Annotated in this window: 110 protein-coding genes and 1 pseudogene (1 of these 111 cut by a window edge); 70 read left to right on the top strand and 41 right to left on the bottom strand. The window is 70.9% G+C overall.

All coding sequences use genetic code 11. From position 1 onward, the window contains the following. From ACQPZX_RS43045 to ACQPZX_RS43025, 5 genes and pseudogenes are all read left to right on the top strand, one after another. Window positions 1-20, top strand: the final stretch of a protein-coding gene (locus tag ACQPZX_RS43045) for an ammonium transporter (protein WP_433385800.1). Its footprint begins 1,279 nt before the window's first position; only the last 20 of its 1,299 coding nucleotides appear in the window; its start codon lies off the left edge, out of view; its stop codon occupies window positions 18-20. A gap of 35 nt (window positions 21-55) precedes the next feature. Then, entirely contained in the window at window positions 56-394 is a 339-nt protein-coding gene (locus tag ACQPZX_RS43040) for a P-II family nitrogen regulator (protein ID WP_020517993.1), read from the top strand. A 14-nt stretch (window positions 395-408) separates the two neighbouring features. Then, a pseudogene (locus tag ACQPZX_RS43035) lies at window positions 409-2,598 on the top strand ([protein-PII] uridylyltransferase); the annotation flags it as partial. Between the two features lie 30 nt (window positions 2,599-2,628). Continuing rightward, a complete protein-coding gene (locus ACQPZX_RS43030) occupies window positions 2,629-5,079 on the top strand; it encodes a glycosyltransferase family 2 protein (protein ID WP_433369200.1) in 2,451 nt (816 codons plus the stop codon). Window positions 5,080-5,081: 2 nt separating this feature from the next. Continuing rightward, complete coding sequence (locus ACQPZX_RS43025; protein WP_433369197.1) at window positions 5,082-6,077, top strand: class I SAM-dependent methyltransferase; 996 nt, start codon at window positions 5,082-5,084, stop codon at window positions 6,075-6,077. A gap of 133 nt (window positions 6,078-6,210) precedes the next feature. Here ACQPZX_RS43025 and ACQPZX_RS43020 read toward each other — a convergent pair whose 3' ends face one another. After that, window positions 6,211-8,478: a glycosyltransferase family 2 protein gene (locus tag ACQPZX_RS43020; RefSeq protein ID WP_433369194.1), complete on the bottom strand. Its 2,268-nt coding sequence runs from the start codon at window positions 8,476-8,478 to the stop codon at window positions 6,211-6,213. A 92-nt stretch (window positions 8,479-8,570) separates the two neighbouring features. Between ACQPZX_RS43020 and ACQPZX_RS43015 the strand changes: the two genes are divergently transcribed. From ACQPZX_RS43015 to ACQPZX_RS43000, 4 genes are read left to right on the top strand one after another with little or no spacing between them, the layout of a single operon-like run. Beyond that, a complete protein-coding gene (locus ACQPZX_RS43015) occupies window positions 8,571-10,589 on the top strand; it encodes a glycosyltransferase (protein WP_433369191.1) in 2,019 nt (672 codons plus the stop codon). Continuing rightward, window positions 10,573-11,151, top strand: coding sequence for a hypothetical protein (locus tag ACQPZX_RS43010; protein ID WP_433369189.1), 579 nt, complete (start codon window positions 10,573-10,575; stop codon window positions 11,149-11,151). The genes ACQPZX_RS43015 and ACQPZX_RS43010 overlap by 17 nt, the downstream gene beginning before the upstream one ends. A gap of 26 nt (window positions 11,152-11,177) precedes the next feature. Further along, window positions 11,178-12,695, top strand: coding sequence for a hypothetical protein (locus ACQPZX_RS43005; RefSeq protein WP_433369186.1), 1,518 nt, complete (start codon window positions 11,178-11,180; stop codon window positions 12,693-12,695). A gap of 32 nt (window positions 12,696-12,727) precedes the next feature. Further along, window positions 12,728-13,738 (top strand): O-methyltransferase, encoded by a 1,011-nt coding sequence (locus ACQPZX_RS43000; protein ID WP_433369183.1) that lies wholly within the window; start codon window positions 12,728-12,730, stop codon window positions 13,736-13,738. Here ACQPZX_RS43000 and ACQPZX_RS42995 read toward each other — a convergent pair. Continuing rightward, window positions 13,732-14,217 carry a CAP domain-containing protein gene (locus tag ACQPZX_RS42995; RefSeq protein ID WP_433369182.1) on the bottom strand — a complete coding sequence of 162 codons (486 nt, stop codon included), beginning with the start codon at window positions 14,215-14,217 and terminating at the stop codon, window positions 13,732-13,734. The genes ACQPZX_RS43000 and ACQPZX_RS42995 overlap by 7 nt on opposite strands. 281 nt (window positions 14,218-14,498) lie before the next feature. Here ACQPZX_RS42995 and ACQPZX_RS42990 point away from each other — a divergent pair, with 281 nt between their 5' ends. Beyond that, window positions 14,499-16,658: a glycosyl transferase gene (locus tag ACQPZX_RS42990; RefSeq protein WP_433369179.1), complete on the top strand. Its 2,160-nt coding sequence runs from the start codon at window positions 14,499-14,501 to the stop codon at window positions 16,656-16,658. Between the two features lie 2 nt (window positions 16,659-16,660). Further along, on the top strand, window positions 16,661-17,335 hold the full coding sequence (locus ACQPZX_RS42985; RefSeq protein ID WP_433369176.1) for a hypothetical protein: 675 nt from the start codon (window positions 16,661-16,663) through the stop codon (window positions 17,333-17,335). Window positions 17,336-18,011: 676 nt separating this feature from the next. On the opposite strand, the gene ACQPZX_RS42980 is transcribed toward ACQPZX_RS42985, so the two are convergent. Then, window positions 18,012-20,021: an acyltransferase family protein gene (locus ACQPZX_RS42980; protein ID WP_433369174.1), complete on the bottom strand. Its 2,010-nt coding sequence runs from the start codon at window positions 20,019-20,021 to the stop codon at window positions 18,012-18,014. A gap of 55 nt (window positions 20,022-20,076) precedes the next feature. Between ACQPZX_RS42980 and ACQPZX_RS42975 the strand changes: the two genes are divergently transcribed. Genes ACQPZX_RS42975 through ACQPZX_RS42945 form a run of 7 tightly spaced genes read left to right on the top strand, consistent with a single transcriptional unit; the run spans window position 20,077 to window position 27,548 of the window. Further along, window positions 20,077-21,639 carry a hypothetical protein gene (locus tag ACQPZX_RS42975; protein ID WP_433369171.1) on the top strand — a complete coding sequence of 521 codons (1,563 nt, stop codon included), beginning with the start codon at window positions 20,077-20,079 and terminating at the stop codon, window positions 21,637-21,639. Further along, window positions 21,636-22,601 (top strand): glycosyltransferase family 2 protein, encoded by a 966-nt coding sequence (locus ACQPZX_RS42970; RefSeq protein ID WP_433369168.1) that lies wholly within the window; start codon window positions 21,636-21,638, stop codon window positions 22,599-22,601. Before ACQPZX_RS42975 ends, ACQPZX_RS42970 begins: the two co-directional genes overlap by 4 nt. Beyond that, window positions 22,598-24,205 carry a hypothetical protein gene (locus ACQPZX_RS42965; protein ID WP_433369165.1) on the top strand — a complete coding sequence of 536 codons (1,608 nt, stop codon included), beginning with the start codon at window positions 22,598-22,600 and terminating at the stop codon, window positions 24,203-24,205. Before ACQPZX_RS42970 ends, ACQPZX_RS42965 begins: the two co-directional genes overlap by 4 nt. Next, window positions 24,202-24,576, top strand: a complete 375-nt coding sequence (locus tag ACQPZX_RS42960) for a GtrA family protein (protein WP_433369162.1) — start codon at window positions 24,202-24,204, stop codon at window positions 24,574-24,576. Before ACQPZX_RS42965 ends, ACQPZX_RS42960 begins: the two co-directional genes overlap by 4 nt. Before the next feature lie 32 nt (window positions 24,577-24,608). Beyond that, complete coding sequence (locus ACQPZX_RS42955) at window positions 24,609-25,484, top strand: helix-turn-helix domain-containing protein (protein WP_433369160.1); 876 nt, start codon at window positions 24,609-24,611, stop codon at window positions 25,482-25,484. 41 nt (window positions 25,485-25,525) lie between these two features. Next, on the top strand, window positions 25,526-25,777 hold the full coding sequence (locus tag ACQPZX_RS42950; protein ID WP_433369157.1) for a winged helix-turn-helix transcriptional regulator: 252 nt from the start codon (window positions 25,526-25,528) through the stop codon (window positions 25,775-25,777). Window positions 25,778-25,829: 52 nt separating this feature from the next. After that, entirely contained in the window at window positions 25,830-27,548 is a 1,719-nt protein-coding gene (locus ACQPZX_RS42945) for an FAD-dependent oxidoreductase (protein ID WP_433369154.1), read from the top strand. Between the two features lie 33 nt (window positions 27,549-27,581). Here ACQPZX_RS42945 and ACQPZX_RS42940 read toward each other — a convergent pair whose 3' ends face one another. Together ACQPZX_RS42940 and ACQPZX_RS42935 are read right to left on the bottom strand one after the other, a co-directional pair. Then, complete coding sequence (locus ACQPZX_RS42940) at window positions 27,582-28,844, bottom strand: nucleotide sugar dehydrogenase (protein ID WP_433369151.1); 1,263 nt, start codon at window positions 28,842-28,844, stop codon at window positions 27,582-27,584. A 20-nt stretch (window positions 28,845-28,864) separates the two neighbouring features. Beyond that, a complete protein-coding gene (locus ACQPZX_RS42935) occupies window positions 28,865-30,622 on the bottom strand; it encodes a stealth family protein (protein WP_433369149.1) in 1,758 nt (585 codons plus the stop codon). 234 nt (window positions 30,623-30,856) lie between these two features. Between ACQPZX_RS42935 and ACQPZX_RS42930 the strand changes: the two genes are divergently transcribed. The 4 genes from ACQPZX_RS42930 to ACQPZX_RS42915 all read left to right on the top strand — a co-directional run bounded on the left by ACQPZX_RS42930 (window position 30,857) and on the right by ACQPZX_RS42915 (window position 34,590). Continuing rightward, window positions 30,857-31,087, top strand: a complete 231-nt coding sequence (locus tag ACQPZX_RS42930; RefSeq protein ID WP_396027915.1) for a hypothetical protein — start codon at window positions 30,857-30,859, stop codon at window positions 31,085-31,087. 65 nt (window positions 31,088-31,152) lie between these two features. Beyond that, entirely contained in the window at window positions 31,153-32,706 is a 1,554-nt protein-coding gene (gene ffh / locus ACQPZX_RS42925; RefSeq protein WP_433369146.1) for a signal recognition particle protein, read from the top strand. A 167-nt stretch (window positions 32,707-32,873) separates the two neighbouring features. Then, window positions 32,874-33,488, top strand: coding sequence for a Uma2 family endonuclease (locus ACQPZX_RS42920; protein ID WP_433369144.1), 615 nt, complete (start codon window positions 32,874-32,876; stop codon window positions 33,486-33,488). 25 nt (window positions 33,489-33,513) lie between these two features. Beyond that, entirely contained in the window at window positions 33,514-34,590 is a 1,077-nt protein-coding gene (locus ACQPZX_RS42915) for an amidohydrolase family protein (RefSeq protein WP_433369140.1), read from the top strand. Between the two features lie 4 nt (window positions 34,591-34,594). Here ACQPZX_RS42915 and ACQPZX_RS42910 read toward each other — a convergent pair whose 3' ends face one another. The 3 genes from ACQPZX_RS42910 to ACQPZX_RS42900 are packed head-to-tail and all read right to left on the bottom strand — an operon-like array spanning window position 34,595 to window position 37,003. Then, window positions 34,595-35,104, bottom strand: a complete 510-nt coding sequence (locus tag ACQPZX_RS42910; RefSeq protein WP_433369138.1) for a hypothetical protein — start codon at window positions 35,102-35,104, stop codon at window positions 34,595-34,597. A gap of 11 nt (window positions 35,105-35,115) precedes the next feature. Further along, the gene (locus ACQPZX_RS42905; RefSeq protein WP_433369135.1) at window positions 35,116-36,519 is read right to left on the bottom strand and encodes a hypothetical protein; all 1,404 of its coding nucleotides are present in this window, start codon (window positions 36,517-36,519) and stop codon (window positions 35,116-35,118) included. Next, entirely contained in the window at window positions 36,509-37,003 is a 495-nt protein-coding gene (locus ACQPZX_RS42900; protein ID WP_433369132.1) for a SigE family RNA polymerase sigma factor, read from the bottom strand. The genes ACQPZX_RS42905 and ACQPZX_RS42900 overlap by 11 nt, the downstream gene beginning before the upstream one ends. A gap of 79 nt (window positions 37,004-37,082) precedes the next feature. On the opposite strand from ACQPZX_RS42900, the gene proS reads away from it, so the two are divergent. From proS to ACQPZX_RS42835, 13 genes are all read left to right on the top strand, one after another. After that, window positions 37,083-38,489: a proline--tRNA ligase gene (gene proS / locus ACQPZX_RS42895; protein WP_433369130.1), complete on the top strand. Its 1,407-nt coding sequence runs from the start codon at window positions 37,083-37,085 to the stop codon at window positions 38,487-38,489. A gap of 1 nt (window position 38,490) precedes the next feature. Next, window positions 38,491-39,156: a DUF402 domain-containing protein gene (locus tag ACQPZX_RS42890; protein WP_433369127.1), complete on the top strand. Its 666-nt coding sequence runs from the start codon at window positions 38,491-38,493 to the stop codon at window positions 39,154-39,156. A 166-nt stretch (window positions 39,157-39,322) separates the two neighbouring features. Continuing rightward, a complete protein-coding gene (rpsP, locus tag ACQPZX_RS42885; protein WP_433369124.1) occupies window positions 39,323-39,850 on the top strand; it encodes a 30S ribosomal protein S16 in 528 nt (175 codons plus the stop codon). After that, on the top strand, window positions 39,828-40,085 hold the full coding sequence (locus tag ACQPZX_RS42880; protein ID WP_014447131.1) for an RNA-binding protein: 258 nt from the start codon (window positions 39,828-39,830) through the stop codon (window positions 40,083-40,085). Before rpsP ends, ACQPZX_RS42880 begins: the two co-directional genes overlap by 23 nt. Before the next feature lie 3 nt (window positions 40,086-40,088). Next, complete coding sequence (rimM, locus tag ACQPZX_RS42875) at window positions 40,089-40,652, top strand: ribosome maturation factor RimM (protein ID WP_433369121.1); 564 nt, start codon at window positions 40,089-40,091, stop codon at window positions 40,650-40,652. 5 nt (window positions 40,653-40,657) lie between these two features. Further along, window positions 40,658-41,416, top strand: a complete 759-nt coding sequence (trmD, locus tag ACQPZX_RS42870; protein WP_433369118.1) for a tRNA (guanosine(37)-N1)-methyltransferase TrmD — start codon at window positions 40,658-40,660, stop codon at window positions 41,414-41,416. Between the two features lie 120 nt (window positions 41,417-41,536). Next, entirely contained in the window at window positions 41,537-41,893 is a 357-nt protein-coding gene (rplS, locus tag ACQPZX_RS42865; protein WP_433369116.1) for a 50S ribosomal protein L19, read from the top strand. A 162-nt stretch (window positions 41,894-42,055) separates the two neighbouring features. Next, window positions 42,056-42,952 carry a signal peptidase I gene (gene lepB / locus ACQPZX_RS42860; protein ID WP_433369114.1) on the top strand — a complete coding sequence of 299 codons (897 nt, stop codon included), beginning with the start codon at window positions 42,056-42,058 and terminating at the stop codon, window positions 42,950-42,952. Then, the gene (lepB, locus tag ACQPZX_RS42855; RefSeq protein WP_433369111.1) at window positions 42,949-43,599 is read left to right on the top strand and encodes a signal peptidase I; all 651 of its coding nucleotides are present in this window, start codon (window positions 42,949-42,951) and stop codon (window positions 43,597-43,599) included. The genes lepB (ACQPZX_RS42860) and lepB (ACQPZX_RS42855) overlap by 4 nt, the downstream gene beginning before the upstream one ends. Before the next feature lie 43 nt (window positions 43,600-43,642). Continuing rightward, window positions 43,643-44,101, top strand: coding sequence for an NUDIX hydrolase (locus ACQPZX_RS42850; protein WP_433369108.1), 459 nt, complete (start codon window positions 43,643-43,645; stop codon window positions 44,099-44,101). Next, window positions 44,101-44,949: a ribonuclease HII gene (locus tag ACQPZX_RS42845; protein WP_433369105.1), complete on the top strand. Its 849-nt coding sequence runs from the start codon at window positions 44,101-44,103 to the stop codon at window positions 44,947-44,949. The genes ACQPZX_RS42850 and ACQPZX_RS42845 overlap by 1 nt, the downstream gene beginning before the upstream one ends. Further along, the gene (locus ACQPZX_RS42840; RefSeq protein WP_020517955.1) at window positions 44,946-45,269 is read left to right on the top strand and encodes a DUF2469 domain-containing protein; all 324 of its coding nucleotides are present in this window, start codon (window positions 44,946-44,948) and stop codon (window positions 45,267-45,269) included. The genes ACQPZX_RS42845 and ACQPZX_RS42840 overlap by 4 nt, the downstream gene beginning before the upstream one ends. A 75-nt stretch (window positions 45,270-45,344) precedes the next feature. Beyond that, a complete protein-coding gene (locus tag ACQPZX_RS42835) occupies window positions 45,345-45,869 on the top strand; it encodes a peptidoglycan DD-metalloendopeptidase family protein (protein ID WP_433369102.1) in 525 nt (174 codons plus the stop codon). On the opposite strand, the gene ACQPZX_RS42830 is transcribed toward ACQPZX_RS42835, so the two are convergent. Further along, window positions 45,853-47,046: an aminotransferase class V-fold PLP-dependent enzyme gene (locus ACQPZX_RS42830; protein WP_433369099.1), complete on the bottom strand. Its 1,194-nt coding sequence runs from the start codon at window positions 47,044-47,046 to the stop codon at window positions 45,853-45,855. The genes ACQPZX_RS42835 and ACQPZX_RS42830 overlap by 17 nt on opposite strands. Before the next feature lie 17 nt (window positions 47,047-47,063). Continuing rightward, complete coding sequence (locus ACQPZX_RS42825; RefSeq protein ID WP_433385797.1) at window positions 47,064-48,008, bottom strand: tyrosine recombinase XerC; 945 nt, start codon at window positions 48,006-48,008, stop codon at window positions 47,064-47,066. 49 nt (window positions 48,009-48,057) lie between these two features. Between ACQPZX_RS42825 and ACQPZX_RS42820 the strand changes: the two genes are divergently transcribed. After that, on the top strand, window positions 48,058-48,561 hold the full coding sequence (locus ACQPZX_RS42820) for a DUF6636 domain-containing protein (protein ID WP_433369097.1): 504 nt from the start codon (window positions 48,058-48,060) through the stop codon (window positions 48,559-48,561). Between the two features lie 15 nt (window positions 48,562-48,576). Here ACQPZX_RS42820 and ACQPZX_RS42815 read toward each other — a convergent pair whose 3' ends face one another. Next, window positions 48,577-48,981, bottom strand: a complete 405-nt coding sequence (locus ACQPZX_RS42815) for a winged helix-turn-helix domain-containing protein (protein WP_433369094.1) — start codon at window positions 48,979-48,981, stop codon at window positions 48,577-48,579. Window positions 48,982-49,300: 319 nt separating this feature from the next. After that, complete coding sequence (locus tag ACQPZX_RS42810; protein WP_433369091.1) at window positions 49,301-49,552, bottom strand: hypothetical protein; 252 nt, start codon at window positions 49,550-49,552, stop codon at window positions 49,301-49,303. A 697-nt stretch (window positions 49,553-50,249) separates the two neighbouring features. On the opposite strand from ACQPZX_RS42810, the gene ACQPZX_RS42805 reads away from it, so the two are divergent. Beyond that, entirely contained in the window at window positions 50,250-50,435 is a 186-nt protein-coding gene (locus ACQPZX_RS42805; protein WP_433385794.1) for a DNA-binding protein, read from the top strand. A gap of 30 nt (window positions 50,436-50,465) precedes the next feature. On the opposite strand, the gene dprA is transcribed toward ACQPZX_RS42805, so the two are convergent. Together dprA and ACQPZX_RS42795 are read right to left on the bottom strand one after the other, a co-directional pair. After that, window positions 50,466-51,662, bottom strand: a complete 1,197-nt coding sequence (gene dprA / locus ACQPZX_RS42800; protein WP_433369088.1) for a DNA-processing protein DprA — start codon at window positions 51,660-51,662, stop codon at window positions 50,466-50,468. After that, window positions 51,646-51,756: a hypothetical protein gene (locus tag ACQPZX_RS42795; RefSeq protein ID WP_433369085.1), complete on the bottom strand. Its 111-nt coding sequence runs from the start codon at window positions 51,754-51,756 to the stop codon at window positions 51,646-51,648. Before ACQPZX_RS42795 ends, dprA begins: the two co-directional genes overlap by 17 nt. A 21-nt stretch (window positions 51,757-51,777) precedes the next feature. Between ACQPZX_RS42795 and ACQPZX_RS42790 the strand changes: the two genes are divergently transcribed. Further along, the gene (locus ACQPZX_RS42790; protein WP_433369083.1) at window positions 51,778-53,379 is read left to right on the top strand and encodes a recombinase family protein; all 1,602 of its coding nucleotides are present in this window, start codon (window positions 51,778-51,780) and stop codon (window positions 53,377-53,379) included. Window positions 53,380-53,743: 364 nt separating this feature from the next. Here the strand turns inward: ACQPZX_RS42790 and ACQPZX_RS42785 are convergent, their stop codons facing one another. The 9 genes from ACQPZX_RS42785 to ACQPZX_RS42745 all read right to left on the bottom strand — a co-directional run bounded on the left by ACQPZX_RS42785 (window position 53,744) and on the right by ACQPZX_RS42745 (window position 63,216). Further along, a complete protein-coding gene (locus tag ACQPZX_RS42785; RefSeq protein ID WP_433369080.1) occupies window positions 53,744-54,046 on the bottom strand; it encodes a hypothetical protein in 303 nt (100 codons plus the stop codon). A gap of 264 nt (window positions 54,047-54,310) precedes the next feature. Then, entirely contained in the window at window positions 54,311-54,556 is a 246-nt protein-coding gene (locus tag ACQPZX_RS42780) for a hypothetical protein (RefSeq protein ID WP_433369077.1), read from the bottom strand. Between the two features lie 451 nt (window positions 54,557-55,007). Continuing rightward, window positions 55,008-56,705 carry a hypothetical protein gene (locus ACQPZX_RS42775; protein ID WP_433369075.1) on the bottom strand — a complete coding sequence of 566 codons (1,698 nt, stop codon included), beginning with the start codon at window positions 56,703-56,705 and terminating at the stop codon, window positions 55,008-55,010. 251 nt (window positions 56,706-56,956) lie between these two features. After that, on the bottom strand, window positions 56,957-58,093 hold the full coding sequence (locus tag ACQPZX_RS42770; RefSeq protein WP_433369072.1) for a hypothetical protein: 1,137 nt from the start codon (window positions 58,091-58,093) through the stop codon (window positions 56,957-56,959). 665 nt (window positions 58,094-58,758) lie between these two features. Beyond that, window positions 58,759-59,049 (bottom strand): hypothetical protein, encoded by a 291-nt coding sequence (locus tag ACQPZX_RS42765; RefSeq protein WP_433369069.1) that lies wholly within the window; start codon window positions 59,047-59,049, stop codon window positions 58,759-58,761. After that, on the bottom strand, window positions 59,049-59,519 hold the full coding sequence (locus tag ACQPZX_RS42760) for a hypothetical protein (protein ID WP_433369066.1): 471 nt from the start codon (window positions 59,517-59,519) through the stop codon (window positions 59,049-59,051). Before ACQPZX_RS42760 ends, ACQPZX_RS42765 begins: the two co-directional genes overlap by 1 nt. Next, window positions 59,516-62,575 (bottom strand): bifunctional DNA primase/polymerase, encoded by a 3,060-nt coding sequence (locus ACQPZX_RS42755; protein WP_433369063.1) that lies wholly within the window; start codon window positions 62,573-62,575, stop codon window positions 59,516-59,518. Before ACQPZX_RS42755 ends, ACQPZX_RS42760 begins: the two co-directional genes overlap by 4 nt. Before the next feature lie 243 nt (window positions 62,576-62,818). Then, the gene (locus ACQPZX_RS42750) at window positions 62,819-63,022 is read right to left on the bottom strand and encodes a hypothetical protein (RefSeq protein ID WP_433369060.1); all 204 of its coding nucleotides are present in this window, start codon (window positions 63,020-63,022) and stop codon (window positions 62,819-62,821) included. Continuing rightward, window positions 63,019-63,216 carry an excisionase family DNA-binding protein gene (locus tag ACQPZX_RS42745; protein WP_433369057.1) on the bottom strand — a complete coding sequence of 66 codons (198 nt, stop codon included), beginning with the start codon at window positions 63,214-63,216 and terminating at the stop codon, window positions 63,019-63,021. The genes ACQPZX_RS42750 and ACQPZX_RS42745 overlap by 4 nt, the downstream gene beginning before the upstream one ends. 141 nt (window positions 63,217-63,357) lie before the next feature. Here ACQPZX_RS42745 and ACQPZX_RS42740 point away from each other — a divergent pair, with 141 nt between their 5' ends. Continuing rightward, on the top strand, window positions 63,358-63,867 hold the full coding sequence (locus ACQPZX_RS42740) for a hypothetical protein (protein WP_433369055.1): 510 nt from the start codon (window positions 63,358-63,360) through the stop codon (window positions 63,865-63,867). A 416-nt stretch (window positions 63,868-64,283) separates the two neighbouring features. Here the strand turns inward: ACQPZX_RS42740 and ACQPZX_RS42735 are convergent, their stop codons facing one another. The 5 genes from ACQPZX_RS42735 to ACQPZX_RS42715 form a co-directional block, all read right to left on the bottom strand. Further along, window positions 64,284-64,886: a DUF6907 domain-containing protein gene (locus ACQPZX_RS42735; protein WP_433369052.1), complete on the bottom strand. Its 603-nt coding sequence runs from the start codon at window positions 64,884-64,886 to the stop codon at window positions 64,284-64,286. Then, the gene (locus ACQPZX_RS42730) at window positions 64,883-65,275 is read right to left on the bottom strand and encodes a DUF6907 domain-containing protein (RefSeq protein ID WP_433369049.1); all 393 of its coding nucleotides are present in this window, start codon (window positions 65,273-65,275) and stop codon (window positions 64,883-64,885) included. Before ACQPZX_RS42730 ends, ACQPZX_RS42735 begins: the two co-directional genes overlap by 4 nt. 238 nt (window positions 65,276-65,513) lie before the next feature. Beyond that, window positions 65,514-66,152 carry a helix-turn-helix domain-containing protein gene (locus ACQPZX_RS42725; RefSeq protein WP_433369046.1) on the bottom strand — a complete coding sequence of 213 codons (639 nt, stop codon included), beginning with the start codon at window positions 66,150-66,152 and terminating at the stop codon, window positions 65,514-65,516. Then, window positions 66,149-66,343, bottom strand: a complete 195-nt coding sequence (locus ACQPZX_RS42720) for a hypothetical protein (RefSeq protein WP_433369043.1) — start codon at window positions 66,341-66,343, stop codon at window positions 66,149-66,151. Before ACQPZX_RS42720 ends, ACQPZX_RS42725 begins: the two co-directional genes overlap by 4 nt. Before the next feature lie 14 nt (window positions 66,344-66,357). Continuing rightward, the gene (locus tag ACQPZX_RS42715) at window positions 66,358-66,678 is read right to left on the bottom strand and encodes a hypothetical protein (RefSeq protein WP_433369040.1); all 321 of its coding nucleotides are present in this window, start codon (window positions 66,676-66,678) and stop codon (window positions 66,358-66,360) included. Window positions 66,679-66,861: 183 nt separating this feature from the next. On the opposite strand from ACQPZX_RS42715, the gene ACQPZX_RS42710 reads away from it, so the two are divergent. From ACQPZX_RS42710 to ACQPZX_RS42700, 3 genes are all read left to right on the top strand, one after another. Then, window positions 66,862-67,053: a hypothetical protein gene (locus tag ACQPZX_RS42710; protein WP_433369037.1), complete on the top strand. Its 192-nt coding sequence runs from the start codon at window positions 66,862-66,864 to the stop codon at window positions 67,051-67,053. 99 nt (window positions 67,054-67,152) lie between these two features. After that, window positions 67,153-68,583: a helix-turn-helix domain-containing protein gene (locus ACQPZX_RS42705; protein ID WP_433369034.1), complete on the top strand. Its 1,431-nt coding sequence runs from the start codon at window positions 67,153-67,155 to the stop codon at window positions 68,581-68,583. 554 nt (window positions 68,584-69,137) lie between these two features. Beyond that, complete coding sequence (locus ACQPZX_RS42700) at window positions 69,138-69,497, top strand: hypothetical protein (protein WP_433369031.1); 360 nt, start codon at window positions 69,138-69,140, stop codon at window positions 69,495-69,497. Between the two features lie 33 nt (window positions 69,498-69,530). On the opposite strand, the gene ACQPZX_RS42695 is transcribed toward ACQPZX_RS42700, so the two are convergent. After that, window positions 69,531-71,033, bottom strand: coding sequence for a YifB family Mg chelatase-like AAA ATPase (locus tag ACQPZX_RS42695; protein WP_433369028.1), 1,503 nt, complete (start codon window positions 71,031-71,033; stop codon window positions 69,531-69,533). Next, entirely contained in the window at window positions 71,033-71,392 is a 360-nt protein-coding gene (locus ACQPZX_RS42690; protein ID WP_433369025.1) for a YraN family protein, read from the bottom strand. Before ACQPZX_RS42690 ends, ACQPZX_RS42695 begins: the two co-directional genes overlap by 1 nt. A gap of 156 nt (window positions 71,393-71,548) precedes the next feature. On the opposite strand from ACQPZX_RS42690, the gene ACQPZX_RS42685 reads away from it, so the two are divergent. From ACQPZX_RS42685 to ACQPZX_RS42650, 8 genes are all read left to right on the top strand, one after another. Further along, entirely contained in the window at window positions 71,549-72,199 is a 651-nt protein-coding gene (locus ACQPZX_RS42685; RefSeq protein WP_433369022.1) for a hypothetical protein, read from the top strand. Between the two features lie 259 nt (window positions 72,200-72,458). Further along, window positions 72,459-73,382 (top strand): 30S ribosomal protein S2, encoded by a 924-nt coding sequence (gene rpsB, locus ACQPZX_RS42680; protein ID WP_433369019.1) that lies wholly within the window; start codon window positions 72,459-72,461, stop codon window positions 73,380-73,382. A 28-nt stretch (window positions 73,383-73,410) separates the two neighbouring features. Beyond that, the gene (gene tsf / locus ACQPZX_RS42675) at window positions 73,411-74,244 is read left to right on the top strand and encodes a translation elongation factor Ts (protein WP_433369016.1); all 834 of its coding nucleotides are present in this window, start codon (window positions 73,411-73,413) and stop codon (window positions 74,242-74,244) included. 99 nt (window positions 74,245-74,343) lie between these two features. Next, complete coding sequence (gene pyrH / locus ACQPZX_RS42670) at window positions 74,344-75,105, top strand: UMP kinase (RefSeq protein ID WP_433369013.1); 762 nt, start codon at window positions 74,344-74,346, stop codon at window positions 75,103-75,105. 51 nt (window positions 75,106-75,156) lie between these two features. Beyond that, window positions 75,157-75,714: a ribosome recycling factor gene (gene frr / locus ACQPZX_RS42665; RefSeq protein WP_433369010.1), complete on the top strand. Its 558-nt coding sequence runs from the start codon at window positions 75,157-75,159 to the stop codon at window positions 75,712-75,714. After that, a complete protein-coding gene (locus tag ACQPZX_RS42660; RefSeq protein ID WP_433369007.1) occupies window positions 75,714-76,676 on the top strand; it encodes a phosphatidate cytidylyltransferase in 963 nt (320 codons plus the stop codon). Before frr ends, ACQPZX_RS42660 begins: the two co-directional genes overlap by 1 nt. Window positions 76,677-76,713: 37 nt before the next feature. Beyond that, window positions 76,714-77,889 (top strand): 23S rRNA (adenine(2503)-C(2))-methyltransferase RlmN, encoded by a 1,176-nt coding sequence (gene rlmN, locus ACQPZX_RS42655; RefSeq protein ID WP_433369004.1) that lies wholly within the window; start codon window positions 76,714-76,716, stop codon window positions 77,887-77,889. Window positions 77,890-77,926: 37 nt separating this feature from the next. After that, window positions 77,927-79,087, top strand: coding sequence for a DivIVA domain-containing protein (locus ACQPZX_RS42650; protein ID WP_433369001.1), 1,161 nt, complete (start codon window positions 77,927-77,929; stop codon window positions 79,085-79,087). 44 nt (window positions 79,088-79,131) lie between these two features. On the opposite strand, the gene ACQPZX_RS42645 is transcribed toward ACQPZX_RS42650, so the two are convergent. Then, on the bottom strand, window positions 79,132-79,365 hold the full coding sequence (locus ACQPZX_RS42645) for a DUF2631 domain-containing protein (RefSeq protein WP_433368999.1): 234 nt from the start codon (window positions 79,363-79,365) through the stop codon (window positions 79,132-79,134). Between the two features lie 125 nt (window positions 79,366-79,490). On the opposite strand from ACQPZX_RS42645, the gene ACQPZX_RS42640 reads away from it, so the two are divergent. Beyond that, on the top strand, window positions 79,491-81,047 hold the full coding sequence (locus ACQPZX_RS42640) for a Rieske 2Fe-2S domain-containing protein (RefSeq protein WP_433368996.1): 1,557 nt from the start codon (window positions 79,491-79,493) through the stop codon (window positions 81,045-81,047). A 104-nt stretch (window positions 81,048-81,151) separates the two neighbouring features. On the opposite strand, the gene ACQPZX_RS42635 is transcribed toward ACQPZX_RS42640, so the two are convergent. Further along, on the bottom strand, window positions 81,152-82,747 hold the full coding sequence (locus ACQPZX_RS42635) for a phytoene desaturase family protein (RefSeq protein WP_433368993.1): 1,596 nt from the start codon (window positions 82,745-82,747) through the stop codon (window positions 81,152-81,154). Window positions 82,748-82,820: 73 nt separating this feature from the next. Further along, window positions 82,821-83,576: a YhjD/YihY/BrkB family envelope integrity protein gene (locus ACQPZX_RS42630; protein ID WP_433368990.1), complete on the bottom strand. Its 756-nt coding sequence runs from the start codon at window positions 83,574-83,576 to the stop codon at window positions 82,821-82,823. A gap of 59 nt (window positions 83,577-83,635) precedes the next feature. Between ACQPZX_RS42630 and dxr the strand changes: the two genes are divergently transcribed. The 5 genes from dxr (at window position 83,636) to ACQPZX_RS42605 (ending at window position 89,213) form a co-directional block, all read left to right on the top strand. Then, window positions 83,636-84,844 carry a 1-deoxy-D-xylulose-5-phosphate reductoisomerase gene (gene dxr, locus ACQPZX_RS42625; protein WP_433368987.1) on the top strand — a complete coding sequence of 403 codons (1,209 nt, stop codon included), beginning with the start codon at window positions 83,636-83,638 and terminating at the stop codon, window positions 84,842-84,844. Then, window positions 84,844-86,112, top strand: a complete 1,269-nt coding sequence (locus ACQPZX_RS42620) for a M50 family metallopeptidase (RefSeq protein ID WP_433368984.1) — start codon at window positions 84,844-84,846, stop codon at window positions 86,110-86,112. The genes dxr and ACQPZX_RS42620 overlap by 1 nt, the downstream gene beginning before the upstream one ends. A gap of 7 nt (window positions 86,113-86,119) precedes the next feature. Next, window positions 86,120-87,292 (top strand): flavodoxin-dependent (E)-4-hydroxy-3-methylbut-2-enyl-diphosphate synthase, encoded by a 1,173-nt coding sequence (gene ispG, locus ACQPZX_RS42615; protein ID WP_433368981.1) that lies wholly within the window; start codon window positions 86,120-86,122, stop codon window positions 87,290-87,292. 110 nt (window positions 87,293-87,402) lie between these two features. Next, window positions 87,403-88,629: a glycosyltransferase family 2 protein gene (locus ACQPZX_RS42610; protein WP_433368978.1), complete on the top strand. Its 1,227-nt coding sequence runs from the start codon at window positions 87,403-87,405 to the stop codon at window positions 88,627-88,629. A gap of 5 nt (window positions 88,630-88,634) precedes the next feature. Beyond that, the gene (locus ACQPZX_RS42605) at window positions 88,635-89,213 is read left to right on the top strand and encodes a DUF3885 domain-containing protein (protein ID WP_433368975.1); all 579 of its coding nucleotides are present in this window, start codon (window positions 88,635-88,637) and stop codon (window positions 89,211-89,213) included. A gap of 11 nt (window positions 89,214-89,224) precedes the next feature. On the opposite strand, the gene ACQPZX_RS42600 is transcribed toward ACQPZX_RS42605, so the two are convergent. Further along, on the bottom strand, window positions 89,225-89,542 hold the full coding sequence (locus ACQPZX_RS42600; RefSeq protein WP_433368972.1) for a hypothetical protein: 318 nt from the start codon (window positions 89,540-89,542) through the stop codon (window positions 89,225-89,227). 123 nt (window positions 89,543-89,665) lie between these two features. Here ACQPZX_RS42600 and ACQPZX_RS42595 point away from each other — a divergent pair, with 123 nt between their 5' ends. Further along, window positions 89,666-90,043 (top strand): VOC family protein, encoded by a 378-nt coding sequence (locus ACQPZX_RS42595; RefSeq protein WP_433368970.1) that lies wholly within the window; start codon window positions 89,666-89,668, stop codon window positions 90,041-90,043. Here the strand turns inward: ACQPZX_RS42595 and ACQPZX_RS42590 are convergent. Further along, window positions 90,040-90,879, bottom strand: a complete 840-nt coding sequence (locus tag ACQPZX_RS42590) for a GNAT family N-acetyltransferase (RefSeq protein WP_433368967.1) — start codon at window positions 90,877-90,879, stop codon at window positions 90,040-90,042. The genes ACQPZX_RS42595 and ACQPZX_RS42590 overlap by 4 nt on opposite strands. Before the next feature lie 124 nt (window positions 90,880-91,003). Between ACQPZX_RS42590 and ACQPZX_RS42585 the strand changes: the two genes are divergently transcribed. Continuing rightward, window positions 91,004-91,603 carry a PadR family transcriptional regulator gene (locus tag ACQPZX_RS42585; protein WP_433368964.1) on the top strand — a complete coding sequence of 200 codons (600 nt, stop codon included), beginning with the start codon at window positions 91,004-91,006 and terminating at the stop codon, window positions 91,601-91,603. 1,079 nt (window positions 91,604-92,682) lie between these two features. Here the strand turns inward: ACQPZX_RS42585 and ACQPZX_RS42580 are convergent. Then, window positions 92,683-93,663, bottom strand: a complete 981-nt coding sequence (locus ACQPZX_RS42580; RefSeq protein ID WP_433368962.1) for an LLM class F420-dependent oxidoreductase — start codon at window positions 93,661-93,663, stop codon at window positions 92,683-92,685. Window positions 93,664-93,770: 107 nt separating this feature from the next. Here ACQPZX_RS42580 and ACQPZX_RS42575 point away from each other — a divergent pair, with 107 nt between their 5' ends. The 3 genes from ACQPZX_RS42575 to ACQPZX_RS42565 are packed head-to-tail and all read left to right on the top strand — an operon-like array spanning window position 93,771 to window position 97,214. Continuing rightward, window positions 93,771-94,463, top strand: a complete 693-nt coding sequence (locus ACQPZX_RS42575) for an ATP-binding cassette domain-containing protein (protein WP_433368959.1) — start codon at window positions 93,771-93,773, stop codon at window positions 94,461-94,463. Beyond that, window positions 94,460-96,586 carry a YhgE/Pip family protein gene (locus ACQPZX_RS42570; RefSeq protein ID WP_433368957.1) on the top strand — a complete coding sequence of 709 codons (2,127 nt, stop codon included), beginning with the start codon at window positions 94,460-94,462 and terminating at the stop codon, window positions 96,584-96,586. Before ACQPZX_RS42575 ends, ACQPZX_RS42570 begins: the two co-directional genes overlap by 4 nt. A 40-nt stretch (window positions 96,587-96,626) precedes the next feature. Further along, window positions 96,627-97,214: a TetR/AcrR family transcriptional regulator gene (locus ACQPZX_RS42565; protein WP_433385791.1), complete on the top strand. Its 588-nt coding sequence runs from the start codon at window positions 96,627-96,629 to the stop codon at window positions 97,212-97,214. Here the strand turns inward: ACQPZX_RS42565 and ACQPZX_RS42560 are convergent. Further along, the gene (locus ACQPZX_RS42560) at window positions 97,211-97,555 is read right to left on the bottom strand and encodes a MerR family transcriptional regulator (protein ID WP_433368954.1); all 345 of its coding nucleotides are present in this window, start codon (window positions 97,553-97,555) and stop codon (window positions 97,211-97,213) included. The two genes, ACQPZX_RS42565 and ACQPZX_RS42560, sit on opposite strands and share 4 nt — an antisense overlap. 648 nt (window positions 97,556-98,203) lie before the next feature. On the opposite strand from ACQPZX_RS42560, the gene ACQPZX_RS42555 reads away from it, so the two are divergent. From ACQPZX_RS42555 to ACQPZX_RS42525, 7 genes are all read left to right on the top strand, one after another. Continuing rightward, window positions 98,204-99,727 (top strand): amino acid permease, encoded by a 1,524-nt coding sequence (locus ACQPZX_RS42555; protein ID WP_433368951.1) that lies wholly within the window; start codon window positions 98,204-98,206, stop codon window positions 99,725-99,727. 67 nt (window positions 99,728-99,794) lie between these two features. Beyond that, window positions 99,795-101,141, top strand: coding sequence for a glutamine synthetase family protein (locus ACQPZX_RS42550; protein WP_433368949.1), 1,347 nt, complete (start codon window positions 99,795-99,797; stop codon window positions 101,139-101,141). A gap of 49 nt (window positions 101,142-101,190) precedes the next feature. Next, entirely contained in the window at window positions 101,191-102,546 is a 1,356-nt protein-coding gene (locus ACQPZX_RS42545) for an aldehyde dehydrogenase family protein (RefSeq protein ID WP_433368947.1), read from the top strand. Next, window positions 102,547-103,311: a 3-oxoacyl-ACP reductase gene (locus ACQPZX_RS42540; protein ID WP_433368945.1), complete on the top strand. Its 765-nt coding sequence runs from the start codon at window positions 102,547-102,549 to the stop codon at window positions 103,309-103,311. A gap of 254 nt (window positions 103,312-103,565) precedes the next feature. After that, window positions 103,566-104,249: a gamma-glutamyl-gamma-aminobutyrate hydrolase family protein gene (locus tag ACQPZX_RS42535; RefSeq protein ID WP_433368942.1), complete on the top strand. Its 684-nt coding sequence runs from the start codon at window positions 103,566-103,568 to the stop codon at window positions 104,247-104,249. An 87-nt stretch (window positions 104,250-104,336) separates the two neighbouring features. After that, entirely contained in the window at window positions 104,337-105,086 is a 750-nt protein-coding gene (locus tag ACQPZX_RS42530) for a gamma-glutamyl-gamma-aminobutyrate hydrolase family protein (protein ID WP_433368939.1), read from the top strand. A 148-nt stretch (window positions 105,087-105,234) separates the two neighbouring features. Then, window positions 105,235-108,759, top strand: coding sequence for a SpoIIE family protein phosphatase (locus ACQPZX_RS42525; RefSeq protein WP_433368936.1), 3,525 nt, complete (start codon window positions 105,235-105,237; stop codon window positions 108,757-108,759). On the opposite strand, the gene ACQPZX_RS42520 is transcribed toward ACQPZX_RS42525, so the two are convergent. Then, window positions 108,746-109,063, bottom strand: coding sequence for an STAS domain-containing protein (locus ACQPZX_RS42520; RefSeq protein WP_433368933.1), 318 nt, complete (start codon window positions 109,061-109,063; stop codon window positions 108,746-108,748). The two genes, ACQPZX_RS42525 and ACQPZX_RS42520, sit on opposite strands and share 14 nt — an antisense overlap. A 120-nt stretch (window positions 109,064-109,183) precedes the next feature. Here ACQPZX_RS42520 and map point away from each other — a divergent pair, with 120 nt between their 5' ends. After that, window positions 109,184-110,041, top strand: a complete 858-nt coding sequence (gene map, locus ACQPZX_RS42515; RefSeq protein WP_433368930.1) for a type I methionyl aminopeptidase — start codon at window positions 109,184-109,186, stop codon at window positions 110,039-110,041. After that, window positions 110,038-110,724: a VIT1/CCC1 transporter family protein gene (locus ACQPZX_RS42510; protein WP_433368928.1), complete on the top strand. Its 687-nt coding sequence runs from the start codon at window positions 110,038-110,040 to the stop codon at window positions 110,722-110,724. Before map ends, ACQPZX_RS42510 begins: the two co-directional genes overlap by 4 nt. Here the strand turns inward: ACQPZX_RS42510 and ACQPZX_RS42505 are convergent. From ACQPZX_RS42505 to ACQPZX_RS42495, 3 genes are read right to left on the bottom strand one after another with little or no spacing between them, the layout of a single operon-like run. Beyond that, window positions 110,713-111,411, bottom strand: a complete 699-nt coding sequence (locus ACQPZX_RS42505) for a nucleotidyltransferase domain-containing protein (RefSeq protein ID WP_433368925.1) — start codon at window positions 111,409-111,411, stop codon at window positions 110,713-110,715. The two genes, ACQPZX_RS42510 and ACQPZX_RS42505, sit on opposite strands and share 12 nt — an antisense overlap. Window positions 111,412-111,462: 51 nt before the next feature. Then, complete coding sequence (locus ACQPZX_RS42500) at window positions 111,463-111,867, bottom strand: ferritin-like domain-containing protein (RefSeq protein ID WP_433368922.1); 405 nt, start codon at window positions 111,865-111,867, stop codon at window positions 111,463-111,465. Then, entirely contained in the window at window positions 111,864-112,238 is a 375-nt protein-coding gene (locus ACQPZX_RS42495; protein ID WP_433385788.1) for a hypothetical protein, read from the bottom strand. Before ACQPZX_RS42495 ends, ACQPZX_RS42500 begins: the two co-directional genes overlap by 4 nt. Window positions 112,239-112,316 lie beyond the last annotated feature (78 nt).

The following is a 112,316-nucleotide window of genomic DNA, read 5'->3' as shown; positions in this document are numbered from 1 at the left end:
ACGAAAAGGTCGCCGGTTAAATACCCCCATGACTGCTCCGAGAGAGGGACTGAGCATGAAGCTGGTGACCGCGGTCATCAAGCCGTACCAGCTCGACGCGGTGAAGGAAGCGCTGCACGCGCTCGGCGTGACCGGCCTGACCGTGAGCGAGGTACAGGGGTACGGACGGCAGAAGGGTCACACCGAGGTGTACCGGGGCGCCGAGTACACGGTGGAGTTCCTGCCGAAGATCAAGGTCGAGGTGGTCACCGACGAGATCGACGTGGACAAGATCGTCGACGCCGTCGTCACCTCGGCGCGGACCGGCAAGATCGGTGACGGGAAGGTCTGGGTGACCGCCGTGGAGGAGGTCGTCCGGGTCCGTACCGGCGAGCGCGGACTCGACGCGCTCTGACGATGGACAAGCAGATCGGCGCTGCCGCCCGGGACGACCGGGCGGCAGCGCTCGATTCCTGGCTGACCGAGATCTTCCCGGGCCACCTGCCCGGCGTCAGCCTGCTGGCCGTGGGCGGGCTCGGCCGGCGCGACTGCGCCCCCTACAGCGACCTCGACCTGGTGCTGCTGCACAACGGCACGGCCGGGATCGACCGGATCGCCTCCGGCCTCTGGTATCCGATCTGGGACGCCCGGCTCGGCCTCGACCACTCCGTGCGCACGCTGCCGGAGGCGCTGTCGGTCGCGCACGACGACGTCAAGGTCGCCCTCGGCCTGCTCGACGCCCGGCACATCGCCGGCGACGCCGCGCTCTCCGGCGAGCTGATCGCGGCCGCCGGCGACCAGTGGCGGCGCACCGCCGTACGCCTGATGCCGCAGCTCAAGGAGCTCACCACCACGCGCTGGGCGAGCCACGGCGAGCTCGCCTTCCTGCTCGAGGGCGACCTCAAGGAGGCGGCCGGCGGGCTGCGCGACGTCACCATCCTGCGCGGCATCGGCCGGGCCGGCGTCGCCGACACCATGCGCCCCGCGGTGCGCGCCGCCAACCTACGGCTGCTGGACACCCGGGACGCCCTGCACCTCGCCGTCGGTCGCCGGGTCGATCGGCTGGTCGCCCAGGAGCGCGCCGCGGTCGCCGAGCTGCTCGAGCTCGACGACGGGGACGCGCTGCTGCGCCGGGTGGCCGGCGACGCGCGGACCGTCGCGCACGCGGTCGACGACGCCTGGCGGGCCGTCGACCGGCTCACCGCCGGCCGCCGTCGCGGGGCCGCGGGCTCGTCGCCGATCCGCCGCCCGGTCGCCCGCGACGTGGTCGAGCAGGACGGCGAGCTGGTGCTCGCGCGTACCGCCATCGGCCCGGTGCCCGACCCCAGCCTGTCACTGCGCGTGGCGGCCGCGGCCGCCACGGTCCGGCTGCCGATCGCCCGCGCCACCAGCGAGTGGCTCGCCGCCTTCAGCCCGCCGCTGCCCAACCCGTGGCCGCCGGGCGCCCGCGCGGCGCTGGTCTCGCTGCTCGGCTCCGGGCCCGGCCTGCTGCCCACCTGGGAGACCTGCGACCGGTACGGGCTGATCGACGCCTGGCTGCCCGAGTGGGCCCGGATGCGCAGCCTGCCGCAGCACCATCCGGTGCACCGCTTCACCCTCGACCGGCACCTGGTGCAGGCCGCGTACGAGGCGACCAAGTACACCCGCGAGGTGGACCGCCCCGACCTGCTGCTGATCGGCGCCTTCCTGCACGACGTCGGCAAGGGCCTGCCGGGCGACCACAGCATCGTGGGCGCCCCGATCGCCGCCGAGATCGCCACCCGGATCGGCCTGCCCCCGGCCGACGTCGCCACGATCGAGAAGCTGGTGCGCCTGCACCTGCTGCTGCCCGACGTGGCCACCCGGCGCGACCTGAGCGACCCGGTGACCATCTCGACGGTGGCGGAGAAGGTCGGCGACACCGCCACGCTCGACCTGCTGCACGCGCTGTCCCGCGCCGACTCGCACGCCACCGGCCCGGCCGCCTGGTCGGACTGGAAGGGCCGGCTGATGGCCGAGCTGGTCGAGCGGGTGCACGCCGCGCTCGACACCGGCGAGCTGCCCGAGCCGCCCGCCCCCGACCCCGAGCTGCTCGAGGGCGACCTGCCGGCCGTGCACCTGGACGGCGACCGGGTCGCGGTGGCCGCCGCCGACCGGCGCGGGCTGCTCGGCCAGGTCGCCGCGTGCCTGGCCCTGCACCGGCTCGACGTGGTCGGCGCGAACACGTCCACGGTCGACGGCAGGGCCATCGTCGAGTTCCTCACCCAGCCGCGCTACGGCTCGCCGTACGACCCGGTGGCGCTCGCCGCCGACCTGCGCCGGGTCGCGAGCGGGGACGTGTCGGTCACCCAGCGGGTGCGGGCCCGGGCGATGAGCGCCCGCGGCGGCACCGCCTCGCCCCGGGTGGTCTGGCAGCGCGACGCGGCGACCGACGCGGCCGTGCTGGAGCTGCGGGCGGCCGACTCGCCGGGCCTGCTCTACCGGGTGGCGACGGCGCTCGACGAGGCCGGCGCCGAGGTGCGCGCGGCCCGGATCTCCACCCTTGGCGGTGACGTGGTCGATGCCTTCTACCTGGTCGGTTCGTGGGCCGAGCAGGCGGAACGGGATCGGGTCGAGGCCGCGGTGCTGACCGCGGTGTAACCAAACTTCCCGATCCGCGTTGGTCGGGGAGTGGAATCCGACGTATCCGGCCTGCTCGATGATCACATCCGGACGATCGGCCCGCGGCTGCGGCTGGCGCTGACCGCCACCGTCACCCGCAATCGCTCGCCGGCCGCCCGGCAGCTGCAGGCGCGCGCGGCGCTCGGCGACGCCGGGACGCTCGACGAGCTGCTCGCGGCGGCGCGGGCCGGCGACCGGCGGTGGCTCCGGAGGATCCGCCGCCGGGTGAATCCGCCGCTGCTGGCCGCGGTGGCGCAGACGCTCGCCCAGCAGGAGATGCTGCCCACCGACCGGGCCGACGCGCTCGCCGTCTACGAGCTGATCCGGCGGGCGGCGGGCGGCCGGGCGCTGAACCCGGCCAACCAGGCCCTGCACGTCCAGCTCGCGCTGGCTGACGAGGGGCCGGGCCGGGCCCGGGAGCTGCTGCGGGGGTACCGGAAGATCAAGGATCCGGCGCTGGCGTGCCTGCGGGCCGACTTGATCAATCCGTTTGCCGGTCAGCTCGAGCAAGAGCCTTGGTTGCGGGCCTTCCAGGCGATGCTGCCCTCGCCGGGGCCGGTGGTGGGTGACGGCGAGGGTGTGCCGTTCGATCGGCTGGCCGCGCCGGCCGTCGAGCGCGTCGAAGCCGCGCACCGGGTGTCGGTGGTGGTGACGTCCTACCGCCCGGACCGGGGGCTGCTCACGGCGGTGCGGTCGATCCTGGCGCAGAGCTGGGCGAACGTGGAGATCGTGATCGTCGACGACGCGTCGCCGCCGGAGTACGACGAGGTGCTGCGGGCCGCGACCGCGCTCGGCGACCGGATCCGGCTGGTCAAGCTCGCGGTCAACGCCGGCACGTACGCGGCCCGCAACGCCGGGCTGGACGCGGCCGGCGGCGAGTTCGCGGCGTTCCAGGACTCCGACGACTGGTCCCACCCGCGCCGGCTCGAGCTGCAGGTGCGGCCGATGCTCGAGGACCGGCGGCTGGTCGCCACCACCTCGGACGGGCTGGCCGTCACCGACCAGCTCATGCTCAGCCGGCCGGGCGTGCGCAGCGGCCGGTTCAACCCGTCGTCGCTGGTGTTCCGCCGCAACGCGGTGCTCGGCAAGGTCGGCTGGTTCGACCGGGTGCGCAAGGCCGCCGACAGCGAGTACATCGGCCGGATCCAGGCCGCCTTCGGGGCGCGGCGGGTGCGGCACCTCGACTCGCTGCCGCTGGCGCTGATCCGGCTGAGCGCGAACTCGCTGTCCCGGTCGGAGATCAAGCCGAACTGGATGCATCCGGCGCGGGTGATGTACAGCTCGGCGTACCTGCGATGGCACGAGCGGATCGCGGACGGGTCGGCCTCGCCGGTGCGGCCGGCGGACGGGTCGGGCCGGCCGTTCCCGGCACCCGGTCACCTCTTGGGCGATGTCTCGGAGCGAAGCTATGACGTGGTCATGGTGGGTGACTGGCGGTTCCTGGAGAGCGCGCAACGCACCGCGATCGACGAGCTGAAGGCGCTTGTCACGGCCGGATCAAAGGTGGCAGTGCTGCAACTCGAGTCGTATCGGGCGGTCTATCTCAAGCGGCAGCCGCTGTGCGCGCCGGTGCAAGACATGATCAATGACGGGATGGTGGACCGGGTCGGGATCCAGGAGCCGGTCGAGGCCGGCCTGATCCTGGTGCGGCAGGCGGCGGTGCTGCAGTTCGCGGGCGGCCTCGGGAGCGGGGTTCGCGGCCGGAGAACCCTGATCGTCGCCGACCGGGCGCCGGTCCGCAGCGACGGGACCGACCGGCGCTACGTGCCGGAGACGTGCACCGAGGCGGCGCGCGAGCTCTTCGGCGCGGACCCGCTCTGGGTGCCCCAGGATCCGGGAGTGCGGGCTTTCGTCCGTACGGGAGAAGACCGTGACTGGCCCACCGCCCTGGCACCCGGCGGATGGGTCGCGGAGCGGGCCGGCGCTGCCGCCGGACCCCCGCTCGCCGGCACCGACCTCTGCGACGCCGCCAACTGGCCGCCCGACCTGGGGGAGTCCCTCTCGGTCTGCCGCCGCCTGCCCGACGCCGACGTGCGGGTGCGCCTCCCCGACCGGCCCCGCGGATCGATCGAGGCGCCGCTGCGCCGCACCTGGCTGGGGTACGAGGCGGGCGACCTCGGACCTCGCGCCTTCCTCCACCAGCTCGACTTCTACCTGCACTTCCCGCCGCCGGAGAGCGCCGAGTGGTACTCGCGGCCGGCGTTGGAGGCGGCCGCGATGGGCTGCGTCGTGGTGATGCCGGAGCGGTACGCCGCGCTGTATGGGGACGCCGCCGTCTACTGCGGCCGGTCCGAGGTCGCGCCGCTGATCGCGCGTTACCGGGCCGACCCCGCGCTCTTCGCCGAGCAGAGCCGCCGGGCGCGCGCCGTGGTCGCCCGGGCGCATGATCCGGCACTCCTCGTGGAGCGGATCATGGAGATGCTTCCCGTAACGGCCGTTGCGACGGCCGCGTTGACCTGATCGTGAAAACCAAGCTCAAAAAGCTGGTCAGGGCCGTTCTCGGGCTCTCGCGGCGGCAGGTCGCGGGCTTGCTGCTGGCCGGTGCGGTCGGGATGGGTGTCGCGGTGGCCTCGGCCGCCGGGCGGGCCGCGCTCGCCACCGGTCTGCTCGCGCTGCTGCTGGTGGCCGTGCCGGCCGGGGTGATCCACCTGACCCGGCGGATCGCCGGCGTCGGCCGCGCCAACCGTGATGCCGTCCGGGAGCTGCGGCTGCTCGTCGAGCAGCTGCAGCGCCGGGTGATCGCCGCGGTGGAGAAGGAGCGGCTGGCCGCCGGCGACCGCCATCAGGAGCTCACCGAGTCGCTGTCGCGCGCCGAGCGGCTCACCGGGCGCGGTGCCGAGCTGCTGCTGCGCGAGCAGAGTCGGGAGATCGAGGCGCTGTTCCAGCTCTTCCAGCGGGTCACGCCGCGGGCGCCGATGCCGGCCGGCGGCGCGCTCAATCCGAGCGACCTGCTCGGCCTGCACACCGTCGCGTCGAGCCGCCGTCCGGCGCTGACCGTGGCCCTGGGCAGCGGGCCGGCGACCGTGTGGCTGGGTTATGCGCTGGCCGCGGCGGGCGGGCGGCTGGTCGTGGTGGATCACGACCGGGAGCGTGCCGATCTGGCGAAGGCCGCGCTCGCCGAGCACGGCCTCACGGCCGTCGAGGTCCGGCATGTGCCGTTGGCCGAGCTGACCGTCGAGGGCAAGAACGTCGACTGGTACGACGTGGACGCCCTCGACGGTCTGCAGGACATCGACCTGCTCGTGGTGGACGGCACGACCGCGCCCGGGCCGGACGCGGTCGCCCCGGCGCTGCACGTGCTGGGCCGCCGCCTCGCCGAGGAGGGCACGGTGGTGGTCGACGAGGCACCGACCACCAGGGTGGCGCCGCGGCAGGGCGGTTTCGGCCTGGCCGAGGAGCGCAAGCTCGCCGGCCGCTGGACCACGCTCGCGGGCCGCAAGACCACGGTCGCCAAATAAGCGCGACCCCGCCGCGGGGGACGGCGGGGTCGCGGCGCCGCGGGAGTCAGGGGGGATCTCCCGCGACATCGGCCGGCGGGGGACCGGCCGATCTGTCGTACGCCCGCTCAGATCGGTCGTGCGCCCGCCCGCTTTACCCGCGGATCGGGTGCCCTTGGGTTGCCAATCGGGCGGCGCGCTCGGCGTACAGCTCGTGGCCGTGGTTGCGGCGGACGAACTCGGGGCCGCGGGCCGCCTGCGCCCGCAGCGAGATCCGGTCGTCGTGCAGCAGCCGCACGGTCTCCGGCACCTCGTTCGCCTCGCAGTACACGGCGGCGTCGCCGAAGGTGGCCGCGTAGCGGTAGGGGAGCAGCACCACACAGCCGGAGGCCAGCGCCGCCAGCAGGTCGGGGTCCGGGTCGGCGGGCGCGTCCGGCCGGGGCAGGTGCAGGTAGAAGTCGACCTGGTAGAGGAACGAGCGCAGGCTCACCTCGGCGGGGCCGTAGACGAGCCAGGAGCGTGGCGCGCCGGCCCGGCCGAACGAGCGGGACGCGGTGCCGTCGGCGTCGAGCAGGCGCACGTCCACCCGGGCGCCGTCCGGGATCTCGCCGCGCAGCCGCTGCCACTCGGCCCGCCCGCCCCGGCAGCGGCGGCCCACCACCGGCCGGTCCGCACGCGGTCCGCGCCGGTCGAGGCGCCACTGCGCGGGGTCGACCGTGCCCGGCAGGTCGAGCGCCGTGAGCTGGTCGGCCGGCGCGCCGTCGGCCAGCGGGTCCTCGGCGAGCGCGGCGGTGAGCAGGCGGCGGCCGTCCGGACCGGCCGGCGCCCACAGCGGCCGGCGGCCGAACAGGCGGCGGCTCGACGCGGCGGCCGAGCGCGAGACGGTGGCCGACTCGATCACCACGCGCTGGGCGCGGATCCCGCTGGGCAGGTCGGGCGCGTGCTGCAGCACCCGGGCCGAGCGGGCCACCACCAGGCGGGCGCGGACGTCGTCGGTGAGCTCGACCTGGGCCAGGTCGCCCGAGTTGATCAGATCCTGCACCGCCGGATCCAGGTTGCGCGGGCCCTCGCGCAAGTGGGCCAGCACGTCGAGGTGCAGCAAAGCGGCGCGTAGCTTCTTGTCCCGCAGCGCCCGCAACTGCCCGATGCCGGCCGCCCCCGCGCCGCCGGCCGTGGTCCAGTCCCCGGCCAGCACCACGTCGTAGGCGCGGGGGCCGCTCTCGCCGCGGATCCGGCGCGGGGCGGCGAACGCACGCGGCTTCATCGGCGACTCCTGGCCGGCCTTGACGCGGGTGTGCCAGGCCTGGAACGCGGAGAGGTAGGAGCGGCGGGCCGGGTGCATCCAGCCGGGCCGGTAGTCGGCGCTGGAGAGCGAGGCGTCGCCGAGCCGGATCAGGGCCAGCGGGAGACCGCCGAGGTGCATGGTGGCGGGACGGCCGAAGACGGCTCGGGCCCGCTCGACGTACTCGGCGTCGGCGCCCTTGCGGACCGGGTCGAGATAGCCGACCCGGTTCAGCGCCGCGGCCCGCCGGATCATCAGCGACGACAGGTTGTACGACCGGGTCTGCTCGACGCCGACCCGGGTGAGCACCAGGTCGGGGGTGACCCGCATGCCGGTCGAGGTGGTCGAGAAGATCGCGTCGTCGGCGAGCAGGGGCGCGACCTGGCGCTCCAGCCGCAGCGGGTGCGACCAGTCGTCGGAGTCCTGGAACGTGACGAAGTCCCCGGTCGCGGCGTCCAGGCCGGCGTTGCGGGCCACGTAGGTGCCGCCGTTGGCGACCATCCGGATCAGCCGCACCCGCGGGTCGAGCGCGGCGGCGGCCCGCAGCACCGGGTCGAACTCGGCCGGCGACCCGTCGTCGATCAGCAGGATCTCGTGGTTGGTCCAGGTCTGCGCGACCAGCGAGCGCACCGCGGTGAGCAGCGCCTGGTCCGGCCGCCAGGTGGTGACGATCGTGGTGATCCGGGTGGCGTGGCCGATGCGCTGGGCGGCGCCGGTGACCAGCCGGTCGAACGCCGGCCCGGGACCCTCGGCGACCCGGACGGCCGGGTGGGGAAGCAGCGCCGCGAATCCCGTGGCCCAGTCCTTGGGGGTCAGGTCCAGCCCGACCGCCGTGCGGATCGGCTCCGGGACCGCGTCGTATTCGTCCAGCAGCGTGGCCGCCAGGGTGCGGTCGCCGGCCGCGTACGCCAGCTGGCAGTGCAGCCCCTGATGCGCCGGCGCGATGGTTCCGGCCCGCCGCAGCCGCGCCAGGATGGCCAGCGCCTCGGCCTGGTCGTCCGGGCGCAGGTCCTGCAGCGCGATCACCCGGGCGAGCTCACCCTCCACCCACGCGTCCTCAGCGGCGCGGGCCAGGGGCGCGCGGGCGGCGACCGATCGGGCCTGAAGGGCGGCCACGGCGAGCGGGTGCGGTTCCGGCATCGAGTCCTCCTAGCGTCTCGGTGTTCTTAACGACCGAGAGACTCGGGTGAATTGTCCGTATCGCCCCCTTGGTTCCCGTCGTTTGTCCCCGCGTGCCCCAGTACGACGTCGCCATCCTGTCCGATCTGCGGTATCCGGGCGGCAATTCGGCGAGCATCGTGGCCGAGGTGCGCGCCCAGGCCGCGGCCGGGTTGTCCACCGTGCTCTGCCACCTGCCGTCCCCGCACCTCAAGCACGCCCGGCCGTTCCAGGAACGGATCGTCGCCTGCCTGCGCGAGGGTCTCGCCGACCTCGCGCACGACGACGGCGCCGAGATCTCGGCCCGGGTGCTGCTGATCCGCCAGCCCCGGATCTTCACCGAGGAGCCGGCCGCGGTGCCCCGGATCCGCGCCGGGCACACCATCGTGGTGCTCAACCAGCCGCCCGGCGACGAGCGGCACGCCCAGTGCTACTACGTCTTCGACGAGGTGCGCGAGCGGGTCGAGCGGCTCTTCGGCGGCGACGCCGTGTGGGCCCCGATCAGCACTCAGGTGCGTGACAACGTGCTGCAGGTCGCGCCCTCGGCGGCGCTGCCGGACACCGACTGGCACGAGATCATCGACGTCGCCGACTGGCACGTCGAGCACCGTCGCGAACCGGGCGACGTGCCGGTGATCGGGCGGCACGGCCGGCCCGACCCGGTGAAGTGGCCGCGCGACCCGGGTGAGCTGCTGCAGGCTTATCCGGACTCGCCGGACTTCAAGGTGCGCATCCTCGGCGGCGGCGAGATCGGGGTGCACCGGCTCGGCCGGACGCCGCGCTCGTGGGAGGTCGTCGAGTTCGGCGCCGAGTCGCCGCGGGACTTCCTGGCCGGGCTCGACTTCTTCGTCTACTTCCACGACCCGGTCTGGAAGGAGGCGTTCGGGCGGACCATCCTCGAGGCGATGGCGAGCGGGGTGCCGGTCATCGTGGGACCGCACTTCCGGGCCATCTTCGGCGAGGCGGCGATCTACTGCGAGCCGGCCGGGGTCCGGGAGGCGGTACGGCGGCTGCATCACGACCGGGACGCGTACGACGCCCAGGTCTCGCGGGCCCGGCGGTTCGTCACCGACAACTTCGGCAGCGCCTCGCACATCGCGCGGCTGGCCTCGCTGGGTGTGATGCCGCGGGGTTCTTACGTCCCGCTGCGGAAAAATGCCCGAATTATGCGGACAAAGCGGCGGGTGGTGATGGTCGGCGACGACGTGGCCCGCTTCAAGGCCATCGCCCGCCGCCTGCCAACGGATCTCGAGGCGGTCGTGGTCGGCACCGCGAGCATCGCTTCGGCGCACGAGGCCGGCCTGCTCACCGAGTACCTCCCCGGCGCCGCGGACCTCGGGGTGCCGCCCGCCCGCTGGCCCGCCTTCGTCCGCGACCGGCTGCGCCACCTCGTCGAGCTTTACGGCCCGCGCGCCGTGCTGGTCGGCGGCCTGCCGCACGACGGGATCCTCGGCGCGATCGAGCAGACCCCGGCGACGCGCTGGCTGTGGCTGCGCCCGGCCATGTGGAAACGCGGCACCGGCGGCGAGTGGGCCGCGCGCGGCCTGTGCTTCGCCGGCATCCTCGAGCCCGGCGAGTTCGCGACGGCCGGCGACGAGGGCTGGACCACCACCTCGCGGCACGGCGTCTCCACCGTGGACCCGATCACCGACCTGCCGGCCCGGATCGCCCGGCGCGCCGGCGACAACACGCTGCTGTGCCGCGGCGTCGAGGCCGATCTGCCCGGCTTCAAGACGGTCGACGGCGCCGATCTCGGCGAAGTCACCGTCGCCGTCTCGCGGGCCGACTACACGAGCTTCCACGAGCTGCTCGGCGCGCGGGTGCCGACCGTCTTCGTGCCCGACCCGGCCGCCTGCGACGACGAGCTGGCCCGCGCCCGGTTCGCGGCCGCGGCCGGGGTGGCCCTCTACGCCACCGACGACGAGGCGGCCGGCGTCGAGCTGGAACGGCTGGCCGACCCGGCCGTGCGGGAGGCGCTGAGCCGGCGCTGCGCCGAGCTGTCCTTCGGCAACGGGGCCGGGGACGCCGCCGCGTGGCTGGCCGGGTTCTGCCGCGGGCGCCACGAGGAGGTGGACCATGCCGGAAGCCGATGACCTCGCGCTGGCCCGCTGGGAGGTGGCCACCCTCACCGGGCGGCTGCGCTCGGTCGAGGCCGAGCGCGACGCCGCGCTCGAGGAACGGGATCGGCACCGGCGGCTGATGCTGGCGTTGCGCGGCAGCCGCTCGTACCGGATCGGCCGCGCCCTCACCGACCCGATGGCCGTGCTGCGCCGGATCCGCCGGGGGCGGCCCGCCGCGCAGCGACGCCGGCTTCCCGCCGGGCCGGCGCCGGCCCGGGTCTACGTCGCGGTCGGGCTGGACCGGGACGCGTCGCACGCGCTCGTCCGCGCGCTGCGGCAGCGGATCGTCGTCGACGGCGACCACCTGCCGGTCGTGGTGACCGACCAGCCGTCGCTGCGCGGCCTGCAGGTGCCCGGCGTGGTGCTCGAGTACCTGCCGGACCCGGAGACCTGGCGCCGGCACGATCCCGGCGCGGACTGGGAAGCGCTGCTCGCGGGCCGGGTCGCCCAGCTCTGCCGGGACCACCGGGCGTCCGGCGCGGCCGTGATCGATCCGCGCGACCCGCCGACGCTGGCACGCCTGCTGAGTAACTGACCCGGGGCGGCGTCGTTGGCCGCCGTATGACCGCGGTCATTCCGAAACCCCGCATCGCGATGCGCTTCGTCGTCGAGGGGCCGCCGATCGGCGCGTTGTGGCGTCGCGCCCTGCTGCGCGCCGCGCTCGTGCCGCTCGTCGTGCTCGCCCCGATGGTCGCGCTCGCGCCGACCGCCGACCACAAATACAACGTGTACTGGCACGGCGGGCTGTTCCGGGACGACCCCGCGCGAATCGTGCCGCACACGCTCGACTCGCTGCCGGGCTACCTGCGCAACGGCAACTTCCGCCCGCTCGGCCGGATGCTGGAGAAGCTGGTCGACCTGGCCGCCTACACGCTGGGCGACGTGCTCGGCCTGCCCGCGAACGTGGGCCTGCGGCTGGTGTCGATCGCGGCCGCGATGCTGCTCGGGGTCGCCCTGCTGGTGCTGGCCGAGAGCGTGGTGACACGCGGCCGGCTGTTCCGCTCACCACCGTCCACAATGGCGGCGATCGTGCCGTTCGCCTTCGGAGCGGTGCTGGTGGCGGCCGGGCGGTCCAGCCCGGTGGTCCTCTTCGGCGGGCTCTACTTCACGACGGCCGCGCTGGTGCTGCTGATCGCGGCGGCCGTGCCGCGCCTGGCTCGGCTGCGGGCCTGGCAGGTCGGGCCGCTGCTGCTGGGCGGGGCGGCGCTGGCCGCCTTCAACGAGCTCACCTATCTGGCGCTGCCGCTGGCCACGGTCGCGGTGGCGGCGCGCAAGCGGAACCGGCCTGCTGGGCGGGCGCTGGGCCTGCTGTGGATCGGTTTCCTGCCGGTCTTCGTCGCGGTCCGGGTGGTCATTCAGCGCTACTGCGGCGAAGGCCCGTGCTACCACGGCTCCGACGTCGCCTTCGGCTCCGCGGTGGCAGAGACCTTTCCCGTACGTCTCATCGCCTGGCTCCCGCCCTTGGAGTGGCAGAGCGCCGTACGCGGCGGCGGCGCCCTCTCGGCGCTGGTCCTGGCCCTCGCGCTGGCCGCCCTGGGCATGCTCGCCGGGGTCGCGATCCGCGACCTGCGCCGCCTCGAGACCGTCCGCCACCGGTCCGCCGTCGCCCTGGTCGTGGTGGCCCTGACCCTGGTCGCGCTCGGCGCAGGCCTGGCCTCGCTGAGCGCCGACGTGCAGCAGCTGGTCGCCGCGCACCGCTGGGGACAGGGCTGGCGGGACACCGCCGTCGTCGCGCCCGGCGGCGCCCTGCTGGTGGTCGCCGCCGCCCACCTGGCCCGGCCGCGCCGGCTGCTGCTCGGCGCCCTGATCGCCCTGCTGGTGGCGGGCGCCGCGGTCTCCGCCACGACCAACAAGCGCTTCCGCGACACCGTGATGGAGTCGCCGGTCGCGCGCCTCGACGACCGCCTCGCCCAGGAGGTCGCCGACTTCGACAAGACCCCGGCCGGCGCTCTCCGCCGCTGCGGCCTGCGCGCCGAGTTCCTCACGCTCAACCCCGGCGGCGCCGCTGTGGCCCGCCGGTTCGACAAGGCGTTCGACGCGGCTGCCGAGCAGCGCGCCGGACAGCCGTTCTGTGCGTAACCCGCCGCGGGCGCGGGCGTTGACGAGGTGTGATGCTGAGCCGTTTGCGGAAACTCAACCGCCGCCAGGCGGCCCTGCTGGGCGCCGCGGCCGTCCTCTGCGCCGCCGACGCCGCGAGCGCCCTCACCGGCCACCTCGGCCTCGCGCTCACCGTCCTCGGCGTCTTCCTGTGCGGGGTGGTCGGCGGCCTGCTGCTGCTCGCCCGCCGGCTGACCGGGCTGCTCGCCGTCGAGCGGGCCGCGCAGCGCGAGGTGCGGCAGGTTCTCGACCACACTCAGCGCCGCCTGCTCGGCGCGGTCGAGGAGATGCTGCTCACCGCCGGCGACCGGCACCGGGAACTGGTCGACACGCTGGCCGCGCAGCAGAAGGCCGCCGCCAACGGCACCGACCGCCTGCTGCGCGCGCAGACCGGCGAGGTCGAGGCGCTGATGCAGCTGTTCCAGGGCTTCGGCCCGCGGGCAGCCATGCCGCCGTCCGGCGGGTTCGCGCTCAACCCGACCGACCTGCTCGACCTGCTGCAGTTGATCCGCACCCGCAAACCCAAGCTGGTGCTGGAGCTCGGCAGCGGCACGTCGACGGTCTGGATCGCGTACGCGCTGGAGAAAGCCGGCGGCAAGCTGATCTCGCTGGACCACGACGCGGGTTATGCCGAGAAGACCCGGGCGGCGCTGGTCGCGCACGGGCTCACCGCGGTGGCCGAAGTGCGCGACGCCCCGCTGCGCCCGGTGCTGCTCGACGGGCGCAGCTTCCCCTGGTACGACACCGACGCGCTGGCCGACCTGCGCGAGGTGGACCTGCTGCTGATCGACGGGCCGCCGGAGAAGACCGGGCCGGACGCCCGCTACCCGGCCATGCGGGTGCTCGAGGACAAGCTGGCCGACGCGGCGACCGTGGTCTTCGACGACGCGCACCGCACCGACGAGCAGAACGCGCTGCGCAAGTGGGTGGAAAGCATCGAGGGCCTCACCCAAGAAGGTGAGGCCCCCGGAAGGCATGCCGTGTTGTCCTACCGGCGCATGGTGCGCCAGCTGACACCTCAGTAACCGAACTCCTGGGTGTAGTACAGGCCGCCGGACTTCGAGTAGACGGCGCCGACGCCGAGCGTCTTGGCCTTGCAGTTCAGGATGTTGGCGCGGTGCCCCGGCGACGCCATCCACGCCTTCACGACGTCGACGCCGGTGCGGAAGCCGTACGCGATGTTCTCGCCGGCCGGCTGCGGGTAGTGCGCGGCCTTGACCCGGGTGACGAAGGTCGAGCCGCCGGCGCCGGTGTGGCTGAACGCGCCGGTGCGGGCCATGTAGGTGCTCTGCACCCGGGCCGCGGTGGTCAGCCGGGCGTCGACGTGAACCGACTTGCAGCCGTTGAGCAGGCGCTGCTTGTTGGTCAGGTAGGCGATGTCGCCCTGGAGCTTGGCCTCGCTCACCACCGCGGCGTTCGCCGGTGCGGCCACCATGACCATGCCGAGCAGGGTGGCGGGGATCATCGCGATCAGGGCCAGACGCTTGGAGATCTTGGTACGCATCGAGTGAGGCTGCCTTTCGGTGGTGGGCTCGCGGCTGCTACCGCCGCGTTCACCGACCAAGTTCGGCCCGGGACGAGCCCGCTTGATGCCGTGGCGGTTGCCTTGCCGGGGCCTCTGGGTTGCCGGACGGTTGGCTACCGGGCGCCGGTTGCCGTCACGGTGCGTACCGGTTTCTCGTTGGTTGAAATGGGACTTGGCTATGCCGAAAGAGGGAGCTCACCACCGTGTCTGAGTCGACCCGCGGCGGAAAACCCCAGAAAAAACGCATGGGGGTCCATGACGTGGCGATCTTGTCGGACTTCCGCTACCCCGGTGGCACCTCGGCCAGCATCGCCGCCGAGGTGCACGCGCAGGCCGAGGCGGCCCTCTCCACGGTGCTCGTGCACGTGCCGTCGCCGCACCAGCCCAAGACGCTGCCGTTCAGCCCGCGCATCAGCGACCTGCTGCGCGACGGCGTGGCCACCCTCGCCCGGGACGACGAGCCGGTGGAGTGCAAGCTGCTGCTCGTACGGCAGCCCCGGATCTTCACCGAGGACCTGTCGGTGGTGCCGCGCGTGCGGGCCGAGCGGACCGTCATGGTCATCAACCAGCCGCCGGGCGACGCCGGTAACCCCTACCGCTACTACGACTTCGCCGCGGTACGCGACCGGGTGCACCGCTACTTCGGCCCCCGGGTGGAGTGGGCGCCGATCAGCTCCCAGGTGCGCGACCAGGTGCGGCAGGTCGAGCCCGACGCCCGGCTCGCCGCCGCCGACTGGCACGAGATCATCGACGTGGCGCACTGGTGGCGCGACCGGGACGGCTTCGTCGGCGACGTGCCGGTGATCGGCCGGCACGGGCGCGGCGACCCGGTGAAATGGCCGCTCGACCCCGACGAGATCCTGCAGGCCTACCCGGCCGAGGGGTGCCGCGTGCGGGTGCTCGGCGGCGGCGACATCGCCGTGCGGCGCATCGGGCACCGGCCGGACAACTGGGACGTGGTCCCGTTCGGCGCCGAGTCGCCCGAGGAGTTCCTGCGCACCATCGACTTCTTCGTCTACTTCCACGACCCCGACCTGGTCGAGGCGTTCGGCCGGACCATCCTCGAGGCGATGGCCAGTGGCGTACCGGTGATCATCGGGGAGCACTTCCGCCCCACCTTCGCCGACGCCGCCCTCTACGGCACCCCCGCCGACGTGCCCGGCCTGGTCCGCTCCCTGTACGCCGATCCGGCCCGCTACCGGGCAGTGGCGAGCCGTGCCCGGGAGTTCGCCGAGCGCCGCTACGGGCACCAGTCCCACCTGGCCCGCCTGGCCGGCTTCGGCATCCGCCCGCGGATCGCCCCCGTTTTCGAAGACCCGCGGCCGTCGCTCGGGCATCCGCCTACCCGGCGTGTGCTCATGGTCAGCGACAACGGCGCCGGCATGGGCCACCTCTCCCGCCTCATGGCGATCGCCCGCCGGCTGCCGGCCGACCACACCGCGGTGATCGCCACCCAGTCGTACGCGGCCTCGGTCGCCCACGGCGAAGGTTTCCTCACCGAGTACATCCCGTCCCGCAAGGTGCTTCAGGCCGCACAGCCCCGCTGGACCGCCCTGCTGCGCGACCGCCTCACCCACCTCATCGACCTGCACGAGCCGGCCGTCGTCGCGGTCGACTGCCTGCCGCACCCCGGGATCGTCGAGGCGGTCCGCGACCACCCCGGCATCGTCTGGGTCTGGGTGCGCCGGGCCATGTGGCAGCGCGGCGTCGGCGGCGACTGGATCACCGAGGGAAAGGTCTTCGACCACGTCCTCGAGCCCGGCGAGTTCGCGGCAGTCGTCGACGAGGGCCCGACCGTCGCCGACCGGGCCAACGCGGTGCAGGTCGAGCCGATCACGTTCCTCGACGAGAGCGAGCTGCTGCCGCGCGCGGAAGCCCGCGCCGCTCTGGAACTGGACGACCGCCCCGCGGTGCTGCTGCAGCTCGGCGCCGGGAACATCAACGACATCTCCTCGCCGGTCGCCCGGATCTGCCGCCACCTCACCGACCGCGGCTTCCAGCTGGTGCTGGCCGAGTCGACGATCGCCACCACGCCGATGCCCCGCGTGGCCGGCGCCAAGGTGGTCAAGCTCTACCCGGTGAGCCGCTACCTGCGCGCCTTCGACCTCACCGTCAGCGCGGCCGGATACAACTCGTTCCACGAGCAGATCGGCTTCGCCATCCCCACCGTCTTCCTGCCCAACGCGTCGACCCGGCTCGACGACCAGATCGGCCGGGCCCGCTTCGCGGCCGCCACCGGCGTGGCGCTCACCGTCGAGGACCCGTCGACCGGCGAGCTCGAAGAGGTGCTCGACCAGGCCGCGCGACCCGAGGTGCGGGCCGGCCTGGCGCACCGCTGCCAGGAGCTGGCATTCGAGAACGGCGGCGGCGCGGCCGCCGCGTGGCTGAGCGGGCTGCGCGCCCGCCGACACGGGAGCTGACGTTGACCAACCTCAAGGTGCCGTCCCGGCGGGTCGAGCTGGACGCGCCCGAGCGGGCCCGCTGGGAGCTGGCCGCGATGGCCGGCCGGATGCGCTCGCTCGAGGCGCGGCTCGCCGAGGAGCAGGAGAACGCCGAGACCGCGCGCAAGGAGCGCGACCGCGTGCACAAGCGTCTCGAGCGGCTGCGCGAGAGCGAGTCGTATCGCCTCGGCCTCGGCCTGGTGTCGCTCGTGAAGGACCCGGTGCACACCGTGCCGCGCCTGACCCGGGCGGTGGTGCGGCGGATGCGTCGCCGCCGGCCCGATGGCCGGCCTTCCGACGTACGGCGTGCGCCCGCCGCCGCGCAGCGTCCGCCCGCCCACCTGTACGTGGCGATCGGGCTCGACATCGCGGCGGTCCGCGAGTTCGTGCTGACCCTCCGGCAGCGCTTGCTGGTCAACCCCGACCACCGGCCGGTTGTGGTCACCGACTGCCCGTCGTTCGCTCTGCTGCGCGAGTTGGGGGTGCTCATCGAGTACCTGCCGGACCGGGCGACCTGGGAGCGGCACCGCCCGGACAAGCCCTGGGACGACGTGCTCACCCAGCGCTTGTCCCGCCTCTACCGCGACCACGAGACGGCCCGCACCGTCATCGTCGACCGGGCCCAGCCACCCACCCTCGCCGATTTGCTCCGCTGAACGGGATTCGAGTCCCTCTGTGGACGACCGCCAAGAAATGTCATACCCGCCTGCTTCAGTGGGGCCCCACCCAGTGCCCGGGGGCGGGGGAGGTCAGCGGGCGCCGCTCGAGATCAACAATTGCGCGGGCGGCGCGGGCGGCGCGGGCGTGCGCAACGCGGATTCGGACACGACGCGGCCCGGCTCGGGCACGGGCGGTCTCACGGTGCGGCGTGTTGCGCTGATCGGTGGCTGGGCTGGGCTTGCCATGGCCCGGGGAGCGCATGGTCGCGGTAAGTGCGGCCCGTCGCGGGCCGCCGTTGGTTCCGTCCGTGCTGCGTGGCGCCGCGGTAAGCCGACGTGCTGTTCACGTGCTGGCGCCGAGCCGAAGCGCCTGCGGGCTATCTGGCGCGTGAGACCTTGATGAACTGCGGTTCGCTGCGCGCGGCAAATCACCATCCTCGAAAGGAATGGCTGCCGAGCCGACGGAAATAAACGGATTTCCGGTGGAGCCCGCGTTGTTTTCCCGCGATGTGGTCTCGGCATCAGTCGCCGGGACGATCCGTCAATATGCGGGACGCTGTCCTAACAACCGAAGGCCGCCGCCACATAGTGGGAGGCGGCGGCGCGTGGCATTCGCAAATGGGCCGATACGCGTCGGAGGGTGGGGCCGCGCGTATTTGTGCGCAGAGCAAAGTCAGTGGAGTCGGGTGCCCAGCAGGGGCGCGAGGGCGCGGGCGTACGTCGTGGTCATGTGGTTGGAATCGCGGTAGACGAGCAGGTTGCCGATCACGGCGGGGCACGCGTCGGTGCAGAACCATGCGGTTGGGTCGATCACGTCGCCGTACGCGAGGAAGATTTTGCGTTGCTCCGGGCCTCGCACCGCGGATCTCAGGCTGCGGGTGCAATTAGCGGCGTGGCCGGCGTTGGCCGGCTCGGCCAGGCACTCGGGTACCGAACCGCCCATGTAGGGCGTGTCGGCGATGGCCGCTATCCGGGCGCCGGTGGCGCGGAGCTGGGCGAAGGTGCTGTCCCAGGCCGCCTTCCACTGGGCCGGCAGATCCGTCGCGGGGTGGGCCGGACGGTAGTTGAAGCTGGAGCCGACCACGACGAGAGCCGGACGCAGTTTGGCGATCCGGGCGATCGCGGAGCGGTGGAAGGCGGTGCACTCGGTGTACTCGCGCTTGAGCGTGTCGTGCCAGAGCGGCACGTCGGCGGCCGAGCAGGAGCTCTTGGTCAGCTCGACGAGCCGCCAGTGGCGTTCCGCGGCCAAGAGCTCCAGCGCGGGGAACCACTGCGCCGCATGGGAATCGCCGAAGAGGACGACCGTCTCCTTGCCGGCGGGGTCGCCGTAGAAGCAGCCCTCGGGCGCGGTGGTGATGGGGACGTCGGCGTGGCAGCCGTCGGTCCAGACACGGGGGCGGTCGCGGGCGGCCTTCGTGAGGGCGGGAGTCAGGTTGGCGGGCAGCGGGCCAAGGCGCCGGCTCGCCTCGATCGCCGTTGCCAGGTCACGCTCGGCGTGCGGGGAGGAGGCGAGCGTCTTCCTGAGGTCGGCGCGGCGGGCGCCGGACGGAACGGCGTGCGGCAGCAAAGCGAGCGTGACCGCTACGGCGGCGACCGTGCCGGAGACGACGGCGCCGAAGCGCAGGCCCCTCGCTCGGAGCGCGGGACGGTGCCGCAGGGGGTTCTCCACCCAGCGGTAGGTCGCCCAAGCCAGGCCGAGGGCGAGGAGCGCCTTGAGGACGGGGTTGCCGGGGACGATCAGCAGGATCGGCCAATGCCAGAGGTACCAGCTGTAGGAGAGCCGGCCGACGGTCTGCATCGGACGGAGTTCCAGGAGGCGGTTTCCTCCGGCGGCGAGGACCGCCAGCGCGCCGGCGACGGGGACGGCGGCGCGCCATCCGGGATAGGCGGTGGCGTCGTCGTACCGGATCGCGGCCGCGAGGACGGCAACGAGCCCGATCCAGCCGATGAAACGCGGGATCTTGCCGATTCTCGGTGCGCCCAGAGCCAGTAACGCTCCGGCGCCGAGCTCCCACGCGCGGGTGTGCGGGCCGAAGTAGGCCCACGGCGCCGAGCGGGCGGTCTCGGTGATGCTCAGCGTGAACGAGACGACGACCAGCACGACGAGGACGGCGGCGAGCGGACGGCGACGCCGCCACAGGTGCGCGGCGGCCAGGATCAGCAGTGGCCAGAGCAGGTAGAACTGCTCTTCGACGGCGAGCGACCAGAAGTGCTGGAACGGCGAGGGCGACCGGTCGGCGCTCAGGTAGTCGGTGCCGATCGCGGCGAAACGCAGGTTCGCGAAGTATGCGGTGGCCGACAGCGCGTCCCGGCAGTATTCGCCGAGCCGCACCACGGGCAGCAGGAACCGCGCGGCGACCAGCGTGGTGACCAGCACCAGCGCGGCGGCGGGCAGCAGGCGTACGGCGCGGCGGCGGTAGAAACCCATCACCGAGATGCGCCCGGTCCGCTCGGCCTCGCGCAGCAGCAGCGACGTGATGAGGAACCCGGAGATGACGAAGAAAACGTCCACGCCGACGTAGCCGCCGCCCAGACCGGGCACGCCGGCGTGCGCCGCCACCACGAGCAGCACGGCCACCGCGCGCAAACCCTCGATGTCCGGCCGAAAAGCGGGCCGGGGGCGGACCGACACCGGATCGGGCCGGACTGGGGTGAGAACGGCGAGGTCCCCTACGTTGCGCACCCTCCACCCAACGTGCCGCTCGCAACTTTCGACTCGGCGCGGTCGTTGCTTTTTCGTGACCGCCGAGATCATCGAGGTACCACGACAGGCCGGGCCCGCGGGACCGCCGCCGGTCGCGCCGGAGCCTCGCCGGCCGTGGCGCGGGCTGCTGTGGCGCTGCGCGCTGGCGCCGCTGGTGGTGCTCGCGCCGCTGGTCACGCTGACGTTCTCGGCCGACCACCGGTTCAACGTCTACAACAGCGGCGGCCTCTGGGTGGCCCATCCGTGGAGGCTGGTCGTCGAGGCGGTCACTTCGGTGCCGCAGTATCTCGACCGCGGCAACTTCCGTCCGCTCGGCCGGGTGCTGGAGTGGTCGCTGGACGTCGGCGCGTTCGCGCTCACCGGGCTGTTCGGCCTGCCGGCCACCATCGCGCTGCGGGTCGTCTCGTTCGTGGCGGCGATCCTGCTGACGGGCGCGGCCGTGGTGCTCGTCGAGGCGGTCGTCGCCCGGCGGCAGCGGCTGTTCGCCGGGCCGCCGTCGGTGGTCGCGGCGCTGCTGCCGTTCGCGATCGCGGCCGGGCTGGTCGCGGCCGGACGGTTCAGCACGACCGTGGTCTTCGGCGGGCTCTATCTGACCACGAGCGCGCTGGTGCTCCTGGTCGCGGCGTGGGCCTGCCGGGCGCGCCGGGCCGGTCCGCTGGTGGTGGTCGCCGGGGCGGCGCTGGCCGCCTTCAACGAGCTCGCCTACATCGCCGTGCCGCTCGCGACGGTGGCCGTGCTGCTGCGCGGCCGGCTCGTTCTCGGGCTCGACCGGCGGGCGCTGCTGCGCAGCGCTTCCGCGCGGTTCGCCGGGCTGCTCTGGGTGGGTTTTCTTCCGGTCTTCGTGCCCGTCCGGCTGATCATCCGGGAACGCTGCGCGGCCGGTGGCTGCTACGTGGGTTCCGATATCGCGTACGGGGGAGCAGCCGCGGCCCTGCCCGACCGGTTCGTCTCATGGCTGCCGCCGTTGATGTGGCAGCGCGCCACCGGCGGCGAGTTCCCGCACGTGGCCGCCGCGGTGCCGGCGCTCGCGTTCCTCGCGCTGGCGCTGCTGGCCTGGCGGGCTCTCCGGAGCCTGCGCGACCTGCCGACCCTCGACCGGCGGCAGGCGCTCGCGCTTGCCGGCGTCGCCGCGGCGCTGCTCGTGCTGGCCGGCACGCTCGCCGCGCTCAACGCCGACGTCCAGACCCTGGCCGCGGCCGGGCGATGGGGCCAGGGCTGGCGGGACAGCGGGCTGACCACGGTCGCCGGGAGCATCCTCGTGCTCGCGTTCTGGCGTCGCTTCGTGGTCGTGGCGCTCGCGCTGCTCGTGGTCGCCGGCACGGTCTCGGCGGCGGCCAACAAGGACTTCCGGGACTCCACCAGCGGTGGGCGGTACCCGTACCTCTATGACCGGATCGCGCAGGAGGTGGCCGGCTTCGACCGGACGCCGGAGGGCGACGCTCGCCGTTGCGCCCTGCGCGACGCCTTCATCCAGACCTCGGCCGGCAACCACCACGGAGTGGCGGACCGGCGGGAAGTGGAGCGCTTCGACATGAGTCTCGACCGGGCGACCCGGCAACTGGCCGGCCATCGCTTCTGCAGTGAGGCGCCCCGATGAGCCCGCTGGTGTCGGTGGTGGCGCCGATCTTCAACGAGGGGCCGGGCGTCGACCGCTTCGTGCGCCGGCTCGGCCAGGTGCTCGGCGACGCCGGCCTGCGCTACGAGCTCGTCCTCGTCGACGACGGCTCGTCCGACGACTCCTGGGACCGCATCGTCCAGCACGCGCTCGCCGACGACCGGGTACGCGGCATCCAGCTCTCCCGCAACTTCGGCAAGGAACCGGCCGTGCTGGCCGGGCTCGAGCACGCGGCCGGGGACGCGGTGGTGGTCATCGACTCCGACCTGCAGCACCCGCCCTCGGCGATCCCGGCGATGGTGCAGCGCTGGCGGGACGGCTCGCACGTGGTCGAGGCGGTCAAACGCAACCGTACGGGTCAGGGCCTGATCGGCCGGCTCGGCGGCAAGCTGTTCAACCGGGCCTTCACCCGCCTGACCCAGGTCGATCTGGTCAACGCCACCGACTTCCGGCTGCTCTCGCGCCCGGCATTGGACGCGCTGCTGCGGATGCCGGAGCACTCCTCGTTCTTCCGCGGCACGTCGAGCTGGATCGGCTTCCGGCGCACCACGATCGAGGTCGACATCGACCACCGCGAGGGCGGCGCGTCCCGCTGGACGGTCAAGTCGCTGTTCCGGCTCGCGGTCAACGGGCTGACCTCGTTCACCTCGGCGCCGCTGCACCTCGTGACGCTGGGCGGGCTGGCGTTCGCGGTCTTCGCGGTGCTGCTCGGGGCGCAGACCCTCATCAAGTGGCTGCGCGGCGGGTCGGTGGCCGGGTTCCCGACGGTCATCCTGCTGCTGCTCGTGATGGGGACCTTCGTGCTGCTCGGGCTCGGGGTGATCGGCGAGTACCTGGCGCGGATCCACGAGGAGGTCCGGGGCCGGCCGCGCTACCTGGTGCAGGAGAAGTCGGCGCGGGCCGTGGCCGAAGTGCCCGAACAGCTGGTGGCTGAGCGGAAGTGACCGCCGTTCTCCAGAAACCCGGCACCTCGCTCAGGTCCTGGCGGTCGATCTTCCTCAACTGCGCCCTGGTGCCGGTCACCGTGACCGCGCCGCTGCTCTACCTCGCCGGCAACGGCGACCATCGGTACAACGTGTACTGGCACGGCGCGCTCGTGCAGGACCATCCCTGGCGGCTGGTCACCGAGAACCTGCGAACCGTGCCGATGTACCTCGACTTCGGCAACTTCCGCCCGCTGGGCCGGATGACCGAGTGGGCGCTGGACGCCGCCGCGTACGTCCTCATCGAAGTCACCCACCTGCCGGCGCAGGTGGGTCTCCGGGTCGTGTCGGCGCTCGCCGCCGCCGCGCTCACCGCCGTGGCGGTGGTCTTCGCGGAGGCTCTCACCGCCCGCGGCCGCATGTTCGACGGGCCGCCGGCCCGGACGATCGCCCTGCTGCCGTTCGCGATCGGCGGCTCGCTGACGGCGGCCGGGCAGGTGAGCAGCACGGTGCTCTTCGGCGGCCTGTACTTCCTCTCGGCCGCGCTGGTGCTCGGGGTCGCCGCCTGGGTCGGCCGGGGTCCCCGGCTCGGCGTGCTCGTGGTGGTCGCGGGGGCGACGCTCGCGCTCTTCAACGAGGTGGCCGCGCTCGGGCCGCCGCTCGCCACCGCCGCCGCGCTGGCCCGCACCGCCGTCATCGGCGGCCGGCTTTTCTCGCGGCGCGGCGAATGCGTGCCGCAGCCCTTCGACCGGCGCGGCGAATGCGTGCCGCGGCCCTTCGACCGTCGCGGAGAGGTTGGGCTCCGGCCGGCCCTCCTTCTCTGGGCGGGCTTTCTGCCGGTGTTCGTACCGGTCCGGGTTCTGCTGTACCTGTCGTGCCGGGACGGCGGCTGCTATGGCAACTCCGACGTGCTGTTCGGGCCGGGTGTCGGGGCCGCGTTCGCCAATCGGGTCACGTCGTGGCTGCCCCCGCTGCAGTGGGGCGACGCGCTGCGCGACGGCGGCGAGGTCAGCCGGATCGTCCTTGGACTGGCGGTGCTGGTGCTCGCGTTGCTCGCGGCCCGGCTGTTCGCCCGCCTGCCGCAGTTGCCCCGGCTCGACCGTCGGCAGGCCGGCGCGCTCGCGGCGACCGGCGGCGCGGTGCTGCTGCTCGGCGGGTTGCTCGGCTCTCTGAACGCGCAGACACAGGCATTCGCGGCGGATGGCCGGTGGGGCGCCGGCTGGCGCGACGGGGGCTTGCTCGCGGCCGGCGGTGGGCTGCTGCTGGCCGGGCTGCTCGCACTGGCCACGCGGGCTCTCGTGGCGCGGGTTGGACTCGGCGTGTTTGTGCTGGTGGCGGCCGGGACGGCGGCCGTCAACCACGCGTTCGCCCAAGCCACCAACCGCATGCCGTACGCACTCGTGGCTGGCGCGGTCGCCGCCGAGGTCGCCCAGTTCGACACCACGGCGGCCGGGAACGCGCGGCGATGCGCGCTGATCGCGCGGTTCGAGGAGCTGTTCCGCGATGCGCCCTACTCCCGCTTCGCCGCCGGCGAGCTGCCCGGCACGCACAGCGTCGCCGAGCGGATGTCGGTCGCCGCGTCGATGGCGACCGAGCAGATGTACGGGCGGCCGTTCTGCCGATGATCGCCCAACTTCTCCGGTACGCCGTCAGCGGCGGCGCCAGCGCCCTCACCCACTTCGGCGTCGGCCTGGCGCTCGCCGAGGGCCTGCACGTCCGGCCCGTCGCGGCGTCGACGGCCGGATTCGTGGCGAGCATCTTCGTCTCGTACGGATTGCAGCGGTCCTGGGTTTTCCGCTCGAACGCCGGCCATGCAGTCGCCGGAAGCAAATTTCTCACCGTGACCGCCGCCGCCTTCGCGCTCAACACCGTGGTGCTCTGGCTCGGCACCGAGGTCCTCGCCGCGCCCTATCCGCTGGTGCAGGCCGTCGCCCTGGTCGCGATCCCGGTGCTCAACTACACGCTCAACTCGCGCTGGACGTTCCGCGTGTCTTGACCTCGCCGGCGTTGCGGGGCTATGACGGGGCGATGGCGGAGCTGACACTGCGGGACACCAACGGGATCCTCCGCCAGCCGTGGGTGTCGCCCTCGCGCACCAGCAAGGGCCTGGGCTGGGAGCAGCTGTACGTCTCCACCCAGCGCGAGGAGCCCTACCGTGCATCCTTCGACGGCGCCCGCAGCCACCTGGTGATCCTGCATGTCGACGGCCCGGTCACCGTGCGCCGCGGCCACCTCGGCCTGACCCGCTCCCGCACCATCCCGCCCGGCGGCCTCTTCGTGCACCCGGCCGGCAAGGATCTGACCGTCGAGCTCGGCGGCCGGCTCGACACGGTGCACGCCTACCTCACCGACGAGGCCCTGCGCGACGGCCACGACGGCCGCCCGGTCGAGTTGGCCGAGGAACTGGGCAGCCTCGACCCGCTGCTCGAGCAGCTGCTGCTCGCGCTGGACGGGGTGCTGCGCAGTTGGGAGCCGTCGGCCCGCACCTACGTCGACCACCTCGGCCACCTGCTGGCCGCCCAGCTCGCCCGCCGGCACAGCGTCCGCGCATGGGCCGGGCCGGACGCCCGCCCGCGCCGTGCGGGCCTCACCGACCGGCAGCTGAGCACGGTCCGCGACCTGGTCGAGGCGCGCCTGCCGGAGCCGCTGCCGCTGCGGGTGATGGCCGCGGCGGCCGGGTTGAGCGTCAGCCAGTTCGCCCGCCAGTTCAAGGCGCGCACCGGCCTGTCGCCGCATCAGTTCCTGATCGAGCGCCGGGTCGACGAGGCGTGCCGGCTGCTGCGCGAGAGCCCGCTGCCGATCGCCGAGGTCGCCCAGCGCTGCGGCTTCACCCACCAGGAGCACCTGACCCGGGTGATCCGCGCCCATCTGCACACGACGCCGGCCGCGCTGCGCCGCGCCTAAAGCCAATCGTTTCCCGTACGAGCACGACCACCCCGATCGCCTTGCGGGCGCCGCTCGCGTACGCGGCGAACTGGCTGCCGCTGGCCGAGCCGACCACCAGGTGGCCCCTCGTCGGTCTGGTCAGCCGCACGGTGTATCCGGTGGTGCCACCGCGGGTCGACTACGAGCTGACGCCGCTCGGGAAGGACCTGCTCGACACCTCGTGGACGCTGCTCAACTGGGCGCTCGACCACGTCGGCGAGATCGACAAGGCTCGCGAGGCGTACGACGAGGCGCGCGTTTCGTGCAGCTGACACAGCACGTACGTGCAGGATCGGCGGGCGCCGGACGGCCGAGACTGAGGGCGTGCTGGAAACCGATGTGCTGGTCGTGGGGAGCGGTCCCGCGGGTGGCGCCGCCGCGCTTCTGCTGAGCACGTACGGCGTACCCAACATCGTCGTGACGAAATATGGGCGGCTGTCGGACACGCCGCGCGCGCACATCACCAACCAGCGGACGATGGAAGTGTTGCGCGACGCGGGGATCGAGGATCAGGTTCTCGCGCAGGCCACCCCGCAGCGGCTGATGGGCGACACGGTCTTCTGCTCGAGTCTGGCCGGCGAGGAGCTGGGCCGGCTGCACACCTGGTACACCCATCCGTCCCGGCAAGCCGATCACGACCTCGCGTCGCCGTCGAGCATCTGCGACATGCCGCAGCACCTGATGGAGCCGGTGCTGGTGGAGAACGCGATCGCCCGCGGCACGTCGTTCCGCTACCAGACCTCGTTCGAGTCGCTGGTGCAGGACGATTCCGGGGTCACCGCGACCGTGCACGACCGGCTCCGCGGCGACACCTATCAGATCCGGGCGAAGTACCTGATCGGCGCGGACGGCGGGCGCAGCAGGGTGGCCGAGGAGATCGGGCTACCGATGGTCGGCCAGATGGGTGTCGCCGGCAGCATCAACATCGTCTTCGAGGCCGACCTCGCGAAGTACACGGCGTACCGGCCGAGCACCCTCTACTGGGTGCTGCAGACCGGCTCGGACGTGGGCGGCATCGGGATGGGCCTGGTCCGCTGCGTGCGGCCGTGGCACGAGTGGCTGATCGTGTGGGGTTACGACATCGACGGCGAACCGCCGGACCTCACCGAGGAGTACGCCCGGCGCATCGCGCACCACCTCATCGGCGACGATTCGGTGCCCGTCACCATCAAGTCGTCCTCGGCGTGGACCGTCAACCACATGTACGCGGAGACGTACCAGAAGGGCCGGGTCTTCTGCGCCGGCGACGCCGTGCACCGGCATCCGCCGTCCAACGGACTCGGCTCCAACACGTCCGTGCAGGACGCCTACAACCTCGCCTGGAAGCTGGCGATGGTGCTGCGCGGCGAAGCAGGGCCCGGTCTGCTCGAGACGTACTCGGCCGAGCGGGCCCCGGTCGGCAAGCAGATCGTCGACCGGGCCAACCGCAGCATCGGCGAGACGACCCGCATCTTCGAGGCGCTCGGGCTGCTCTCCACCGACGATCCCGCGCAGCTTCAGCGGAACATGGACGCGCGCAAGCTCGCCACTCCCGAGGCCGAGAAGCAGCGGCGGGAGCTGCGCGAAGCGATCGAGTTCAAGAATTACGAGTTCAACACCCACGGCGTCGAGCTCAATCAGCGGTACGAGTCGAGCGCCGTCCTCCCCGACGGCACGCCGATGCCGGTGAACCCGCGCGACGACGAGCTCTTCCACCACGCCACCACCTGGCCCGGCGCGAAGCTTCCGCACGCGTGGGTGGGCCGCGATCGTACGCGTATGTCCACCTTGGATCTGGGCGGCCAGGGCCGTTTCACGCTCTTCACCGGGGTCGGGTCTACTTGGACCCGGGCGGCCCGATCGCTCGGGATCGAAACGGTCAGCATCGGCCCGGGCGCGGATTACGAGGACCTGTACGGCGACTGGGCCCGCCTGCGCGAGATCGGCGACGCGGGCTGCCTCCTGGTCCGCCCGGACAACTACATCTGCTTCCGCAGCGAGGGCGTCCCCGGCGACCCGGCAGCCGTGTTGAGGGACGCCCTGCGCCGCGTGCTGTCCCATTGACCCAGAGGAAGCCTGGCTCAGAGGAAGCCTGACTCAGAGGCGGTGTGCCTCGCGGGCCGTCGTCACGCCCCGGGTGTCGAAGAAGCGCTTCGCGACGCGGGCCAGGTGGTCGGCGTCGTACTCGCGGTGGTGCTGCACCAGGATCACCAGGTCGGCCGACGCGGCCGCGCCCTCGAGGTCGTCGGTGCGGGTCACCTCGACGTCGCCGACAGTCCAGGACGGCACGTGCGGGTCGTGGTAGAGCACGGTCGCGCCCAGCTGGGCCAGGTGGCGGGCCAGCGGCGTGGCCGGCGACTCGCGCTGGTCGGCGATGTTCGCCTTGTAGGTGACGCCCAGCAGCAGGACCGTGGCGCCGTGCACGGCCTGGCCGTCCGCGTTGAGCAGGTTCTGCGCGCGGCGCGCCACGTACCCGGGCATGGTCGCGTTGATCTCCTGGGCCAGCTCGACGAAGCGGAACGGGTAGCCGAGCTTGCTGCGCACGTTGTGCGAAAGATAGTTGGGGTCGATCGGGATGCAGTGTCCGCCCACGCCCGGCCCGGGATAGAAGGCCTGGAAGCCGAAGGGCTTGGTCGAGGCCGCGTGGATGACGTCCCAGAGGTCGATGTCGAGCTCGTGGCAGAACCGGGCCATCTCGTTGACGAGCGCGATGTTGACGTGCCGGTACGTGTTCTCCAACAGCTTCGCGGTCTCGGCCTCGCGGGTGCCGCGGGTGCGCACGACGGTGTCCACGAACCGGCCGTAGAACTCGGCGACCCGGTCGGCGCAGTCCCGGGTGTAGCCGCCGACGACCTTGGGCGTGTTGCGCGGGCCGAAGCGCTCGTTGCCCGGGTCGATCCGCTCGGGCGAGAACGCCAGGTGGAAGTCGATGCCGGCGGTGAGGCCGGAGAGCTTCTCCAGCAGCGGCCGGACCACCTCGTCGGTGGTGCCGGGGTAGGTCGTCGACTCCAGGACGACCAGCATGCCGGGGCGCAGGTTGCGGCCGATCGCCTCGGTGGCGCCGACCACGGCGCGGAGGTCGGGGCCGTCGCCCTCGGCGAGCGGGGTGGGCACGCAGATGACCGCGGTCCCGGCCGAAGCGATCAGCGACTCGTCGGTTGTCGTACGAAAGCCGCCGGTGAGCATCTCCGCGACGTCAAGATCGGAGAGGTCGTCGACGTGGGAGCGGCCGGCCGTGAGGGAGTCGACCACGCGGGCGTTGACGTCGAAGCCCAGCACCCGCATGCCGGCGCGAGTGGCCTGCTGGGCCAGCGGCAAACCCACGTAGCCCAGGCCGAGCACTACAACATCAAAAGTCATGATAAATCCTCTCGAAAGAGCTAGGCCGACGGCTGGGACGGCAGCGGAATGTCGGGATGCACCTGCTCCGACGAACGGGAGTTCTGCCGGGCCACCACCGGTGCCCGAGGCGGCTCCAGCGCCGCCGTGGCCGCGCGCGGCGTCGCCAGCTCGTACGGCGACGGGAACGGCAGATATGCCGGCAGGAACTCGGCCAGCAACGCGGCCTGCTCGGCGGCGGCCGACGGCGACGAGTCCGTGTCGTTGAGGCAGAACGCGTCCATGTGCCGGTCGTGCAGCACCCGCGCCAGCCGCATCGGCGTGCCCGGGTCGGCCAGGTCGGTGTACATGTACCTGATCTCGCCCGGCGCGGCCCGCCCGGTCAGGTACGAGTAGTACTGCTGCAGCGAGGACAGCAGCGAGACGTCCTCGGGGTGCCGGAACTGATGGCCCGCCGTGGCCGTCACGTGCTCGGCGAACCGCAGCTCGATCTCGGCCAGCACGCTGCGCCGCGACGGGTGCGGCGTGTGCTTCATCTTGCGGGTCAGCACACGCCCGAACGCCTGCTGGATCAGCTTCCGGTTGTTCTTGCCGGCCGAGTTGGCCGGCGGGTCGGTGTCCTGCCGCGGCGCCGAGTCGACCAGCGCCGCCGATGGGAAGAACCGGGTCAGCCCGCCCGGCGTGAAGAACATCTCCGGCGGCACCGGCCGGGCCAGGAAGACGTCGTCGTTGAGGTACAGGAAGTGCTCGGACAGCCCCGGGATCCGGTGCAGCCGCGACTCGATGGCCTGCGAGTTGAAGGTCGGCAGCCGCCCGGTGTCGCCGAAGATCTCCTTGTGGCTCACCACCGTGAGATCCGTGCGGGTGGTGTCCAGCCAGGCCGGCACCTGATCGTCGGTGACCAGGAAGATGTGCCGCACCCAGGGCGCGAACGAGTGCAGCGCCCGCAGCGAGTAGCGCAGCTCGTCGCGGGAGGCGAACCGCGAGTCGTTGGCGGCCTGCCCGCTCACCTCGGCCACCCAGCCGTTCTCGCGCAGCGCCGCGGCCTTGCGCTCGCGCCAGGCCGGGTCGCCGCCGTCCACCCAGGTGTAGACCACGTCGATCGGGAACCCGACCCGGTCCGGGCTGACCATCGTGAAGATCTCGCGGGTGCGGTAGGAGGCCGGGTCGGCGGGCGAGCTGAACGAGCCGAAGACCGCCTCGGGCGCGTCCACGAACGGCTCGCCGGCCGGCACCACATCGGAGACCGGGTTGCTGCGCGGCCCCACCAGATTGCCGTCCACGGTCCGCCAGAACTCGATCTCGCAGCCGTACTCCGGGCCGTACACGAGCGTCCGGCCCGGGTCGGTCACCGGCCGGCTCAGCCGCAGCACCGAGGCCTGCCGCCGTCCCCGACGACCATGACGGCCTTTCGGCCGGACAACCTCGAGCAGCCCGGCGTCACTCGCGCTCAGGGTTTCGAGCAGGGCGATCACCCGGTCGCGGTCCTCTTCCCGTACGGCCACGGCAGAGCCCGTGATCGAGTCGACCGGAACCCGGAACCACTCGATGCCGGCCGTGGCGAGTGCGGTCACCACCCGATCGAGGTTCTCCCGCCGTACGCCCGCCGGTGTTGCTCTTGGGGTTTCGCGGGCCGTGACGCGCCCCTGCGCGGCCGCGGCCGCCAGCGGAACCACCCGCCGTGCTGTCGCCAACCGGCGCTCGGCCGGGAGATAGCGCAGCAGCTTGTGCTGAGCGACGGCCATCACCCGCCGCCGCACCGGCCAGGGGGTGTGTCGCAGGATCCGCCGTAGAGGCACGCCGTCGTCCTTCCGCCGGGGTCCGTCGAGGTCTGTGAGCCTCAACGCGGCTCCGGAACTCCAGGTTGCGGTGTCGTTGTGACGCCTGATATCGCCGGTATACGACCTTTGGGCCGTGTGGCGTGCGGAAACGGGCGATACCGACCCCTACGGGTGCGCTCAGGGTTACCGCCTATGGGCAGAGTTGCCCCGCTGAGGCATGGTGGAGGTCCAGGCATCTTGGGGGAGGACCCGATGGGCAAGGCTGTGGCGTTTCTGGTGGCTCTTCTCGCCGGCGTGATCGTGGTGGGCTGGGTGGTTTCCTCGCTGCTCGGGCCGGCGCTGTTCTACCTGATCGTGGGCGCGCTCGTGGTCGGCGGCGGTCTCTACGTGTACGGCCGGGTCAAGAAGTCGATCGCCCCCGGCACCCGCACCCAGCGGCGCATCGAGGCAGCCCAGAAGACGTACCGCATGCGCAACCAGTGAGCGTTCGCACGGGCGGCTAGGCTTGCGGGCATCGCACTTACTTCTGACCAACGGGAAGTCGCACCGTGTTTGACACTTTGAGTGACCGCCTGTCCGGGATCTTCACCAAGCTCCGCGGCAAGGGGCGGCTCACCGATGCCGACATCGACGCCACCGCTCGCGAGATCCGCCTCGCGCTGCTCGAGGCGGATGTCGCGCTGCCCGTGGTCAAGGCCTTCGTCTTCAACGTGAAGGAGCGGGCCCGCGGCGCCGAGGTCTCCCAGGCGCTCAACCCCGCCCAGCAGATCATCAAGATCGTCCACGAGGAGCTCATCAACGTCCTCGGCGGCGAGGGGCGGCGGCTGCAGTTCGCCAAGACGCCGCCCACGGTGATCATGCTGGCCGGCCTGCAGGGTTCCGGTAAGACGACGCTGGCCGGCAAGCTGTCCCGCTGGCTCAAGGGCCAGGGACACCAGCCGCTGCTCGTCGCCGCCGACCTCCAGCGCCCCAACGCGGTCAACCAGCTGCAGGTCCTCGCCGGCCGGGCCGGCGTCGACGTCTACGCCCCGCAGCCAGGCAACGGCGTCGGCGACCCGGTCCAGGTGGCGAAGGACTCCATCGACTACGCGGAGCGCCACGCCAAGGACATCGTCATCGTCGACACCGCCGGCCGCCTCGGCATCGACGCCGAGATGATGCAGCAGGCCCGCGACATTCGCGACGCGGTCAGCCCCGACGAGGTCATCTTCGTCATCGACGCCATGGTCGGCCAGGACGCGGTGCAGACCGCCGAGGCGTTCCGCGACGGCGTCGGCATCACCGGCGTGGTCCTCTCCAAGCTCGACGGCGACGCCCGCGGTGGCGCCGCGCTGTCGGTCCGGCACGTGACCGGCGAGCCCATCCTCTTCGCGTCGACCGGTGAGAAGCTCGAGGACTTCGACCTCTTCCACCCCGACCGGATGGCCAGCCGGATCCTCGGCATGGGTGACGTGCTCACGCTCATCGAGCAGGCCGAGCAGGCCTTCGACGACGAGCAGAAGGAGAAGATGACCTCCAAGCTGCTCGGTGGCGAGCAGTTCACCCTGGAGGACTTCCTCGAGCAGCTGATCGCCGTCCGCCGGATGGGCCCGATCGCCAACATCCTCGGCATGATGCCCGGCATGGGCCAGATGAAGGCCCAGCTCGACGAGCTCGACGACTCCCACTTCGACCGGGTCACCGCGATCATCCGCTCGATGACCCCCGGCGAGCGCACCAACCCCAAAATCATCAACGGCTCCCGCCGCGCCCGCATCGCCAACGGCTCCGGCGTCACGGTCATGGACGTCAACCAGCTGCTCAACCGCTTCACCGACGCGCAGAAGATGATGAAGCAGATGGGCGGCATGATGGGTCTGCCCGGCGCCCGCCGCAAGGCCACCAAGAGCCCGAAGAACAAGCGCAAGGGCACGAAGGGCGGCTCCTCACGCCCCCGCGCGGGCGGCGGCGGCCTGCCGGCCGGCTTCCCGGGCGGCATGCCCCAGCTCCCGCCGGGCATGGACCCGAACGCGCTGGGCGGCGGGCCGGGCGGTTTCAAGCTCCCCAACCTCGACTTCAACAAGCTGATGAAGCCCCAGAAGGACGACGACGACAAGCGTTGACGCAGGGCGACCTCGTCGTGCTCGAGCCCGGTGGCAAAAAGGGACCGTGAGGAGAATTAGTAGGCTTTTGTCAACCCGAGCGGCGGGCGCCGGGTGTCAGAAGATGGCATAGAGCAACTAGTCAGGGGCCTAGTATGGTGAGTGGCGATCCCATCGAGGAGGAATCGATGACCATCGCGCCGCACCTCGTCGGGCAGGACCTGATCGACTACTTGCTGGGCCGAGACGACCTGACCGTCGACGACATCGCGGACCTTCCAGAGGATCTTCGCTACGAGTTGATCGATGGAAGGCTCGTCTTGTCCCCCGTCGCCCTTCCCATCCACCAGACCATCAGCATGAAAACTGGTATCGCTCTCGAGGAACACTGTCCAGATGACATTGTGGTCAACGTTGAGCAGGCAATCCTTCTGAACCCGTCCAATGAATTCCGACCTGATGTCATGGTTTTTCACGAAGAGGGAGCCGGGCGCTCTCCGGTGCTGGCTGCGGACGTGTTGCTCGTGGTCGAGGTGATCTCGCCCTCTTCGAAAGACTTCGACCGTGAAGACAAGCTCAAGCGATATGCCGATCTGGGCATCCCGGCATATTGGATCATCGATCCTCTCGCCGAGCGAGTGTCGTTCAGCCAGTTCCTCCTCGGCCCGGAAGGGTCTTACCAACGGCGGCTCCAGGCCGACGGGCTCGTTGCGGTCGACCATCCCTGGGAAGTCACGTTGGATCTGCCGGCGTGGACCCAGAAGCGTGATCGGATCAACCAGAAGGCCCGCACCCGCCGGTGATGCCGTGATCGGGTAGGACTGTTCTATGGCATTCCATGTGCGTGGGGCGGTGCTGCCCGACGGTGAGGTCCGGGATCTGTGGCTGGTGGAGGATCGGGTCACGTACGAGCCCGTTGCCGACGCCGAGACGATCAGTGATGGCGGGTTTGTGGTGCCGGGGCTGGTTGACGCGCACTGCCACCTGGGGATCGCCTATGGCGCCAAGCCCATCGAGAGCCTCGACCAAGCGCGTGAGCTGGCCGCCATCGACCGGGAGGCGGGGGTGCTGGCGCTGCGGGACGCGGGGTCGCCGTACCCGTATCCGGAGTTGGACGACGAGCCGGGGATTCCGCGGCTGGCGCGGGCCGGGCGGCATGTGGCGCCGCCCCGGCGGTATCTGCGGGACATCGGGATCGAGGTCGCGGCCGAGGATGTCGCGGCGACCGTGACCGCGCAGGCCAAGGCGGGCACCGGGTGGGTCAAGCTCGTCGGGGACTGGATCGACCGGGGAGTGGGCGACCTCGCTCCGAGTTGGGACGCGGCGACCATGACGGCCGCGGTGGAGGCGGCGCATGCGGCGGGCGCGCGGGCGGCGGTGCACACGTTCTCCGAGGAGGGCGTGGAGATCATGGTGCGGGCCGGCGTCGATTCCGTGGAGCACGGGACGGGGCTGACGCTCGATCTCATCGACGAGATGGCGCGGCGGGGGACGGCGCTCGTGCCGACGATGATCAATATTCGGACGTTCGGGACGATCGCCGATCAGGCGCGGGCCAAGTTCGCGGGATACGCCGACCACATGGTGGCCTTGCGGGACCGGTTCCCCGTAGTGGTGCGGGCGGCGCACGAGGCCGGCGTGCCGATCTACCTCGGCACCGACGCGGGCGGCGGGATCCAGCACGGGCTGCAGGCCGAGGAGATGCTGATCATGCAGGAGGCGGGAATCCCGGCGGCCGACATCGTCGCGAGCGCTTCGTGGAAGGCGCGGGAATGGCTGGGCTTCCCGGGGCTGGTCGAGGGTGGCCTCGCCGACCTGGTGGTCTACGAGGCCGACCCGCGCGTCGACCTGCGGGTGGTGCGGGCGCCGCAGCGGATCGTGCTGCGCGGCCGGGTGGTCCGCTGACGGGTCAGCGGACCTCGATCTCGTACGTGGCGGCCACCCGGAACCCGTGGCCGTCGCCGCCCTCGAAGGCGACCGTGTGCTTGCCGCGCGCGAGCGGCTCCACCGTCGCCCAGATGCCCCACACGCGCATCGCGACCCGCTCGCGGCTTCCGGTCACCGAGTTGCCCCAGGCGCCGCGCACCTCGAACGGCTCCGTGCCGACCGTCACCACCGGATGCGTCATGTTGTCCACGAACGCCCGCCCGTACGCCTTGGGCAGCGGCCCGATGCTCTCGTCCGCCGGACCCCACATGTTGAACGCGGGGAAGAACAGCGGCCGGCCCGCCCGCACCGCGCAGCTGCGCCGCACCTCGGTGCCGAACGTCCCGGCCAGGAAGAACACGTCCGACGGCTGGTTGCGGTCGGCGTAGCTGCCGTTGATGTCCTTGATCGGATTCCGCAGGGGACCCGCGGCGGCCGCCCACTGCACCCAGCGGGCGGCCAACGCGAGCGTTGGTTCGATGGAGATCGACATGGGGCGAGACCCTATCCGGTCAACGACCAGAAACGCAGCGCTGTCGACGTCTGGCAGACCAGTCGATCGGGGGTGTGGGCACACTTGCCGACCCGCGTCGGCACGTCGCCCAGGCGGGTCACCCCGCCGTCGGCCGTGTTCACCGTCGTCACCGTGCCCGCGGCGTACATCGGCAATACCAGCAGCTTGTCATTGGTCAGCCACTCGACCTGGACGTCCGGGACGCTGAGGACCGACCGGCCCGCCGCGTCGTAGAGAACCGTTGTGCCGTCGCCCGTCACCAGCACGTTGCCACCCAGCGAGGAGACACCGGACCCGTTCCTGGGACCGTCCACGCGCCACAAGATGCGCTGCGTGGCCAGGTCGACCGCTGCCAGCGTGGTGCGGCCGCCGGCCTGCTGGTCGAGCACGCAGACCCGGCCGGCGCCGCACAGGTCGAAGCCGGCGAAGGTGTGGCCGGCGCCCTCGCTGAAGACCACCGCCGACGTCCCGGCCGACGTGCTCAGGCCGGTGACGCGCAGGCGGTAGCCGGAGGTCCCGCCCTCCTCGGTGAACAGCCGCCCGTCGATCGCGGTGATCGTCCCGTTCGCGCGCGGTGTTCCGGCCGCGACCGCATGCAGCAGTTCGCCGCTGCGGATGTCGCGCACCTGAGCCTGGCCCGACCGGGTCACCTGCACGAGCCAGTCGCCGGTGAAGCTGTACGGCGTCATGTCGCCCGCGGCGCGTACGCCCATGGTTCGTACCACCGGATCGCTCGTGGCCGGCAGCGACCACACCTTCGTCCCGGTTGCCCAGTCGTAGCCGCCGGTCTGCCCGGTCGACGGCGACCATTGCACCACCAGTCGGTCATGGGGAATCAGCACCGCGTCCCCGACGGTCACCGCCGACCACAGCCTGGCGCCGTCGGACGGGCGCAGCGCCGTCACCATCCGCTCGGACGGATCGCCCGCCTTGGTGTTCGTGGTGAGCAGGACGGCCGGCGACACGGCGGCGATGTTCACCAGGGTGCCTCCGTGTACTACCTCGGCTCGGGTCCAGAGGGCCGCCCCGGTGCCGGGGTCGGTGGCGTTCACCTCGATCGTGCCCTTGTCGTCCTGCCAGGCCGTGTACGCCCGCCCGCCGGCGATCACCGTGGCGGCGTCCCGCAGCGTGCCGCGGACCGGGATCGGCGGCGCGACCTCGCGCAGCGCGGGGGACGGCGCCGGCGTGACCGAGTGGTCGACACGCTGGGCGCGGGTCAGCGCCCCGGCGACCCCGGCCACGACCAGGACCACCGCGAGGGCCGCGGAGAGCGCCGTCGCCCGGTGCCGGCTGCGCTGCCGGCCACGCTGCCGGGCCCCGGCCGCCGTGCCCAGCGGGATCCCGTCGGCGTGCCGGGCCAGCCCGGTGAACATTTCGTCAAGGTCAACGGGCATGGGATCGTCCTTCCTGGGTGAGGGCCGGCTCGAGCGCCGCCGCCAGAGCGTCCCGGCCGCGCGACAGCCAGGACTTGACCGTGCCGGTCGAGACGCCGGTCTCCGCGGCGATCTCCGCGACCGAGCGGTCGAGCAGGTAGTGCAGGGCCAGCGCCCGGCGATGGATCATGGGCAGGGTGCGCATCGCGGCGACCAGCAGCACGGTGTTCTCCGACGGCGGCGGCGAGTGCGCCGGCGGCCCCTCGGCGGCGGCCCGGGCCTTGCGCACGCCGAGCCGGCGCCAGCGATCCGCGGCGAGGCGGTTGACCACCAGCCGGAGCCAGGCTTCCTGGTTCTCGTAACGGGACAACCGCCGCCAGCGCTGCCAGGCCCGGGCGTACGCCTCCTGCACCAGGTCCTGCGCCTCCGCGGGATCGCCGGTAAGGCCGTACGCGTAACGCAGCAGCCGCCGGCAGGTGTCCCGGTAGAACGCGTCGAAGTCCATCCGTCACCGCCCTTTCGCCTATGGACACGGCATGCCCGGCCCGCTGGTTGCATCGGCGACCGGACTAGGATGTCGCCTCATGGCTCGAGTGCTCACTCCGCGTGCGGAAGACTTCCCCCGCTGGTACCAGGACCTGATCGCCAAGGCGCAGCTGGCCGACAACGGCCCGGTGCGCGGCACCATGGTCATCCGGCCGGTGGGCTACGCGATCTGGGAGCGCATGCAGGCCGACATGGATGCCCGCATCAAGGAAGCCGGCGTGCAGAACGCCTACTTCCCGCTGTTCATCCCGGAGAGCTACCTGCGCCGCGAGGCCGACCACGTGGAGGGCTTCTCGCCCGAGCTCGCGGTTGTCACCCACGCGGGTGGCAAGGAGCTGGCCGAGCCGCTCGTCGTGCGCCCGACCAGCGAGACCGTGATCGGCGAGTTCATGGCCAAGTGGGTCGACTCGTACCGTGACCTGCCCTTGCTGCTCAACCAGTGGGCCAACGTCGTGCGGTGGGAGCTGCGCCCGCGCACGTTCCTGCGCACCACCGAGTTCCTCTGGCAGGAGGGGCACACCGCGCACGCGACCGAGGCCGACGCCCGTGAGCACGCCCGCGACGTCCACAAGAACGTCTACCAGGCGTTCATGGAGGAGATCCTGGCCGTGCCGGTCGTGCCGGGCCGCAAGACCAAGGGCGAGCGCTTCGCCGGCGCCACCAACACCATGACCGTCGAGGCCATGATGGGCGACGCCAAGGCGCTGCAGATGGGCACGTCGCACGAGCTCGGGCAGAACTTCGCGAAGGCGTTCGACATCACGTACTCGTCGGCGGCCGGCTCGGTCGAGCACGCCTGGACGACGTCGTGGGGCACCTCCACCCGCATGATGGGCGGGCTGATCATGGTGCACGGCGACGACAACGGCCTGCGGCTTCCGCCGCGCCTGGCGCCGATCCAGGTGCAGGTGATGGTGGTCAAGGCGGGCGAGGGCGTCACCGAAGCGGCGGCCAAGCTCCGCGACGAGCTAAAGGCGGCCGGCGTACGGGTGAAGCTCGACGACCGCGCCGACGTGCCGTTCGGGCGCCGGGCGGTCGACGCCGAGTTGCAGGGCATCCCGATCCGCGTCGAGGTCGGCCCCCGCGACCTGGTGGCCGGCAACGTCACGGTCGCCCGCCGGGTGGACGGCTCGAAGTCCCCGATCCCGATCGGCGACATCGTCGGCGCCGTCACCTCCGCGCTCAAGGCCGACCAGCAGCGGCTCTTCGACGACGCGCTGGCCTTCCGCGAGGAGCGCACGGTCGACGTCAAGACCCTGGGTGAGGGGATCGAGGCGGCGCAGACCGGCTGGGCCCGGGTGCCGTGGTCGGCCGTCGGCGAGGCCGGCGAGAAGGAAGCGAACGGCAAGGCCGTCACGGTCCGCTGCCTCACCCGCGAGGACGGCGGCATGCCCGACTCCGACGAAGAGCCGAACCTGATCGCGTACCTGGCCCGTTCCTACTGACGTGAGCTTCGCCCCGGGCCGTACGGTCCTGTACCGCAACATCGACGGCCCGCGGATCGCCTGCGTGCGGCCCTGCCGGGTGATCTCCGACGACGAGCGTGGCCTGCTGCTGTGGATCGCCCGCGGCACGGGTGTGATCGTCGAGCAGGCCACCGACGGCCGGGGGATCCGCGACATGCCGTTCGCGGAGTGGATCACGCTCGAGCACGAGAACGTGGTGGACTCCTGGCAGGGCCCGGGGCTGCTCAAGTTCGTCCCGCCGGCGGGGGACCACTCGGTCTGGTTCTTCCGCGACGACGACGGCACCTTCAAGAACTGGTACGTCAACCTCGAGTACGGCGCCCTGCGCTGGGACGACGGCGCGGTGGCCGGCATCGACGTGATCGACCAGGACCTCGACATCGTCGTCAACCCGGACCGATCGTGGCACTGGAAGGACGAGGACGAGTTCACCGAGCGCCTCTCCATCCCCGACCACTACTGGGTCCGCGACGAGGCCACGGTCCGCGCCGAGGGCAACCGGTTGGTCAAGATCATCGAGGCCGGCGACTTCCCCTTCGACGGCACCTGGCTCGACTTCCAGCCGGAGAGCGACTGGCCGATCCTCACCACCGTCCCCGAGGGCTGGGATCGACCGCCGATCCCGAGGTCGGATTTCGGAGTTTGACCGGCCGGTTGGCAGCAGCAGAAGACCGTCTGGCAGAATGGATTCGCTTGGCACGCGTGAGGCGCCCTCTAACCCTGAGCGCGTTGCCAGACCCGAGGCCTCGGTCCCGCATCCCCACGCGGGTCTCCAGCCTCAAAACTCACGCAGTCACCAGGAGCTAATTACCGTGGCCGTTAAGATCCGGCTTCTGCGGATGGGCAAGATCCGCAACCCGCAGTACCGCATCGTCGTCGCCGACTCGCGCACCAAGCGCGACGGTCGTGCCATCGAGTACGTCGGCATCTACCAGCCGAAGGAAAACCCCTCGCTGATCCAGGTGAAGTCCGAGCGCGTGCAGTACTGGCTCTCGGTCGGCGCGCAGCCGAGCGAGGCCGTGCAGCGCATCCTGGAGAAGACCGGCGACTGGCAGCAGTTCAAGGGCCTGCCCGCGCCGCCGCCGCTGCTGGTGGCCGAGCCCAAGAAGAGCCGCACCGAGGTCTACGAGGCCGAGTCGAAGGCCGCCGCCGGCGTCGCCGACACCAAGCCGCAGACCCCGAAGAAGTCGGCCAAGGCCGAGTCGAAGCAGGCCGCCGCTCCGGAGGCCGCCGCGGCCAAGCCCGAGCAGACCAAGGCTGTCGACCCGGCCGAGCCGAACCGCGAGGCTGTCGCCGAGACCGCAGAGGACCCCGCCGGTGCCGGCGCCGACGCGAGCTGACGGGGCGCTCCGGCCGGCGCTGGAGCATCTCGTCAAGGGCATCGTCGACAACCCGGACGACGTCCGGGTCCGGCTGGTCGACTCGCGCCGCGGCAAGCGGCTCGAGGTTCGCGTGCACCCGGAGGACCTGGGAACGGTCATCGGGCGCGGCGGCCGGACGGCCAAGGCCCTGCGTCAGGTCATCGGGTCGATCGGCGGGCGCGGCATCCGCGTCGACATCGTCGACGCCTACTGACCGATGCTTCTAGTAGTCGGACAGATCGGTAAGCCGCACGGAGTCCGGGGCGAGGTCTCGGTCGCCGTGCGCACCGATGAGCCCGAAGAGCGTTTCGTCGCCGGCTCGGAGTTCGTCACGGAGGTCCCGCGGGATCGCCGGGTGAGCTCCGGGCCCGCGGCGGCTCCGGGTATCGAGTACAAGGTTCCGCCGTCGCTGATCATCGAGTCGGTGCGCTGGCATCAGGGTCGTGCGATCGTCCAGTTCGACGGCATCTATGACCGGAATGTCGCCGAGGCGCTTCGTGGCGTGCTGCTTCAGGTCGAGAGTTCCTCCCTGACGCCGCCGTCTCACCCCGACGAGTTCCATGATCACCAGCTGCTTGGCCTGCGGGTGGTCTCCGTCGGCGGCGACGAGCTGGGAACCGTTGCCCGGATCGATCACGCACCCGCTTCGGATCTCATTGTTTTGGACAAGTCGGGTGGGGGGACGGCGTTGATCCCGTTCGTCACCGCCTTCGTGCCGACGGTTGACGTCGCCGGCGGGCGGATCGTGGTCGATCTGCCCGAGGGCCTGCTGGATCTCTGAGCCCTATGCGTGCCGACGTAATCACGATATTTCCCGACTACTTCGCCCCGCTCGAGTTGTCGCTGGTCGGCAAGGCCCGCGCGATGGGGGTGCTCGATCTCCAGGTGCACGACCTGCGGACCTGGACCTCCGACGTCCACCGGACCGTCGACGACACGCCCTACGGCGGCGGGCCGGGCATGGTCATGCGGCCCGAGCCGTGGGGGCAGGCGCTCGAGGCGGTCGGCGACGGCACCCTGATCGTCCCGTCCCCGGTGGGCAAACCGTTCACGCAGGCCGACGCGTACGAGATCGCCGGTCTTGATCACTTGATCTTTGCCTGTGGGCGCTATGAGGGAATCGATCAGCGGGTGATCGACGAGGCCGCCGCCCGGATGCCGGTGCGGGAGATCTCGCTCGGGGATTATGTCCTTTTCGGCGGCGAGGTCGCGGTCATCGTGATCATGGAAGCCGTGACCCGGCTGCTGCCCGGCGTGCTCGGCAACGCGTCCTCGCTCGATGAGGAGTCGCACGCGGCCGGGCTGCTGGAGGCGCCGGTCTACACCAAGCCGGCCTCGTGGCGCGACCGCGAGGTTCCGGAGATCCTGCGCTCGGGCGACCACGGGAAGATCGCGCGCTGGCGGCGGGATCAGTCGCTGCTGCGGACCGCCGCTCGCCGGCCCGACATGATGGCGTCGTACCCGCGTGAGTCTTTGGACAAAGCGGACAGGAAGGCCCTCGACGAGGGTGGATTTCGGATCACGCCTCCTGCTGTGGCAGAGTAGGGAGGTTGCCGTTTTCTCTCCGCGCCGCGGAGGGGAGACGAGGATCCTCCTCCGGGAGATCAGCAGTACCCACTCGCGCATCGAACACCCGATGCGCCTCAGCACGACGAGGATGCAGCGATGAACACGCTGGACGCTCTCGACGCCCAGTCGCAGCGCACCGACCTCCCCGACTTCCGGGCCGGCGACACCCTCAAGGTGCACGCCCGCGTCGTCGAGGGAAACCGTTCCCGCGTCCAGGTCTTCCAGGGCGTTGTGATCGCCCGCCAGGGGGCCGGCCTCCGGGAGACCTTCAAGGTCCGGAAGATCAGCTTCGGCGTCGGCGTCGAGCGGACCTACCCGCTCAACAGCCCGGCGATCGACAAGATCGAGGTCGTGTCCCGCGGTGACGTGCGGCGCGCCAAGCTCTACTACCTCCGCGAGCTCCGTGGCAAGAAGGCCAAGATCAAGGAGCTTCGGGAGAAGCAGACCGTCTGATTCTCATCGATACGGCTCTTGGCGCATTACGCTTGCGCCTGTGCCGGATGGGATCTGTGTGAACCCTTCCAGCGCTACCGCCCGTATTACGGGCGGTAGCGCTGTATTCAGAGGGTTCAGTGCTGTATCCGGGGCGGTTCGGCCGGTCGTCGGCGGCGGGAGATGCGAAGCGTGGAACCGATGCAGGGCTATCGGCCGTCCGAGCGGCGGCGGCGCTCGATGCTGCGGCGCAAGGAGATGCCCCTCTGGCAGGAACTGCCGCTGCTGCTCGTGGTGGCGTTCTGCCTGGCCGTGCTGATCCGCACGTTCCTGGTGCAGGCGTTCTACATCCCCAGCGGCTCGATGGAGAAGACGCTGCTGGTCAAGGACCGCGTCCTGGTCAACAAGGTGGTCTACGACCTGCGTGACCCGGTCCGCGGCGAGATCGTGGTCTTCCGCGGCACCGACAACTGGGCGCCCGAGGTGACCGAGCCGGTCAGCAACAGCTTCGCCGCCAAGCTCGGCCGCACGGTCGGGGACCTCGTCGGGGTCAGCCGCCCGGGTGAACGCGACTTCATCAAACGGGTGATCGGCCTGCCGGGTGACAAGGTCGCCTGCTGCGACGACAAGGGCCGGATCACGGTCAACGGGATCGGTATCGACGAGGCGTACATCGCCGACGGCTACAACTCCGATCTCAACCAGCCGCCCAACCCGACGCAGTGCACCAGCCGGCGGTTCGCCGAGATCACCATCCCCGAGGGTGAGATGTTCGTCATGGGCGACCATCGCGCGGTCTCCCAGGACGCCCGCTGCCAGGGCCCGGTCCCGATCAAGAACATCATCGGCCGGGCATTCGTCATCGTCTGGCCGAGCAGCCGGTTCACCAGCCTCTCCGTTCCCGACGTCTGGAAGACGTACGCCGCCGACCATCCCACGGCCGCGGCCGAGGGCCGGCTCCCGGTGCGCCGGGACAACCCGGCGACGGACGCCTTGGTTCTGCCGTTTCTGTTATCTGCGGGGGTATCCGCGCGTTCCGGACTGCTGTTCGCGACGCGGCGTCGTAGGCTCCGTTCGTGATTGACGAGCAGACCGCTAAGCGCAAGGGATCCTTCTGGCGCGAGCTTCCCATTCTGCTGGGGGTGGCGATCCTCGTCGCCGTTCTCGTGCGCGCCTTCGTCCTGCAGACTTTCTACATCCCGTCCCCGTCGATGGAGCACACGCTCAACGTGCTCGACCGGGTGCTCGTCAACAAGCTCGTCTACGACTTCCGCGACCCCCGCCGGGGCGAGATCATCGTCTTCAAGGCGCCCGAGATCTGGCAGTCCGGCGCCGAGGGCGAGGACTTCATCAAGCGGATCATCGGTACGCCCGGCGACCACGTGATGTGCTGCGACGACCAGGAGCGCCTGGTCATCAACGGGCACTCGCTCGACGAGCCGTACATCTACCGTGACGCCGACGGCAACCAGGACCCGGCCGCCGACCGCAAGTTCGACATCGTCGTGCCCAAGGACCGCCTCTGGGTGATGGGCGACCACCGCTCGGCCTCCGGCGACTCCCTCGAGCACTACGAGGAGAGCAACGGCGACATCCAGGAGGCTACGGTCCCCGAGGACTCGGTGGTCGGGCGAGCCTTCACGGTGTTCTGGCCGGTCAACCGGGCGAAGTGGCTCTCCGTGCCGGACAGCTACGACGACATCCCGGATTCGTCGGCGGCAAAGTAACACCCGCTCGATAGATCCACCACGCGCGCAATAGGCTTGTCCGGTGACCGTGACAGACCGCCGCGCCGCTCGCGTGCTGTTGATCGACGGGGCCGGCCGCACCCTGCTGCTGCATGGCGGCGATCCGGCCCGTCCCGGTCAGCGGTGGTGGTTCACTCCCGGCGGCGGTCTCGACGAGGGCGAGACGCTGTCCGAGGGGGCCGCGCGCGAGCTCTTCGAGGAGACGGGCCTGCGGGTCGACCCGGCCGAGCTGGGCTCGCCGGTGTGGCACGAGGTGACCGAGTTCAGCTACCGCGAGCGGGAGTACCGCCAGGAGCAGGATTTCTTCATGCTTCGCGTCGACGAGTGGCGGGTCGACATGGCCGGCATGGACGACGACGAGCAGCAGACCATCACCGAGCACCGGTGGTGGTCGGCCGCCGAGATCGAGGCCAGCGGCGAGCAGATCTTCCCGCGCGATCTGGCCTCGCTGCTCTCCTCGTGCCTGGCGGGTGAGCGCTGATGCTGGCTCCTCCGCGCACCGTGGTCCGCCGTGAGGGCGGGCTCTACGCCCTCGAGCGCGCGCTGCAGCGCCGTGGCTTCGCCAACGTGGCCGGCGCCGACGAGGCGGGTCGTGGGGCCTGTGCGGGCCCGCTGGTGGCCGCCGCGGCGATCCTGCCCGAGGGCAGGCGCGGCGAGGTCCCCGGGCTCGCCGACTCCAAGCTGCTGACGCCGGCCGCCCGCGAACGTGTCTACGCCGAGGTCGTCGACCGGGCGCTGGCCTGGTCCGTGATGATCATCCCGGCCACCGAGGTCGACGCACGCGGCCTGCACGTGTGCAATCTCGCGGCGATGCGACGCGCGCTCGCGTCGTTGTCGACCCCACCCGAGTACGTGTTGACCGACGGTTTCCCGGTCGACGGGCTGGGCGTGCCCGGCCTCGCCGTGTGGAAGGGCGACCGGGTGGCGGCGTGCGTGGCGGCGGCGTCGGTGCTGGCCAAGGTCACCCGAGACCGGATCATGGTGGAGCTGGACGACCAGTTCCCGAGCTACGGCTTCGCGGTGCACAAGGGATACATCACCGACGAGCACAGCGCGGCCCTCACCCAGCATGGTCCGTGTGCCGAGCACCGCTTCTCGTACGTGAATGTTGCGGCGGCCTCCGGCCGGGGTAACAGGCCGCCGCGGGCGCGGCGGCCGGCGGTCGTCTCGGTTTTCGAAGAGCCCGCGACGCTGTTCGACGCATCTGCGGCCGAGCCGCCGGTGCTTCCCGGCGCTGGTGAGGGTACCGTCGGCGTGGCGTCGGGCGACCAGCCTCAGCCGTCGCCGTCGGTGGGGGAAGATGAGGCCATGGAGGGCGAGAAGCGATGAGCGCAGAGGATCTCGAGAAGTACGAGACCGAGATGGAGCTGCAGCTCTACCGGGAGTACCGCGACATCGTCCGCCAGTTCTCCTACGTGGTGGAGACGGAGCGCCGGTTCTACCTGGCCAACCAGGTCGACCTGCACGTGCGCAACTCCGACGGCGAGGTGTATTTCGAGGTCGAGATGCACGACGCCTGGGTGTGGGACATGTATCGGCCCGCTCGGTTTGTCAAAAATGTCCGCGTGATGACCTTCAAGGACGTCAACGTGGAGGAGCTGGAGAAGCCCGACATCTCCCTGCCGGACGACGCCGGCTTCGGCAGCTGACCCGGGTTATCCACAGAACGCGGTTATCCACAGGGCCGTTCGCGGGCGGGGTCGCTTTGCGGGAGGGTGGCTCCCATGTCAGCCCTCCTCATCCTGGTCGTTGCGGTCCTGTCAGCCGTTCCGGCGCCTGTCGTCGCGTCGCATCCGGTCCGCGCGGCGCCTCTCGTCGCGCGATTCGGCTGGCCGGTGTCGTCGCCTCGGGTGGTGCGTCGCTTCGACCCGCCGCCACGGCCGTGGCTGGCCGGTCACCGCGGGGTTGATCTGGCGGCTGGGCCGGGCGCTTCGGTGGTTGTCGCGGGGGCGGGCGTCGTGGTGTTCGTCGGTGAGGTCGCGGGGCGTGGGGTTGTCAGCGTCGCTCATTCGGGCGGTCTGCGGACGACCTACGAGCCGGTGACCGCGACCGTGGCGGTGGGTGACCAGCTCGCCCTGGGGGAGCCGCTCGGCCTGCTGGTCGCCGGGCATCCGGGCTGTCCCGCGCCGGCCTGCCTGCATTGGGGTCTGCGCCGGGACGACGTCTATCTGGACCCGCTGGCCCTCCTCGGGCTCGGGTGGGTCCGCCTGCTGCCGCTCGGCGGGGCGTCGCTCAGCGGGCCGTTGTGATGCCGGCCAGCAATGGGGGGAGGCGTTCGGCGAGGCGGTCGTATTCGTCCGGGCGGTTGTAGACCTGGGCGCTGAGGCGGAGCAGGCCGCGGCCGCCCCAGGCGTTCACGGCGGTCTCCGTGGCCAGCTTGTCGGAGATCAGCAGGCGCAGGGCGATCGCCTCCGGGGCGGTCGTGGCCAGGCCGGCCGGCAGCGGGACCACGCGCATCGCGACCTCGGGCGTGGCCGGCTGCGGCAGGTCGGTGGGCGCCAGGCCGAGCGACGCGCCCACCACCCGCTGGCCGTAGGCGACCAGCGCCGCGTTGTGCGCCCGCACCGCCTCCCAGCCGAGCGTGCGCAGCGTGAACAGGCCGGCCGGGGCCGCCAGCCAGGGGGTGTAGTCGATCGTGCCCTGGTACTCGACCGAGAGCGGGAAGCCCTCCTCCTGCTCCCAGGAGACCACCAGGGGCTCGATGCGCCGGCGCCACTGCGGCGCGACCGCGAGCAGGGCCGTGCCGCGCGGGGCGAACGCCCACTTGTGCAGGTTGCCCACCCAGAAGTCGGCCCCGATCGCGGACACGTCGACCGGGAACATGCCGGGGACGTGCGCGGCGTCCACGAGCACCGGGATCTCGTGCTCCCGCGCGGCCGCCGCGATCTCCCGTACGGGAAAAGTCGCCGACGTTGAGGAAGCGATCTGATCGATGATCAACAACTTGGTTCGGCCCGGCCGCAAGGCCGCGCGAACCCGCGAGATCACCTCGGCGTCGGAGGCCGCCAGCGGCAGCGCGACGGTCCGCGCGGTCGCGCCCGAGCGGCGGCACTGACGGCGCGTGGCCATCGCGACCGAGCCGTAGCCATGATCGGTGAGCAGCACCTCGTCAGCCGACCCCAGCCGCAACGTCTGTAGCACCAGCGAGACGGCTGTCGTCGTGTTTGGCACCAGCGCGCTGCCGTCCGGATCGGCGCCCAGGAACGACGCGATGTGCCGTCGGGTGTGGATCACCCGGTCGAGCATGCCCTGGGTGTAGAACTTGTGCGGATTCGCCTCGATCTCGTCGCGCAGGCGCTGTTGAGCCCGCTGCACCCCGATCGGGACCGCGCCGAAGGACCCGTGGTTGAGATAGGACACGGCCGGGTCCAGCGAGAACAGGAGGCGGGCACCCGGCAGGGGTGCGGGCGGGTCTCCGGCGCTCACGCCTCGATCGTACGGGGTCACGCGCGGGGGTGGGCCTGTTTGAACGCCGCCCGGAGCCGCTCGGTCGAAACGTGGGTGTAGATCTGCGTGCTCGACAGCGACGCGTGACCCAGCAGATCCTGTACGGCGCGCAGGTCGGCGCCCCCGTCGAGCAGGTGGGTGGCGGCCGAGTGGCGCAGGTCGTGCGGGCTGGTGTGCGGCAGCCCCGCGGCCCGGGCGGCGGCGTCGACGATCCGCCGCACGACCGTCTGTTGAAGGCGGCCGCCCTTCACGCCGAGGAAGAGCGCATCGCCGCTGTCCCCGGTGGCCACCGCGGGGCGCCCGTGGCGCAGCCAGTCGTCGAGCGCGTGCTGGGCGGGCAGGCCATAGGGGACCGCGCGTTCCTTGGCGCCCTTGCCGAAGACCCGGACCAGGCGGCGGCTCTCGTCGAGGTCGGCGCGGTCGAGGCCGCAGAGCTCGCTGACCCGGATGCCGGTGGCGTAGAGCAGCTCGAGGACGGCCCGGTCGCGGAGTCCTACCTGGTTTTCGACGGGCGCGGCCTGGTTTTCGACCAGGGCGGCGGCCTGGTCGGCTCGCAGGACGGTGGGGAGGTCGCGGTGGGCCTTCGGGCTGGCCAGCTGTGCTCCGGGATCGTTCGGGGCGATTCCGGCGCGATGCGCCCAGGCGGTGAAGTTCCGGGCCGCGGCCGCGCGGCGTGCTTGCGACGTACGGGCGGCGCCGTCCCGCATCCGGGCGGCGAGCCACGCGCGGAGCACGGCGATGTCGAGATCGCCGGGGGCCGCGCAGCCGGTCTGGGCGGCGTGGTGCAGCAGGGAGACGATGTCGCCGACGTACGCCCGTACGGTGTGCTCGGATCTGTTGTCGACCCGCGCGAGGTGCCGGCCGAAGTCGTCCACCGCCTGGCGCATGGCGACCGGCAGCTCCTCGTGCATCTGGCGCGTATCCATCGCGTTGACCGTCATCGCTCCGAGGGCTTTCGTCAAGCGTCCACGCTCTAGACTGCGGCTCACCATGGGACGTATTCGCGGATTGTTCGGGCTGGCTCTGGCGGGGTTGGCACTGGCCGCCTGCTCCGGCAGCCCTTCGGGTTCAGGCTCCACCGGGGGCGCCGGCACGCCTTCGGCCCGTGCCGGCTTCGGCGGTCCGCCGCCGCCTGCCGTGGACATCTCGGACGTCGGCGAGGAGATCTTCCAGGCGCCGTCCAACAACATCTTCTGCTCGCTGACCGCCTCCGCCGTCCGCTGCGACATCGTCCGCAAGACGTGGGCGCCGCCGTCCAAGCCCGCCGACTGCGAGCTGGACTGGGGGAACGGCATGTACATCGAAGCGGGCAAGGCCGGGATCACGTGCACCGGCGACACCCTGATCGGCTCGGCGAAACAGACCCTGGATTACGGCAAGGGCCTGCGGTCGGGCACTGTGGTGTGCGAGAGCGTGAGCACGGGCCTGACCTGCCGGGACGAGAAGACGAAGCGTGGCTTCACGCTGGCGGTGGCCCGCTACAGCATCTTCTGACGCCGCCGTTCCCTGCTACGGGCGGGTGAGCTGCACCCGGTCGGCCGGGTGGACCGTCTCGGTGCCGTCCGCGGCCGTCACGACCAGGACGGGCACGCCCTCGCCCAGGCGATACTTCCGACGCTCGGCGTCGGTGGGCATGCGGGCGCCGGCGCGCTCGCCGCGGGCCAGCGGCACGAGCTCGGTCGGCTCGGGCACTCGGACGAATGTCCCTCGTGGCCGGTCGACGGTGACCAGCCCCTCGGTGCGCAGCTGGCCGATGGCCTGGCGCACGGTGGTGCGGCTGATGCCAAACTCCTGCGCGAGGCGCAGCTCGCTGGGCAGTGGCTCGCCGGGACCCAGCTCCCCCGACTCGATCTGGTTGCGGAGCAGGTCAGCCAATTGGCGGAACACCGCGCGGTCCGCGGAAGGATCGATCATGCCAGTAACTTTACGTGGCCACGATGCTCCATCATATTGTACGTATGACTCCATGTAGATATGATACAGCCGCCGCACTGAGAAGGCCGAGACTTGATCGGGCGGCAGGGCGGGCGGCGGTTGTCGATCGCTCGTAGGGTCGCGAAAGCGCCTGGTGCGCGGTCCGGCCGTCGCCCGTTCCACCGCAGTCGGGAGACCTGCGGTGACCACCTTGGGTGCGCCCTCATCGGGTCGCGCCACGAGAGTTGGAGCCACCTACTCAACGTGTCGAAGGACCATGCGCCGTAACTCGCTGCTCATGGTCCTGCCACTTTGGACTTCAGTCGTCGGCGTGGGCCCAGGAGAGGAAGCGCTCGTAGAAATTGGTGCCCTGATCGGGCTCGGGACCCAGGTCGCCCATGGCGTCGTACATCTTGGTGGACAGGTAGAGGGCCAGGACCGAAGGAAAGCCGCGGAACTCGGCCAGCAGCATGGTTCGTGCGCTCGGGCACGGCCACGGCTGGTGGCAGATCCGGCAGACCCAGGCAGGCCGGTCGTGCAGGTGTTCGGTCCGGGAGGTCGACGCGCTCATCGGCGACTCAGGTTGATCTGGTGAGAGGCCATGCCGGGGCGGCCGCCGAAGTCCGGAGGGCGACCGCGCCGACCCCCGTCCGAGCCTGTGCGCGACCCCGGTGCACTGGCTCGGCCGGCGCGCTCACCGGCTTCGGTGTTGACGGCGCTTGTGGGGGCGGCCCCGGCTCGGGAACCGGGGCACGGGCTCGTGCCGGGGCCGCCCTTGGCGCCGGAACCGCTGGGATGGGCAGCGGGGGCGCCGGGGAGTGGTGGTCGAGGGGTGGGAATGAGCCGATCTCGTGGCAGCGGGGGCGGGTGATGCGGGGACGGGATCGGGCGCAGGGCGGTGAAGCCGCCGGGGATGGGGAACGGGACGGTGGCGAGGTAGTCGACCAGCGCCGGCGGGATCGGTCGTCTGTCCTCTCCGGAGGTGGGGGACAGCAGTGTCGTGGCAGTGCGAGGTGGGAAAGGCCGGCGTTCGGCGGGGACGGCCCGATCGACGCAAGGGCAGGTCAGGCCGCAGGAGCAGCGCCGCCAGAGGGCCCGCCAATCGCGCCTGTGCGTGGGGGTCACGGGGACCGGCCGGGTTGTCTGGCGACGCCTAGTCATGGGAGCAGTATAGGTGTCATGAGACTACCTGTCTCCTATCAAGTTGCTGATTGACTAATAGTCCCGCGCCTACGGTCGATCACGTGGCAGTGAAACCGATCCGGCTCATGGGCGCGCACGAGATCCGAATCCGATTGGGTGGGGTCAGTCGGCAGCGGGCGTACCAGATCACCAGTCGGGCCGACTTCCCCAAGCCGGTCGCCGATCTGGCGCAGGGCAAGGTGTGGCTCGCCGACGACGTCGAGGGGTGGATGAAGGTCCACCGGCACAACCTCGACGACTCCGAGGACTGAACGACGGCGGCGCCCGTGAGCCGTGGGGGCTCACGGCGCCGCCCCCGACCCCCGGGACAGGGCTGTCTCGCCGTCCCGGCGCACCACCAGACCGGCCAGTTCCAGCAGGGACAGCCGGCGTAGCACCGTGCGCACAGTCAGGCCGGCCCGCGACGCCAGCTCCTCGGTCGTGATCGTGCCGCGCGCCGGCACCGCCTCGAGCACCAGGACGGACTCCTCGTCGAGCGAGTCGCGCCGATGCTCGGGGCCACGCTCCAGCGGGTTGAGGTATTCGCCGATCCGGCCGACCGCCTCCAGCACGTGCGCCACGTTCGTGACCAGCGTCGCGTCGGGGTGCCCGCGGAGCAGCTCGTGGCAGCCCACCGACATGGCCGAGGTGACCGGGCCGGGCACCACCATGGCGGCCCGTCCGAGCGCCAGCACCCGGCTCATCGTCTGGGCGGCCCCGCTGCGGGCGGCCGCCTCGACCACGACCGTGCCGGCCGTCGCGGCGGCGATCACCCGGTTGCGGACCAGGAACCGGTGCCGCAGCGGCTCCGCGCCGGGCGGCCACTCGCTGATCAGCAGGCCGACATCGGCGATCTGCTCCAGCAGGGCGGTGTTGCCGGCCGGATAGGGCCGGTCGACCCCGCAGGCCAGCACCGCGACGGTCCGCCCGCCGGCGGTGAGCGTGGCCCGGTGGGCGGCGGCGTCGATGCCGAACGCGCCGCCGGAGACCACCGTCCAGCCGTGCTCGGCCAGCCCCTGGGCCAGATCGGAGGTCACGTGGATGCCGTACCCGGTCGCCGCCCTTGCGCCCACCACCGCGACCGACCGGTCGAGCGTCTCGCCCAGCGGCAGGCCGCCGCGGGTCCAGATGCACAGCGGCGGCCGCACGTCGTGGTTGACCCGGCCGGGCACGCCCAGCTCGAGGAGCGCGAGCGACTCGACCCGGGCCGGCCACTCGTCGTCGCTGGGCACGACGATCCGCGCGCCCAGCCGTTCCGCGCGGTGCATCGTCGTCTCGGCGAACCGCCGCGGATCGAGCCCGTCCCGCCTGGCCATGACGGAGGTACGGAGCCTTGCGTCCGCGCAGTCGCCGCGCAGCAGCCGTTCGAGCGTCGCGGGCGCGCCGTAGGACTGCACCATCGCCCAGACCGTCCGATGGCCAGGCTCGGCGAGCCCGGTGAGCGCCACCCGAGCAGCCCGGTCCTCGTCGGTGCCCACGGCGCTATCCGGCGTACTCATGGGTCTCCCCCATCCGGAGCTGGATCGCCTCGCCGATCTGCGCCTGCCCGGGCTGTGTCTGCCCGTCCAGATCGGCGATGGTCCACGCCAGCACGAGTATGCGAGACTTGCGTATGTGGAAGCAGCGATCTCGTACGCACGGGCCAGCGTGGACCGCACCGGACAGGAACTCTCGGTCGAGCGGCAGCGCAGCGACCAGCGCAAACTCGTACGCCACCGCGGTGTCCGCCTGGCGCACGAGATCACCGACAACGACGTGAGCGCCAACGGCCGCCGCCGGCGGCCCGGGTTCGAACGGATGCTCGAGCTGGTACGCGAGGGCAAGGCCGACGTCATCGTGGCCACCGACATGAGCCGGCTCACCCGCGGAAAGTCCTCCGACGAGGCGCGGCTGCTCGAACTCGGCCTGGAGACCAACCTGAAGTTGTGGTTCGTCCGTGCCCCCGACCTCGACCTGTCCACCGCCGCTGGCCGGCTCACCGCGTCGATCCTCATCGCGGCCGCGCGCCACGAGATCGAGCAGAAGTCCGAGCGCCAGCGACGTGCCGCCGAGCAGGCCGCCGAGCAAGGACGCCGGATCGGCGGGCGGCGGCCGTTCGGCTACGACGCCGACGGGACGACGGAGAACAAGACCGAGGCGGACGCGATCCGGTGGGCGTACAACGAGCTGCTGGCCGGCGCCGGTCTGGGCGCGCTGGCCCGGGAGTGGAACCGGCGCGGCCTGCTCACCCCGCAGCACGGGTACGCGCACGGGTGTGGCGGCTCCTGCGGGCCAAAAGTGCGCCCGCGGTCATGCCCGCAGCGCAAGGCCGACCGGCCGTCCCTGTGGACCGCTCAGACCATCCGGCCGGTGCTGATGAACCCGCGCTACGCCGGCCTGCGATCGCACGTCACCGATGCCGTCCGCAGGGCCCACCCGGACCCGCGCACGGCCCGCATCGCGGGCATCGTCGGACGGGCACAGTGGCCATCGCTCGTCAGCGAGGCCACCTGGCGGGCTGCCGTGACGAAGCTGACCGACCCGGGCCGGACCAAGCCTCCGCGCTCGGGGACCGCTGTGCTAACCGGCGAGGCCCTGTGCGGGGCACGCGCAGGCGCGGATAGGCAGGTATGCAACGCGACGGTGCACGGCGGCGCCGCGCCGGCCAGCCGCGGCAAGCCGGGATATCGCACCTATCGGTGCACAGCCTCCCTCGGCCACCTCGGCCGGGCCGCCGAACCGGTGGAGTGGTTCGTCAGCGAGGTTGTCGTCGAGCGCCTGTCGCGTCCCGACGCAGCAAGCCTGCTCCTCGCGCCGAACCGCCCGGACGCCGCGGAGACCGACCGGAAGCTCGTTTCGCTGCGGGGCGCCCGCCGCAACGTGCTCTCCCTCGTCCGCGACGGCACGTTCTCGGCGGCGGAGGCGCGCAGCGAGACTGCGGCGCTGGACGTCCAGATCGCGCAGCTGGAAGCCGACCTCGCAGACTCAGCCCGGGTCGACCTGCTCGGTCCGCTCGTCCGGGCTGCCGAGGGACAGCCGGAAGACCAGCGGGCGGCCAAGGTGCGGGGCGTGTGGCATGGCATGAGCGTCGACCGCCGGCGCACGGTGATCAGCCTGCTGATGACGGTGCGGCTGCTTCCGCCTGGCCGCGGCGTCCGGCTCGGGCAGACCGTCGAGACGTGGACCCGCAATGCGGAGAAGCTCGCCGCGTCCATCGAGATCGACTGGCACAGCTGAACAAGGCAGGCCATTCGAACGCGTGTTCTATGGTGTCGCGTTACGCCGCGGCGGGACGCGACACGTCGCGTGGTGCTTGAGGTAACACGTCGCTCGCCGCGGTTCACATGATCGAGCAAGTAGCGGTAGCGGTGCGCGGCAACCTCGAAACCCGTCCAGGGCGGTTTCCCGCGAAATTGGCCGCGACCCGGCGCTTTGCCGCTACCGCGCTACTTTCCCTGCCCAAGGGTTGTTTTCCGCCGCTACTTTGTCGCTACCCCGGTAGCGCCTGATTCGGACATAGCGGAATACGTGCAGGTCAGCGAAAGTAGCGACAACGCTACTTCTGTAGCGCCCTGACACCTGCAGCGACCCGCGGCCGGGGCTACGTAAGTTGAGCGTCCAGGCGCTCCCGCGCCTCGGCGACGATGACCTCGCGGTCCCTGCCGGTCGTCTTGACCAGCTGGTCGACGAGGACGTTCAGCAAGACCAGCGTGCCGCCGGCCAGGTTGCTGATGTCGACGATCGCCTCGTCCGTCTCGTCGTCGAATTGTGCTGTGCAGCAGCCGGTCTGATTGAGCTGGCTCACTGCGCGGTTGACGATCACGGCTTCATCATCGTCGGGCCAGACGCTCACTCCGTCGAGGAGCACGTGGGCAGCGAGTCGGCCCGGTTCGGTGTTGGTCATCGGGACAACCTGCCACACCAACTCGACCGAGCTCGCGGGGACACAGCAACTCCCCGCAAAGTAGTTGCGGAACGCGCGGCACCGCCCCTGCAGCAGGGGGCTCCAGAGCCAGTTTCGCCGGTTGGCCGTGATCTTGCGTAACCCGTTACCGGGGGACGCCTACCAGCGCGATCGTGGTTACGCCGGCCGGAACGCCGGCGTTGCGGCTGCGCGGTAGCCGTAACCGGTTTGGTCGGCATGCCGAAGCGGTGACTCCGGTCGTAATCAGACCTGGCGCCGGCGGCGGGCCGACACCAACGCGATCTTCTGCATGTGCGCCGTCTGCAGCAGACTCGCGCGGCGCATCCGCTCGGCCGGGTCGGTGACGTCGGCAGGGATTTGGTCGAGGTACCGCTTCATGCGGCCCGCCGCAGCGCGCTCCTTGCGGTGCGCTTCCTGCTCCGGTGTTCGGGTGGCGGCGGATACCAGGCCACCGATGCGGCCGATCTTCTGGTGATGGGTTGCGGTCACGCAGGTCCAACGATCGGCGGTCGCGGTAGCGGTGCGCGCCACCCTCTAGCGCCGTCCAAGGGGACGCAGAGGGGTGTCCGAGTGACCCGCTGCGACCCGCGACCACGCATCATTTCCACAGGTCACCCACGTAGCAGCCCTGGTCGCGGCCTGGTCGCGGCTCCGCGACCAACCGCAGTGCCGCGACCACCTCCGCGACCAGCCCACGACCGGGCCAGGTACCACAGAGGCCCCGCACGGGCAGGGTGCGGGGCCTCTTACGACTGCCCTCTCGGTTGGGCGCGCGAACACAATGGAGTACCCCGGAATTTTACCGCACCGCAGAGCGACGGACGTCCGCCAGAACCCGCGGACGCCTGCGGCGGGCCACATCTGTGACGTCGCCTTACGGGCTGAGCGCCACGCTGAGCCAAGATCTGGGTATGCCCGGGGTGACGGGCTACGCCAGGCGTCAGCGCTGGCCGACTCTCTGCCGCCAGGCGTCCCGATCGGCACGCTCTTCCATGATCTGGACGGTTGACGCGCGGTCCATCACACCGTTGATGTAGACGCCGAAGCTGTTGCTGACGCTGACCGGGGTCGGGCCGCCGGTGCGGGCCAGCCCGGAGCCGCTGTCAAGCGCCGCCCAGGACAGCCCGCCGGCGTTGTAGAGGCTGCCGCCGAGCCGGTTCAGCCGGTTCTCAATCGAGCTGAGCCGGCCGGTGTTGATGACGACCTGCACGTTGGCGGTGCGGGTCCGCGCGGCGGCGTCGAGCTTGCCGGCGAGGGCTTTCGCACGAGCTTCGGCGTCGCGGGTATTGGCCTGGAAATCGGTGGTCTTCTTCGCGGGGATCAGCCCAAACTGGGTAGCCAGCTCCTCGGCCTTCTTCTTACTACCCGTGAACGCGGTAGCAAGATCGATGAACTTCTTCCGGTTGGCGTCAGCGACCCCCTGCGCGGCCCGGCCCTCACCGTTGAGCTGCACATACCCGTTGTAGGCGCCGACGAGGCCCTGGGCGAGGCCGGACAGCATGTTCCGGTTGTCACGGCCCTTCTGGGTATTGATGTCCAGCGAGGTGTTGCCGTCCTGGATCTTCTCCTTGACGTCGGCCACGGCCTGCGCCACCTGGGTCTGCGAGTCGTACAGGCTGCGACCCTTGCCGGCGGCGTCGTTCATCCGGTCGGCGTAGGTCTGCATCTTCAGGCCGGCCTGGCCTGCGGCCTCCCCCGCCGACAGGATGATCGTGCCCATCGTCTGCTGCACGGCGGCGAGCGCGCTGGTCGTGCTGGCGGTGGCCTTGGTCTCTTCATCCATCAGGCCTAGTGCCCGTTCGGCGGCCATGATCTTTCGGGGAATGAACGTCATCACCCCGTACGCCTCCGTGAGCACGCGCACGGCCACACCGGTGGAGACGATCAGGGTCTGCATGATTGCCGCCAGGTCGTCCACCGCGTCGGCAGCCTCATCCGAGCCGCCAGCGATGATCTCAAAGGCGGTGCCCGTCGCGTCCCCCACCTTGCCGAACAAACGGCCGAACGCGCTGATCACTGGCCCGGCCTTCGCCACCAAGGCATCGACGCCACGCAGAATGCCGTCCACCCCGTCGAGCACCCCGTCGACCAGCGGGTCCATGAATCCCGACGAGTTACCGAAGATCGATTCGATCCGGGTGCTCATCTGCCCGAACCGGATCTCGACCTTCTCGATGTTGCGCAGCAGCGGGTCCACGAACGGCGCCGCGTCGCGCTCGAGCTCGCCGAGCAGGTTCTTACCCAACTCGGAGCCGGCACTCTTCACGCGCGGGTCCCGGGCCGCCAGGTACGCACCGCCGACCAGACCGCCGATGCCGGCGCCGCCGATGATGGCCGCCGACAACGTCGCGCCGATGAACGGGGCTGCCGCGATGCCGACCGCCGCGCCGAGCTGGGCACCACCGGCCGAGCCCGCCTTCGCGAGATCGGGGCCCAGGTCGAGAAGGCCGATCGACTTCTTCAGTTCCCGGACCGAGCGTTCCTGCTGGCGCATCTGCTTGGTGATGTCGATACGCTCGGACGCCGATCCCGCGTTGGCGTAGGCCGCAGCGAGCTTCTTCAGGTCTCCCTCGGCCAGATCCAGCTCTTTACGGAGCCGGCCGACCGCCGTGACGCCGGTATCGGCGGCCTTCTTCAACCCATCGCCGGTCTTCGCCGATTCGCGGTTGATCCGCTCCTGTGTGGCCTTGAACTTCGCCTCGGCGCTGGCCAGAGCCGTGCCGGTCTTGTCCGAGGCGGTGACGTTGAACTCGACGTCCTTCGCGATGGCTACTGCCCACCTTCCGCTGGCGTACGGGAACGGTTGGAAGGGCTGCGCCGAGAGGACGACTCCCCGGACTCACGACGCAGCCCTTCCCGCTTCTGGCCCAGGACCGGCCTCGCCGCCACCTAGACGGACGGGTCGAAGATGACCTGGCGCACGCCGCTGATGTCGAGGTTGGCGAAAGCCACGTCGCTGTAGATGCCGACCGTGACGAAGCTGAGCTGCGGGGTATTGGCCGTCTGGACGGTCGCGCCGAAGTTCCACTGCAACCGCTCCGGCGCCGAGGCCCAGCCGCGCACGATCGCCGGGTCGAACAGCCACGAGTTCGTCGCCGCGGTGCCCGGAGTGCCGAGCGCGTAGGCGGGGATCATCGTGACGCCACCGACGCTGATCGTGGAGTACTGCCCCTCGGCCACGCCGTTCGCGTTCTCCGGGTTGATCTGCGGGTACAGCGCCCGGCCGGTGCTGTCCTTCACCCGGGCCGCGACCCGGTACAACGCCTGGTGCGCGGCGAACGCGCGCATCCTGTTGCCACCCCGGACGAACTGCAGATCCGCGAGGGCCAGCTCCAGGTCGGTCATGGTGGCCCGGTCGTCGTCGTTGTCCGGGGTGCTGGCCGGCGTGCCGGTGAGCGTGATGTCCGCCGCGGCGGTCAGCGTGGCCAGGAACGCGGCGACGGCGGCCTCGCGGTCCTCGAAGTACTCCCGGAGCATCTGGTTCCAGAGGATGGTCGACAGCTGTGGGTTGCCGCCCTGCCGCCAGGCCTGCCGGGTGATCTCGACCTTGCCCCAGATCTGGTCGGGTGTGACGGTCTGCAGCTCGGTGACGAGGGAGCCGCCGGCGGGCTCGGTCTTCTCCGTGGCGATGCCGGTCAGCGCTGAGGAGCTGGTGAACTTCGGGACGTCGAACTTCCTGCCATCCGTGTCGCCGGCGCTCACCAGGTCCCACAGCGGAGTCGGGTAGTCGCGCTGCGGCTGCCACAGGTCCGGCCGGTGCACGTTTGGGTTGATCCCGGCGACATCGGCCCTCTCGACATCGGCGAACGCCGCCCGGACGAGCCCGCCGATCCGGTCCTGGGCGGCCTTCCGCGCCTCGGCTGAACTGGTTTTGCCCATCACGGTGAACAGGTCGGTGGAGAAGTCGTGCGCGGCGTCCGACCGGAACACCGTCCGGCCACCGTCGTGCGAGAAGCGGTACGGCAACGGTTCGGTCACCCGGGTAGCGCCGGACGGGCGGGCGAACGTCAAGGTTTGTGTGGGCATGCTGGGGGTCCTTCCTCAAGCGCCGCCGTCACAGGGGCGTGAGGCGGGAGTCGTCGAACGCGAGGCGGACCTGCCGCAGATCACTGACCCGCCTGGCACGGATATTACTACAAAACCTAATACAAAACGATTGCCGTACCGTATTTGAAACGCTATTTATTGCTTGTCTGCCAACGGTTTCCGCCCCTTCCTGCACGGCCTGCACAGCAGTTCCAGGCGCACATCGTCGAGCCGCTTTCCAGAGCGGACGATTCGCCGGTAGCACTCGCGGTGGCCTTCCCGCTTCCGGCGCTCGGCCCCATCACCGTCCACGTGAGCAAACTGAAGATCGCTGGACGTGCCGCACAGCGCACACCGCCCGCCGTAGATCCGGACAGCCTCCGCGCGGGCCTCCGAATAGGCCACCTTCGCCCGCGCGTAGACCCCGGCCCGATACGCCGGCGACGTGGCGTAGTGGACCCGCATCCGCTCGCGCTCGCAGACCTTGCATTTGGCGGAAGGGTTGCCCCGCCGCCGGTAGAACTCGCCCAGCGGCTTGGTCTCCCCGCACGTCGTGCACGTCCTCATGGCGCGATCGCGACCCTTCGGCGAACCGGAACTCGGTTCCGCAAACAAAAACTGGACAGAACTGCGGGGGTGTTGGCCCTACCCCAGGCCGGAATAAATCAAGGCTCCGACCTGCGGATATGTGACGTGCGGCGTGGGTTGCCACGCTCGTCCAGCGCCGCGTCGAGGCGGCGTCGCATGTCCTCGTTGCGCAGCTCAGCAGGTACGAGCAGCGACGCGGCGGCCGCGGCCCGGGTCAGCTGGTCGGCAACGGGCGGGTCGATGGACGGCGCGGCTGCGGCACGGCGCAGGATGGCGGCCAGCTGCTGCCGCTCGGCGCCCGACAGTTCGGTGGCGTCGACGGTGACCACGCTGTCGGTTACGCCACGGTCTGGGCCTGCTGGTGGCATCAGGCTGCCTGCGTCTCGGGGCGGCCGGCGCCGATCTCGCCGGCGCACGACCGGCAGAGCCCGAAGCCGATCAGGATGGGTCCGAGCGGCAGCATGCCGATCAGCAGGCCGCGTCGGGAGTAGACGCCGCAGCGGTCGCAGGTGTTGTCGTCGATGGGATTGAGGCGCGGTGGGACGGCGGCGAGGCAGGTGCGGCACTGCAGCTCCATCGGGCCGGCGGTGTACGTGCAGTGCATGGGTCCGAGGCTGCGGCCTGGGCCGACGTGCGGGCACAGGACGATGTTGCCGGCACGCATCCGGGCGGCGACGTTCGCGGCGAGCTGTTGGTACCAGGTGTGGGCGGGGACTGCGCGTCCGTCCGGGTGCTCGACGGCGATGCGGCGCACCAGGCGTTGCTGGTCGGCTGCGGCGATGCGGAGCTCGACGGCGTCGCGGAAGTTCAGGAAGGGGTTGTCGGTCGTGGCGGTCATGAGGCGGTCCTCTCGGTGAGGCAGGCATTGCAGGTGGTCCCGTGGCCGCCGCGGCCGCGGGCGTGGATGCGGGTGCCGCACCGGTCGCAGGGCAGCCAGGCGAGCGCGGGGACCGGGTGCCCGCAGCGGTCGCAGTGGTTCGGGTCGGGAGCCGGTGCAGGGTTTGCAGGGTTTGCAGGGTTTTCTACGGCGGTCGCCGTAACTCCCGTCGTAGTGATCTTGGAACCCTCTCCCGCGTAAAGTGGGCTAGAGAAACCCTGCAAACCCTGCAAACCCTGCACTTGGGTGTCCTGTGTGGCAGCGTTTGCATAGATTTGCCACAGCTTGGTTTTGGTGCGGTCGACCCCAGCCGAACGGACGACCAGGTCGCCGGCCCACCGGCCGTCGCGATTCATGAGCCAGCGCCCGAGGGTCTTCGCGATGACGCCGGCACCCTGCCCGCTGCGGACCACCTTCTCCGCGAGTTCGGCGGGCAGCGCGTCGAGTGGGATCGGCTTGGCTGCGGCCACCAGCCCGGCGCCGATGTAGCCGGCATGCCCCTCGACGTCGGCGAGCAGCTCCTTGACGGTCCACACCTGATCTCCACGAACGCGGTGGACGGCGGTGAGGAAGTCCTCCCATTCGTCGTCGTCGCGGCCGACCTCGACCTGGGTCTCTCCGGCGTCGAAGCCGCCGGTGATGCCGGCGCTGGTGAGGATGCCTTCGACGGTGCGGGTCCAGCGGGCGTAGCCGTCGCTGCTGCGCTCGGGACCGAGCGGCATGCCGGCGGCCACCCACGCCTGCACGATGACGAGCAGCCCATGTAGCAACTCGCCGCGGTGGGCGGTGGCCCACACCTCGGGGTCGCCGATCGCGAAGCCGGTACGCAGCTCGGGCCGGGGCACGCCTGGGTCGATGTTGATGGACACGGTGCGCCGTGGGATGTCCCCGCCGAGCGCTAGGTTGTTGCCGGTGACCACCCAAATGCGGTCGTTGGGTACGCCGATCCACCGGTTCTTGCCCAGTTCTCGATCGCCCCAGTCGGGCGAGGTGAGCAGGCCGGCGAACTTCGACGAGCGCAGCACGCCGGACACGTTGTCGAGGACCACGACCGGCCCGGTGGTCATGTCCAGGATGGCGGTGACCTGCTTGCCGAGTTCGGCTTCGTCGCCGGGGAACTCGGCCCGGAAGACGCCGCCGTGGACGATGCGGAGCAGGTTGGCGAGCTTGGTTTTCCCGGATCCACGCTGGTGCGCGCCGATCGCGATGAGCTTGTACGGCGGCGGGCAGATGGCGCGCAGCAGCGGCGTGACGAGCGCCCCGATGAAGTTGGCCCGGGTGTGCGCGCTGGTGAACGGGAATCCGGACAGCAGCAGGTCGATGCGGGCCACCGCGGCCTGGACGTCGCCGCCGGTCGGCTGCTTCGGCACCGGCGGCACGGTGAGCCCGACCTCCGGCAGGTAGAGCAGCCTGGTCGCCGGGTCGTACCCGGGCACGTCGATCAGGCTGCCGTCCGGCCGGAACGCCGGCGTGTGCACGACGCCACGCATCCGGCGCAGCTGAGGCAGCTCGTCGAGCACCGCGCTGACCCGCTTCGCTGCGGCCGCCGGGAACAGGTAGGGCGTCGGCACGAAGTCCTCGCCTCGCTTGACCAGCTTGAAGCAGTTGAATCCGATCTGGATGCGGGCTGACACGTACTCCGGGTGGGCGATCTGGACCTGGGCCGGGCCGTCGTCCCCGTCCTCGACGGCGCCGCGCAGCGGGATGTAGCCCTCTTCGCCTTCGCGCGGGGTGTGCACCAGGTCGGGGCCCCGCAGGAACATGCCGGCCAGCTGGCCGACACCGAGGTTGGCGCGCAGCCAGTCGAACATGATCGCCGGATTGCCGACGTCAAGCCCAGGTCGCTGAGCAACAACGGCAGGCGTAGGGCTTGGTGGCTCGCTGGCCTGGGATGTTCCCGACCCCGGGGACGCGACGGGCGTGGTGAACCACGCGGGTGGTGGCGTCGCGAGCGGCCAGGCGGCGCCGGCCGGTGCTCCGTAGCCGCGGGCGGCCAGGTCACGAGCGGCGGCCGAGTGGTCCCCGCCGTGGTAGAGCACGGCGTACGCGCCGAGCTTCGAGTAGGACTCCTGCGGCTGGAACTCTGTGCTGCTGGTGTGGACGTACAGCCGGTCCGTGCCGTTCGCGTTGGTGGTGGCGCTGGTGCCGGTCTCCTTGCCGGGCCGCGTCCAGTAGGTGATGCCTTCGGCCTGGTAGTGCACGCGCCACCCGGCGGGCTCGAGGATGGCCGGCCAGTCGGTGCGTGCGGCGAAGTCGTCCCCCGGGCTGAGCCCGGCGCCGGCCGGGCGAGGCGATGCGGCGTCGCTCCCGGCGGTGGCCGGTCGGGCCGGCGGCGCCTGGTCGATGACGCGGAACAGGTCGTGCAGCTGCTGCCGCTCGTCGGAGGTGACGGTCGGTACGACCCCGGGCTGCCCGACGGCGAGCCGCCAGGGCAGTCCGGTCGGGTGCGTGGGTCCGCCGGAAGGGGCGACGACCACGTACCCGCCCTCTCCGCGGGTCTCCGCGAGGCCGCGGATGACGGTGCGGCCCTTCGCCACCAGGGCGCGCTCGTCGTCGGTGAGCTCGTCGTCGCGGGCCTGCCGGTTGGCCAGCTTGGTGTTGCCGGGAACGGGTCCGCCGGTGATCCGGTAGAGGATGTGCACGCCGCCGGACGGGGTCATTTCGAGGTAGGCGCCGGGGTCGGTGGTGATGCGCCGCCACAGCGCGCTGATGCCACGGGCCTCCGCTTCCGTGGCGACCTGCGGCAGCGCGTTCTCCTGCATGGCGCGGCCCTCGGCCTCGAGCATCTCCAGGCCGCCGGAGATGGCGCCGCAGACCAGGCCAATGCCGGTCAGGTCGCCGGTGAGCGCCTCGCGGGGGAACGGCTGCTGCTGGTAGGTCTTCCATGACCCGACACCGGGGCGTTTGGTGCCGTCCACCGCGGCGGGCAGGACGCAGAATCCCGCATCGTGCCAGGCCAGGGCAGCGTCGCGCACCGCCGTCGCGGCGCCGATGGCCGGCTGCTGGTCGGTCGTCAACTGGCCACCGCCAGTCGGTACCCAGCCGCGCTCAACCTCGAAGCGCCGATTCGGGGAGAGAGAAACGGACAGAACTGCGGGGGTGTTGGTACTCCCCCATACCGGAAAAAATGGACGACTTTGCCGCGATGGATCGGCGCGGCCGCGGTAGGCACCGAGGCGGCTGCCGGGTTACCCTGAGCCTCGGTGTTGTTGGTGGGGCGGCCTCTGTGGCGGGGGCCGCTTCGTTCTGTCTGAGACATCTCAGGCGGCCTCCGGATTCTTCTTGGCCACGCCTTCGCCCGTGCCGGAGGGTTGCAGAAGGACGGCCAGCCGGGCGCGCTGCTGATCGGTGAGCGGCGGGGCCTGGTCGACGATCCGCTTGACAACCTTCTCCAGGCCAGTGCGCTCGTCCTCTGTGCACGCCTCGGCCGTGACCGGGGCAGCTGAGATCGGTGGCGTGGTCATGCCGCCACCGGCCGGCGCTTGGCCTGCTCCTTGCGGAGGCGCCGCACGTAGGCCTCGAGCGCCTCGCTGGGAACGCGGCGGTGCCGGCCGATCTGCACGGTCTCGATGTGTCCCTCGCTGATCAGGGCGAACGTCTTGGTCCGTCCGATGCCGAGCTGCTCCGCGGCTTCCTCGACGGTGAGCAGGAGAGGCATGGCAGATATCCCCGGCATAGTTCCTCCATGAAGCGCGCTGGGCTTGTGGGCGCTGCGACAAGGGAACACTATGTCGCGCACGCTTTCAAGTCCTGCGGGGTTCATTGACGAGTCCGGCGGAAGGTGCGTACCCTTCCGTACGTGATTGAACGAGAACCGCGCGACCCTGACGACGAGAGCCTGCTCCTTACGCTCACTCGCACCCTCAATCGCGAGACGAACCTGCGATGGGGTGGCGGTGCGGCGCCGTCCCGGGCCCCGGAGACACTGCAGATGTACGGCTTCCGGGAGGACGAGAACGGCCGCTGGGTACTCGCCGGCATGCTGCTCATCGACAGCGCGATCACGGCGGAGATGCTGCGCGCCGTGCCGGTGGCTGCGGTCGAGAATGACCGGAACGACCAGTTTGCCGAGTCCGCTCGGGAAGAGCTCGCCAAGCTGACGCCGCTGCAGGACGCCGATCGGTCCGACCCCGAGGCGTTCTCGCAGCTGGTGGCAGCTCACTACAAGCTCTGGGCCCGCGCGGTCCCGTATCCGGTCGCGAACATTGCCGCAGCCGCCGGCGTCAAGGCGCCGACGGTGCACACCTGGGTACGCGAGGCGCGCCTGCGCGGTCTGCTCCCGCCGGCGCGCCGGGGCAAGGCCGGCTGATGCCGCCCCGCTAAGCTGCGTCGCCCGCGCTTCGGAAGCACCCCATGTCGCGGGCCGGGCGCCTTCCCTTGATCGTGTTCCGTCGGTCGCGGAACATGTTCCGCCTACGGAACAGCTTGGCGGAACACTCCGCACGGACTCTGAGCTGCATAAACACTTCGATGTTCCGTGTTCCGTGACCGCCGCTGAGTAGGGCTGAAACAGTCCCGATATCAGGGCTAAGCCCTCTGCCTGCGCGGAACGGAACGGCGGAGCTACCCCTATCCCGGCGCCGCGACAAGCCGCTCTGCCGTGGCATCTCAGAGCCGCACCATCCGCACCGAACCGGGTCTTCCCGCAGGTTGTCCCTCGGTGCGGGCCGTGGTGCGGACCCGCACCAAAGATCTGTGCCCGCACCACGGCCTGCGACATCGCGCTCACCGATGCAGCTGGGCGCGGTGGCCGAGGCTCTGCAGCTGGGCCGCGAGCAGGTGCACCGCGTCCGGCGTCAGCTCGATGTCCTCGCTGTGCGGCCGCGTCTCGAGCACGACGACGGTCTCCGTCCCGCCGGTGTGTTTCCGGTCCCGGCGTTCCAGCCAGAACCCGAACTCGACCGGGTGGCCGTCCTCGACATCTGCGCCGATGACGGTCAGGGTCGTGCCGTTGTGGTTGGTCTGGCGCTCCTGTCCGTCGTCGCCGTCGTAATGCTCGATGCACCACTCAGGGCAGGCCGCGGCCGCCCTGGCCGCGCGCTGCCGGCGCCGGCGCTCCATGCGCTCGCGGTGCTGCTGCTGGTACTGCTCTTCGGCGGTGGGTGTGAGGCGGGTCTGGACGAAGTCGCCGAAGCTGAACCGCCAGCCGGAGGTCGCGACGTCGTCGCGCTCGTCGGTGTAGACGCTGACCTGGTCGGCGTCGGCGAACATGACCAGGCCGCGGATGGTCTGCCAGCCGTCGTCGGTGAGCAGCTGCTTGCCGACCCGGAGATCCTCCGCTGCGACCACCTTGACGAACGGGGCGGTGCTGACGACGTTCCGCCTCATGCGCCGGCCCCCCGAAGCTCGGCCGACGTCGGTACGAGGCCGCCGGCGTTGGCCTGGCGCGCTTCGGCGGCGGCGTGGAGCACCATGCGGGCGAACTGCTCGGCCTGCTTCGGTGTCAGGACGCCCTCGCAGATCGCGGCGACGCCGACCGGGCCACGCTCGCCGGTGGACAGGCTGTCGACCTGGACGAGCGCCACGGCGGCGCTCTGCGCCTCGCCGAGCTCGTCGATGACGCCGGGCAGCGAGCGCTCGCGGCCGTCGTGGGCGCGTCGCTGGTAGTGCTGTTCGTTGTCGGCGGTGAGCGGCGCGCCGTGGTTGGCGGTGCACCACCAAGGGCACTCGGGGGTCTTCTGGTCGGTGGACAAAGTGTCCGACTCGATGACGGCCATCTTGCGTCATCCCTTCAAGATTCAGAAGCACTTGTTTACGGCGTGGGTGGCGCGCTTGGAGATCAGTTAGTGACGCGCCTGGCGCGTGCATTTGGGCTGCTGGGACTGCTTCCGAGTGGCGGTGTTTGGCGCGGGTGCACCGCCTGTACCGGCGCACCCGCGGGTCTCGGCCGGAAGCACTCGTCGCGCGCCGGCCGGAGCGTCAACGAACCGTCAACGCGTGCTTCCCGGGATTGAGCTAGGCCCTGCCGCCGCGGTTGTGGACGCTCGACCGGGCGCTGGCGGGAACGGTGCGCACAGCGCTCGGTGCAACATGTGGCGCGTGCGGCTGTGCAGACAGGGTGCCCAGCGCGGTCTCGATGGCGCTTGCGACGCTCTCGCTGCAACCACGCTGTCCGCGGAGAACGAGCGACAGCATCGCCGGGCTGATGTGCGCCTCCCGGGCGAGGTCCGCCTGCGACGCACCGGCCGCGGCGAGGCGGCGCTTCACCTTGTCCGCGAACTCGAACCGCGCCGAATCGGAGCCGATCGGGGCGCCGCGGCGGTCGAGCTTCCAGAACACCCGGTCGAGGGCCTGCATGAGGTCGTGCGTGCGGCCGGGGCTCAGCTCGACGTCCACGCCGTCGACACCCAGCCAGAACAGCTCACGCACGTTGCCGCGGCCGTCGTCGTGCGTCTCTACCGACAGGGTCACGACCGCCGATCCGACAACGATCTCAGCGGGCCCGGTGTGTACACGGACGCCGCCCCGGTCGCAGTGGCCGCCGCACCACCGTGGGCACTGCTCGTACTCCAGGGCGGGGACCGCGACGAGGTGCCGCGCGGGCGCGAGGTCCGACGAGTTGATCCTGTCGGGAAGTCCGGAGGTAGCGGTCATCGCGAAACCGCCCGACGGGCAGCCAGCTTCAGCAGCCGCGACAACCGCAGCGCCTCGTCCGGCGTCATCGGGGCGCCGCTGGGAATGCCCCGGGGCGTGGCCAGCTCGAGACGGACGTGCGCCGGGAAGGCGTCGGCCTGCTCAGCGGTCACGACCGCCGTCATCCGCTCGGAAGGTCCGCCGGCGGTCATAGGCACACCGAGGGTCATCGCGACACCGCCCGGCGTGCGGCGAGGATGAGCAGGCCGGCCAGGTGCAGCGCCTCGTCGGGAGTCATCGCAATGTCGCCGGCGCCCTCCAGGCGCACCGCGGCCTGGTCGCCGAGTTCCTCGGTCACGTGAACCTCGTGGTGCTCGCCGTGGCCGGTCGTGGCCATCGCGACGTTGTCCCCGACGTGCAGGACGGGAGCGTCACCCAGATGGATCACACACCAGGGCGGGCATCCGGGATCGGGCAGCAGGCGGAGGGTGGGCGCGTCGTTGAGCCGGTACTGGCTCGCGATCGGGGCAGCAGCCATGATGGTCACGGGTCGCCTCCTGGGGCGATCAAGGGCCCGGAGCAACAGGGAGGGCAATCCCTGCCGGGCCCGTCCATTTCCTTGTGGCCACACGCTACAACGCCTTGTGGCCACAAGGCAAGCCCTTCTTGTGGACACAACCGAGCCTCTGGCTCCTTGCCTACACGTGGCCACATCAATTAGCCTGTGCCCGTGATTAAGGAGCCCGAGCACACGCCGATCCAGAAGTTTCGGCTGCCTGCTGAGGATTGGGCGCGCTTCGGGCAAGCCGCTGGGACGAGGAACCGGTCGGCTTTGCTGGCACAGTTCGTCCGCTGGTATCTGCGTGAGGGGCCCTTGCCGAAGCGGCCGGCCGCACTTGAAGAGGATCACGTCGCCTCCTGACTCAGGCAGGGCTGGTGATCCCTCAATCAGAGCGGCGATCGCCCGTCGTCCGACAGCCGAAGCCGGTATACCCCGGCCGTATGAGGAGATCGAGCGAGCATGACCCGACCCGCGCCCACGCCGCCGCCTGGCCTGTGGGAGCGGCCGGACATGGCCGAGGCGCTCGCCGAGCGGGACTTCGGCGCCGTGTTCCGGATCTACCGCCGGTGGACCGGGTCGAGCCAGACGGACGTCGGCTCCCTGGTCGGCCTTCCACAGCCGCACGTCAGCGAAATCGAGCGGGGATCGCGGCACGTACTCACCCTGGACGTGGTCGAGCGCATCATCGACGGGCTCGGTATTCCGCGCCAACTAGCCGGCCTGGCGGAGGGACGGCGGCGCCGTCGCGAAGACCCGGTCACGGAGAGTCAAGAGGATTGGATGGCCGCGCGCCGGTTCCTCGGCAGGCAACGCAGGGAGCTGACCCATGCCGTCTACGCGCTCTACCCGGACGCCTTCAAGGTCGGTGACACCGGCATTCTCATCCCACCCGGGTGGCGACTGACCGAGCCCATCGACCTGACCGAGGTGTCCTTGCAGTGGCGCGAGCACACCCCGCAGCCCGCGGTCAACGGTGGTGAGCGCGAGACCAGGGCCGTGCGCCCACTGGTCTCCGCAGGCCAGGAGTACACCAGGTATCACCGCGCGATGCGCGACCTGGCGCGGCCGCGGCTCTTCGAGAACCGGCTCTGCTACCGCCTGCTCGATGTCGCCCCGGCCGGCGGCCGCCTGGACATGCACCTCACGCTCGGCGGGATGTGCTACTTCGACATGATCGACGTGGGCGAGGCGCTGGCCCACGAAGCCGCCCTCGCGGGGCAGCGCAAGGTCTACCAGGGCGAGCTGGGCGCGATCAGCTGGGAAGGGCTCCCGTTCCGCCGCCTCCTGCGCGACCCGTTCGACCTGGCCGCCTACCCGCTGATGATCTCAGTCAGCACGCTGACGGTCCGCGCAAGCAAGGCCGGATCGACGTTCTTCCTGATGCGCCGCAACCCGGCCAAGGTGGCGATCGCCGGCGGCATGCTCTCGGTATTCCCCACCGGTGTGTTCCAGCCGGCATCGGTCGTACCGGCGCCCGACTCCCCGGACTTCGATCTGTGGCGCAACGTCATGCGTGAGTTCAGCGAGGAATACCTGGGCAACCCTGAGCATGACGGTGACGGGCCGCCGATCGACTACGCGAACACCGAGCCGTTCCGGTCGCTCGACGCCGCCCGGGCCGCCGGTCGTATCCGGGTGTACTGCCTCGGCGTGGGAGTCGACGCGCTGAACTACGTGGGCGATGTGCTCACCGTGGCGATCTTCGACGCAGAGGTCTTCGACGAAATCTTCGGCAAGATGGTCGACCACAACGATGAGGGCGAGGTCGAGAGCGAGGAGTTCCCCTTCACGCCGGAGACCATCCGCCGGCTCTTGGTCACCGAGTCATTCGCGCCGAGCGGGGCGGCATGTCTGGCGCTGGCTGAGCAGCACTTCGAGCTGTTGCGGTGACCTCGGGTGTGAAGCGCCGGGGCGGTTTCCGGGCCCGGAGCAGACGTGCCGCTATCCGCTATTGCCGTACGTCTGCGCAGGTCAGCCCGCAAGCGGCAGCAGTTACCGGCCGCTATTGCGCCGGCGTCTCGCCGCTATCCGCTGGCGTAGACCGGGACACGATCAACTTGCGTAGCCTGCTGTGTTCCACCTAACGTCGGCCGATTCTGTGCGCTCGTACGAGTGAAATTTGCGGCTGTTTGGCCACCGGTGACCGATTATCGGTGCCGTATGAGGGAGTTGCTCGTTGGGCAAGCGCTAGCCCGGCGGGCCGATCAGGGGGCACTATTGGGTTACTGGAAGAGGCACCCGACGAAGGAGCTCGAAGCCGTCCTTCTGACGCTTCACAAGCACGGATATAAGATCATTGATCCACCGAAGTACTACACCGTCCGGTGTCCCTGCGGCGCGCATCAGCGGCAGGTGCACCTGACACCGAGTGGCGGGTATTACGCGAACCACGTACTTCAGTGGGCCCGCAGCAAGCCCTGTTGGAAGTAAGGAGGGGACAACTGATGGTGGAACTGCAGCTTGAGCTGGTGTTCTCTGTCCGTGACCGTAAAGGCCGCCCGTTGCCGCCCGAGCAACTCCATGACGAGGGCGCGCGGCTCATGGAAGCCCTGCTGGACCTGGAGAAGTGCAACGACAACATGCGCGACTCGGCGACGTCCAGCGACACGGAGGCCGGTCAGGTCACTGTTGATTTTCTGGTGTCCGAGGAGTCGGACAGCAAGGCGGTCGACTCGGCGCTGACGCTCTGCCGGACAGCAATCCATGCGATCGGTGGTGCGACGCCGAACTGGCCGTCCGAATCTTCCGCAACTGCCGGTACCGACTTCGTCCCGACGAAGGTCGAGTTCGACTACGTCTCGTAGCTCCGAAGCCTGACCGGAGGGGGCCTGCCATCTTCAGATGACAGGCCCCCTCCAGAGCATCCAACCCCTTCCGCCGGATGCGGAGTTACGCTCCCACCCGGTTCTCGCCAGTCGCAACACGCGATCAAAGCCGCGCGCGGACAGCAGACCCCGATCCAGCGCTCTACGGAGATCCGCCGTGTCCTTCGGCGGTAACCGCCACGGTGGCCTGCGCAAGACCGGCCCGGGAACCTCGGCATTCAGTCGCCAGCCATTCGACGACCAGCGTTCCTCGGCGGCGTTCCGAGCCCGGCAGACCTTCTCGGCCACGACGGCGGACGGCGTGACCGATCCGTCGCTGGGGACCAGATCGGCCGCGCGCATCGGACGCAACGTGATCCGGATGTCGATCCGGTCGAGCAGTGGCCCCGACAGCTTGGCCCGGTAGCGGCGACGGATGTAGGGCGAGCACGTGCAGTGCTGGTCTCCGGCCGGGCTGGCGCAAGGGCACGGGTTCGCCGCTACCACGAGCTGTACTCGCGCGGGGTATTCCGTGGTGCCTCGTGCTCGCGCGAGGATCACCTGGCCGGTTTCAAGTGGCTCACGAAGGGCTTGAAGGGTCCTTCCGGACATCTCTGACACCTCATCCAGAAAGAGGACGCCCCGATGGGCCAGCGAGAGCGCGCCCGGCCGGGCCAGTCCGCTTCCTCCTCCGATCAGGGCGGAAGTGCTCGCCGTGTGGTGCGGCGACTGGAACGGTGGTCTTCGGATCAGTTGGCCACCCGGCTGCAGAACGCCGGCGATCGACTGCAGCGCGGTCACTTCGAGGGCTGCTTCGTCGTCCAACTCGGGCAGGATCGACGGGAGACGTTCGGCCAGCATGGTCTTGCCCGCGCCTGGAGATCCGAACAGCGCCAGGTGATGACCACCCGCCGCCGCCACCTCCAGGCCGTATCGGCCCAACTGCTGACCGGCGACGTCGGCCAGGTCGGGGCCGGCCGCTGGCGGTGCGGCGCCGGTCGGGGGAGGGTCCAGGAGGCCGTCGTCGCCGCGGACGAAGTCGACCAGCCGGCGCAGCGTGTCGACGGCACGGATGGTCACCCCGGGCACCGCCGCCGCCTCGCAGGCGTTCCCCAGCGGAACGATCACGCGGGTCACCCCGCTTCGCGCCGCTGCGGCCACCATCGGCAGGACCCCGCGTATCGGCCGGACCGCGCCGTCCAGACCGAGCTCGCCCAGCATGACGACGTCCTTCAGCGGCCCGTTCGGCAGGTCGCCGGCGCCGGTGAGCAGGGCGGCGGCGATCGCCAGGTCGAAGCTGCTCCCGTGCTTGGGCAGGTCGGCCGGCAGCAGGTTGACGGTGATCCGGCGGTTGGGCCACGTCTGTCCCGAGTTCACGACGGCGGCCCGCACCCGGTCCCGGGCCTCGTTCAGCGCCGTGTCGGGCAACCCGGTCAGCACCACGGCGGGCAGGCCGGTGTTCAGGTCGGCCTCGACCTCGACGACGTGGCCGGATACGCCGACCAGGCCGACGCAGAGGACGCGTGCGTAGCTCATCAGAACGCCGCGGGGAGGTGCCTGACCCGGGAAGCGCCGCGCGGCTGCGGCAGCACCTCGACCACGTCGAAGCGGAGCGTGCGCGCGTGCAGCCCGGTCTCCTCGAGCCACCGGTTGGCCAGGTGGCGCAGCCGGTGCACCTTCTCGGGAGTGACCGCCTCGGCCGGGGTGCCGTAGAGATCGCTGCGTCTCGTTTTCACCTCGCAGAAGACGAGCACGTCGCCGTCGCGCAGGACGAGGTCGAGCTCGCCGTCGGGGCAGCGCCAGTTCCGGTAGAGGACCACCAGGCCCGCGTCTTGCAGGTAGCGGGCGGCGACGCGTTCGCCGTACGCGCCGACCGCCTGTCGTTCCGTCGTCATGGCCGGAGACCGTGCACCGCGCGGGGCGACCTTGCGCGGGAAATTCGCTCAGCCTGTGGACAGAGCGCAACTGTGGAAAACCGCACAGTAGTCGTTCGTGTGTGTTATGGGCCCAGCGGTGGCATCGGCGACCGTGGTCACTTACGGTGCGACATCGTGGAAGGACACCGCTACGCCGACGACGAGCCGAGCTGGTACTCCGGCCAGGGTCAGTACGCCCATACGACCGACCCGGAGACCTCGGGGATCCACGAGCGCCCGAGCGGCGCGTTCCGCCTGCCGGAGCAGCGCCCGTCCGCGGTGCCGGCGGCCAACCCGTACGCCCTGACCGATCCGCTCGCGACGACGGGCAGTCACGCGCGACCGGGCGAGATGGATTCGGGCCGCATTCCCGTCCGCGGACCGGAATATCCGACAATTCGCCCGACGGATGCCCCGATGCAGCCAATGCCGCAGCCGATGGCCGAGCCGACGAGCCTGGTCCCGCCGATCAGCGCCCAGCGCCCCCCGGAGGGCGTCTACCAGTCCCGCCGCCCGGTTTCGTCGTTCGTGGTGGCGATCGTCATGGTCGTCCTGATGATCCCGGTCGTCCGCCTGCTGATCGACCAGACCTTCAGCGGCGACCCGACCGCCCGCGGCATTGTCCCGGCAGTCCTGCTCACGCTCGGCTTCGCGCTGACGGGCATCGGGCTGTTCACGATCGCCCGGGGTGGCACGATCACCCGGGAGACCTGGCTACGCCCGCCCGTGGCGTACCTGCCCGCGGGTTTGGTCTTGCTGTTGGCCGCCGGCCTCGCGGTCGCCTGAAAGAAGCCTGAAAAGCCGCGGAACGGCCGGAAACCCCACAAAAAACCAGGGCTTCAACCTGGCGTATGCTTGTGACTCGGCGACCGCCACGTGCGGTCGACCTCGCGTGCCCTCTGTCAGGTCCCCTTAAACCGAGACCGGCAGCGACGGCCCTCCCTGGTCTCGATCATCATCGGGTCCGACTGTGGCCGGCGACCGGGCACCAGGACGCCCACCGCCGGTGAGCGTGACAACCAGGGAAAACAGGGAGCAACCCACCATGGCCGTCGTGACCATGCGCCAGCTGCTGGAGAGCGGTGTCCACTTCGGGCACCAGACCCGGCGCTGGAACCCGAAGATGAAGCGCTTCATCTTCACCGAGCGTAACGGCATCTACATCATCGACCTGCGCCAGACGCTCGACTACATCGAGAAGGCGTACAGCTACGTGCGTGACACCGTCGCCGAGGGTGGCCACATCCTCTTCGTCGGCACCAAGAAGCAGGCGCAGGAGGCCATCGCCGAGCAGGCGACCCGCGTCGGCCAGCCGTACGTGAACCACCGCTGGCTGGGCGGCATGCTCACCAACTTCCAGACCGTCTACAAGCGGCTGCAGCGGATGAAGGAGCTCGAGGCTCTCGGTGACCTGAGCGGCACCGCCGCCGGGTACACCAAGAAGGAGACCCTGCAGCTCTCCCGCGAGAAGGACAAGCTCACCAAGACCCTCGGCGGTCTGCGTGACATGACCAAGGTGCCGTCGGCGATCTGGGTCGTGGACACCAAGAAGGAGCACATCGCCGTCGACGAGGCCCGCAAGCTGGGCATCCCGGTGATCGCCGTGCTCGACACCAACTGCGACCCGGACGAGGTCGACTTCCCGATCCCGGGCAACGACGACGCCATCCGCTCCGCCGAGCTGCTCACCAAGGTCGTCGCCAGCGCCGTGGCCGAGGGCCTGATCGCTCGCTCCGGCCGCAACCGCGGCGGCGAGGACACCAAGCCCGAGGTGGGCACCGTCGCCGCCGGCGAGCCGCTGCCCGAGTGGGAGCGCGACCTCTACGAGGGCGCCGAGAAGAAGGCCGCCGACGAGACCGCCCCGGCCGCCCCGGCTGCTGAGGCGGCTCCTGCTGCCGAGGCGGCTCCTGCTGCCGAGGCCGCTCCGGCCGCCGAGGCCGCCCCGGCCGAGACCGTCCCCGCCGAGTAAGACCAAGACGCCCAGTAAAGAGAGAGTCATGGCTAACTACACCGCCGCGGACGTCAAGAAGCTCCGCGACCTGACCGGTGCCGGCATGATGGACTGCAAGAAGGCGCTCGAGGAGTCCGAGGGCGACTTCGACAAGGCCGTCGAGTTCCTGCGCATCAAGGGCGCCAAGGACGTCGGCAAGCGGGCCGGCCGTACCGCCGCCAACGGCATCGTGAGCCACTACGGCAAGGCGCTTCTCGAGCTCAACTGCGAGACCGACTTCGTCGCCAAGACCCCCGACTTCGTCGCGCTGGGTCAGCAGCTGGTCGAGTTCGGCGCCAAGAACGGCATCGCCGACGCCGCCGGCCTCTCGGCCGCCACCCTGGAGGACGGCAAGTCCGTCGCCGACACCATCCAGGAGTACAGCGCCAAGATCGGCGAGAAGATCGTCGTGAACCGCTTCGTCGTCCTCGACGGCGAGAACGTCGCGGTCTACCTGCACCGCAAGGCGCAGGACCTGCCGCCGCAGGTGGGCGTCCTCGTGCAGTACGAGGGCAAGACCGACGAGGCCGCCGACGCCGATGCCCGTGGCATCGGCATGCAGGTCGCCGCCATGCGCCCGCGCTTCCTCACCCGTGAGGACGTGCCGGCCGAGGTCGTCGACTCGGAGCGGCGCATCGCCGAGGAGACCGCCAAGGAGGAGGGCAAGCCCGAGAAGGCGCTGCCCAAGATCGTCGAGGGCCGGGTGAACTCCTTCTTCAAGGACTTCGTCCTGCTCGAGCAGTCCTCCGTGGTCGACAACAAGAAGACCGTGAAGCAGATCGCGAGCGAGGCGGGCCTCGACATCACCCGGTTCGTCCGGTTCGAGGTTGGCCAAGAGTAAGACGAGCGCAAGTGGCTAGGGAGGTCGGGAACGCGATTCTGCGCCCGGCCTCCCCGTCACATAAGGTCTCTGCGAAGCTATGAAGGGAAGGCGGGTCGCATGACGATGGTGACCGAGCAGGCAAGTCCGGTTGACGATCCGACTCCGCCGTCCTTGCGGCCCCGTCGGGTCGTGCTCAAGCTCTCCGGCGAGGTGTTCGGCGGCGGCGCGGTCGGCGTCGACCCCGACGTCGTGCAGGGCGTCGCCCGGCAGATCGCCACGGTCATCCGCCGCGGCATCCAGGTGGCCATCGTGGTCGGCGGCGGAAACTTCTTCCGCGGCGCCGAGCTGCAGCGGCGCGGCATGGACCGCAACCGCGCCGACTACATGGGCATGCTCGGCACCGTGATGAACGCTCTCGCCCTGCAGGACTTCCTGGAGAAGGAGGGCATCGAGACGCGGGTGCAGACCGCGATCACGATGGCCCAGGTCGCCGAGCCCTACATCCCGCTGCGCGCGATCCGCCATCTGGAAAAGGGGCGCGCGGTGATCTTCGGCGCCGGCGCCGGCATGCCGTACTTCTCCACCGACACCGTCACCGCCCAGCGCGCGCTGGAGATCCACGCCGACATCGTGCTGATGAGCAAGAACGGCGTCGACGGCGTCTACTCCGCCGACCCGCGCGTCGACCCCAACGCGCAGAAGCTCGAAACCGCCACCTTCCAGGAGATCCTCCAGCGCGGACTGCGGGTGGCCGACCAGGCCGCCTTCAGCCTCTGCGAGGAGAACAAGCTGCCGATGCTCGTCTTCGGTGCGGAGGGCGACGACACCATCGTTCGCGCCGTCAGCGGCGAGAAAATCGGCACGCTGATCACGGCCTGAGCCCCAACCGTCCCCGCACCACCGAAGAAAGCAAGGAGGCGAGAAGAGCCGGTGATCGACGAGACCCTCTTCGAGGCCGAAGAAAAGATGGAGAGCGCGGTCGAGCACGCCAAGGAGGAGTTCGCCGCGATCCGCACCGGGCGGGCCACCCCGGCGATGTTCTCCAAGATCGTGGTCGACTACTACGGCGCGCCCACGCCGGTGACGCAGATGGCCTCGGTCGGCGTCCCGGAGCCCCGCATGGTGATCGTGAAGCCGTACGACGCCAGCCAGCTGGGCCCGATCGAGCGCGCGATCCGCGACTCCGACCTCGGTGTCAACCCCAACAACGAGGGCACCCAGCTGCGGATCCACCTGCCTCAGATGACCGAGGAGCGCCGCCGCGAGATGATCAAGGTCGCGCGCACCAAGGCGGAGGAGGGCCGGGTGGCCATCCGTAACGTCCGCCGCAAGGCCAAGGAGCAGATCGACAAGCTCGTCAAGGACGGCGAGACCGGCGAGGACGACGGCCGCCGTGCCGAGAAGGAGCTCGACGACGTGACCCACCGTTACGTCTCGGTCGTCGACGAGCTCGTCAAGCACAAGGAAGCCGAGTTGCTCGAGGTCTGATGTCCTACCTCGATCCGCCCGCCGGGCCGGATGCGCGCCCGCAGCACTTGGGGGACATCATCCCCGACCCGGAGCCTGAGCCCGAGCCCGCGAAGCGCGGGCCCGGGCGGCGCCGTGCCGGTAAGAACGGAAATGCCGGCAAGAGCCGCGCCGGCCGCAACCTCCCGGCCGCCATCGCGGTCGGTGTCGGCCTGGTCCTTCTCGTCCTCGCCTCCTTGCTGATCTGGCCGCCGGCCTTCCCCGGCCTGATCGCCGTGGCCGCCGGCGTGGGTGTCTGGGAGATGACCCAGGCGCTCAAGAAGTCCGGCGCCCACCCTCCGATCATCCCGCTGCTCGGCGGCGCCCTGCTGATGGTCGGCCTGGCCTGGCACGACGGCCCCGACTCGCTGCTGGTCGGCCTGGTGGTGACGATCGTCGCGTCGCTGCTGTGGCGGCTGGCCGACGGCCCGCAGGCGGTGCGGCGGGACTTCACCGCGACGCTGATGATCGCGGTCTACGTGCCGTTCCTGCTCAGCTTCGCCGTGCTGCTCCAGCTTCCGGACGCCGAGGGCGACGGCCGCTGGCGGATCCTCTGCACGCTCTTCGCGGTTGTGCTCTCCGACACCGGCGGGTACGCGGCCGGCGTCTTCCTCGGCCGGCACAAGATGGCCCCGTCGATCAGCCCCGGCAAGACCTGGGAGGGTTTCGCCGGCTCGATCTGCGCCGCCGCCATCGGCAGCGCCCTGTTGCTCTACTTCCTGCTCGACATCCCGTCCTACTGGGGCCTGCTCTTCGGCGCGGTGCTCTCGGTGGTGGCGGTGGTCGGCGACCTGGCCGAGTCGATGCTCAAGCGCGACCTGGGCCTCAAGGACATGAGCAACCTGCTGCCCGGCCACGGCGGCGTGATGGACCGGCTCGACTCGATCCTGTTCGCCGTGCCCACCGCGTACCTCCTCTTCGCTGTGATCGCCAACCAGCTATGAGGGACCAACTCGCGCGGCGTGGGAGACTGGATACGCCATGACGATTCTTCCGGTCATCCCGACCAGCCCCGATCAGCCCGACGCGGTCACCACCCGGCGCCGTCCGTCGATGCCCCCGCGCCACCTCGCCGACCTCGATCTCGCGGCCCGCAAGGCGGCCGTCACCACCCTCGGCGAGCCCGCGTTCCGCGCCAAGCAGCTCTCCACGCACTACTTCGGCCGCCTGGTCCGCGACGTCGACGCGATGACCGACCTGCCGGCCGCCTCGCGGGAGCGGATCACCGGTGACCTGCTGCCCACGCTGCTGACCCCGGTGCGGGAGCTCGCCTGCGACGACGGCGCCACCCGCAAGACGCTGTGGCGGCTGCACGACGGCGCGCTGGTCGAGAGCGTGCTGATGGGCTACCCGGATAGGGTGACCGCCTGTGTGTCCAGCCAGGCGGGCTGCGGCATGGCCTGCCCGTTCTGCGCGACCGGCCAGCAGGGCCTGACCCGCAACCTCTCGATCGCCGAGATCGTCGATCAGGTCGTCTATCTGGCCGGGGTCGCCGCGTCCGGCGCGGTCACCGGCTCACCGCCGCGGCTGTCCCGGGTCGTGTTCATGGGGATGGGCGAGCCGCTGGCCAACTACCCCCGGGTGATCGAGGCGGTGCGGCGGCTGACCGCTCCCGCCCCGGAGGGCCTCGGCCTTTCGCAACGGCACATAACCGTCTCGACCGTGGGTCTCGTGCCCGCAATGCGGCGGTTGATCGCGGAAGAGCTGTCCGTGACCCTTGCGCTGTCCCTGCATGCCCCCGATGATGATCTGCGCGATGAGCTAGTGCCCGTCAACCAGCGTTGGAAGGTGGCCGAGGTGCTCGATGCCGCGTTCGACTACGCGGCGCGGACAGGTCGTCGGGTCTCGATCGAGTATGCCCTGATCAGGGACGTGAACGATCAGCCTTGGCGTGCCGACCTTCTCGGCCGGCTCTTGCACGGCAAGCTGGCGCATGTGAATCTCATCCCGCTCAACCCCACACCGGGTAGCAAGTGGGATGCGAGTCCGAAACCGGTCGAGCGCGAGTTCGTGCGCCACCTGCGTGATGCGGGCGTGGCGACGACGGTCCGCGACACCCGGGGCCGGGAGATCGACGGAGCATGCGGCCAGCTGGCCGCGGGCGAGCTCACGGAGGCGAGCGCAGGGGGCGCCGCCGACGCGGAGGTGGCACAGTGACTGGGCGTAGGTCCCAGCGAGCGGAGTGGGAGACGTTGTGACGAGTCAGGGGCAGCGTTTCCGGCGGCGTGCGCTGCGGCGCGGCTACAAGGTCGACGAGGTCGACGGCTTCCTCGACCGCGTCGAGGCCACCCTGGCCGGTGAGCAGGTGGGCCCGCCGGTCGGCGCTCAGGAGGTGCACGACGTCGTCTTCCGCGTGCGCTTCGGCGGGTACGACGAGTGGCAGGTCGACCTGCACCTCGACCGGGTGGAGCGCCAGCTCGCCGAGCTGGAGGACCGCGGCGGCCGGCCGGTCGACCCGATGCGCGACTCGATGCGCGGCGGCCTGAGCACCGGCGACATCCGCGGCAACTCCGGCGGTGGCAACACGGGCGACATCCGCGGCGGCATGGCCGGTCGCGGCGCCGGCATGACCGGCGGCGGCGCGGTGGCCGGCATGGGCGCCGGTGGCATGGGCGGCATGACCGGTGGTGGCATGACCGGTGGCGGCATGGGCAACGGCGGCATGGCCGGCCGGATGGCCCCGCCGACTGAGCGCCTGCCCGCCCCGATCCGCGAGGACCGGATGCAGCCGCAGCAGATGCCCCAGCGGCAGCAGATGCCCCCCAACGACCCGTACGGGCGCTACGAGGACCCTCCGTCGCCGTACGGTGGCCAGCAGCCGCAGCTTCCGCAGCGGCCGGGACCGCCGCCGGGTTACGACCCGAGCGGTTACGACACCGGCGGTTACGACACGGGCGGCTTCGACGGCTTCGAGGCGGGTCGGCACGGCAAGACCGACATGACCGCCGAGATCCGCATGCCGCAGCGCGACGCCGACCCGCGGGGCGGTTACGGCGAGCCCGACCCGCGTGGCGGCTACGGCGGGGCCCCGATGAGCGGCCCGCCGATGGGTGGCGGCGGCTACGGCGGCCCGCAGCTTCCTCCGCCGATGGGCGAGCCGGGCGGCGAGCTCTACCGCGTCGACCAGCTGCGCCGCACGTTCCAGGTGCGCCGTTTCGGCAGCGGCTATGACCCGATGCAGGTCGACCGCCTGTTCGAGGGCATCCTGCAGGCGATGACCGGCCGCGGCCCGATGCCGGTGCCGGAGAACGAGCTGGACATGCTGCAGTTCGGCCTGGTCTCGGGCGGCTACTTCGAGGCCGAGGTGGATGCCGCGTTGCGGGAAGTCAAGGACATTCTGCTAAGAAGGCGATGAAACGGAAAAAGGCCCGCGAAAGCGGGCCTTTTCCGTAAGACAGATCATTGATCGTTCGGCTTGAGCCCGTTCCGCCGCAGCACGGTATCGGCGATCACGATGCCGATCAGGCCGACCGCGATGACCACCAGCCAGATGTTTTCCGTGTTGCCCTCGTGGTTGCCCCAGAAGAACATGAGCATGACGACCGCCGTGCCGAGCGCGCCGAGCCGCGCCGCCTTACGGTTGCCCGGCTTGAGCTGGTCGGGCGCGTAGACCGGGTCCTGTTCCGCAGACACGGCGATAGTCCTTCCTCGCAAGCGATCTCAGTACCGTCAAGTCTCGCACGCCGCCTCCGCACGCAAGGCACCAACCCGGACCGGGTACCTTCGGACCCGCAGGAGTAACCGGAGGAGGAGCAACAGTGCGGATCACGGGCACCGGCCACGCGAGCATGCGGATCGACACGTCCGCCGGCAGCATTCTGTGCGACCCGTGGGTCAACCCGGCATATTTCGCCTCGTGGTTCCCCTTCCCCGACAACTCCCAGCTGGACTGGGAGACGCTCGGTGACGTCGACTACCTCTACGTCTCCCACCTGCATCGCGACCATTTCGACGCGGCCCACCTCACGCGCTTCATCAGCAAGAAGGCCACGGTCCTGCTGCCGGAGTACCCGACCAGCCAGCTCGAGGACGAGCTGCGCGACCTCGGCTTCACCAGGTTCCTCAAGACGGTGTCCAACGAGGTGCACGAGCTCGACGGCGGGCTCAAGGTGATGATCCAGGCGCTGATCAGCCCGACCGACGGCCCGATCGGCGACTCCTCGCTGTGGGTGGAGCACGATGGCGTACGCGTGCTCAACCAGAACGATGCCCGCCCCACCGACCTGACCACGTTCGCCGAGCTCGGCCATGTGCACGCGCACATGCTGCAATTCTCCGGCGCGATCTGGTACCCGATGGTCTACGAGCTGCCCGACGGGGCGAAAACGGCGTTCGGCAAGCAGAAGCGCGACCGCCAGTTCGACCGCACGTGGCGCTACATCGACGACCTCAAGGCCGACCACGTCTTCCCGATCGCCGGCCCGCCATGCTTCCTCGACGACGAGCTCTGGCAGTTCAACGACATCTTCGGCGACGAGGGGAACATCTTCCCCGACCAGTCGGTCTTCATGTCCGAGTACGCCAAGGTCGGCGGCACCAACGGCATCGTCCTGCTGCCCGGCTCAGTGACCGAGTTGTCGGAGAAGGGCGCGACCACCACGCACCCGACCGACGTCGACGAGTTCTTCGCCAACAAGAAGGCGCACCTCGAAGAGATGCGCACCAGGAAGGCCCCGATCATCGCGGCCGAGAAAGCGTCCTGGCGCCACCCCGAGATCGACGTCCTCGGCGAGCTCAAGAAGCGCATCGAGCCCCTGCTCGAAGAGTCGATCTACATGGCTCAGGGCGTCGGCGGCCCGGTCCGCTTCGACTTCACCGACACCGACGGCCCGACCGGCAACATCATCGAGTCCATCGTCGTCGACTTCCCCGGCAAGCAGGTCCGCCCCTACGCCGACGAGAAGGTCCGCTACCGCTTCAAGACCGGCCGCGCCCTCGTCGAGCACCTGATCCACATCGACGAGGGTGACTGGGTCAACAGCCTGTTCCTGTCCTGCCGCTTCTCCGCGGCCCGCATCGGCCAGTACAACGAGTTCGTCTACGCGTTCTTCAAGTGCCTCTCCGAGGAGCGCCTGCAGTACGCCGAGGGCTGGTACGACGAGCACGAGAAGGCGGTCGAGGCCGAGGACACGCAGCTCGGTGACTGGACTCTGCAGCGCCGCTGCCCGCACCTCAAGGCCGACCTCAGCCGCTTCGGCATCGTCGACGGCAACACCCTGACCTGCCAGCTCCACGGCTGGAAGTTCGACCTGCCCAGCGGGCGTTGCCTGACGAGCGTCGGCCACAAGATCCGCGCAGAAAAGACAAATCCCTAAAAAGCCGATGTCGTGCCTGGGTGGGTGGTGCAGACCGTCGCTCCCGCCGAGGCCGGGCCGGGGCCCAGCAAAGCTGGCCCTGGCCCTTCATTCTGCGTGAGTGGTCAAAGACCCAGATCGGCCAGGACGCGCTTGGCGACGTTGTGCCCGGCGGCGCCGATCACGCTGCCGGCCGGGTGGGTCCCGGCTGAGCCGGCATAGAGGCCGTCCACGCCCGTGAAATACGGCATGCGCTCGTTGAACGCCACCGTGTTGTCGACGTGGTGGATGTGGCCGCCGGTGATCCCGAAGTGCTGCTCGATCCCGGGCGGGGTCAGCGGCATCACGTCGGCGACCAGGTCGGACGTGCCCGGCGCGTAGCGGTCGCAGATCGCCAGCAGCTTGTCGACGTAGCCGGGGAGCTCGGCCTCCCAGGTCGTGCCCTCCAGCGAGTAGGGCACGGACTGGACGAAGAGCGCCGACGAGTGGTGGCCCTCCGCATCCTGCAGCGACGGGTCGACCGTGGTGTGCACGTACCACTCGATGGTCGGCTCCTCGGGGAGGCGGCCCGCCTGGACCTCGGCCCACATCGCCCGCAGGGCCGCCATCGGCGACTCCCGGTCGTCCGGGCCGGCCAGCCCGGCCGAGCCCGGCAGCAGGTGGATCGTCGACCCGAACGGCGACGCCGCGCCCGCCGGCAGGCAGGAGAACTGCGGCAGGCCGCGCAGCGCCAGGTTGAGCTTCATCGTGGTGCCCGGCCGCTTGACCGATTCCATGCGCGTGGTCAGCTCGGACGGCAGCGCGCCCGCCGGCACCAGGCTCATCAGCTGGTAGGGGTCGCAGCTGCCGAGCACGACGCGCGCCGACAGCGACCGCCCGTCGGCCAGCACGACGCCGCTCGCCGCTCCGCCGTCCATCGTCACCGAGGCGACCCGGGCGTCGGTGAACAGCTGGGCCCCGGCGGCCCGGGCGGCCTCGGCGAACGTGCGCGAGACCGTGCCCATGCCGCCCTCGGCGATCATCCAGGTGCCGTCGGCGCCGGGCAGCCGGCACATGTTGTGCACCAGGAAGTTGTGCCCGGTGCCCGGGTCGTCCGGCCCCGCGTTCAGCCCGGAGAGGCCGTCGGTCACCGCGTACATGCTCATGAGCAGCTCGCTCTTGAAGCCGAACCGGGCCAGGTAGTCGGCGACCGAGCCGCGCACGAGATCGATGAAGGTGCTCTGCAGCTGCGGCCGGATGTGCCGGTCGGCGATGTCCTCGACGCTCATCGGCTCCTCGAGCCAGGCCGGCGCGAGGTCGGACCGCAGCGCCGCGATCTCGACCGCCAACTGCTCGTCGGCCGTCAGGTCGCGCGGGGAGAAGAAGCGCTCCATCTGCGCCCGGGTGGCGTCGCGGTCGCGCCCGAACAACAGGTACGGCGAGCCGGCCGGCCCCGGGGTGGGCAGGAAGTAGTGCGGGTCGCGGCGCAGCACCGGGATGTCGAGGTCGAGGGTGCGCAGCAGCTCGGGCGGCATGAGACCGAGAAGGTACGAACCGGTGGACTGCCCGAGGCCGGGCACCTTGGCGAACGGTCGCTCGGTGCGGGTGGCCCCGCCCAGCACGCTCGCGGACTCGAGCACGACGACGTCGAGCCCGGCCCGGGCCAGCAGAATCGCGGAAACGAGGCCGTTGTGACCAGCGCCGATGATCACAACGTCGGCGCGAGCGGGGATGGTGGTCATGACGAGCGAGCGTAGCGCGCCGAAATGGGTGTTCGCTTCGGCGTTTCGTATGCGAAAAGTAGCTCAGAGTTGCTCAAGGCCGGGGCCGGGCGGCCGAGAGGCTCCACGTCGCGGCGTAGCCGGCCAGAAGGATCATGTGCAGCAGGTATAGCCAGAGGCCGATGGCGACCATGCCGCCGATCTGATCGAACCCGCCGAACGGGGCGCCGAGGTCGAGCGGGAGCGAGCAGAACAGCACGAAGCCGTGCAGGAAGCCGGACAGGTTGGCGGCCGTGAACGAGCCGATCAGCACGGTCACCAGCCAGGACGGGCGGCCGGGCGCGACGTACCGGTAGACCCAGATCACCACCGGCGTGAGGAGCAGCCAGCACGCCAGAAAGGACAGGATCACCGCGAGGACCGCATACCAGCCACCCCGTACCCAATAGGAACTTGTGACCGGAAGCGCGAGAAACATCGCCAAGAGCAACGCCGGCGCCGCCGCCAGTGCCGGCAGCCAGAGCAACCGGCCCTTCCAGCCCACCGCGGTGTCGGGCGAGTCCGGCTCGCGCAGCGAGACGAACGCCCGGCGCAGGCCCTCGCCGTAGAGGGTGGCCGGCAGCAGGCTGGCCAGCGCCAGCCACGGCGTCAGATGCAGACCGGCCTCGATCAGCGCGGCGAGCGCCCGCGGCGCGCCGATGTCGGAGGGCAGCGCGTCGAGCGTGTGGCCGGTCAGGCGGCGCACCCGGGCGGCGCCCGCCACCCGGCCGGTCACCCAGATCGCGAGCAGCGCGATCGGCACGACGGCGATCCCGCCGTAGAAGGTGACCGCGGCCGCCCGCAGCGCCACGTCCCGTCCTCGCAGTAGTCGGAACACCGCCTCCCTATACCCAGAGCGCGTCCGGGAAGATGGGCGGCATGCGCGACCTAGTTCTGCTCGGCTCGACGGGCTCCATCGGCACCCAGGCCATCGACATCGTCCGGCGCAACCCCGGCCGGTTCCGGGTGGTGGCGCTCGGCGCGGGCGGCGGCAACGTCGAGCTGCTCGCCGAGCAGGCCCTCGAGCTGGGCGTCGACGTCGTCGGCGTGGCGCGCTCCACGGCCGTACAGGATCTGCAATTGGCCTTTTATGCCGAGGCGCAGAAGCGTGGCTATGCGACCGGTGACTTCAAGATCCCGCGGATCGTGGCCGGGCCGGAGGCGATGACCGAGCTGGCCCGCCTGCCCTGCGACGTGGTGCTCAACGGCGTCGTCGGCAGCCTGGGCCTCGCGCCCACCCTCGCGGCGCTCGAGGCGGGGCGGATCCTCGCCCTGGCCAACAAGGAGTCGCTGGTGGCCGGCGGCCCGCTGGTGCGCCGGGTGGCCAAGCCCGGCCAGATCGTGCCGGTCGACTCGGAGCACTCGGCGCTCGCCCAGTGCCTGCGCGGCGGCACGGCGGCCGAGGTGACGAAGCTCATCCTGACCGCGAGCGGCGGCGCCTTCCGCGACCGGCGGCGCGAGGAGCTGGCGGAGGTCACGCCGGACGAGGCACTCAAGCACCCGACCTGGGACATGGGACCGGTCGTCACGATCAACTCGGCCACCATGGTCAACAAGGCGCTCGAGGTGATCGAGGCGCACGAGCTGTTCGGGGTCGGCTACGACGACATCGAGGTGATGGTGCACCCGCAGTCGGTGATCCACTCGATGGTCGAGTTCGCCGACGGCTCGACGTTGGCGCAGGCCAGCCCGCCCGACATGCGGCTGCCGATCGCGCTCGCGCTGGCCTGGCCGGAGCGGGTCCCGCAGGCGGCGCGGCCGGTGAACTGGCGCGAGGCGCACAACTGGGAGCTGCGCCCGCTCGACGATCAGGCGTTCCCCGCGGTCCGGCTGGCCAAGGCCGCGGGCCGGGCCGGGCACCGCCGCCCGGCGATCTACAACGCCGCGAACGAGGAGTGTGTGGCCGCGTTCGTCGCCGGTCGGCTACCTTTTTTGGGCATCGTCGACACCCTGGAACGCGTCCTGGACGCGGCTCCGGAGTTTGCCGAGCCGGGTACCGTCGAGGACGTGCTTGCCGCCGAGGCATGGGCCCGTGCCCAGGCACAGCGGATGATCGCAACTGTGGCTGAAGGAGCCTGATGCTGTACTGGCTGGGAGTGGCCGGTTTCGCGCTGACCATCCTGATCTCGGTTAGCCTGCACGAGGCCGGCCACATGATCACCGCCAAGCGCTTCGGCATGAAGGTGACGAGGTACTTCGTCGGCTTCGGTCCGACGATCTTCTCGTTCCGGCGAGGCGAGACGGAGTACGGCCTCAAGGCCATCCCGCTCGGCGGCTTCTGCAAGATCGTGGGCATGACGCCGCAGGACGACGACGTCGAGCCGGAAGACCAGCCGCGCGCCATGTGGCGGTTCCCGGTGTGGAAGCGGACGATCGTCATGTCCGCGGGCTCGATCACCCACTTCCTGCTGGCCCTCGCGGCGGCCTGGGTGGTCGCGTTCACGCTCGGCCTGCCCAACACGCACTACCCGACGACCAACGCCGACGAAGCGAAGCAGAAGGCGTACGTCACGGTCTCCGACTGCACGTGGGTCACGATCCCGACCACCCAGCAGGACTGCGTCCCGGGTCAGAACGGCGGGGTCGCCGGACCGGCGTACGCGGCCGGCATCCGCGACGGCGACCTGATCACCAAGGTCGGCGCCACCCCGATCACCACCTACGGCGACCTGACGACCGCGATCCGCTCGCTGCCGGCCGGCAAGACCGACTTCGAGTTCGTCCGCGACGGCGTCACCAAGACCGTCCAGGTCGACCTGGTCACCGCCAACCGCGCGTCGCTGACCGACGAGGACGCCACGGCGACCAGCCAGGTCTCGGTGGCCGCGCTCGGCTGGGACAACGTCGGCGTCCCCGGCACGATCAAGTACAACGCGGCCTCGGCCGTCCCGGCCACGTTCAACTACGGCTGGTTCATCGTCGAGAACACGTTCAAGTCGCTCGGCAAGATCCCGGCGAAGGTGCCGGCCCTCTGGCACTCGCTGACCGGCAGCGAGCGCGACCCCGACACCCCGATCAGCGTGGTCGGCGCGAGCCGGCTCGGCGGCGAGGCGATCGAGCACGGCGTGCCCGAGCTCTTCCTCAACATCTTCATCACGCTGAACATCTTCATCGGCATCTTCAACCTGCTGCCGCTGCTCCCGCTCGACGGCGGGCATATCGCGATCGCCTGGTTCGAGCGGTTGCGCTCCCTGCTGTACGCCCGGCTGCGCAAGCCCGACCCGGGCCGCGTCGACTACTACAAGCTCATGCCGATCACGTACGCGGTCATTCTCATCGGTGGCGCGTTCACCCTGCTGACCGTTACCGCCGATATCGTCAACCCGATCCAGATCTTCAATAGGTGATGCCACAGTGACCGCTGTCAGTCTCGGTATGCCGGCCGTGCCCCCGCCGCCGCTGGCGCCCCGGCGCAAGAGCCGCCAGATCATGGTGGGCAACGTGCCGGTCGGCGGTGGCGCCCCGGTGAGCGTCCAGTCGATGACCACGACGCTCACCGCCGACGTCAATTCCACGCTGCAGCAGATCGCCGAGCTCACCGCCTCGGGCTGCCAGATCGTCCGGGTGGCCGTGCCGTCGCAGGACGACGTCGAGGCGCTGCCCGCGATCGCCAAGAAGTCGCAGATCCCGGTGATCGCCGACATCCACTTCCAGCCGAAGTACGTGTTCGCGGCGATCGACGCCGGCTGCGCGGCGGTCCGGGTCAACCCGGGCAACATTCGCCAGTTCGACGACAAGGTCAAGGAGATCGCGAAGGCGGCCTCCGACGCCGGCATCCCGATCCGGATCGGCGTCAACGCCGGCAGCCTCGACAAGCGCCTGCTGGAAAAGCACGGCAAGGCCACGGCCGAGGCCCTGGTCGAGTCGGCGCTCTGGGAGTGCTCGCTGTTCGAGGAGCACGGCTTCCGCGACATCAAGATCTCGGTGAAGCACAACGACCCGGTCGTCATGATCCGGGCCTACCGCCAGCTGGCCGAGCAGTGCGACTACCCGCTGCACCTCGGCGTCACCGAGGCCGGCCCGGCCTTCCAGGGCACGATCAAGAGCTCGGTGGCGTTCGGCGCGCTGCTCGCCGAGGGCATCGGCGACACGATCCGGGTGTCGCTCTCCGCCCCGCCGGTCGAGGAGATCAAGGTCGGCAACGCGATCCTCGAGTCGCTGGGCCTGCGCGAGCGTGGCCTCGAGATCGTGTCCTGCCCGTCCTGCGGCCGCGCCCAGGTCGACGTGTACACGCTCGCCGGGCAAGTCACCGCGGCCCTGGAGGGCTTCCCGGTGCCGCTGCGGGTGGCGGTCATGGGTTGCGTGGTGAACGGCCCCGGTGAGGCCCGTGAGGCCGATCTGGGCGTCGCCTCCGGCAACGGCAAGGGCCAGATCTTCGTCAAGGGCCAGGTGATCAAGACGGTGCCCGAGTCGGTGATCGTCGAGACCCTGGTCGAGGAGGCGCTGCGCCTCGCCGACGAGATGGGCGCCGACCTGCCCGACGAGCTGCGCGAGCTGATGCCGGGGCCGCAGGTAACGGTGCATTGAAATATAGGTAAATGGGGGCCTCCGGGCCCCCGTTTTCGTCAGGGGGCATTGCGCGGCTCTGAGAGGCTGGAGCGCATCCAGCCGCACTGCCGAAAGCGAATCGCCCAACCATGTCCAATGACGACCTTGAAGTCACCGTCCTCCTGCCGTGCCTCAACGAGGCCGAGACGCTCGAGGTGTGTGTCCGCAAGGCCCTGACCTCGCTCGCCGAGCTCGGCGTCGAGGGCGAGGTGCTGGTCAGCGACAACGGCTCCACCGACGGCTCGCAGGAGATCGCCCGGGCCGCCGGCGCCCGCGTCGTCCACGCCCCCATCCGCGGCTACGGCGGCGCCCTGCTCAACGGCATCGAGCAGGCCCGCGGCAAGTACGTCATCATGGCCGACGCCGACGACTCGTACGACCTGTCCGACCTGGGCCCGTTCATCGAGGGCCTGCGGGCCGGCCACGACATCGTCATGGGCAACCGCTTCCGCGGCGGCATCGCCCCCGGCGCCATGCCGTTCCTGCACCGCTACCTGGGCAACCCCGTGCTGTCCTGGGTCGGCCGGGCGTTGATCGGCCTCAAGGGCATCAAGGACTTCCACTGTGGCATCCGGGGCTTCCGGCGCGACCGCATCCGCGAGCTCGACCTGTGCATGCCCGGCATGGAGTTCGCCTCCGAGCTGGTCGTCCGCGCGTCGCTGAGCGGCTACGACATGACCGAGGTCCCGACCACGCTGCAGCCCGACGGCCGCAGCCGCCCACCGCACCTGCGCACTTGGCGCGACGGCTGGCGCCACCTGCGCTTCCTGCTGGTCTTCGCCCCACGGCGCACACTCATCTGGCCCGGCCTGATCGTCTTCCTGATCGGCGTGATCGGCACCGCCGTTCTCTCCTTCGGACCCCGCTCGATCGGCGACGTCCAGTTCGACATCAACGCCCTGGCGTACACCTGCGTGGCGATCCTGGTCGGCGCCCAGTTGGTCCTGTTCGGAGGGTTCGCCGAGCTGTACGGCCGCTTCGAGGGCCTGGTGCGCGACCGTGCGCTGAGCCGCTGGGTCCGCTGGCTGAGCTTCGAGCGCGGCGTCGCGATCGGCCTGCTCCTGATCCTCGTCGGCCTGGCCGGCACGATCCTGGCCGTCACCCATTGGGGCGAGACCGGCTTCGGCCACCTGGATCCCCGCGGCACGATCCGCCTGGTGCTGCCGTCGGCCACCGCGATCGCCCTCGGCGTGATCAACGTCTTCGCCGGCCTGTTCGCCAGCCTCCTGACCCTGCGTGGCGTCCGCACCGCCACCACCCTCACCGAGCGCATCCCCCGCCAGCGCGCCGGCGACCGCACCCTCACCAACGCCTGACACACGTGGACGCCGTCGCGCTGTCGCGCCTGTGGGACGAGCGGTGGCCGGGCTCCTCGAAACTGCCGTACGAACTTCGCAACGTCCGCGACCGATGGGTGCGCTTCCACACCCTTCCGGAGTCCAGGCGCTATCCCGGATCCCCGGCCGAGTACGACACCATTCTGGCCCGGAACAACGCCATCCTTGCCGAGCTGGTGACGGCGCCCGAGATCCTGGTCATCACGGCGGGCTATTCCGATACGCCGGAGCCGCGGGAGCCGTGTCGCTCGCCGGAAACCGTGGCCGTCCACCCGGGAGCGACGTACTGGACGAGCGTCCCGATGGAGGACGCTCCCGGCGCCGAAAGCTGGATGCACCTGTATGCGAGCCGGACGCCCTGGTCGGTGGGGTGTGTGGATTCGTTGCTGCGGCAGGTCGCCGATGATGTGATCGCCAATGTGGTGGTGGCGGACGCCGGCCTGCGATGGCTGTGCCACCCCTACGACGGAGGCATCGACGTCATCCTGCCGTCCGAGGGCGAGCGTGACGCCCTGCGGCGTCGGCATCTTGAGTGGCTGTCCGCGCACCCGGGCGGCTTGTGACCGCGGCCGGGTCAGTCGGTCACCTCGATCGCTACGTCGGCCGGGCGCCGGGGCTCGACCAGCAGCTCCGGGGACGGCCAGGTGGCCGGGGGAGGGCCGCCGACCCACATGTACTCCAGACGGTCGAGCACGCCGTCGCGGGCGAACAGCAGGACCGCGTCGCCGTCGGTTCCCGCGACCTTGGCGTCGGCGATGAGCTCGAGGCCGTCGTCGGGGCCGCTTCGGAAGTCGACTGTGGGACAACCGCATGAGCAGCCGCTCACCACGCGCAGATCCGCGATCTGCGTCCAGAACAGGATCCCGTCCAAGTTGTCCAGGAGGACGGACACGATCGCAATCTCGTCTTGGCTGAGTCGCCGGCCCGTTTCCGCGTTCATGACATTCAGGTTGACAGATCGAATCGAGCCCCTCTGAGCTGGACTTTCTCCGGCGGCCAGGCCAGGCTGGCAGTCATGCGATCACGAATGCCCGGCATGTGGTGGGGCACGGCCATCGAAGCGCCCGACCCCGCGGCGCTGGCCCGCTTCTACGCGGAGCTGCTGGAGTGGCCGATCGTCCACGAGGAGCCGGGCACGTCCGTCATGGGCGTTCCGGGCGGTTCGTTCATGGTCTTCCAGCAGGCCACCGACTATGCGCCGCCGACCTGGCCGCCCGCTGCCGGCGACCAGCGCCCGATGATGCACCTGGACTTCCAGGTGGGCGATCTGGACGACGCGGTGGCCGAGGCCGTGAAGCTGGGCGCGAAGCTCTCACCGACCCAGCACCGGGAGAACGTCCGGGTTCTCTTCGACCCGGCCGGCCACCCGTTCTGCCTGTGCCTGGACGACTAGAAGAGGATCGTGGCGAACGAGCCCGCCGACACGAAGCCGCACCGAGCGTAAACACGCCGTGCTGGCAGGTTGTAATCGTTGACGTACAGGCTCACGGTGGGTGACACCCGCCGGAGCGCGTCGCGGACTACCGCGGCCATCGCCGGCGCCGCCAGCCCCCGGCCGCGGAACTCGGGGTCGACCCACACCCCCTGCACCTGCGTGGTGCGCCGGGTGACGATCGCGAGCTCGGCCTTGAAGATGACCCGGTCGCCGACGAATCGGGCGTACGCCCGCTTGCCTTTGACCAGCTCGGCGATGCGCCGCTTGTAGCCCCGGCCGCCGTCGTCGAGCAGCGGCGAGACGCCGACCTCTTCGGTGTACATCGACACGGCCGCGGGGAACAGCTGGTCGACCTCGCCGGGGCGCACCAGCCGCACATCGGGGTCGGGGGCGATCACGGGATCACGGTCGGCGACCAGCAACGGCTGGTTGGGCCGCACGTCGCGGGCACGCCCCCAATACCCTCCGAGACGGTCCCACAGGTCGAGGACCTGGTCGGAGCGGCCGATGATCGACGAGCAGATGCGGGCGTCGGCGCCGAGCAGGTCGGCGAACGCCGCGGTGGCGGGCGGAGTCGAGCAGACCGGCACCAGGTGGGCGCCGGACCAGATGATCGACTCGACGCGCCGGCCTGGACCGTAGCCGAAGACGCGCCCGTCGGAGCGCCACCAGTTCAGCCCGTGGGCGGCGACCCGCTCGGCGATCTGGGCGCCCGCGTAGGGATCGCGGTCGAGGATCTTCTCGACCGCGGCGCGCTCGGACTCACCGAGCTGGCGAATGGGCACCGTCAGCACAGGTATCACATTGCCAGATCCGGCCGCCCCGACACGCGCCGCAACCCGCAGTCTTCAAGAAACCCTTGCATCCGATGCGTTGCCGATATATCGTCAAACTATCGACGACAGAACGGAGATAGTCATGAGGCACACAGAAGGTTTCCACGGCCGGCGCATGCGCGGCGGCGGGTTCGGTCCCGGTTTCCCGTTCGGCCCCGGCGGTTTCGGCCCCGGTGGCGGCTTCGGCCCTGGTGGTCCATTCGGCCCCGGCGGCCCCGGATCGAGGGGGCGCCGCGGAGGCCGCGGCGGCCGGCTCAACGTCCGTCCCGCGGTGCTCGCGCTCCTGCTCGAGCGCCCCATGCACGGCTACGAGATCATCCAGGAGCTCGACTCCCGCACCAACGGCATCTGGCGCCCGAGCCCCGGCTCGGTCTACCCGACCCTCCAGCTCCTCGAGGACGAGGGCCTCATCGAGGCGGAGGCTGAGGGCGGCCGCAAGAGCTATCACCTGACCGACGCGGGCCGGCCCGAGGCCGAGACCGCCGCGCAGAACCCGCCGTGGGCGAGCATCGGCGACGACACCATGTCGCAGGTGCAGGACTTCCGCGATGCGGCGGTCGGCATCATGAGCGCCCTCAAGCAGGTCGGCTTCAGCGGCACGCCGGAGCAGCGCCAGAAGGCGCTCGAGGTGCTCAACGAGACAAAGCGCAAGCTCTACGCGATCCTCGCCGACAGCGAGTGACAAGCAGCGAGGGCTGAGCGAGAAGGCGCACTCTTCGGGGTGCGCCTTCTCGCTTCTATCCGTACGAGGCCCAGACCGCACCCAACCGCAGTCGGCGAGCCCCCGCCGTAGCGGCCCAGCCAGGCGCAACACAAGGCCGTACCCGCCCGCCGCCCCAGCGGCAAATCAATCAAGCGTTATCCACAGTCGCGAGTTATCCACAAGCCCCACCAGTATCCCCAGCGATCAAGCGTCACACCCAGGAGAATGGCCAGCGGGGGCTTCCCCCAGTGGAGGGCGGGCTGGCCGTTGGGCGGGCTGACCGGCGGGCGGGCGGACTGGGCTGGCGGGCTGGCCGGGCGGGCTGGCGGGCTCGACGTCACGGCTCGGGATGTGCGTGGGCGCCCCACGGTCGTGCCGGCGGCGTTGATCGGCTGGCTTCGGCGGGAGGTGTGGCTGGCTCGTGCTTGGCCGGGGCGGTGTGGCCGGGCGCGGTAGTCGGTGGGCAGGCTGGGCTGCCACCGCCCGGTGTGTGCATGGCCGCGGTCGGCGTGGCGCGTTGCGGTTGCCGGTGGCTGAGCCGTCCGGCGCTGCCTGCTGGACCCGCTGCTCCAGCACCGGCGAGATCTTGATGAGTCGACGCTAGGTGCGAACAGCAGGTCCCCATCCTTGAACGTCGTCCGAGGGTCGAGGGGGATATCAACGGATATTTCCGGTTAGCGTTCGGCAGGATTCTCGCAGTGTGGACAGACGGCGCAAGGGGTGGGACGCGCGGCCGGGATGTGGACTGGCGCTCACTGTCCGGGACTGGCCGCCGCATCGTGGGATCGTCCCTCCAGCACAACGAGCTGTCCGCCCGCCGGCCACGCAGGCTTTGGCCATGGCATGCCCGGCCCGACCACCGGGCACCGCAACGGGTTGAGGTCACCGGCAAGGGCCCGCGCGCGTGCCGTGTCAAGCGGCGACTGTCGCGCTGGCGTTGTGCGTGGCCGCGTTGAATGCCGTGTCGGCCGGAGGTTCGGACGTGGCGAACGGGCTCGACCGCGATGCCGTTCCTGGTGGGTCCATGATCGGCCTGGCCAGCGTGGGGTGCTGGGTGGTCAGCGGCCCAGGGCGGTCAGCGTCTCGAGCAAAGCTGTCGGGCCGCCCGACTCCAAGGCGGGAGTCGGGAGCAGGGCCATCACGGGCACGGTGATGCCGGCCTTCGCGTACGCCTCGACCTTGGTGCGGCACTCGGCGGGGGCGCCGTGGACGATCAGGTCGTCGACGAGGTCGTCGGGGATCGCGGACAGGGCCGCCTTGCGGTTGCCGGACGCCCAGGCCTCCCACATCGGGGTCAGGGTCTCCTCGCGGCCCAGCCAGCGGTGGAAAGCGGCGTACGCGGGGACCGTCAGGTAGGCGGCGATCAGGCGGCGGCCCACGTTTCTGGCGAAGGCCGCGTCGTCGGTGGGGCAGACGAAGATGCGGGCGGCGACCTCGAAGTCAGGGCTCGCAGCCTTTGCCTCGGCCAGGGCGGTGGTCACATCGGCGGCGGAGAGCCAGTTGAGGATGACGCCGTCGGCCTCGGCGGCGGCCAGGCGCAGCATGCCGGGGCGTAGCGCGGCCAGCAGGATCTGCGGGGGCGTCGCGGGCGGCCGCTCGAGGCGGAAGCGGCGCAGGGCGAAGGTGCCGAAGTCGTGGTCGACCATCTCGCCGGCCAGCGCGGCCTTGAGGAAGCGGAGCATGTCGCGGCTGCGGGCGTACGGCTCGGAGAAGTCGACGGCGTTCCAGTCGCCGACCACCACCGGCGAGGACGAGCCGATGCCGAGCTGGAAGCGGCCGGGCGCGGCCTCGGCCAGCGCGGCGGCGCTCATCGCGAGCAGGCCGGGGCCGCGGGTGAAGACCGGTGTGATCGCGGTGCCCAGGCGCATCGACAGGGTCCAGGCGGCGGCCATGGCCAGCGGCGTGAACGCGTCGGTGCCGGCCACCTCGGAGGACCACAGGTCGGTGAAGCCGGCGCCGGCGAGCGCCTCGTAGACGGCCTTGTGCCCGGCCAGCGGAACCCCGCCCAGGGGAACGGTCATGCCCCATCGCATCGACATGCGCTTGATCCTGCCTGGCGCGAAGAGTGAGGTCCACCACGTGTGGCATATCCCTACTCGCGGGTATCTTTTTAGACTGACTGGTCAGTTTAAAAAGGGAGTCGAAGATGCCGGTGCTCGTTGCGAGGGGTGCGGGGGTTCGTCAGCGCCGCCGCTGGCTCTTCCGGGACCTCGACGTCTCGGTCGAGCCGGGCGAGGTGGTCGCGGTCGTCGGCCCGCCCGGCAGTGGCCGCACCACGCTGCTGCTGGCGCTGGCCGGACGCTTCCGCCTGTCGGCCGGGAAGCTGTCGGCCGGGAAGCTGTCGGCCGGGAAGCTGTCGGCCGGGAAGCTGTCGGCCGGGAAGCTGTCGGCCGGGAAGCTGTCGGCCGGGAAGCCGTCGGCCGGGAAACGGTCGGCCGGGAAAATCGACGGCGGGGCCGCGCTCGGCCACGTGCCGGGGGTGACTGACCCGGAACCCGTGTTCACGGTCGCCGAGCATCTCCAGGAGCGCCGGGCGTTGCTGGGCCGCCGCAACCATGCCGTGCCCGAGGATCTGCTCGGCCTCGACCCGGGGACAAAGGCGCGCGATCTGACCCCGTACGAGAAGCAGCTCTTGGGCTTGATCTTGGCGAACATGGCGAAGCCGGCCGTGATCGCGCTGGACGGGCTGGACGACGGCCTCGACGCCGACGAGCAGGCCTGGCTGCTGAAGGTGCTGCACGAGATCGCCGCGGCGGGCACGGCGGTCGTCTTCACAGCCCGCGACATCGACCCCGACAACGTGACAACGGTGATCCGCCTGGGCGAGGAGACGAAATGACGCTGGCAGCGATGGAGCTCAAGCGGTTCATGCGCAGCCGGCTCACGGCCGCCGCGCTGGCCGTGCTCGCGGTCGTGCCGCTGCTCTACGGCGCGCTCTACCTCTACGCGTTCTGGGATCCCTACGGGCGGCTCAACCACATCCCGGCGGCGCTCGTGGTCGAGGACCGGACCGCCACGGCGACCGACGGCACCCAGGTGCACGCGGGTCAGGATCTGGCCGACGAGCTGGAGCGGCGGGAGATCTTCGACTGGCACGTCACCGACGAGCGGGGCGCCACCGAGGGGTTGGAAAGCGGCAAGTACCAGATCATGCTGCGGATCCCGGCGGACTTCTCCGCCGACCTGGTCACCGGGCCCGACCAGGACGCCACCGCCGAGACCGCGCAGCTGCGGGCGGTCAGCGACGACGCGACGAACTACCTGAGCGGCGTCTTCGCACGGACCGCCTTCGACGAGGTGCGCGCGGCGGCGGCCGCCAGCGCCTCGGCGGGCTACTACGACAAGATGCTGATCGGCTTCACCGACCTCAAGGACCAGACCCGGCAGGCCGCCGACGGCGCGAAGACCTTGGAAGGCAAGCTCGGCGAGGCCGATGACGGCGCCGGCCGGATCTCCGGCGGCATCGACCAGGCCCACGGCGCGGCCGGCCAGATCGCGACCGGTCTGGGGACGGTGGACAGCGGGATGGGCGACCTCGTCGACGGGCTGACCCGGCTCGACACCGGCGCCCAGCAGCTCGCCACCGGCACCGCGCAGGCGGCGAGCGGCGGCCGGCAGCTGGCCACCGCGGTCGACGCGGCCGCCGGCAAGGTCGAGCCGGTGCTGCGGGACAACGCGCAGAACATCGCCGACGCCGCCAAGCTGGTAGCGCGCGGCGCCGACACGCTGGCCGCCAACATCGGCGCCATCGACACCGCCGCCGACCAGGCGGTGCGCGACGCCAAGCAGCTTCAGAGCTATCTCGACACGCTGCCAGCCGAAACGCAGGGGCTGGCCGAGGCCAAGACGCTCGCCGCCCGTCTGGTGGCTGACGCCGAGAAGGTGCAGCACACCGTGCAGGCCGCCGACCTCGACAAGTTGCGCGCCGAGCTCAAGTCGGTCGCGGCCACGGCCCGGCAGGTCGCCGCGGCCGCCCCGCACCTCGCCGACGACGTCGCGGCGGCCCGCGCCCAGGTCGACAAGCTCGCCGACGGGCTCGACCGGCTCGCCGCCGGCGCCAAGCAGCTGCAGGCCGGCACGGCGGACGCCAAGACCGGCGCACAGACCCTGCAGAACGGGATCTATCGGCTCGCCACCGGGCAGCGCCAGCTCTACGGCGGTCTCGGCGAGCTGTCGACGGCGGGGCACAAGCTCGCCGACGGGCTCGGTCAGCTGCAGGGCGGCGCCGACAAGCTCGCGACCGGCCTGGCCGACGGCGCGCGGCAGATCCCGGGCTACGGCGACGACAGTTCGCAGCGGGCCGATGTTCTCGCCGACCCGGTGAGCCTCGATCGCGTGGTGAAGCATCCGGCCGGCACCTATGGCGTGGGCTTCGCGCCGTACTTCCTGGCCCTGGCGCTCTGGGTCGGCGCGATGATCACCTACATGGTGTTGCGCCCGCTCAACCGCCGGCACCTGATGTCCGGCGCACCGGCGCCGCGGGTGGCGCTGGCCGGGCTGCTCCCGGCGGTGGCGATCGGCTTCACCCAGGCCACGCTGCTGTTCGCGGTGGTGCGGTTCGGGCTCGGGCTGTCCCCGGTGCATCCGCTGCTCACCTGGGGGTTGTTGCTGCTCACCGCGGCGGCCTTCGCGGCGATCATGCAGCTGATCGGGGCCGCTCTCGGCGCGCCCGGGCGGATCGTCGCGCTCGCGCTGCTCATGCTCCAGCTGACCTCCTCCGGCGGCACCTACCCCGTGCAAACCACGCCGGGGTTCTTCCAGGCGATTCACCCGCTCCTGCCCATGACGTACGTCGTGGAAGCGGTGCGCCACGCGGTGGACGGCGGTGCGGGCGGACCCGTGCTGACCGGGGTGCTCCTGCTGCTGGCGTACGGGATGGGCTCGTTGATCTTGACGGTGCTCGTCGCCCGTCGATCGGAGCGCCTGACGCCCTCGAAGCTCCACCCGGAGCTGGCCATATGATGCGGTGTGATGGACTGTGACCGTGACGGACGCCGCGAGAGTGACGGACGGGCGCACCCGGCGGCGGGCCGACACCCGGCAGCGGCTGTACGAGGCGGCCGTCGAGCTCATCGCCGAGCAGGGCTTCTCGGCCACCACGGTGGACGACATCGCGCTGCGGGCCAAGGTCGCGAAGGGCACCGTCTACTACAACTTCAAGTCGAAGAACGATCTCTTCGAGGAGCTGCTCCGGCACGGGATCGGCCTGCTCACCGACGGTTTCCGCGCGGCCGTGGCGGGACTGCCGCCGCGCGAGGCGGTGGGCGCCCTCGTGCGTACCCAGCTCGAGTACATCCGGCGGTACCGCGCCTTCGCACAGCTGCTGCTCTCGGAGATGTGGCGCACCAACCGGGAGTGGCACCAGACCCTGATCCTGCTGCGTGAGCAGGCGATCGGCGTGATCGCGGAGACGCTGCAGGCCGGCGTCGACTCGGGCGACCTTCCGAAGGACCTCGACGTGCGGGTCGCGTCGGCGGCGCTCTTCGGCATCGGCCTGGTGGTGGCGGTGGACTGGATGGTCTTCCAGCCGGAGCGGCCGATCGAGGACGTGGAGGAGTCGCTCCTGGCGATCGTGCGCCGAGTGGGCTAGGCGGCCGTTGTGGTCGGGCGGTCGGCGTCGTCCTCGGGGGTGAGGACGCCGCCCAGCTCGATGATGCGGCGATGGGCCGCGGCCAGGCGGTCCTCGAGGGTGACGATGCGGCAGGCCGCGGTGAGCAGGATACCCTCGTCGAGGAGCTGGCGGACGCGCTGGGCGAGCTGGAGCTGGTGACGCGAGTAGCGGCGGTGGCCGCCGTCCGAACGCTGCGGCTCGATCAGGCCGGCGGCGCCCAGGCTGCGCAAAAAGGCCGGCGTCACGCCGATCATGTCGGCGGCCCGGCCCATCGTGTACGCCGGGTAGTCGGCGTCATCGAAGGAGGTGGCGGTGCTCATCTGTCCTTTCCCGGGGGTTCGTCTCAAGTGCGGACAGTCCAAGGCCCCGGCGGGTAACCGGGGCCCTGGCTTTTCAATTCTGATGCCGACCGTCGTCGGCGCATGCGGTTGTCCGTCTGCGTGCCGCTAGCGGACAACCTGAGTGATGGGCATCGGCTGCGATCACCTCTTGTCGGGTCGGGGACGTTGTGATTACGCGTTGCTGCGGTATCTCGTCCTCCTTAGCCAACTCAGGGTCTGTGCCAGTTGCGTGTCGGCTGTGCGTGGCCGACTCCAGAAATGCTATGCCCGGGACGCGGTTATTTCTAGTACCGCCGCTGTAGATTTTTCGGACAAATCGTCGGACGTAAACGTCTGGGGAGGATGAGGGCGGCGGTGCGGGGCGGGCGCCGGACACGGCCGTAGCCGCGTGTGAGAGAGGTGACCGCGCCCCGCACCGCCGCGGGACAGGGGCGAGTCGGCAGCCCCTGTTTCGCAAAGCCTGCCGAGGGCTTGCGGTGTCTGTTCTGTGTATGAGTGTGGGGTTCCTCGGCCATCGGCGGCAACGCAATTAACGCTGATCATTGACGTGCGTAACAACCGAGGGAGATCATCGCGGCACGCGGTGACTCCGGTCACACGGCAACCCCTCGGTCAAGGGAGTCGCACATGAGCGTCAACCCAGCACCCAGTACCGACGAAGAACGCCTCGCCCAGCTCGGCTACCAGCAGGAGCTGCACCGCCGACTCTCCGGCTTCTCGAACTTCGCGGTCTCTTTCTCGATCATCTCCATCCTCGCCGGCGCGATCACGTCGTACGGCATCGCGATGACGGCCGGCGGGCCCATGGCCATCACGCTCGGCTGGCTGTTCGTCGGCATCATGGTCACGTTCGTGGCCCTGGCCATGGCCGAGGTGTGCTCGGCGTATCCGACCGCCGGCGCCCTCTACTGGTGGGCCGCGGCGCTGGCCAAACGCAACAAGGCCGCGTGGGCCTGGTTCGTGGGGTGGTTCAACTTCCTCGGCGAGGTCGCGGTCACGGCGGCCATCGACTTCGGCGCGGCGATCACCACGGCGGCTTTCCTGAGCCTGACCTTCGACATGGAGGTCACCAAGACCAGCACGTTCCTGATCTTCTTGGTGATCATCGTGGTGCACGGCCTGCTCAACACGTTCGGCGTCAACCTCGTGCGCCTGCTCTCCGACGTGAGCGCCTGGTGGCACCTGGTCGGCGTGGGGGTGATCGTGGTGCTGCTGGCGGTGCTGCCCGACCAGCACAAGCCGATCTCCGAAGTGTTCACCGAAGTGCACAACGCCACCGGCTTCACGTTCGCCGGGGCCAGCGTCTACGCCGTCCTCATCGGACTGTTGATGGCGCAGTACACGTACACGGGATACGACGCCTCGGCGCACGTGGCCGAGGAGACGCACGACGCCGCCAACGCCGCGCCCCGGGGCATCGTGATGTCGGTGGTGGTCTCCGTGATCGCCGGCTTCGTGCTGCTCTTCGCGATCACCTGGTCGATCCAGGACTACGAGGCGGAGCGGACCACGGCGCTCGGCCTGCCGCCCGCGCAGATCTTCATCGACGCGGTCGGCCACAACACCGGCACGTTCCTGGTCTTCATCTGCATGGTGGCGCAGTGGTTCTGCGGCATGGCCTCGGTGACCGCGAACTCGCGGATGTCGTACGCCTTCTCCCGCGACGGCGCGCTGCCCGGCTCGCGGATCTGGAAGCAGGTCAACCCGCGTACCGGCACGCCGACCAACTCGATCTGGCTCTGCGTCACGCTGTCGACGATCATCGTGCTGCCCTCGCTGTGGAACACCACGGCGTACCTGGCGGCGACCTCGATCGCCGTCATCGGGCTCTACATCGCGTACGTGGCGCCGGTGTTCCTGCGGCGGATGAACCCGGACTTCCAGCCGGGCCCGTGGAACCTCGGCAAGTGGAGCGCGCCGGTCGGCTGGATCGCGATCGTCTGGGTCGTGATCATCTGCATCCTGTTCGTGCTGCCGACGGCCAGCCCGATCACGGCGACGACCTTCAACTACACGATCGTCGCCGTGGCGGTCGTGGTGGGCGCCGCGGCGATCTGGTGGTTCGCCAGCGCCAGGAAGTGGTTCACCGGACCGCGGCAGAACCTGATCGACAAGGCCGCGCACGGCGAGCAGACCATGCCCACCGAGTGAATGATCTGTAGTAGTGCGGGGGACGGGCGTTTTGCCCGTCCCCCGGAACCCGCGTGAGGACGGTGCCATGGATCTCGAGGAGCTGGACGTCTCCGTCGACAACGGCAGCATCGACACGGTGCTGCTGGCCCTGACCGACATGCAGGGGCGCCTGCAGGGCAAACGCCTGCACGGCCGCTACTTCATGGACGAGGTGGTCACCGGCGGCAGCGAGGGCTGCAACTACCTGCTCGCCGTCGACGTCGACATGAACACCGTGGACGGCTACGAGATGTCCTCCTGGTCGAGCGGCTACGGCGACTTCGTGATGAAGCCCGACTTCGCCACCCTGCGCCGGGTGCCGTGGCAGCCGGGCACCGCGATGGTGCTGGCCGACCTGTTCACGGTCGGGGGCGAGCCGGTCTACGCCTCGCCGCGGCAGATCCTCCAACGCCAGCTCGAGCGCCTCGCCGAGCACGGTCTCACCGCGTTCGCCGGCACCGAGCTCGAGTTCGTGCTCTACAAGGACAGCTATGAGCAGGCCTTCGACAAGAGCTACCGCGACCTGGTCCCGGCGAACCAGTACAACGTGGACTATTCAATGCTCGGCACCTCGCGGGTCGAGCCGCTGCTGCGCCGCATCCGCAACGAGATGTACGGCGCCGGCCTGCAACCCGAGAGTGCCAAGGGCGAGTGCAACTTCGGCCAGCACGAGATCGCGTTCCGCTACGCCGACGCCCTGGCCTGCGCCGACAACCACGTCATCTACAAGAACGGGGCCAAGGAGATCGCCGCCCAGGAGGGCATGGCGCTGACCTTCATGGCCAAGCCCAACGCCCGGGAGGGCAACTCCTGCCACATCCACTTCTCGCTGCGGGGCCGCGACGGCAAGTCGGCCATGCTCGGCGACGGTCCCGGGCACCTCAGCGTCACCGGGCAGCGGGTGCTGGCCGGGCTGCTCGCCACGATGCGCGACTTCTGCCTGCTGTTCGCGCCCAACATCAACTCGTACAAGCGCTTCCAGCCGGGCTCGTTCGCGCCGACCGCGCTGCGCTGGGGCGTCGACAACCGCACCTGCGCGCTGCGGATGGCCGGGCACGGCCAGGGCATGCGGGTGGAGAACCGGGTGCCGGGCGGCGACGTCAACCCCTACCTGGCGATCGCGGCGCTGGTGGCGGGCGCGATCTATGGCATCGAACACGAACTGGACCTGGAGTCGGAGTTCGTCGGTAATGCTTACGAGGACGCTTCGGCCGGGCGGGTGCCGGCGACGCTGCGGGAGGCCCACCAGCTGTGGCTGGCAAGCGACCTGGCGCGCGAGGCGTTCGGGGCCGATGTGGTGGGTCACTACGCCAACATGGCCCAGGTCGAGCTGACGGCCTTCGACGCGGCCGTCACCGACTGGGAGCTGCGTCGAGGGTTCGAGCGATTGTGAGCCCTCCAACCGCCCCACCCACCACCCAAGAACGGAATGAAGGCCTTTGATGACACAGGTGATCAACCCGTCCACCGGGTCGGTCCTCACCAGCGTGCCGTCGTTCGGCCTGGAGGAGACCGATGCCGCCATCGAGCGCGCGCAGTGGGCCTTTCCGGGCTGGCGGGCGGTCGCGCCGGGCGAGCGGGCAAGGCTGCTGCGGCGCTTCGCGGCCGTGGTCGAGGAGCACATCGACGAGCTTGCGGACCTCGAGGTACGCAACGCGGGCCACACCATCGGCAACGCGCGCTGGGAGGCCGGCAACGTCCGGGACGTGCTCAACTACTACGCGGGCGCGCCGGAACGGCTGATCGGCAAGCAGATCCCGGTGCCGGGCGGCCTCGACGTGACGTTCCACGAGCCGCTCGGCGTGGTCGGCATCATCGTGCCCTGGAACTTCCCGATGCCGATCGCGGGCTGGGGATTCGCCCCGGCGCTGGCGGCCGGCAACACGGTCGTGCTCAAGCCGGCCGAGCTCACCCCGCTCACCGCGATCCGGCTCGGCGAGCTCGCGCTCGAGGCCGGCCTCCCCGAGGACGTCTTCCAGATCGTTCCCGGCAAGGGCTCGGTGGTCGGCCGGCGGTTCGTCACCCACCCGGCGGTGCGCAAGGTCTGCTTCACCGGCTCCACCGACGTCGGTAAATCGATCATGGCGGGCTGCGCCGACCAGGTGAAGCGGGTGACGCTCGAGCTGGGCGGCAAGAGCTCCAACATCGTCTTCGCCGACGCCGACCTGGAGAAGGCGGCCGCCTCCGCCCCCTCTTCGGTTTTCGACAACGCCGGCCAGGACTGCTGCGCCCGCTCGCGGCTGCTCGTCCAGGAGTCCGTGTACGACAAGTTCCTCGCCCTGCTCGAGCCCGCGGTCAAGGCGTTCCGGGTAGCCGATCCCTCGGACGCTTCCGCCGAGATGGGCCCGCTGATCTCGGCGGCGCATCGCGACACGGTGGCGTCCTATGTGTCCGACGCCGATGTCGGATTTGTCGGAAACGCGCCGACGGGGGACGGCTGGTGGTTCCCGCCCACCGTGCTGCTCGCCCACAGCCGCGACGACCGGCATTGGCGCGAGGAGGTCTTCGGCCCGGTGCTGAGCGTCCTGCCGTTCAAAGACGAGGATGACGCGGTCCGGCTGGCCAATGACACCGAGTACGGCCTGTCCGGCTCGCTCTGGACCCGCGACCTGGGACGGGCGCTGCGCGTCTCGCGGGCGGTGGAGACCGGCGCGCTCAGCGTCAACAGCCACTCCTCGGTGCGGTACTGGACCCCGTTCGGCGGCATGAAGCAGTCCGGCCTCGGCCGTGAGCTCGGCCCGGACGCGCTGCACGGCTTCACCGACGTCAAGAACGTGTTCCTAGCCTCGGGAGAATAAGTGGATCGTTTGCAGGACCGGGTCGCCGTGATCACCGGCGCCGGCAGTGGGATCGGGCTCGCCACCGCCCGCCGGTTCGCGGCGGAAGGGGCGAGGATCGTCGCCGTCGACATCTCCGAGAAATCCGGCAAGTCGGTTGCCGACGAGGTCGGCGGGGAGTTCGTCGCGTGCGACGTGTCCGACGAGGAGCAGGTGAAGGCGCTCTTCGACGGGGTCGCTTCCCGCTACGGCCGGGTCGACATCGCCTTCAACAACGCCGGCATCTCCCCGCCCGACGACGACTCCATCCTGGTCACCGGCCTCGACGCCTGGGAGCGGGTCCTCAAGGTCAACACCACCTCGGTCTTCTTCTGCTGCAAGTACGCGATCCCGCACATGCAGCGGCAGGGCAAGGGCTCGATCATCAACACGGCCTCGTTCGTGGCGATCCTCGGCGCCGCGACCTCGCAGATCGCCTACACGGCAAGCAAGGGCGGGGTGCTGGCGATGACCCGGGAGCTGGGTGTGCAGTTCGCCCGCGAGGGCATCCGGATCAACGCGCTCTGCCCGGGACCGGTGGCGACGCCGCTGCTCATGGAACTGTTCGCCAAGGACCCGGAGCGCGCCGCCCGCCGGCTGGTGCACGTGCCGATGGGCCGGTTCGCCGAGCCCGAGGAGATCGCCGCGGCGGTCGCGTTCCTCGCCAGCGACGACGCGTCGTTCATGACCGCGTCCCAGTTCGTGGTCGACGGCGGCATCACCGGAGCCTATGTAACTCCATTGTGATGTTTGAGCACCCGCACCGGCGGGCACGATCTGTATACGCCCAGGTCACACCGGGGCGCAGGGGTCGAATCCCCGCCGGTTCAGGCCCTGCTCCCTGTGTCGGTGGGACAGACGGGCCCGGGCGCGGCGCCGCCTCGACGAGGCGACGCCGCGCACCCGTTCCGCCGTATGCCGGATACCGCTCGACGTCGTGGCGACCGAGATCGGCCTTCCGGGCGACACGAGGCGAAACATGATCTGGATACGGTGGAGCGATGCGTCCGATCATTGGCATCACGAGCTACGTGTTGCCCGCGAACTGGGGCGTCTGGCACGACCTGCCGACGGCGCTGATCCCGTACGACTACGTGGCGGCGGTGCGCGAGGCCGGCGGGCGGGCGGTGATCCTGCCGCCCGACGATCAGGACGCGGACGTGCTCGGCGTGCTCGACGGGCTGCTGCTGGCCGGCGGACCGGATCTTGCGCCGGACTGGTACGGCGCGGAGCCCGAGCCCCTCACCGAGGCGCACCCGGAACGGGACGAGGCCGAGTTTCTGCTGACCCGCCGCGCGCTCGACCTCGACCTGCCTATCCTCGGCGTGTGCCGGGGCATGCAGCTGCTCACCGTCGCCGCCGGCGGACGGCTGCACCAGCATCTGCCCGACGTGCTCGGCCACGAGACGCACCGCCCGGCGCCGGGCGTGTACGGGCAGCAGGACGCGCGGTTCGAGACGGGCAGCCGGATCGCCGCGCTGATGGGCGAGGACGTGGGCATCCACTGCTACCACCACCAGGGCATCGCCGACCCGGGCAAGCTCACGGTCACCGGCCGGGCCGCCGACGGGCTGCCCGAGGCGGTCGAGGACCCGGCGCGCCGGTTCGTGCTCGGCGTGCAGTGGCATCCCGAGGTGATCCGGGACCGCCGGCTTTTCGGGGCGCTGGTGGAGGCGGCCCGCTGAGCCTGAACGAGAAACATCGCTCTAAGGACCCGCGGCGACGATGCCGAAGGGTCCGCCAGAGCCGCGACACGAGGAGGAACCCACCACATGCGCAGGCCCCTGATCGGCATGACCGCGTACGCCCAGCAGGTGAAGTACGGCAGCAACGACGTCATGGCGGGCATGCTCCCGATGACGTACGTGCGGGCCGTGCACGCCACCGGTGGACGAGCCGTGCTGATCACCCCGGACGACCCCGACACGGACTTGATCGACTCGCTGGACGGGATCGTGTTCTCCGGGGGAGGCGACATCGACCCGGCGTACTGGGGGGCCGAGCGGCATCCGGAGACCGACGTCGACCCGGCGCGCGACGAGGCGGAGCTGCTGCTCATGCGCGCGGCGCTGGAGGCCGGCCTGCCGGTGCTGGGCGTCTGCCGGGGCATGCAGGTGATGGCGGTGGCCGCCGGGGGCACCCTGCACCAGCATCTTCCCGACCTGATCGGGCACGAGGGGCACCGTGCGGCGTCGGGCACCGACCCGCTGGCCGCGGACGCCTCCGCGTACGGCAAGCACGACGTCGTGGTGCGGGCCGGGTCGCGGGCGCACGACCTGCTGGGCAGCCGTCTCACGGTCAACTCGTTCCACCACCAGGCGGTCGACGACCCGGGCGCCTGCGAGGCAGTCGGCTGGTGCCCCGACGACCGGGTCATCGAGATCATCGAGCACCCGGAGCTCGCGTTTGCCCTGGGCGTCCAGTGGCACCCCGAGCGCACCCCCGACCTGCGCGTCTTCGCGGCGCTGGCCGAGGCGGCGGCCGATCGGGCGGGTGTCGTCCCGGCGGCGATAGCCGCGTAACCCACCACCGGCCCGGTCGATCGCGAACGGCCCCGGGTCGCTACGGCCCGGACCGCAGTGGCGGGTGCGGCCCGTGCTGTGGTTGGGGACCGTGCGGCCCCGTACGCGTGATGGGATTGTCGTGTAACCGGTGTTACGGTGCTCAACCATGGGCGCGGCAACCCCTCCGCATCTGGTCAAGGCTTTCGAGCGCGGCGGCGAGATGGGCCGCCGGATGCTGGAGTTCGACTGGAGCGAGAGCCCGCTGGGCCCGCCGGGGACCTGGCCCGAAGAGCTGGTCAATGCGGTATGCACCATGCTCGCCTCCCGTGCGCAGATCATGGTCTTCCATGGCGACGACTACTGCGGGCTCTACAACGACGCCTACATCCCGGTCGCCGGCGGCAAGCACCCGGACTTCCTCGGCAAATCCGCCCGGCTGATGTGGGCCGAGTCCTGGAGCCAGCTGACGGATCTCTTCGGCGGCGTGATGAAGAGCGGCACCGCCTACTTCGGCTCGGATCTTCTGTTCACGCTGGAGCGGAACGGCTTCCTCGAGGAGACGTACTTCAACATCTCCTACGACCCGATCCGGCGGCGCGACGACCAGGTCACCGGGCTCTTCTGCATCGTCAGCGAGACCACCTGGCGGGTGATCGGCGAGCGGCGGGTGAGCACGCTGAGCGCCCTCGGGTCGCGGCTGGCCGACTCGCCCGACGAGGCGACGCTGCACGCCGAGGCGATCGCGGTGCTCGGCGAGAACAAGGCCGACATGCCGTTCGCGGCGCTGATGCTCGACCCGGACGAGATGCCGCCGCCGGTGCGGGACGCGGCGATGAACGGGCGCGGCGGCACGATCGTGTTGCGGGAGATCACCGAGCCGCCGCCGATCGCCGCCGAGCGGGCGCTGGTGCTGCCGGTGATGATCGGCACGAGCGTGGTGGGCGCGCTGGTGGTGGGGGTGAGCCGGCTGCTCGCGCTCGATCAGTCCTATCGCGACTTTCTCGAGCTCGCGGTCGCCCAGATCTCCCGGGCGGTCACCAACGTGCGCGCCTACGAGCTGGAACGATCCCGGGTCGCCCAGCTCGCGGCGCTCGATCAGGCCAAGACCAACTTCTTCTCCAACGTCAGCCATGAGTTCCGGACGCCGCTGACGCTGATCCTGGGCCCGCTGGAGGACCTGCTCGCCGACCCGGCCCTGCCCGCGGCCGAACGCGAGCGGCTGCTGCCGATGCACCGCAACGGCCTGCGGCTGCTCAAGCTGGTCAACACGGTGCTCGACTTCTCGCGGCTCGAGTCGGGCCGGATGCGCGCCGACTACCGCCCGACCGACCTCGCCGACTACACCGCGCGGCTGGCCAGCACGTTCCGCTCGGCCGCCGAGCGGGCCGGCCTGGAGCTGGCGGTGGACGTGTCGCCGCTGCCGCGGCCGGTCCTGCTCGACCGCGAGATGTGGGAGAAGGTCGTCCTCAACCTGCTCTCCAACGCGGTCAAGTTCACCCCGTCCGGCCGCATCGAACTGCGCGTCTCGGCCGAGGACGACCAGGCCGTGCTGACCGTCCGGGACACCGGCGTCGGCGTGCCGCCCGAGGAGCAGCCGCATCTGTTCGACCGGTTCCACCGGGTGACCGGCGCGTGGGCCCGCACCCACGAGGGCACCGGCATCGGGCTCGCGCTGGTCCGCGAGCTGGTCGAGCTGCATGGCGGGTCGGTGGCCGCGCAGAGCGAGCTGAGCCGCGGCAGCGTCTTCACCGTGCGCGTTCCCCTCAGCGAGGCGCACCTGCCGGTCGGGCAGGTCAGCGAACCCGATGCCGTCCCCCGGCTCTTCCTCGAGGAGACCTACTCCTGGTTGCGGGACGAGTCACCGTCCCTCGACGAGCCGGCCGGCGACGGCGGCCACATCCTGCTCGTCGACGACAACGCCGACCTGCGCGATCACGTGGCGCGGCTGCTGCGCCCGTACTGGAAGGTGTCCACCGCGGTCGACGGCCAGGCCGCGCTGGAGCTGGCCCGGGCGCAGCGGTTCGACCTGGTGCTGACCGACGTGATGATGCCGCGGCTGGACGGCTTCGGGCTGATCGCGGCGCTGCGGGCCGACGAGCGCACCCGCGACGTGCCGATCGTGGTGCTGTCGGCCCGGGCCGGCGAGGAGTCGTCCGGCGAGGGCCTGGCCGCGGGCGCCGACGACTACCTGGTCAAGCCGTTCTCGGCGCGCGACCTCACCGCGCGGGTGCGCGCCAACCTCGACCTCGGCCAGGCCCGCCGTCAGGTGATCAGCCGGCTGCGCGGGCTGGTCGACGCGGCGGCGGCGGTGAGCACGGTGCGCACCACGGCCGAGGTGCTCGACGTCGCGGCCCGGCACGTGCAGGCGATGACCGGCGCCGGCCGGGTCTTGGTGACCGTGCCCGGCGCGCGGGCCGAAGTGGACGGTGGCGGCTCGCCCTCGGCGCCACCCGACGTGCGGATGGCGCTGCCGGACACCTCCGGGGCGGCGGTCGGCGAGCTGCGGGTCTGGTCGGGCCCGGCGGGTGCGCCCGAGCCGGCGGTGCTGACCCAGCTGGCCCGCCTGATCGGGTTGCGGCTCGCGAACGCCCGGCTCTACGAGGCCGAGCACCGCATCGCCAGCACGCTGCAGCACAGCCTGCTGCCGCAGTCGCTGCCCCGGGTGCCGGGGGCGATCGTGGCCAGCCGCTACCTGCCGGGCAGCAGCGAGGCCGAGGTCGGCGGCGACTGGTACGACGTGATCGCCGCCCCCGACGACCGGCTGTTCCTGGTGATCGGCGACGTGGTCGGCAAGGGCGTGCAGGCGGCGGCCGTGATGGGGCAGCTCCGCAACGCGCTGCGGGCGTACATCCTGGAGGGCTTCGACTGCGGCGCCGCGCTCACCCGGCTGAACAGGCTGGTCGACAACCTGGGCCGGCGTCAGTTCGCGACCGTCGTGTGCGTGCGGTTCGACCCGGAGGCCCGGCAGCTGCACTTCTCGGCAGCCGGGCATCCGCCGCCGGTGCTGGCGCGTCCGGGCCGGCCGGGGGAGTTCCTGTACGGCTCCGCGCTCGGCCCCCCGATCGGCGCGTTCGCGGTCGCGGAGTATCCGACGCTGGAGGCGAGCTTCGAGGCCGGCAGCCGGCTGCTGCTCTACACCGACGGGCTGGTCGAGGACCGCAAGATCGGCATCGACACCGGCCTGGCCGAGCTGCTCGACGACGCCGCGAAGCCGGCCGACCACGTCGAGGACCTGCTCGACGCGCTGCTGGCGAAGGCGGCCGGGCGCACCCGCCGGGACGACATCGCGCTGATCGCGGTGGAGGCCACCGAGCCGCACGAGTTCGTGCTGCGGCTGCCGTCCGACCCGACCCGGCTCAGCGTGCTGCGCCGCCGGCTCGATGACTTCCTCACCGGCAACGGGGTGCCCGAGGCTGACGTCTTCGACCTGACCGTGGCGGTCTCCGAGGCGGCGGCCAACGCGATCGAGCACCCGGTGGACCCGATCGAGCCGCTGATCACGGTGGAGGCGTCGGTCGAGCCGGGCGCCGTGGTGGTGACCGTGCGGGACACCGGGACGTGGCGGCCGGCCGAGGAGGGTGGCTACCGGGGGCGGGGGCTGTCGCTGATCGGGGCGCTGACCGACCTGGCCGTGCTGCGGGGACCGGACGGCACCACGGTGACGCTGCGGCGGCCGATCAGCGATCGGTGACGAGCCAGGGCTGGGCGGACAGGCCCGAGATCTCGAGGACCCGGCGCACCTGCGACGAGGGCAGGACCCGCAGGCGCTCGCCGTAGAGCTCGGCGAGCTGGAGCAGGGCGTGGATCGCGGCCGAGTCGAAGAACGTCACGTCGCGCAGGTCGAGCGTCGCGTACGCGGCGTCGTCCTTGGTCGCGGCGCGGAACATGGCGTCGGCGGTCGACATGTCGACCTCGCCGGACACGGTCACGACGGCCCGATCTCCGGCCACGGCGGCGGTGGCCGAGAAGTTGGGGTCCACCCCCTCTTGATCCACGAACCTACGATTTCACAGGGGCCCGAGGGCAGCAAGAACCGGGCGAACAGCTCAGCCGACCCGTTATGGTGCGGCCGCCGCCACAGGTTCCGGTGCGCTATCCGGCGATAGGCTGGGCGTATGACCGTTCGTGCCCCATTGGCGCCGGGAAGACAATCGCCCTGGCGGGCGGTCCCGGCGCAGATCGTCCGCCCCGAATACGTCGGCAAGAAGCGCCCGAAAGAGTGGCTCGGATCGCACGTGCAGACCCCCGAGACCATCGAGAAGATGCGGCTCGCCGGGCGGATAGCGGCGCAGGCAACCCAGCTCGCCGGCGAGCACTGCAAGCCCGGCGTCACCACCGACGAGATCGACAAGGTGGTGCACGAGTTCCTGTGCGACCACGGGGCGTACCCGTCGACCTTGGGCTACAAAGGCTTCCCGAAGTCGTGCTGCACGTCGCTCAATGAGGTGATCTGCCACGGCATCCCCGACTCGACGGTGCTCGAGGACGGCGACATCGTCAACGTCGACGTCACCGCCTTCCTGAACGGCGTGCACGGCGACACCGACGCCACGTTCCTGGTCGGCGACGTCAGCGAGGAGGCGCGCCTGCTCGTCGAGCGCACCCACGAGGCGATGATGCGCGGCATCCGGGCGGTCGCCCCCGGCCGGCCGATCAACGCGATCGGGCGGGTCATCGAGGCGTACGCGCGGCGCTTCGGCTACGGCGTGGTCCGCGACTTCACCGGCCACGGCATCGGCGAGACGTTCCACTCCGGCCTGTACATCCCGCACTACGACAACCCGCGGCTCGACACGATCATGGAACCCGGGATGACCTTCACGATCGAGCCGATGATCACCCTGGGCACCCACGAGTACGAGGTCTGGAAGGACGGCTGGACGGTCGTCACCAAGGACCGCAAATGGACGGCCCAGTTCGAGCACACCCTGGTGGTGACCGAGGACGGGTACGAGATCCTCACCCTGCCGTGAGCGCGGCCGTCGAGCACCATCACGCCGACGTCTCCGGCGGCTGGCTGCGGGCCGCGACGTTCGGCGCGATGGACGGCCTGGTCACCAACATCGCGCTGATCGCCGGCGTGGGCGGCGGCGGGGTCAGCCGCAACACCCTCGTGCTCACCGGCGTGGCCGGACTGGTCGCCGGCGCGATCTCGATGGGCCTCGGCGAGTACACGAGCGTGCGCACCCAGAACGAGCAGGTCTCGGCCGAGCTGGCGAAGGAGCGGCACGAGCTCGAGGTCAACCCCGAGGGCGAGGCCGAGGAGCTGGTCGAGGCGTGGACCGCGCGCGGCCTGCCCGAGCATCTGGCGCGGGAGGTCGCGGCGGTGCTGCACACCGACCCCGAGGCGGCCCTGCGGGTGCACGCCCAGGAGGAGCTGGGCGTGGTGCCCGACGAGCTGCCGAGCCCCTGGGTGGCGGCCGGCTCGTCGTTCGTCTGCTTCTCGGTCGGCGCGATGTTTCCGCTGGTCACCTACCTGCTGGGCTTCGACAGCCTGTGGCTGGCGCTGGGGGTGGGCGGCCTCGGTCTTTTCGCCGCCGGCGCGGTGGTCGCGCGATTCACCGGCAAGAGGTGGTGGCTGAGCGGGCTGCGGCAGCTTGCGCTGGGCGGTCTGGCCGCCGCTGTCACGTACGGGATCGGCACGCTACTCGAATAGCAGGGCCAGGTTGCCGTCCACCGGTTGCCCGCGGGCGGCCAGCTCGCCGGCCTGTTCCTTGAGGACCCCGCTCAGCTCCTGCATGTCGGCCCCGGCCACCCCGGTGCGGCGGACCGCGTCGGCGGCGTTGCGGAAGTACGTGCGGGTCAGCAGGCCGGTGACCAGCGCGGCGTGCAGGCGGGACTCGGCGATCATGACGAGTGCGGCGTCGGTCTCGTACCACTCGGCCAGCCGCACCGCCCGGGTGTGCGCGGCGCTCGCCAGGGCCCAGTTGTGCCGGGCCAGCGCGCTGAACTCGGGCGGCCGCGCCTCGGCGAGCCGGGCCAGGTGGGTGTCGCGCAGCTTGCCGAACCAGCCGTTCGGATCGTGCAGCGCGTGGGTGGTCACGTAGCGATCGGCCTCGAGCGGCCAGCGGGACGTCAGCTCCCGCGCCCGCCGGATGCCTTCGTCGACGGTCACCACCTCGAGGTCGACGAGCGTGCCGTCCACCCGGCGCAGCGCCGGCTTCGGACCGGCCGTCGGGCGGTACTTCACCACCAGCAGGTTGACGTCGCTGCCGTCGTGGTCGTCGCCGTGCGCGAGCGAGCCGTGCACGCCGATCGCGTGGACCTCGGCCGGCCACCGCCGCTCGATCACGTCGCGCAGGCGGATCGCCAGCTGTCCCCGCGGCGAGGTCTCCTCGAACACCTCGTCATTCTCGGTGTTTTGCCGGTCACCGGAAGGTGCGCGCCAAAACGCCTATTTCGCCCTTCCGGGGAAAGCCATCGTCACCGGCGACATCGCGGCGAGCCGGCGCCAGCGGGTCGCGCGCACGGCCGCGTCGGTCATCGCCGCCAGCGCGTTGGTCCGCTCGTCGCCGGTCGTCACGGCCAGCACCGGCCGCCACGCCTGGGCGACCCCGTCCTCGACCTGGACGGCCAGCTTGAGCGCGGTGGCCCGGTCGGTCACCGGGAACGGCATCTCGTACCCGGCCGGCGAGGTCTGCGCGTGCTCCAACTTGGCGACCAGGTAGTCGCGGCGCTGGCGATGAATCTGCTCGGCCGCCCTCGCCTCGGTCTCCTGGCCGGCTTTGACCCCGATGATTCCGTACGCGTAGATGGCCGCCTCCTCGGCCGCGAGCGCCGCCGCCAGCTGCTCGGTCACCGCAGGGCCTCGACATGCGTGGCGCGGCAGGCGGCGATCGAGCCGACCAGGGCGGCCCGCTCGGCGGGGGCCGCCTTGCAGGCCGCGACGGCGTTGCGCTGGGCCGTCTGCTCGGCCGTCCGCAGGTCTTTCGCGGGTTCCGGCGGGGCGCTGCCGGCACTTGCGAGCGGGTTGATCAACTTGGTCAGCTCGGCGGCGTGCGCCCGGTGGTCGGCGGCGAGCGGGGTGAGGCGGGCGCTCGCGGCGGGGTCGGCGGCGATCGCCCGGTCATAGGCGGCGGCCAGTGCGAGGGCCTCGTCGAGCAGGGGCTGCAGCGGGTCGGGCGGGGGCGGTGGCGCCGGCTCGGCATCGCACGCGGCCAGGGCCGTCATGCCGGCGGCGGCGATCAGCAGGCCGCGCCGCGTGGGTCCCGTCTTGCTCCTCCGCACGGCGCTCAGTCAACACCATTG

Source organism: Actinoplanes sp. CA-142083 (assembly GCF_050942195.1).
GTDB lineage: Bacteria > Actinomycetota > Actinomycetes > Mycobacteriales > Micromonosporaceae > Actinoplanes.
Note: the sequence above shows the minus strand (reverse complement) of the source record. Positions and strands in the feature narration are given on the sequence as shown.

What these genes read in the sequence shown, in the direction of transcription:
- ACQPZX_RS43040 (WP_020517993.1), top strand. Translation starts at nt 56, where the DNA reads ATGAAGCTGGTGACCGCGGTCATCAAGCCGTACCAGCTCGACGCGGTG.
- ACQPZX_RS43020 (WP_433369194.1), bottom strand. Translation starts at nt 8,478, where the DNA reads ATGCCGGAACCGCACCCGCTCGCCGTGGCCGCCCTTCAGGCCCGATCG.
- ACQPZX_RS43010 (WP_433369189.1), top strand. Translation starts at nt 10,573, where the DNA reads ATGCCGGAAGCCGATGACCTCGCGCTGGCCCGCTGGGAGGTGGCCACC.
- ACQPZX_RS43005 (WP_433369186.1), top strand. Translation starts at nt 11,178, where the DNA reads ATGACCGCGGTCATTCCGAAACCCCGCATCGCGATGCGCTTCGTCGTC.
- ACQPZX_RS43000 (WP_433369183.1), top strand. Translation starts at nt 12,728, where the DNA reads ATGCTGAGCCGTTTGCGGAAACTCAACCGCCGCCAGGCGGCCCTGCTG.
- ACQPZX_RS42995 (WP_433369182.1), bottom strand. Translation starts at nt 14,217, where the DNA reads ATGCGTACCAAGATCTCCAAGCGTCTGGCCCTGATCGCGATGATCCCC.
- ACQPZX_RS42970 (WP_433369168.1), top strand. Translation starts at nt 21,636, where the DNA reads ATGAGCCCGCTGGTGTCGGTGGTGGCGCCGATCTTCAACGAGGGGCCG.
- ACQPZX_RS42960 (WP_433369162.1), top strand. Translation starts at nt 24,202, where the DNA reads ATGATCGCCCAACTTCTCCGGTACGCCGTCAGCGGCGGCGCCAGCGCC.
- ACQPZX_RS42955 (WP_433369160.1), top strand. Translation starts at nt 24,609, where the DNA reads ATGGCGGAGCTGACACTGCGGGACACCAACGGGATCCTCCGCCAGCCG.
- ACQPZX_RS42940 (WP_433369151.1), bottom strand. Translation starts at nt 28,844, where the DNA reads ATGACTTTTGATGTTGTAGTGCTCGGCCTGGGCTACGTGGGTTTGCCG.
- ACQPZX_RS42930 (WP_396027915.1), top strand. Translation starts at nt 30,857, where the DNA reads ATGGGCAAGGCTGTGGCGTTTCTGGTGGCTCTTCTCGCCGGCGTGATC.
- ACQPZX_RS42920 (WP_433369144.1), top strand. Translation starts at nt 32,874, where the DNA reads ATGACCATCGCGCCGCACCTCGTCGGGCAGGACCTGATCGACTACTTG.
- ACQPZX_RS42915 (WP_433369140.1), top strand. Translation starts at nt 33,514, where the DNA reads ATGGCATTCCATGTGCGTGGGGCGGTGCTGCCCGACGGTGAGGTCCGG.
- ACQPZX_RS42910 (WP_433369138.1), bottom strand. Translation starts at nt 35,104, where the DNA reads ATGTCGATCTCCATCGAACCAACGCTCGCGTTGGCCGCCCGCTGGGTG.
- ACQPZX_RS42905 (WP_433369135.1), bottom strand. Translation starts at nt 36,519, where the DNA reads ATGCCCGTTGACCTTGACGAAATGTTCACCGGGCTGGCCCGGCACGCC.
- ACQPZX_RS42900 (WP_433369132.1), bottom strand. Translation starts at nt 37,003, where the DNA reads ATGGACTTCGACGCGTTCTACCGGGACACCTGCCGGCGGCTGCTGCGT.
- proS (WP_433369130.1), top strand. Translation starts at nt 37,083, where the DNA reads ATGGCTCGAGTGCTCACTCCGCGTGCGGAAGACTTCCCCCGCTGGTAC.
- rimM (WP_433369121.1), top strand. Translation starts at nt 40,089, where the DNA reads ATGCTTCTAGTAGTCGGACAGATCGGTAAGCCGCACGGAGTCCGGGGC.
- trmD (WP_433369118.1), top strand. Translation starts at nt 40,658, where the DNA reads ATGCGTGCCGACGTAATCACGATATTTCCCGACTACTTCGCCCCGCTC.
- rplS (WP_433369116.1), top strand. Translation starts at nt 41,537, where the DNA reads ATGAACACGCTGGACGCTCTCGACGCCCAGTCGCAGCGCACCGACCTC.
- lepB (WP_433369114.1), top strand. Translation starts at nt 42,056, where the DNA reads ATGCGAAGCGTGGAACCGATGCAGGGCTATCGGCCGTCCGAGCGGCGG.
- ACQPZX_RS42845 (WP_433369105.1), top strand. Translation starts at nt 44,101, where the DNA reads ATGCTGGCTCCTCCGCGCACCGTGGTCCGCCGTGAGGGCGGGCTCTAC.
- ACQPZX_RS42840 (WP_020517955.1), top strand. Translation starts at nt 44,946, where the DNA reads ATGAGCGCAGAGGATCTCGAGAAGTACGAGACCGAGATGGAGCTGCAG.
- ACQPZX_RS42835 (WP_433369102.1), top strand. Translation starts at nt 45,345, where the DNA reads ATGTCAGCCCTCCTCATCCTGGTCGTTGCGGTCCTGTCAGCCGTTCCG.
- ACQPZX_RS42825 (WP_433385797.1), bottom strand. Translation starts at nt 48,008, where the DNA reads ATGACGGTCAACGCGATGGATACGCGCCAGATGCACGAGGAGCTGCCG.
- ACQPZX_RS42820 (WP_433369097.1), top strand. Translation starts at nt 48,058, where the DNA reads ATGGGACGTATTCGCGGATTGTTCGGGCTGGCTCTGGCGGGGTTGGCA.
- ACQPZX_RS42815 (WP_433369094.1), bottom strand. Translation starts at nt 48,981, where the DNA reads ATGATCGATCCTTCCGCGGACCGCGCGGTGTTCCGCCAATTGGCTGAC.
- ACQPZX_RS42810 (WP_433369091.1), bottom strand. Translation starts at nt 49,552, where the DNA reads ATGAGCGCGTCGACCTCCCGGACCGAACACCTGCACGACCGGCCTGCC.
- ACQPZX_RS42805 (WP_433385794.1), top strand. Translation starts at nt 50,250, where the DNA reads ATGGGCGCGCACGAGATCCGAATCCGATTGGGTGGGGTCAGTCGGCAG.
- dprA (WP_433369088.1), bottom strand. Translation starts at nt 51,662, where the DNA reads ATGAGTACGCCGGATAGCGCCGTGGGCACCGACGAGGACCGGGCTGCT.
- ACQPZX_RS42785 (WP_433369080.1), bottom strand. Translation starts at nt 54,046, where the DNA reads ATGACCAACACCGAACCGGGCCGACTCGCTGCCCACGTGCTCCTCGAC.
- ACQPZX_RS42770 (WP_433369072.1), bottom strand. Translation starts at nt 58,093, where the DNA reads ATGCCCACACAAACCTTGACGTTCGCCCGCCCGTCCGGCGCTACCCGG.
- ACQPZX_RS42765 (WP_433369069.1), bottom strand. Translation starts at nt 59,049, where the DNA reads ATGCCACCAGCAGGCCCAGACCGTGGCGTAACCGACAGCGTGGTCACC.
- ACQPZX_RS42760 (WP_433369066.1), bottom strand. Translation starts at nt 59,519, where the DNA reads ATGACCGCCACGACCGACAACCCCTTCCTGAACTTCCGCGACGCCGTC.
- ACQPZX_RS42750 (WP_433369060.1), bottom strand. Translation starts at nt 63,022, where the DNA reads ATGACCACGCCACCGATCTCAGCTGCCCCGGTCACGGCCGAGGCGTGC.
- ACQPZX_RS42745 (WP_433369057.1), bottom strand. Translation starts at nt 63,216, where the DNA reads ATGCCTCTCCTGCTCACCGTCGAGGAAGCCGCGGAGCAGCTCGGCATC.
- ACQPZX_RS42735 (WP_433369052.1), bottom strand. Translation starts at nt 64,886, where the DNA reads ATGAGGCGGAACGTCGTCAGCACCGCCCCGTTCGTCAAGGTGGTCGCA.
- ACQPZX_RS42730 (WP_433369049.1), bottom strand. Translation starts at nt 65,275, where the DNA reads ATGGCCGTCATCGAGTCGGACACTTTGTCCACCGACCAGAAGACCCCC.
- ACQPZX_RS42725 (WP_433369046.1), bottom strand. Translation starts at nt 66,152, where the DNA reads ATGACCGCTACCTCCGGACTTCCCGACAGGATCAACTCGTCGGACCTC.
- ACQPZX_RS42720 (WP_433369043.1), bottom strand. Translation starts at nt 66,343, where the DNA reads ATGACCGCCGGCGGACCTTCCGAGCGGATGACGGCGGTCGTGACCGCT.
- ACQPZX_RS42705 (WP_433369034.1), top strand. Translation starts at nt 67,153, where the DNA reads ATGACCCGACCCGCGCCCACGCCGCCGCCTGGCCTGTGGGAGCGGCCG.
- ACQPZX_RS42700 (WP_433369031.1), top strand. Translation starts at nt 69,138, where the DNA reads ATGGTGGAACTGCAGCTTGAGCTGGTGTTCTCTGTCCGTGACCGTAAA.
- ACQPZX_RS42695 (WP_433369028.1), bottom strand. Translation starts at nt 71,033, where the DNA reads ATGAGCTACGCACGCGTCCTCTGCGTCGGCCTGGTCGGCGTATCCGGC.
- ACQPZX_RS42690 (WP_433369025.1), bottom strand. Translation starts at nt 71,392, where the DNA reads ATGACGACGGAACGACAGGCGGTCGGCGCGTACGGCGAACGCGTCGCC.
- rpsB (WP_433369019.1), top strand. Translation starts at nt 72,459, where the DNA reads ATGGCCGTCGTGACCATGCGCCAGCTGCTGGAGAGCGGTGTCCACTTC.
- tsf (WP_433369016.1), top strand. Translation starts at nt 73,411, where the DNA reads ATGGCTAACTACACCGCCGCGGACGTCAAGAAGCTCCGCGACCTGACC.
- pyrH (WP_433369013.1), top strand. Translation starts at nt 74,344, where the DNA reads ATGACGATGGTGACCGAGCAGGCAAGTCCGGTTGACGATCCGACTCCG.
- ACQPZX_RS42660 (WP_433369007.1), top strand. Translation starts at nt 75,714, where the DNA reads ATGTCCTACCTCGATCCGCCCGCCGGGCCGGATGCGCGCCCGCAGCAC.
- rlmN (WP_433369004.1), top strand. Translation starts at nt 76,714, where the DNA reads ATGACGATTCTTCCGGTCATCCCGACCAGCCCCGATCAGCCCGACGCG.
- ACQPZX_RS42635 (WP_433368993.1), bottom strand. Translation starts at nt 82,747, where the DNA reads ATGACCACCATCCCCGCTCGCGCCGACGTTGTGATCATCGGCGCTGGT.
- dxr (WP_433368987.1), top strand. Translation starts at nt 83,636, where the DNA reads ATGGGCGGCATGCGCGACCTAGTTCTGCTCGGCTCGACGGGCTCCATC.
- ACQPZX_RS42620 (WP_433368984.1), top strand. Translation starts at nt 84,844, where the DNA reads ATGCTGTACTGGCTGGGAGTGGCCGGTTTCGCGCTGACCATCCTGATC.
- ACQPZX_RS42610 (WP_433368978.1), top strand. Translation starts at nt 87,403, where the DNA reads ATGTCCAATGACGACCTTGAAGTCACCGTCCTCCTGCCGTGCCTCAAC.
- ACQPZX_RS42595 (WP_433368970.1), top strand. Translation starts at nt 89,666, where the DNA reads ATGCGATCACGAATGCCCGGCATGTGGTGGGGCACGGCCATCGAAGCG.
- ACQPZX_RS42585 (WP_433368964.1), top strand. Translation starts at nt 91,004, where the DNA reads ATGAGGCACACAGAAGGTTTCCACGGCCGGCGCATGCGCGGCGGCGGG.
- ACQPZX_RS42580 (WP_433368962.1), bottom strand. Translation starts at nt 93,663, where the DNA reads ATGTCGATGCGATGGGGCATGACCGTTCCCCTGGGCGGGGTTCCGCTG.
- ACQPZX_RS42575 (WP_433368959.1), top strand. Translation starts at nt 93,771, where the DNA reads ATGCCGGTGCTCGTTGCGAGGGGTGCGGGGGTTCGTCAGCGCCGCCGC.
- ACQPZX_RS42570 (WP_433368957.1), top strand. Translation starts at nt 94,460, where the DNA reads ATGACGCTGGCAGCGATGGAGCTCAAGCGGTTCATGCGCAGCCGGCTC.
- ACQPZX_RS42560 (WP_433368954.1), bottom strand. Translation starts at nt 97,555, where the DNA reads ATGAGCACCGCCACCTCCTTCGATGACGCCGACTACCCGGCGTACACG.
- ACQPZX_RS42555 (WP_433368951.1), top strand. Translation starts at nt 98,204, where the DNA reads ATGAGCGTCAACCCAGCACCCAGTACCGACGAAGAACGCCTCGCCCAG.
- ACQPZX_RS42550 (WP_433368949.1), top strand. Translation starts at nt 99,795, where the DNA reads ATGGATCTCGAGGAGCTGGACGTCTCCGTCGACAACGGCAGCATCGAC.
- ACQPZX_RS42545 (WP_433368947.1), top strand. Translation starts at nt 101,191, where the DNA reads ATGACACAGGTGATCAACCCGTCCACCGGGTCGGTCCTCACCAGCGTG.
- ACQPZX_RS42535 (WP_433368942.1), top strand. Translation starts at nt 103,566, where the DNA reads ATGCGTCCGATCATTGGCATCACGAGCTACGTGTTGCCCGCGAACTGG.
- ACQPZX_RS42530 (WP_433368939.1), top strand. Translation starts at nt 104,337, where the DNA reads ATGCGCAGGCCCCTGATCGGCATGACCGCGTACGCCCAGCAGGTGAAG.
- ACQPZX_RS42525 (WP_433368936.1), top strand. Translation starts at nt 105,235, where the DNA reads ATGGGCGCGGCAACCCCTCCGCATCTGGTCAAGGCTTTCGAGCGCGGC.
- map (WP_433368930.1), top strand. Translation starts at nt 109,184, where the DNA reads ATGACCGTTCGTGCCCCATTGGCGCCGGGAAGACAATCGCCCTGGCGG.
- ACQPZX_RS42495 (WP_433385788.1), bottom strand. Translation starts at nt 112,238, where the DNA reads ATGACGGCCCTGGCCGCGTGCGATGCCGAGCCGGCGCCACCGCCCCCG.